The organism is Algibacter lectus (assembly GCF_004368925.1).
Taxonomy (GTDB): Bacteria; Bacteroidota; Bacteroidia; order Flavobacteriales; family Flavobacteriaceae; genus Algibacter; species Algibacter lectus.
This window is the reverse complement of the sequence record NZ_SORL01000011.1, coordinates 173,015-273,618: the sequence shown is the minus strand read 5'-3', so window position 1 is coordinate 273,618 and position 100,604 is coordinate 173,015. Positions and strand designations below refer to the sequence as shown.

82 protein-coding genes and 1 tRNA gene (1 of these 83 cut by a window edge) are annotated in these 100,604 nt (G+C 32.2%); 27 read left to right on the top strand and 56 right to left on the bottom strand.

The window, feature by feature from the left end:
• Nucleotides 1-326 precede the first annotated feature (326 nt).
• The 6 genes from DFQ06_RS16205 (at nt 327) to DFQ06_RS19670 (ending at nt 4,311) form a co-directional block, all read left to right on the top strand.
• Entirely contained in the window at nt 327-1,055 is a 729-nt protein-coding gene (locus DFQ06_RS16205) for a hypothetical protein (RefSeq protein ID WP_133968918.1), read from the top strand.
• Nucleotides 1,056-1,271: 216 nt separating this feature from the next.
• Nucleotides 1,272-2,114, top strand: a complete 843-nt coding sequence (locus tag DFQ06_RS16200) for a toxin-antitoxin system YwqK family antitoxin (protein ID WP_133968916.1) — start codon at nt 1,272-1,274, stop codon at nt 2,112-2,114.
• A gap of 143 nt (nt 2,115-2,257) precedes the next feature.
• Entirely contained in the window at nt 2,258-2,791 is a 534-nt protein-coding gene (locus DFQ06_RS16195; protein WP_133968914.1) for a hypothetical protein, read from the top strand.
• Between the two features lie 407 nt (nt 2,792-3,198).
• Complete coding sequence (locus tag DFQ06_RS19570; protein WP_235833568.1) at nt 3,199-3,417, top strand: hypothetical protein; 219 nt, start codon at nt 3,199-3,201, stop codon at nt 3,415-3,417.
• A 120-nt stretch (nt 3,418-3,537) separates the two neighbouring features.
• A complete protein-coding gene (locus DFQ06_RS16185) occupies nt 3,538-4,071 on the top strand; it encodes a DDE-type integrase/transposase/recombinase (RefSeq protein ID WP_159140099.1) in 534 nt (177 codons plus the stop codon).
• A gap of 9 nt (nt 4,072-4,080) precedes the next feature.
• On the top strand, nt 4,081-4,311 hold the full coding sequence (locus tag DFQ06_RS19670; RefSeq protein WP_081958655.1) for an integrase core domain-containing protein: 231 nt from the start codon (nt 4,081-4,083) through the stop codon (nt 4,309-4,311).
• A gap of 251 nt (nt 4,312-4,562) precedes the next feature.
• Here DFQ06_RS19670 and DFQ06_RS16175 read toward each other — a convergent pair whose 3' ends face one another.
• Nucleotides 4,563-4,817, bottom strand: a complete 255-nt coding sequence (locus DFQ06_RS16175; RefSeq protein WP_074938664.1) for a hypothetical protein — start codon at nt 4,815-4,817, stop codon at nt 4,563-4,565.
• 267 nt (nt 4,818-5,084) lie between these two features.
• Between DFQ06_RS16175 and DFQ06_RS16170 the strand changes: the two genes are divergently transcribed.
• On the top strand, nt 5,085-6,416 hold the full coding sequence (locus DFQ06_RS16170; RefSeq protein WP_133968910.1) for a tyrosine-type recombinase/integrase: 1,332 nt from the start codon (nt 5,085-5,087) through the stop codon (nt 6,414-6,416).
• A gap of 1 nt (nt 6,417) precedes the next feature.
• On the opposite strand, the gene DFQ06_RS16165 is transcribed toward DFQ06_RS16170, so the two are convergent.
• Complete coding sequence (locus DFQ06_RS16165) at nt 6,418-7,398, bottom strand: D-cysteine desulfhydrase family protein (protein WP_133968908.1); 981 nt, start codon at nt 7,396-7,398, stop codon at nt 6,418-6,420.
• A 92-nt stretch (nt 7,399-7,490) separates the two neighbouring features.
• Between DFQ06_RS16165 and DFQ06_RS16160 the strand changes: the two genes are divergently transcribed.
• The 6 genes from DFQ06_RS16160 to DFQ06_RS16135 all read left to right on the top strand — a co-directional run bounded on the left by DFQ06_RS16160 (nt 7,491) and on the right by DFQ06_RS16135 (nt 12,421).
• Nucleotides 7,491-8,408, top strand: coding sequence for a helix-turn-helix transcriptional regulator (locus DFQ06_RS16160; protein WP_133968906.1), 918 nt, complete (start codon nt 7,491-7,493; stop codon nt 8,406-8,408).
• A 189-nt stretch (nt 8,409-8,597) separates the two neighbouring features.
• Nucleotides 8,598-9,425 (top strand): RteC domain-containing protein, encoded by an 828-nt coding sequence (locus DFQ06_RS16155; RefSeq protein WP_133968904.1) that lies wholly within the window; start codon nt 8,598-8,600, stop codon nt 9,423-9,425.
• Between the two features lie 280 nt (nt 9,426-9,705).
• The gene (locus DFQ06_RS16150) at nt 9,706-9,987 is read left to right on the top strand and encodes a helix-turn-helix domain-containing protein (protein WP_042506661.1); all 282 of its coding nucleotides are present in this window, start codon (nt 9,706-9,708) and stop codon (nt 9,985-9,987) included.
• A 6-nt stretch (nt 9,988-9,993) separates the two neighbouring features.
• Nucleotides 9,994-10,641: a hypothetical protein gene (locus tag DFQ06_RS16145; RefSeq protein WP_133968902.1), complete on the top strand. Its 648-nt coding sequence runs from the start codon at nt 9,994-9,996 to the stop codon at nt 10,639-10,641.
• Complete coding sequence (locus tag DFQ06_RS16140) at nt 10,625-11,281, top strand: P-loop NTPase family protein (RefSeq protein ID WP_133968900.1); 657 nt, start codon at nt 10,625-10,627, stop codon at nt 11,279-11,281. Before DFQ06_RS16145 ends, DFQ06_RS16140 begins: the two co-directional genes overlap by 17 nt.
• Before the next feature lie 12 nt (nt 11,282-11,293).
• Nucleotides 11,294-12,421 (top strand): exonuclease/endonuclease/phosphatase family protein, encoded by a 1,128-nt coding sequence (locus DFQ06_RS16135; RefSeq protein WP_133968898.1) that lies wholly within the window; start codon nt 11,294-11,296, stop codon nt 12,419-12,421.
• 154 nt (nt 12,422-12,575) lie between these two features.
• On the opposite strand, the gene DFQ06_RS16130 is transcribed toward DFQ06_RS16135, so the two are convergent.
• Both DFQ06_RS16130 and DFQ06_RS16125 read right to left on the bottom strand, forming a co-directional pair.
• Nucleotides 12,576-17,597, bottom strand: a complete 5,022-nt coding sequence (locus DFQ06_RS16130; RefSeq protein ID WP_133968896.1) for an NACHT domain-containing protein — start codon at nt 17,595-17,597, stop codon at nt 12,576-12,578.
• A 213-nt stretch (nt 17,598-17,810) separates the two neighbouring features.
• Complete coding sequence (locus DFQ06_RS16125) at nt 17,811-18,464, bottom strand: N-acetylmuramoyl-L-alanine amidase family protein (RefSeq protein ID WP_133968894.1); 654 nt, start codon at nt 18,462-18,464, stop codon at nt 17,811-17,813.
• Nucleotides 18,465-18,662: 198 nt separating this feature from the next.
• Here DFQ06_RS16125 and DFQ06_RS16120 point away from each other — a divergent pair, with 198 nt between their 5' ends.
• The 9 genes from DFQ06_RS16120 to DFQ06_RS16080 are packed head-to-tail and all read left to right on the top strand — an operon-like array spanning nt 18,663 to nt 25,915.
• The gene (locus DFQ06_RS16120) at nt 18,663-18,950 is read left to right on the top strand and encodes a hypothetical protein (RefSeq protein WP_042506640.1); all 288 of its coding nucleotides are present in this window, start codon (nt 18,663-18,665) and stop codon (nt 18,948-18,950) included.
• Nucleotides 18,951-18,984: 34 nt separating this feature from the next.
• Nucleotides 18,985-19,269, top strand: coding sequence for a hypothetical protein (locus tag DFQ06_RS16115; RefSeq protein WP_133968892.1), 285 nt, complete (start codon nt 18,985-18,987; stop codon nt 19,267-19,269).
• Nucleotides 19,256-21,658 carry a TraG family conjugative transposon ATPase gene (locus DFQ06_RS16110; RefSeq protein ID WP_133968890.1) on the top strand — a complete coding sequence of 801 codons (2,403 nt, stop codon included), beginning with the start codon at nt 19,256-19,258 and terminating at the stop codon, nt 21,656-21,658. The genes DFQ06_RS16115 and DFQ06_RS16110 overlap by 14 nt, the downstream gene beginning before the upstream one ends.
• Nucleotides 21,659-21,663: 5 nt before the next feature.
• Nucleotides 21,664-22,251 carry a conjugal transfer protein gene (locus tag DFQ06_RS16105; protein WP_133968888.1) on the top strand — a complete coding sequence of 196 codons (588 nt, stop codon included), beginning with the start codon at nt 21,664-21,666 and terminating at the stop codon, nt 22,249-22,251.
• Nucleotides 22,252-22,253: 2 nt separating this feature from the next.
• Nucleotides 22,254-23,096 (top strand): hypothetical protein, encoded by an 843-nt coding sequence (locus DFQ06_RS16100; protein WP_133968887.1) that lies wholly within the window; start codon nt 22,254-22,256, stop codon nt 23,094-23,096.
• An 11-nt stretch (nt 23,097-23,107) separates the two neighbouring features.
• Nucleotides 23,108-23,725 carry a conjugal transfer protein TraK gene (locus DFQ06_RS16095; RefSeq protein ID WP_133968885.1) on the top strand — a complete coding sequence of 206 codons (618 nt, stop codon included), beginning with the start codon at nt 23,108-23,110 and terminating at the stop codon, nt 23,723-23,725.
• A 22-nt stretch (nt 23,726-23,747) separates the two neighbouring features.
• Nucleotides 23,748-24,677 (top strand): conjugative transposon protein TraM, encoded by a 930-nt coding sequence (gene traM, locus DFQ06_RS16090; protein WP_133968883.1) that lies wholly within the window; start codon nt 23,748-23,750, stop codon nt 24,675-24,677.
• 31 nt (nt 24,678-24,708) lie between these two features.
• Nucleotides 24,709-25,542, top strand: a complete 834-nt coding sequence (locus tag DFQ06_RS16085) for a DUF4138 domain-containing protein (protein ID WP_133968880.1) — start codon at nt 24,709-24,711, stop codon at nt 25,540-25,542.
• A 7-nt stretch (nt 25,543-25,549) separates the two neighbouring features.
• Complete coding sequence (locus DFQ06_RS16080; RefSeq protein WP_133968878.1) at nt 25,550-25,915, top strand: hypothetical protein; 366 nt, start codon at nt 25,550-25,552, stop codon at nt 25,913-25,915.
• 16 nt (nt 25,916-25,931) lie between these two features.
• Here the strand turns inward: DFQ06_RS16080 and DFQ06_RS16075 are convergent, their stop codons facing one another.
• From DFQ06_RS16075 to DFQ06_RS16045, 7 genes are all read right to left on the bottom strand, one after another.
• Nucleotides 25,932-27,317, bottom strand: coding sequence for an RNA-binding domain-containing protein (locus DFQ06_RS16075; protein WP_133968876.1), 1,386 nt, complete (start codon nt 27,315-27,317; stop codon nt 25,932-25,934).
• A gap of 56 nt (nt 27,318-27,373) precedes the next feature.
• Nucleotides 27,374-28,969, bottom strand: coding sequence for a type IV secretory system conjugative DNA transfer family protein (locus DFQ06_RS16070; RefSeq protein WP_133968874.1), 1,596 nt, complete (start codon nt 28,967-28,969; stop codon nt 27,374-27,376).
• Between the two features lies 1 nt (nt 28,970).
• Nucleotides 28,971-29,999, bottom strand: a complete 1,029-nt coding sequence (mobB, locus tag DFQ06_RS16065; RefSeq protein WP_133968872.1) for a MobB family relaxase — start codon at nt 29,997-29,999, stop codon at nt 28,971-28,973.
• A 4-nt stretch (nt 30,000-30,003) separates the two neighbouring features.
• Nucleotides 30,004-30,396: a BfmA/BtgA family mobilization protein gene (locus tag DFQ06_RS16060; protein WP_133968869.1), complete on the bottom strand. Its 393-nt coding sequence runs from the start codon at nt 30,394-30,396 to the stop codon at nt 30,004-30,006.
• A gap of 389 nt (nt 30,397-30,785) precedes the next feature.
• A complete protein-coding gene (locus DFQ06_RS16055) occupies nt 30,786-30,983 on the bottom strand; it encodes a hypothetical protein (RefSeq protein ID WP_133968868.1) in 198 nt (65 codons plus the stop codon).
• Nucleotides 30,984-30,993: 10 nt separating this feature from the next.
• Nucleotides 30,994-31,374 (bottom strand): DUF6876 family protein, encoded by a 381-nt coding sequence (locus tag DFQ06_RS16050; RefSeq protein ID WP_133968866.1) that lies wholly within the window; start codon nt 31,372-31,374, stop codon nt 30,994-30,996.
• Between the two features lie 77 nt (nt 31,375-31,451).
• Nucleotides 31,452-31,805: a single-stranded DNA-binding protein gene (locus DFQ06_RS16045; protein WP_133968864.1), complete on the bottom strand. Its 354-nt coding sequence runs from the start codon at nt 31,803-31,805 to the stop codon at nt 31,452-31,454.
• 656 nt (nt 31,806-32,461) lie between these two features.
• Here DFQ06_RS16045 and DFQ06_RS16040 point away from each other — a divergent pair.
• From DFQ06_RS16040 to DFQ06_RS16025, 4 genes are read left to right on the top strand one after another with little or no spacing between them, the layout of a single operon-like run.
• Nucleotides 32,462-33,865, top strand: coding sequence for a hypothetical protein (locus tag DFQ06_RS16040; protein WP_133968862.1), 1,404 nt, complete (start codon nt 32,462-32,464; stop codon nt 33,863-33,865).
• Nucleotides 33,835-34,524 (top strand): chromosome partition protein MukE, encoded by a 690-nt coding sequence (locus DFQ06_RS16035; protein WP_133968860.1) that lies wholly within the window; start codon nt 33,835-33,837, stop codon nt 34,522-34,524. Before DFQ06_RS16040 ends, DFQ06_RS16035 begins: the two co-directional genes overlap by 31 nt.
• Nucleotides 34,517-37,690 carry a coiled-coil domain-containing protein gene (locus tag DFQ06_RS16030; RefSeq protein WP_133968858.1) on the top strand — a complete coding sequence of 1,058 codons (3,174 nt, stop codon included), beginning with the start codon at nt 34,517-34,519 and terminating at the stop codon, nt 37,688-37,690. Before DFQ06_RS16035 ends, DFQ06_RS16030 begins: the two co-directional genes overlap by 8 nt.
• A gap of 2 nt (nt 37,691-37,692) precedes the next feature.
• Nucleotides 37,693-38,613 (top strand): hypothetical protein, encoded by a 921-nt coding sequence (locus DFQ06_RS16025; RefSeq protein ID WP_133968856.1) that lies wholly within the window; start codon nt 37,693-37,695, stop codon nt 38,611-38,613.
• Here the strand turns inward: DFQ06_RS16025 and DFQ06_RS16020 are convergent.
• The 44 genes from DFQ06_RS16020 to abc-f all read right to left on the bottom strand — a co-directional run bounded on the left by DFQ06_RS16020 (nt 38,595) and on the right by abc-f (nt 99,849).
• Nucleotides 38,595-39,140 (bottom strand): hypothetical protein, encoded by a 546-nt coding sequence (locus tag DFQ06_RS16020; protein ID WP_133968854.1) that lies wholly within the window; start codon nt 39,138-39,140, stop codon nt 38,595-38,597. The genes DFQ06_RS16025 and DFQ06_RS16020 overlap by 19 nt on opposite strands.
• 16 nt (nt 39,141-39,156) lie before the next feature.
• Nucleotides 39,157-39,318, bottom strand: a complete 162-nt coding sequence (locus DFQ06_RS19455; protein ID WP_159140097.1) for a hypothetical protein — start codon at nt 39,316-39,318, stop codon at nt 39,157-39,159.
• Nucleotides 39,319-39,576: 258 nt separating this feature from the next.
• The gene (locus DFQ06_RS16015) at nt 39,577-41,373 is read right to left on the bottom strand and encodes a ParB/RepB/Spo0J family partition protein (protein WP_133968852.1); all 1,797 of its coding nucleotides are present in this window, start codon (nt 41,371-41,373) and stop codon (nt 39,577-39,579) included.
• A gap of 374 nt (nt 41,374-41,747) precedes the next feature.
• Nucleotides 41,748-44,006 carry a hypothetical protein gene (locus DFQ06_RS16010; protein ID WP_133968850.1) on the bottom strand — a complete coding sequence of 753 codons (2,259 nt, stop codon included), beginning with the start codon at nt 44,004-44,006 and terminating at the stop codon, nt 41,748-41,750.
• A 115-nt stretch (nt 44,007-44,121) separates the two neighbouring features.
• Nucleotides 44,122-45,102 carry a phosphatase PAP2 family protein gene (locus DFQ06_RS16005; protein ID WP_133968848.1) on the bottom strand — a complete coding sequence of 327 codons (981 nt, stop codon included), beginning with the start codon at nt 45,100-45,102 and terminating at the stop codon, nt 44,122-44,124.
• Between the two features lie 13 nt (nt 45,103-45,115).
• Nucleotides 45,116-47,935: a gluzincin family metallopeptidase gene (locus DFQ06_RS16000; protein WP_133968846.1), complete on the bottom strand. Its 2,820-nt coding sequence runs from the start codon at nt 47,933-47,935 to the stop codon at nt 45,116-45,118.
• 65 nt (nt 47,936-48,000) lie between these two features.
• A complete protein-coding gene (locus DFQ06_RS15995) occupies nt 48,001-48,588 on the bottom strand; it encodes an HD domain-containing protein (RefSeq protein WP_159140096.1) in 588 nt (195 codons plus the stop codon).
• 18 nt (nt 48,589-48,606) lie between these two features.
• Entirely contained in the window at nt 48,607-49,182 is a 576-nt protein-coding gene (locus DFQ06_RS15990) for a phosphatase PAP2 family protein (protein ID WP_133968842.1), read from the bottom strand.
• A 19-nt stretch (nt 49,183-49,201) separates the two neighbouring features.
• On the bottom strand, nt 49,202-49,777 hold the full coding sequence (locus DFQ06_RS15985) for a phosphatase PAP2 family protein (RefSeq protein WP_133968840.1): 576 nt from the start codon (nt 49,775-49,777) through the stop codon (nt 49,202-49,204).
• 112 nt (nt 49,778-49,889) lie between these two features.
• Nucleotides 49,890-50,771 (bottom strand): diacylglycerol/lipid kinase family protein, encoded by an 882-nt coding sequence (locus DFQ06_RS15980; RefSeq protein WP_133968838.1) that lies wholly within the window; start codon nt 50,769-50,771, stop codon nt 49,890-49,892.
• A gap of 6 nt (nt 50,772-50,777) precedes the next feature.
• On the bottom strand, nt 50,778-52,664 hold the full coding sequence (locus DFQ06_RS15975) for an LTA synthase family protein (RefSeq protein WP_317130006.1): 1,887 nt from the start codon (nt 52,662-52,664) through the stop codon (nt 50,778-50,780).
• Nucleotides 52,665-53,101: 437 nt separating this feature from the next.
• Complete coding sequence (locus tag DFQ06_RS15970) at nt 53,102-53,560, bottom strand: PepSY-like domain-containing protein (RefSeq protein ID WP_133968833.1); 459 nt, start codon at nt 53,558-53,560, stop codon at nt 53,102-53,104.
• Nucleotides 53,561-53,692: 132 nt separating this feature from the next.
• Nucleotides 53,693-54,826: a serine hydrolase domain-containing protein gene (locus tag DFQ06_RS15965; RefSeq protein WP_133968831.1), complete on the bottom strand. Its 1,134-nt coding sequence runs from the start codon at nt 54,824-54,826 to the stop codon at nt 53,693-53,695.
• A 1-nt stretch (nt 54,827) separates the two neighbouring features.
• On the bottom strand, nt 54,828-57,827 hold the full coding sequence (locus DFQ06_RS15960; RefSeq protein ID WP_133968829.1) for an efflux RND transporter permease subunit: 3,000 nt from the start codon (nt 57,825-57,827) through the stop codon (nt 54,828-54,830).
• Nucleotides 57,827-58,744, bottom strand: a complete 918-nt coding sequence (locus DFQ06_RS15955; RefSeq protein WP_133968827.1) for an efflux RND transporter periplasmic adaptor subunit — start codon at nt 58,742-58,744, stop codon at nt 57,827-57,829. The genes DFQ06_RS15960 and DFQ06_RS15955 overlap by 1 nt, the downstream gene beginning before the upstream one ends.
• 6 nt (nt 58,745-58,750) lie before the next feature.
• A complete protein-coding gene (locus DFQ06_RS15950; RefSeq protein ID WP_133968825.1) occupies nt 58,751-60,031 on the bottom strand; it encodes a TolC family protein in 1,281 nt (426 codons plus the stop codon).
• Between the two features lie 162 nt (nt 60,032-60,193).
• Nucleotides 60,194-60,646, bottom strand: a complete 453-nt coding sequence (locus DFQ06_RS15945) for a PepSY-like domain-containing protein (protein WP_133968823.1) — start codon at nt 60,644-60,646, stop codon at nt 60,194-60,196.
• Between the two features lie 67 nt (nt 60,647-60,713).
• Nucleotides 60,714-61,475, bottom strand: coding sequence for a COG4705 family protein (locus tag DFQ06_RS15940; protein WP_133968821.1), 762 nt, complete (start codon nt 61,473-61,475; stop codon nt 60,714-60,716).
• A gap of 135 nt (nt 61,476-61,610) precedes the next feature.
• Nucleotides 61,611-64,028, bottom strand: coding sequence for a TonB-dependent receptor (locus DFQ06_RS15935; RefSeq protein WP_162857683.1), 2,418 nt, complete (start codon nt 64,026-64,028; stop codon nt 61,611-61,613).
• A gap of 77 nt (nt 64,029-64,105) precedes the next feature.
• Nucleotides 64,106-66,058, bottom strand: coding sequence for a heavy metal translocating P-type ATPase (locus tag DFQ06_RS15930; protein WP_133968817.1), 1,953 nt, complete (start codon nt 66,056-66,058; stop codon nt 64,106-64,108).
• The gene (locus DFQ06_RS15925) at nt 66,055-66,417 is read right to left on the bottom strand and encodes a DUF3703 domain-containing protein (protein WP_133968931.1); all 363 of its coding nucleotides are present in this window, start codon (nt 66,415-66,417) and stop codon (nt 66,055-66,057) included. The genes DFQ06_RS15930 and DFQ06_RS15925 overlap by 4 nt, the downstream gene beginning before the upstream one ends.
• A gap of 56 nt (nt 66,418-66,473) precedes the next feature.
• Nucleotides 66,474-66,887, bottom strand: coding sequence for a Fur family transcriptional regulator (locus tag DFQ06_RS15920; RefSeq protein ID WP_133968815.1), 414 nt, complete (start codon nt 66,885-66,887; stop codon nt 66,474-66,476).
• Between the two features lie 3 nt (nt 66,888-66,890).
• Nucleotides 66,891-68,096, bottom strand: coding sequence for an efflux RND transporter periplasmic adaptor subunit (locus tag DFQ06_RS15915; protein WP_133968813.1), 1,206 nt, complete (start codon nt 68,094-68,096; stop codon nt 66,891-66,893).
• Between the two features lie 4 nt (nt 68,097-68,100).
• Nucleotides 68,101-72,435, bottom strand: coding sequence for a CusA/CzcA family heavy metal efflux RND transporter (locus DFQ06_RS15910; RefSeq protein WP_133968811.1), 4,335 nt, complete (start codon nt 72,433-72,435; stop codon nt 68,101-68,103).
• A gap of 122 nt (nt 72,436-72,557) precedes the next feature.
• Complete coding sequence (locus DFQ06_RS15905; protein ID WP_133968809.1) at nt 72,558-72,869, bottom strand: DUF6660 family protein; 312 nt, start codon at nt 72,867-72,869, stop codon at nt 72,558-72,560.
• Between the two features lie 58 nt (nt 72,870-72,927).
• Complete coding sequence (locus DFQ06_RS15900; RefSeq protein WP_133968807.1) at nt 72,928-74,190, bottom strand: sensor histidine kinase; 1,263 nt, start codon at nt 74,188-74,190, stop codon at nt 72,928-72,930.
• Between the two features lie 3 nt (nt 74,191-74,193).
• A complete protein-coding gene (locus DFQ06_RS15895) occupies nt 74,194-74,868 on the bottom strand; it encodes a response regulator transcription factor (RefSeq protein ID WP_133968805.1) in 675 nt (224 codons plus the stop codon).
• Between the two features lie 132 nt (nt 74,869-75,000).
• Nucleotides 75,001-75,399 carry a heavy-metal-associated domain-containing protein gene (locus DFQ06_RS15890; protein WP_133968803.1) on the bottom strand — a complete coding sequence of 133 codons (399 nt, stop codon included), beginning with the start codon at nt 75,397-75,399 and terminating at the stop codon, nt 75,001-75,003.
• A 35-nt stretch (nt 75,400-75,434) separates the two neighbouring features.
• On the bottom strand, nt 75,435-77,213 hold the full coding sequence (locus tag DFQ06_RS15885) for an efflux RND transporter periplasmic adaptor subunit (protein WP_133968801.1): 1,779 nt from the start codon (nt 77,211-77,213) through the stop codon (nt 75,435-75,437).
• Nucleotides 77,203-77,685, bottom strand: a complete 483-nt coding sequence (locus DFQ06_RS15880; protein ID WP_133968799.1) for a DUF305 domain-containing protein — start codon at nt 77,683-77,685, stop codon at nt 77,203-77,205. Before DFQ06_RS15880 ends, DFQ06_RS15885 begins: the two co-directional genes overlap by 11 nt.
• Nucleotides 77,686-77,703: 18 nt before the next feature.
• Nucleotides 77,704-80,202, bottom strand: a complete 2,499-nt coding sequence (locus DFQ06_RS15875) for a heavy metal translocating P-type ATPase (protein WP_133968797.1) — start codon at nt 80,200-80,202, stop codon at nt 77,704-77,706.
• A 16-nt stretch (nt 80,203-80,218) separates the two neighbouring features.
• The gene (locus DFQ06_RS15870) at nt 80,219-81,571 is read right to left on the bottom strand and encodes an APC family permease (protein WP_133968795.1); all 1,353 of its coding nucleotides are present in this window, start codon (nt 81,569-81,571) and stop codon (nt 80,219-80,221) included.
• 14 nt (nt 81,572-81,585) lie between these two features.
• On the bottom strand, nt 81,586-82,038 hold the full coding sequence (locus DFQ06_RS15865) for a heme-binding domain-containing protein (RefSeq protein ID WP_133968793.1): 453 nt from the start codon (nt 82,036-82,038) through the stop codon (nt 81,586-81,588).
• Nucleotides 82,039-82,647 carry a DUF3347 domain-containing protein gene (locus tag DFQ06_RS15860; RefSeq protein WP_133968791.1) on the bottom strand — a complete coding sequence of 203 codons (609 nt, stop codon included), beginning with the start codon at nt 82,645-82,647 and terminating at the stop codon, nt 82,039-82,041.
• Nucleotides 82,648-82,683: 36 nt separating this feature from the next.
• On the bottom strand, nt 82,684-85,092 hold the full coding sequence (locus DFQ06_RS15855) for a multicopper oxidase domain-containing protein (protein ID WP_133968789.1): 2,409 nt from the start codon (nt 85,090-85,092) through the stop codon (nt 82,684-82,686).
• Between the two features lie 3 nt (nt 85,093-85,095).
• Nucleotides 85,096-86,313, bottom strand: coding sequence for a TolC family protein (locus DFQ06_RS15850; RefSeq protein WP_133968787.1), 1,218 nt, complete (start codon nt 86,311-86,313; stop codon nt 85,096-85,098).
• Nucleotides 86,310-90,038, bottom strand: a complete 3,729-nt coding sequence (locus DFQ06_RS15845; protein ID WP_133968929.1) for an efflux RND transporter permease subunit — start codon at nt 90,036-90,038, stop codon at nt 86,310-86,312. Before DFQ06_RS15845 ends, DFQ06_RS15850 begins: the two co-directional genes overlap by 4 nt.
• A gap of 111 nt (nt 90,039-90,149) precedes the next feature.
• Nucleotides 90,150-90,566 (bottom strand): HYC_CC_PP family protein, encoded by a 417-nt coding sequence (locus DFQ06_RS15840; protein ID WP_133968785.1) that lies wholly within the window; start codon nt 90,564-90,566, stop codon nt 90,150-90,152.
• Between the two features lie 229 nt (nt 90,567-90,795).
• Nucleotides 90,796-90,868: transfer RNA gene (locus DFQ06_RS15835), tRNA-Met, on the bottom strand.
• A gap of 279 nt (nt 90,869-91,147) precedes the next feature.
• Complete coding sequence (locus DFQ06_RS15830; RefSeq protein ID WP_042498045.1) at nt 91,148-91,972, bottom strand: Two component regulator three Y domain protein; 825 nt, start codon at nt 91,970-91,972, stop codon at nt 91,148-91,150.
• 155 nt (nt 91,973-92,127) lie between these two features.
• Complete coding sequence (locus tag DFQ06_RS15825; protein ID WP_133968783.1) at nt 92,128-93,444, bottom strand: TolC family protein; 1,317 nt, start codon at nt 93,442-93,444, stop codon at nt 92,128-92,130.
• Nucleotides 93,434-96,631: an efflux RND transporter permease subunit gene (locus DFQ06_RS15820; RefSeq protein WP_074938618.1), complete on the bottom strand. Its 3,198-nt coding sequence runs from the start codon at nt 96,629-96,631 to the stop codon at nt 93,434-93,436. The genes DFQ06_RS15825 and DFQ06_RS15820 overlap by 11 nt, the downstream gene beginning before the upstream one ends.
• The gene (locus tag DFQ06_RS15815) at nt 96,631-97,761 is read right to left on the bottom strand and encodes an efflux RND transporter periplasmic adaptor subunit (RefSeq protein WP_133968781.1); all 1,131 of its coding nucleotides are present in this window, start codon (nt 97,759-97,761) and stop codon (nt 96,631-96,633) included. Before DFQ06_RS15815 ends, DFQ06_RS15820 begins: the two co-directional genes overlap by 1 nt.
• 183 nt (nt 97,762-97,944) lie before the next feature.
• Nucleotides 97,945-99,849: a ribosomal protection-like ABC-F family protein gene (gene abc-f / locus DFQ06_RS15810; protein ID WP_133968779.1), complete on the bottom strand. Its 1,905-nt coding sequence runs from the start codon at nt 99,847-99,849 to the stop codon at nt 97,945-97,947.
• Nucleotides 99,850-99,934: 85 nt separating this feature from the next.
• Between abc-f and DFQ06_RS15805 the strand changes: the two genes are divergently transcribed.
• Nucleotides 99,935-100,318 (top strand): DUF983 domain-containing protein, encoded by a 384-nt coding sequence (locus DFQ06_RS15805; RefSeq protein ID WP_042498041.1) that lies wholly within the window; start codon nt 99,935-99,937, stop codon nt 100,316-100,318.
• A gap of 186 nt (nt 100,319-100,504) precedes the next feature.
• Here the strand turns inward: DFQ06_RS15805 and DFQ06_RS15800 are convergent, their stop codons facing one another.
• Nucleotides 100,505-100,604, bottom strand: partial view of an NAD(P)/FAD-dependent oxidoreductase gene (locus DFQ06_RS15800; RefSeq protein ID WP_133968777.1) — the 3' end only. It continues 947 nt past the right edge of the window; only the last 100 of its 1,047 coding nucleotides appear in the window; its start codon lies beyond the right edge, outside the window; its stop codon occupies nt 100,505-100,507.

The window sequence follows — 100,604 nt, the reverse complement described above, 5'->3', positions numbered from 1 at the left end:
GTTTCAACGACTTAAAATCGAGGTCTAAAAGCCTCACAGAACTGTTCGAAATCTGTGTAGAAAAGAGAGGGGATTTACAATGTTGACGAGATCTGTAGTCTCTCCGTATATATTAACCTTATTCCTCTCTTTTGTGCTTTCTATTTTATATGTTTAAATTAGTCTTTTTTATTTAAATGCTAACTTAAGACGTGTATAATTAATGGCTAGTTTTGGCTTACTTACGAAAATCCTTGTGGATTTTCTATTCGGTTTTTATTTGCTAAATTAGGTACTTAAACACGCCACTAATCATACACAAGACCGTTACCATTAATTAGAAAAAAATGAAGTTATTTCCAACTATCGAAGAAGTATTTAAAGAACCAAAAGGGTATTATAAATATGTCTTTTTTCCATTATTGACTATTGATTTAAAAGAGCACAATCTTGGAGATGGATTAGTTCATTTCGTTTCCGTTTGGGGAAATGGAGACCCTGATGATGAATTAGACCCTGGAAATTTTGAGTATAATTATATAAAATTTATTCGTGAAGGGGATAAATATAAATTTAATGGAAAAATAGAAGGAATTGAAACTTTTAAGTCTGTCGAGAAATGGTACAAAGAAGCAGATAAAGAATATCAAGAAAATAAAATTGACTATTTAAAACAGCGAGAGCGAAATCAAGTTGCCGAAAGTAATTTAAATCGAAGCCTAGAAAAAAGAAAAAAAGTTGATTTTGACTATTATCACTACTCTAAAGGACTTTTCAATTATTGGATAACACGTGATAAGTACTTAGAAACTGAAAAATTTATCCAAGGAGGTTTCTATTCTGATGCCAATAGTGGACACGAACGAGAAATATTTGAACAAATTGGTGGAGAAATTGACTATGATGAATTTGAATATTTTATTGAGTTACTAGAAAACAATGATGAGAGTAAAGAAACAAAACAGTTTATTGGTTCCGTGACTGGCTATAATTATTTAAGTTTTGGAGAAGATAGAATCCATTTATTTTTAGACAAAAATAAAAATGAAATTTTAACTTATGCAGATTGGAGCTAAATAACTAATGGTAACAATGTATAAAAATAATAAGGGTTAAGTGCCAAACCCAAAGTTAGTGTATATTAACAAAGTCCGCCAAATTTACAATTTGACGGTTAAAAGAAAAATAACGGTAAAATTGTAAATTTGGCTAAGTGCTAAACTGAAAGTTAGTGCATTTTAACCCCTTACTATTCTTACACTAAACGTTAGCCACAAGCTGAAACCAACTTTATGAAATATCAATTGTCATTACTTCTTACCATTTTAGTTTCGAGTTTTATTTACTCGCAGACTGAATATGTTGAGAAATATGATAATGGACAAATCAAAATTCAGGGATTTTTAATCGATAGTGTTTTAATTGGAAAATACACGGAATATTATAAAAACGGACAGATAAAAACAACTGGAGAATTCAAGAATTGTGAATACGAAACTAATCACACAAAAATCTACGTAGCAGGTTGTGGAGTTGGAAATAACTCAACTGTAAAAAAAGGAAAAAAACACGGAGAATGGAAAGATTATTATGAAAACGGAATTCTTGATTCTAAATACAACTACTTCTGTGGTTTAAGACAAGGGAATTTCTTTAATTATCAAAAAGACGGAAAATTGTATTGGATTGACTTTTATACTGCTGACAAGTTAATGGCAACTCAAGAATTTTATGAAAACGGACCTTTAGAAAAAACCTCTACTTTCTCTTATGAATACATCAAGCAGGATGAAGAAAATTTAATGAAAACTGTTGAGTCTGAATTTTACGAAGATGGTTCAATGAAAATTCAGCGTGTAATTCAAGAATTAAAAGACGATATTGAAAAAGAGAGCTTTAAAGAATATTATCCAAACGGATTCTTAAAAACAGAATCAGAAATAATTGACCTCGATAAAAACGGAATTTATCGTGAATTTTACGAAAATGGAAATACAAAATACGAAGGGGTTTTTAAAGACGACAAACCAATTGACAAACAATATTTCTATAATCCCAAAGGAGAGATAACGAAAATTGAGACTTGGAAAGATGGAAAAAAAATAGAAACTGAATTAAAAAAAGCCAGTGGCTAACACCGTATAAAATTAATTGCTGGTTTTAGCCAATTTACGAAAGCCCTCGCGGACTTTCTATCTGTGATTTATTTGCTAACTTTAGTGCTTAAAACACGCAACTAATCTTATACAACAACGGTAAAACATTTAAAAATAACATTATGAAAATAATACATTATATAGTCATCCTTTTTTTCGTTGGAATTAATGCGGTTAATGCTCAGGACTCTATTTACGATGAATTAGCTTCGAAAATTTGTAGTTATGGTTACAGTACGTGGGGAAATACTAATCCAACTGATGAGTTTGATAGAGCAATTTTGCGAGAGGTTGGAACTGATTTAAACGACCCAGACAGAAAGAAAAAAGTTTCAGATTATTTGAATAAACATAGTGATATACTAATCTGTGGAGATGATGGCGTTGAGGGCATACGCAAAAGAGAACAATTGCTCAAACGATCTGTTTCTTGTGGTTTATATGGATATTTACAAGAATTAGCAATCGACAATCAATATTCAGTTGATTTTAATACATATGAAATTATTAATGAAGAAAAAGAAACTCTTTTAGATTATATTTATTTAATTATTAATGACGTGGATTTAGCTGGAGATTATAATATTCTTGAGCTTGAAGCTTTAGCAGATGCTATTGAGGAAAAAGGTGGAAAAAGAGGAAAAGATCTTGAGTAAAAGCTAATGATAATAATAGAAAAACGTTTCACAACACTGTATATAATTTATTGCTTGGTTCTAGCCTACTTACGAAAGTCCTCGCGGACTTTCTATCTGTGTTTTATTTGCTAACTTTAGTGCTTAAAACACGCAACTAATCATACACAACAACGTTAGCAGCAATTTCAAGCATGAATTTTACTGAAATAGGTTGACTAAAAATTAAGCAATTAATTACAGTCACTTATGAAAACAGAAAATGAACACTGGCGAAAAAAAGCTACCATAAAGTAACTTTAGAAACCAAATTATTCGTCGTTGACCAAATCCTTAGCGGACAATTATCCAATAACCAAGCTTCAAAAAAACACGATGTCCCTCGAACAACCATTACCTATTCTACCTTAGTACAAAAAAATACGGGTATGAGTAAAAACGATGAAATTAAAAAGTTAAAGGAAAAAATTGAAGAACTGGAGTTCCAAAAAGACTTCCAACAAGACATTATTGCTGATATGGAACTCATTACAGGCGTCGATATGTCTAAAAAGTCATTGCCCAAAACATTAGCAAAAGAGATAGAGCGAAAGAAAAAACAGCGTATAAAAGAAAATGGCTCTATGGATGTTTTACTCATTGTTTAATATTATTTTTTTTAGGAAATCGTGCATCCGCTTCACTCAAGTGGGATATCTAAACAAGCCTTCTATAAAAGACTCAGATTTCAACAGAAAAAAGAAATAGATCATCAAAAAATGATTAAAATGGTTAAAGACTACCGTAAAAAAGTAGGCTCAAAAACTGGTGGAATAAAACCACACCCAGAACTTAAACAAGACTTTATAAACACTGATATTAAGATAGGTAGAGATAAGTTCTATCGCTTCTTAAGGCTCAATAACCTCTTAATTCCTAAAACAAAAAATTACATTACCACCACAAACTCTAATCATATGTACAAGAAATATAAGAACCTGATCAAAGACCAAGTCCCTACTCGACCTGAACAGCTCTGGGTTAGTGATATCACTTATATTAAGACAGAAAACGGACACAACTATCTAGCATTAGTCACAGACGCTTATTCTAAACAAATTATGGGATATAAACTCGATAATCATATGAGAACATCGCTTTGTACAGAGGCGCTCGCTATGGCCATTAAAAACAGAAAATATCCTAATCAAAAAATAATTCACCATTCAGGTAGAGGTTTCCAATACTGCAGCCCCAAATATACACAGTTTGCTGAAGATAATGGAATTACAATGAGTATGACTGAACAATATGATCCTTAAGAAAATGCAATAGCAGAACGCATTAACAGAACTCTCAAATACGAATACGGTCTAAAACAAAACATTAAAAACACTGAATTAGCACAAAAAATGACACAACAAGCGGTGTATATTTATAACAATTTGAGAACCCATTTTAGCCTGAACCTCAGAAAACCTGCTGAAGTCCATCTGAATCCAAATATCAAATACAAATCCTATCGAAAAAACAATGTAAATTTACCTGAACTTACGATTTAAGAACAGACCTAGTTTAAACGGTTTTTTGCCTTCTAAATTGCTAAAAAAATCTTTTGAACGTCCAAATAACAACAAAAAAGAGTCAATCTATTTCAGTATAATACACATCAGACTTTACTTTTTTAGGTTTAAGCTCCACATTATCTCCTTTATGAGTGAATGGTTCTTTTTTAGATTTTCGCTGCTCTAACAGCTTTGTATTATCTTCAAAAGGATTAAATCCTTCTTTTAAAAGTTTTAATAAGGTTTTCCTATAAACAGATAGAACCCTCTAGTCGTTCTTCTTTGGTTTTATAACTGTTAGCTTTTCCATAAATCGGTGTTAATCGTTTTAATTTTCCGCTTTCAGGATTTCGATATGAAAAATAAACATACCAACGTTTTTTTAAATCACCTTTGGCCGTGTAGATTTTTAGTTCGGAAAAGTTTTTGGGTTTTGTCAAATCGTATGCACTTTCGTATTCAATATCGTATGCAAATGTAATAATTTGTTCACTGGTAAGCATAAAAAAACGGTTTAGCAAAAACTAAACCGTTGTTTTTAATACATTTAAACTTAGTAGCGGGAACTGGACTCGAACCAGTGACCTTCGGGTTATGAGCTTAAAGGTAGCAAGACACTAAATACCTCGTTTCCTAGTAAAATACATGTTATTCAGTACCTTACATTTTAAACGATAGCATTTAAATACAATTAAAATCAAATTATTCTGTACTTATTCTGTACTAATTATTTTAAAATTGATTATCTTTATATTCTAAGTTAAGTGATTATGGCGATTATTAAAATAGTACTTCGGAAAAATATGATTCGCAAAGATAAAACTATCCCACTTGCAATTCGTATTAGTGAAAATTACAAGACAAATTATAAATGGCTTGGACAGTATGTGCTAGAAAAAGATTGGGATAAAGATGCAGGAAGAGTAAAAAAAACACATCCAAACGCTAAAAAACTTAATAATTTTCTTTTAAAAAAACTTACTGAAGCTAATGATGTTTACTTTGATTCTAAAGACAAAATCACACCAAAGCAGGTCAAGTTAAAATTGAAAGGTGCTGGTGGTTCTAAATCATTTTTCAATGTTGCCTCAGACAGAATTAAAAGCAAATATGAACGTGATGTGTTTTCAGTTGCAAAATCTGAATTATCAATTTTATACAACTTAGAAGAATTTTTAAACCATAATAACTCACAAGAAAAAAATGTAGTTATTAACGGAATTAAAGAACGTAGAAAGACACGAGTTAGTAAAGGAAGAAAAGGTGAGCATACTTTTATGGATTCTGTTGAACACTTTAAAAAGAATAAGTCCTTAAAGTTTCAAGATATTAATGAATCTTTCTTGGATAGGTATAAAGATTTTTGTGCAGTCTATCTTGAACAAAAAACACGCACCATCACTAATCAACTCATATTTATACGGACTCTTTTTAACAAGGCTATTAAAAATGGAATAGTTGATTCCAAATTCTATCCGTTTGGTGGTGAAAAAGAAAAGATTCGGATTGGCTCTAGTCATAAGATAGGTTTGATTGTAAATGAGGTAGAGCAGATTGAACTTTTAGAATTAGAACCTGACACCTCAATATGGCACACTAAAAACGTATGGCTATTTGCTTTTTACTTTGCTGGAATAAGAATTTCGGATGCGATAAAATTGAAATGGTCAGACTTTAAAGATGGTCGTTTGTTCTACGTAATGAATAAAAATGAGAAACCACTAAGCCTTAAAGTGTCCGAGAAAGCAGAGGCTATATTAGAATATTATAAAAAAGAGAAAGAAGATAACAATGGATTTATCTTCCCATTTCTAAAAATTGTAAATGAATCTGATACTGAAGATGTGTTTAGAAAAACTAGAAACGCGACTAAACTGCTTAATAAATATTTAAAGCGAATTGGTGGCATCTGTGAAATAGACAAGAACCTTTCTAACCATATTGCTCGACATAGTTTTGGAAATATCGCTGGTAATAAGATTCATCCTAGAATGCTTCAAAAACTATACAGACATAGCGATTTAAAAACGACTTTAATCTATCAAGCTAACTTTATCCATGAAGAAGCTGATGATGCTTTAGAGGAAGTAATTAACTTTTAAGTTATTTTATAAGTTCTTCAGAATAATAAAAATTTGCCGGTAAGCCACCTGTATGCCAAAAAATCACATTAGAGTTTTTTTCTATCTTATTATTTTTAAGATGATCTATCATCCCGTAAAAAGCTCTACCAGAATAAACAGGGTCTAACAATATACCTTCACTTTGAGCCAATTGCTTTATGGCCATCTTTTCATTTTGAGTAATTACTCCATAACCAGGCTTGTCGTAATCTCGAATAAGTGTTGCATCTTTAATTGAGTACATTTTTTGAATACTCAATTCTTTTTGACCTTGATGAAGTATTTCTAAAACAACATCGTCTAATGTTTTATCTCCTAAACCAATTTTATCTATACTAATTGGTATTAATTTTATATCAAGATCGTATAAATCTACACCGAGTTTAAGTCCTGCTTGTGTTCCGCCAGAACTTGATGCAAAGAAAATGTAATCGATTTTCAAGTTATTTTCTGAAAGTTGTTGCTTCAATTCTTTAACCGCATCGACAAAACCATAAGCTCCTAACAAGTTTGAACCACCATAAGGGATTTCATAAACATTTCTTTTCTGTGCTTCTAGATCTTTCTTTAATTTGATTATATCCTCCCCTTTTCTATTATCTCCAGTAAAATGAATTTTTGCTCCTAACAAATATGAAAGCAACAAATTACCGTTGTAATTTTTAGGTTCTTTACCACCTAACAGTAAATGACATTCTAATCCTGCTTTAGCACAAGCTGCTGCTGTTTGTCGGCAATGATTAGATTGTTGAGCTCCAGCAGTAATAATCGTATCACAGCCTTTACTTAAAGCTTTGTAAATGAAAAACTGAAGCTTTCTTACCTTGTTTCCACCAGATGCTAAACCTGAATTATCATCTCTTTTTATATACAAATTATAGTTTGGATAGACTTTAGATAAGTTATCCATCTTTTCCAAAGGCGTAGGAAAAAAACCTAGTTTATACTTATTATTCAGCATTTTACGTTCGATAATTTTTAATTTACACTAAGATAAGTTATATTTATTACTCTCGAAATTTTAAGTTAAAATATTGTTGTACATGTGGTTATATGTTTTACTTAATTCAAAAATATCGATTTATCCCAGAATACACCTACGCTTCTTCTATGCATTGGGTAGTGCTTTTCTTGTGCATAGTTATGGGCATCATCATTATTTTTCAACTTTTTAATATTGTATTAGGTAAGCGTCAAAACATTAAATCTAAGTATCGTTATCTAATTTTAGCCGTTATTTTTCTATTGTATAATGTTTTGAATGGTTTGCTTCCTTATGATAACTTTCCTGGTCCAAGAATAATTCAATATGTAATTACATACACAATTTCTATTATAATGTGTTTATATCTGGTTTGGTATTTATATAAAGAATTTGATATAAAAACACCAAATACTTTTTTCAAAATAAAGAATTTAACTATTATTCTTTCCTCATGTTTTATATTACTTTTCATTGTACCATACTATTTCACAAACTCCTTGAATTTCGCAAGAAGCCTATTCTTAATTTTTCCAACGATACTTTCCTTAGTTTTTATTGTGTATTTCTTTTTAGTTATCAAAAAGAAAACGAAAAGAGACCGTTATTTTAAAGTCCAAACCTACTTAGGTTTAAGTTCAATATTCTCTTTAGTTATGCTTCCCGCATTAACTTATTTTGGCGATTTTCAGCCCATAACGCATTCCATAATGACGTCATCATTTTTTTTCGTTACTATAATGGAAGTAAATAGCTATTTATATCGATTAAAGAACACTTATAAATTAGATCAGGATATTGCAGACTTATACGGTCTTACAAATAGAGAAAATGAAATTGTACTTCAAATAATAGAAGGCTACAGTTATAAAAAAATAGCTAAAAACATGTTTATATCCTATGGTACAGTTAGAAAACACGCTTCAAATATCTTCAGTAAATCAGACTGTTCGAGCAGAAAAGAACTTATTGACAAAGTGAATTTATAAACTAATTTGAATAGTATTTATTAATTGTGAATAAAATTCACATAGTAAATACGCAAAATTTACACAGTTTATTAGTCTTAATTCATGTATTTCTAAGCATCTTTATTAAACTAACCTAAAATCTACCAAATACTATTAAAAGTCAATAGAAAATCTATTGGATGCCACGTGTACAACTAAACTTTTGTGATGGATTTTACCTTACGTAATACTATTTACACAAATGAACTTGAAAAAATTGAACAAAGTTCTTTATCCATCCTTGACACGTCCAGACAAATCATCATCTTATCTCGCAATACATTAAATGATTTCAAAAAAGCTATTATTAAAACGGATTTTGTCTCAATTCCAAAGGAAGTAGAATTCTTCAAACACCAAAAACAAATCTCTTTAATTCAACTTATCTATTATACCGAAATACGGTCTTTTGAACTTCAGTTTCCAAAATCAAATGTTCAAGACCAAGAAAAAGTTCTAAAGAAAAAACTTAGAAAGCTTAATCGATTTTATTTATATAATATTGATTTCAACCAATATGTTGAAGCTAAACTCTATCACTTCGATAAACAATATTACACCAGAAGTCATTTAGACAATTTCTCAATCTCATCATCAAAATTTTATTTTCAAGATCCAGATTTTAGCACACCTCGTGATATGCTTTTAGGCAAGATTAAAGCCTATAGGCTTTTTATTAATTACCTAAAACTAAGGCTTGACAAAATAAAAAACAGACAATCTACTAATGAAACGGAAAATACAAATCTAAAATGGACATCTTCTAAATCTGCATTGACAGAATTAATCTATGCCCTCTATTTTAATCGCGTAATCAATAATGGTAACGTGGATATTAAAGAAATTGCTACAGCCCTACAAAAGGTATTACAATTTGACCTTGGGGATTTCTATAAAATATTCTCTGAAATCAAATCTCGAAAAATAAGCAGAACCAAATTTTTGGATGATTTATCCAATGGTTTACTTCTTCAAATGGATAGCGCTGAAGAATAAAAAATCTTCATTTTTTTAACCACATACGGTTGACCTCCTGCTTTCATGTTTTTGTTCCAATTATCTACTTTTTCTAATCAACAATTCACTCATAACAATACCAAAACCCGCCAAATAGCATCAAATTTAATAATGTTAAAATTTGACCATACTCTGGTCTTACTTGTGATTAAAATCCATCAATACTATTCAAATTTGTAGAACGAAAGTCAAATCAGGTCAAGGGCTATCATTTTAGTTAAAAGCAAAATGGTAGTTCTTTTCTAAAAACAGTTCTACTATGCCAGCAACAATAATTACTACAGATGATCTTATGGATTTCAAACTTGAACTACTTGATGACATCAAAAAACTTTTAAGTAAACAAGCGCAAGGTAAGCTGAAGAAATATCTAAAATCTTCGGAACTCATGGACTTACTTCAAATTAGTCCTGGCACGCTTCAGAATCTTCGAATTAAAGGCACACTTCCCTATACAAAGGTAGGTGGCATTATTTTTTATGATTCCGAAGAAATACAAAAAGTTATGGACAATAATCGCGTGCACCACAAAATCGATTAAGAATGTATGAATTATATAAAACATCTCAACGCTGTATTTCAAAAATTCTATGCAGACAAAAGACTAAACACAACACATGTCAGCTTGTATATGGCTTTGTTTCAATTTTGGAATTTAAACCGATTTCGAGAAGAATTTTACATAGACAGACAAGAAGTTATGGAACTTTCAAAAATTGGTTCGACAGCAACTTATCATCGCTGTTTAAAACAAATGGATTCATGGAATTATCTAAAATATTTCCCCTCACACAATCCATATAAAGGCAGTAAAATCAAGTTGTTCAATTTCGGTACAACCTCTGAACAAGTTGTGAATGAGTTTGAAACAAGTACTAAACAAGCATTGATACGTAATACAAACATTAATAAACAAATAGAAAACATAAATAAAACTAAGCTACCAAAAAATGAATTTGAAGTCATTGATTTTTTTAAAAAGAAAAAATGGCCTAAAAATGAAGCCAAGAAATTCTACAACCATTACCAAGGCATCGGTTGGAAAATTGGTGGCAAAATAAAAATTGAAGATTGGCATGCTACCGCAAGTAATTGGATGCTTAAAGCCAATAAATTTGAAACTGCAAATGCAGTTCCTCAAAAAAAGGACAATCTGAGAACCAATAAAAACAAAGATTATGGTCAACCCTTGTAAAATAGTCGAAGAACACAAAACGTATGATATTGGCACATTTGATGGCAAAGAAGTGATGTACGATTTTGAAAAAATCTTAATCTACCTCGATGTTAAAGGAAAAATGTGTTTTGGAAACGGTTTTAAAATCTACGAAGAAGACCATCCAATCATTTTAAAACTCTGCCATTATTTCATAAAAGACAAAGAAAATTGCGAGAAAAACGAGATTGATCCCAACAAAGGCATTTTACTTTCTGGTCCTGTTGGTTGTGGCAAAACGAGCTTGATGATTTTGCTGAAAAACATTGTTCCGTTGCAAAAACCATATATCCTAATTCCTTCTAGAAACATCGTATTTGGTTTCAATCATATTGGCTACAAAACCATTGAAGATTACGGTTGTAGACAGTTTTTCTGTTTTGATGATTTAGGTGTAGAACCTATTGGAAGACACTACGGAAAGGATTGTAACGTCATGGGCGAAATCTTACTCTCACGACATGAACTTTTTATAAACCATCACATAAAAACACACGGAACTACAAACCTAAATGCTGAAGAATTGGAAGATTTATATGGCAATAGAGTCCGCAGTCGCATGCGAGAATTATTCAACCTTGTAGCATTTGACCAAGATACTAGCGATAAACGAAAATAAAATATAAAAATCATGAAAATAGCAACTTTTAATGTTCAGAACTTATTTCACAGAGACAGAAGTCTTTTAGCAAAACTAACCGAAAATTTAACTACCGATTGGACAATTGAGCTTGACGAACTTATGCTTGAACCCTCTAAATCTTTAAACCAACAAGATCGGATTAGAGAATTATCATTTTTAATTGGTTTTGAAAAATCAAGTCCAAGACCTTATGCGGTTTTGAGACGAAAAGCAGGTTTTCTCTTTATGAAAGGTCTTAGCCATTCTATTGATAGTAAAGCTGGTAATCTCACAGATTGGAATGGATGGATAAAACTTCAAACCGTTCCTATTCATCAAAAATCAACACAACATAAAGCCCAAGTTATCGCCAACGTAAATCCAGATATTTTACTGTTACAAGAAATTGAGGACAGAGCATCGTTTGAAGATTTCAACCAACTCATTTTACCAGAGTTTGACTGTAAACCTTTTAATCACTCTTTTGTCATTCAAGGCAACGATATGAATAGTTTAGAAATGGGAATAGCATTGCGACAAGGCTATAATCTAGAAGCTGTTAGAACCCATAATATCAATGCTACAGTTAATAATGATGTCAAAAATTTGATTGAATATGAAATTAGCACACCATCAAATGAAACCATTTGGGTGGTAAATGCTTATTTAAAAAAGCCCACAAAAGATAGAAAAGAGTCTGATAAAATTAGAAAAAAACAAGTTTGTAAGATTGCAGAAGTTTACAAAAAACTGATAGCTGAAGGTAAAACCAATATCATCATAGCAGGCACATTTAATGCGCCCTCTTATTGTAATTCTCTATCGCCCTTAATCCAAGATACAGACTTGAAAGATATTACAAAGCATCTCTCTTTTGAAGTGGATATCGATAAGGGAAATGATGGTACTTATTTTAGATTAGGCGCTTATAGAATGGGTGTAAATATTAAGCAGAAAGATTACATGTTGTTCTCTCCAGCTTTATTCAACAAGATGAAAGATAGTGGTTTAAATCGCAAAGCGATGTGGCCAGAAAAACATCCGCAATGGTCTATCTATAAATCTGTTTCCAATAGAAATGTTGCTGCTAGTGAGCATCCTTTGGTTTGGGGGAAAATAAAATGTGACTTTGAATAAATCTTTCCTGAATAGTATTTAAAATAAATACTACTATACCATAAAACAACAAAGGCTAAGTAACTAAAAATAAGTAATTTAGATTATAAATTTTATTAGAATACTTGACATTTTTTCTAGAAATCAATATTTTGTTTCACACAATAAATTTTGACTAGTCCTTATATAAAATAATATTTTCTCTTATTAAATAAGCTTTAGAAGAGCCTAAGTCGATCATCAAGTTTAAAAACCAAAGAAATTCTTCAAATAAAATACTATCTTCTTTTATAACTTTGATTTGATTTTTAAAAACCTTTTGGATTAACTTTTCTCCATAGTAGTATTTAAACTCCTCCAAGTTTTTTGCACTTGATTTTAAATGTTTATTAAGAGTTGTCAGTCCACTTGGCATTAATTGTTGAAAACCAATTCCAGAAAACAATATTAAAAGAGATTCTATATCTGTCTCTTTTAGGTTGTTAATCTGATTTAAAAATAAACTATGTTTATTATCTAAAACTTTCCAACTTATAGCGTCTGTCTTCCAATATGGTGAATACAGTAAGAATTCTTTAATAAAAGCATAATTTTGATTGTCTTTGATAAAATTAAAAAGTTGAGTCCAATAAGTCCAGAAACTGTTTTTATATTTATCGTTTTCATTGTTCTTATCTATGTAAGTTACCATATAGTTTAAAAGGCCGTTTAGATATTCAATAACCTCTCTACCACTTTTCCAATCAAATTTCTTAAGGGAATATTTTAAGATAATATCGAATAATTTGAGATTATTATCACTAGTATCATTGAATATTAAAAATGCAGCAATATTTCTTTGAATGTTTAACCCTATTTTAAAAAAATGACTTCGTTTCTCATCAATAAGATTCTCTATATGGCTTTCCAATAAATCTTGCAAAAATGCTGTTGTAAAGTAAAAGCTACTTTCTATAGATAAAATATCCAGCGCTTTAACTAGATATTCAGTAGAGTGTGTTTTATAGGATATTTTTTCAAGTTTTAAATTATCATCTTTGGAATTAAATATAAAATCGAATACATCCTTTTTTTCTTTATCAATTTTAATCAGCTCTTCTTGACTATATTTTCTTCCGTAACTAGGATATTCTTTAGTTATTTTGGCATACATAATTAGCCCAAAAAAGCAATTGTAAGCAAAAGCATAATCAATTTTCCATAATTGATTTTTAAAATTAGTATATAGATCTCGGACATCAACGTCATGTTCAAAATCGACATCTAGTATAAAAAAGAAAATTAGATTGTATAACTCTTCTAATTGTTCTTTACTTAATTTTTCCTTATGTTCAATTAAGCTAGGTAAAAACTCTAATAAGTTGCCTTTGTCATATATGTTGAGTGAAAAATCTCTATTACTAAAATCATAACTTCTTTCAGACTTCTCTTTATAAAGCTTTTTAGAAATTTCTAGAATTGTATTGATACAATATTGTATTTCAGCATCTGGTAATTGGTCTTTAAAAAGTTTAATACCCAAGATAGATAGAGTTCCTAATGGAATATTATCAATTATAAAATCTTTTGAAGTATCGTATGTTTTAAAAAAATCAAGACATTTTTTCCAATGTTCATAAGTTTGGTTTTCATCAGATTCGTTATTGTAAGTTTTGGTTGTCCATAAGCTATAGCTTGCTGCTTCTTCTCTTAACGTATTCTCTAACGATACTTCTTCATTAAATTTTGATAATTCTTCATCTTTGCTATAATCTGGGCCAACATGATATGTGATTTTCTTATCATCTCTGCTTACTTCTTCAGCTTTAAAATTTCTTGCATCTATTTCAAAAACTAGTTTTTTGTCTAAAATATCATTATCATCAATATTACTTTTAAGAGCATCAATTCTTTCAAAAATTTCTTTGTTATATGTTCTAATATTTGTTTGATGTAGCAATATAAAACCAATTAAACCATGCCAGTATTTCCTACGATGTTCCCATTTTGAAGCTTCAATTCTTTCCGCATCAGCGACTCTACCCTCAACAGTTGCACTAGGAAAATGAAGACCTAATCTATTACTTAAGGTAGATTCATGAAGCGACCTATTTCTATCCCATTTTAAAAAATCAAAATTTATAAGAGGTAAGAGTTTCTCTTTTGTTTTTAACGGATAAGCCTGCGCTATACTTGATAATACAGAGATAAGTATAACCGAGTTTGCTTTGTCATATATCTCATCAAAAATCCATAACAATATTTTATTAGTTTTATCGAAGTCTAACTCGCCTAGTTCATATAGGTATCTTTCTAAAGCAATTACGACTGATTGTAATAGATCTGGCACAGTCCATTGACCTTCCCTATAAATAGACCACAAATAACTAGAACCATATATTCTTCGTTCAGATTCTCCTAAGAATAAATTTGTGCTTGTGATATCTTCTTGCTTTCTTAGTGTGTTTTCGTTTCTATCTGATTTGACAAAATTTTCAGCGCAGTGATTTGTAAAATCTATTACGAATTGAGTTCCTTTTACTGGATTATGGCATAATAATCTATAAACAAAGGTCTGATATGCGCTTTTGGGAAAGTATTCAAAATTATGTTTATCAACTAGTCCAAAAAAATAAGGTAGTTCTTTCCTTTCAGGAAAATAAAATCTAGAATTCTTTTTCCTTTCTTCTTCTCGCTTTTTTTCTTTTTCTTTATCTATTTTCCAAAATAAATTGGCAATAGATATCAACTCATTCGGAAAAATCTTTGTCAGCTTTCCTGAGTAAAGATGAGATAACGCATACTGAACTCTTTTCCTTTTATAATCACTGAGAGTCCAGTCACTTTCTTTATCGTTTTGATTTGCTATTTTTGTTAAATACCCTTTTATTTTAACAGGTACAAATTCTGCTAAATCATAAAGTAGCTTTATAGTTTTGTATAAATCTTTTTTTTCATTTGATCCATTCATCCAAGAAGATTTATTCTCATAATCCTCTAAGAATTTGTGTGATATCTCCCCTACGTATTTATGAGTTTTACTGCTATTACCTGAATTATTCTTTTGAAGAATTATTTGCCAATCAAAAAATGATTTAAGAATTAATGGGTATGCGTTTTCTAGTGATTGAATATTTTTATGAATTAATTTAAATAAAATATTCCAGGCTAGTCCTTTAGGATATTGTTCTGAGTTTTTACATGAAACTCTCATTAAATGAAGAAAACGCATTAAAAGCTTATTATTATCATCTAATAAAACATGCTCATTTTCACTAACATATTTTTCGCAATAATTTGAATTTAATATGGCAGTAATAGTTTCATCTTGCCAATGATTATCTATAGAACTGGTTTCTATTGTGATATGAATAAAAGTATTAATCCATTTGCTTTTAGGCTCTGCTATTTGTCTTTCAACCCACAATCTAAAAGCTCTTCTCATTGCAGGTTGGTTTCCTAGGTTATTAAAAAAAGAATTGGTGTTAGGGAAGTTGCTTTTGTGAATTTCAATATGCTTTATAAGTGCCCAATCTTCAAATATATCGTGAGATGGTGCATACAAACCATTTTCTTCAAATAAAATACCATCATTTTTTAAATCGTTTACAGTATCAACATCAAACTCTTCTACGCTTGTTAGTAAGGTTAATTTTTTTGCTCTTTTAACTGCAATATTTATAAATGTTTGACCTCTTTTGTTGTTTGCAGGATCTTCAATTATGAATTTCCATAACTCTGATTTAAATTGGTTTTCTGAGAAAGTAGAATAATCTTGAGTTGTTTTATTTATAAGCTTCGTAGCTAAACTTAAGTATTTTGGATTTTTAATTAATTTTTTGAGATTTTCATTTTTTACAAAATCTTTTAACGCAGGTATTTTTTCTATAAAAAAGTTTAATTCTTCCTCATTTAATTCAGGAATATGAATTTTACAGATGGAATCTTTTTCTGAATCAAAATATTTAAAGAGTAATCCCTCTAAAGCATAGTCTCTACATGAGACAACAACCTTAATATCCCTGTATTTGTTTAGGATTAATAAAAGTTCTTGAAATGCTTCTCCATGACCTTCAAGTAATTTTTCAAAACTATCAATGTAAATGATTTTATTTGGTAGTAAAAAGAATCTTGAAAATAATTTATCAATTTCTTCTGTAACTCCCATTTTATTAAGAGTTATACTTAGTCTACTTTCAAGAAATTGATCTGCTACAAAAGAAAATAAGCAAGTGTTTTTAACACTGTTAAGTATTTTTTTTGAGTAAGCTGATTTTCCCATACCAGCACCTCCATAAAATATAATAAATTGATTTTCAAATAAAAGTTTATCAAAAATAATGTTGCCTATTAAGTTTCTATCTAAATGAATATTATTGATGTCCTCATTGATTTTTTCAAGAACGTACTTACTATCGTTCATTAGTTTTTGAACAGAAATAGAAGAAGTTATTTTGAAATTATCTTTAAAAAAATCTAACTCTAATTTTAATTCTTCTCTAAGTAAAGTGGCTGCTTTGTAATTTTTGTTTGATATGAAGTGGTAAATTTTGCTTATAATATCATCTGCTGTAAGATGTAAATCATCTTTTTTAGCTAGCTCTACAACGGTTTTTAAATGATTTAAATAGATGCTATTTGTACTCGTTAAATCATAAGCTAATAAATCAATAACTTTTAAAAATGAGTATACATCAGTTGAAGTAATACTCGGTTGAATTTCTTTTATTATGTTGAAGAATGTATCAAAGACCTTCTTCTTTTCTTTACTAGAGTTTAAAAGATTTTCAAATCCTTTAAATGTTGATTTGTCTTTTGCCCAATCTAAAATGACTCTGACATGATTTGATTCTTTCTTATTTAAAGAGTTCTTTATAATCAAAAACCTATCATGTTTTCGATTAAATATATTTGCATTATTGTAATCTTTCCAGAAATCCTCTAGAACTTCCTTTAGTATACCGTTGTTTTCTGTAAATGATAACTCATGTTTTACTTGAACTAACAGTTTATATTTAATACTATCGGTTGATTCAAAAAAAACAACTAAATCATCTGTTTCATAGTTTTCAGAATTCCCTTGTAGTAATATTGAAGATATTTCCCCATTCGGTAAGCAAGGAACTCTTCCGTTAATGAGCATATTAATAACGAAAATTGTTTGAATGCTATTCTCAAAAGAAATTCCACCACCACCGGTTGAAAAGGGATTTGACATATAATTTTTAAATTAATCAGATATACATTTTTTCTTAAAAACCTAATATAGATAATAATCATTATTCTACATAGTTAAGATATGCCGAATTTGATAAAATAATTTAAAATAATATGGTTCTGGATTAATAATCCTCTTTCTTCTTTAAAACATCACGATATATAGCTATCAATATTTCCTTGATACTCTTTACAAACTCTAAATATAACTCACTCATAATCCTAAAAATTCAATAATCGATTGAAGTATAACCAAAGCAACAGCGCTTTGAGACTCTTCTTTAGATAGATATATTGCCTCGTCGGTTTGAGATAAAAACCCAAGTTCTAAAAGAATACTTGCACTACTGTTAGAACTATCTCGAAGCACTTGGAAGTTTCCATATTTCAATCCACGTTTTTTAATGCCAAGTATATCAGCTAATCCTTTTTGTATGGTAAATCCTAAATAGGCAGATTCTTCTGCTTGCTCTTCGCTTTTAGGATGAATGAAAACTTCCGTTCCTGATGCTGTTCTATTTATAGCTTGATTGCAATGTATCGAAATAAACATATTAGCTTTTAGTTTTTTGGATAGTTGTGTTCTATCCCCTAAAGATATTAATGTGTCAGTATATCTTGTTAGAAATAACATTAAAGGATTCTCAACTAGCTTATTATTGAGCACCACTATTTTAGAAGCAATACCCAAAGCAATATCTTTTTCCTTTATACCATTTCTGGTTGATGCACCAGCATCTTTTCCGCCATGTCCAGGATCTATTACTACAATAGGATTCCTTACTTGGTCTTTACCATTTTGTGCATAAGTAGGATTAAAAAATACTACACAAAATAGTAAGAATGCAATTTGATTTAATGTGTTCATAATAATCGTTTTAGATTACACAATATTCAAAAAATCAACCACTTCCTTAATAATCTTCAAAATATTAACACCAATTAGCGTTAAAATTTAGAGATTTTCTTCCTTCAATTGAATTTCATAATAGATTTCACAAAAGTCTTAGCAGACGGCGAAGTATGACGTACTGCACAGATATTAAAAATTTAAAATCTATTCGTTATGAAAAAATCAATTTTTGTCTTACTCACATTCTTGCTAACATCAGCTTCAGGCTTCGCACAAATTGGCGGTATTGAAGATTCTGTAAACGATGTTTCAGATACCATTAGAACCATTTTCCCAATCATTCTAGGTGTCATCTTTCTTGTTGGATTCCTGTTCAACGCTGGTCATTTCTTTGGCGAAAACGCAGACCTTAAAAAAGGTATTACTCGTGTTTTAGTATTTGTTCTCATAGCTGGTGCTGTGGTAGGCATCTTCACTTACTTAATAACTATCGTAGTATAATGACCCTCATTGAGGGCTTTATTAGAATAGCTGTATGAAGAAATACGAAGTATATAAAAACATTAGAAAACGGGCAGTCATTTTTGGATTGCCCATTTCCCTATTTGCTTTAATGATGGTTTCAGTTCTCGCATCATTATTAATCATCATTTTCTCTTTCAGCTTTGGGTTGATAATTGGCATTCTGATTTTCAATGCAGCTCTATATGTTGCCTTGACGCGCATAACAAACAATCCGCAGCTTTTTCAGATGGCAAAAGCTTTTCCAAGAATTATAAGTAACAAAAGAAATTCAGGCTTCGATTATGAACAAGATTAATCTTTCAGCATATCAACCCATTGTAGATATTCAAGATAATATCGTATTTGCCAATAATGGCAATGTGGTTTTATGCTATGAAGGTAATCTGCCAGAAATTTATTCCTTATCCGAAAAGGATTTTGAGGATATGCATGGTGCATGGTTTCAAGCTTTAAAATCGTTACCTATTGGAACTGTTGTTCACAAACAAGATATCTACCTTAAAAAATCTTATTCTTCAGAAAAACTTCCAAACACCACCTTTTTAGAAAAAGCCACCCACGCCCATTTTAAAGGTCGTGGACACATAGAGCATAAATGTTATTTGTTCTTCATTTTAACCAAGAACAAAGCACTTAACAATCCGAAATACGTCAATCCCTTCAGAAAAATTTCAAAAGGCATTGTACAAGAATTGGATGATAACATTAAGAGCTTCGTTAATTCTGTAAACGATTCTGTTTCCTTTATAAATAATAGTAGAAAAATAGAATTCCTTCCACTAAATGCAGAAGACATTCAGCAATTAACTAGTAGTTATTTCAATGGTTTCAATGAAGGATTTGATACCGATATTTTATTAGAAAAGAAAAGCGTCAATATTGGCGAAAACCATTTTGATGCGCTTGCCATCAACAGCGAACTTTGTTTTGGCGAAAGCGTACAAAGTAGTAAAACCAATGAGAAATTCACTTCGGATGATTTTGTGTTTCATCAAGGATTTATTGATGGCATAGGACTTACACTTAATGAAAATCATATTGTTAACCAGATTCTTTATTTGGATGACAAACAGAAGTGGCGCAAGCTACTGGATAAGAAAATAGAGGAACTTAATAAGAGTTCCAATTTTGGTTCACAGAATAAGGTTGTTCTTGGTAAAATTCAGCACATTCTAGATCAAATCAATGCAGATGACAATTCGCGAATTATACGTGGTCATCTCAATATAATTTATTGGTCTAAAGATGTTAAAGAGCTGGATAAAATAACTTCTAAAATTAAAACCGAATTCAAAGAATTGGATATCACCCCTTACTATCCAAGAGGCGAAGAGCGCAAAAATTATATACTGAACAGTTACTGTTGCTTTTCTTCCAATTTCTCTAACAATGATTTATACGTAACGGATTTAAAACATGCGCTTTGTTTATTCATAAATAACACCAACTACAAATCGGATAAAACAGGCATTATCTTTAATGATAGAGAACATAACATTCCTGTATTAAAAGATGTTTGGGATGAAAAAAAGAAGCGAATCAAAGCTAGAAATTTTGCCGTTTTTGCGCCCACAGGCGAAGGCAAATCATTTTTAGCGAATAATATTCTGCGTCAATATTTTGAAAGAGGTGTTCGCTTAGTTATTATTGATTTGGGTGGTTCTTATACTAAATTCGCCAAGCTCTATCCTGAAAAATATACCGTTTTACGATACGAAAGCGGAAAAAACTTAGGTATCAATCCCTTTTACATTAGTGACGTAATAGATTTGACACCTGAACGGTTAGAGGATTTATCAGTATTTCTTTTTGAATTGTTTGCTTCAGATTTAAAAGTAACCAAAGCACAATCGGTTTCCGTTAAAAAGATACTGCGTCATTATTATAACAGTACTTCAGAAAATCATTCTTTGGAAGACTATTACAATTTTATAGAAAGGAACCAGGAAGATCTTCTGAGCACCTTAAAAATCCATCCCGACTACTTTAATGTTACAAGTTTTTTACACGTCATGTCTGAGTATGTTGGCGATGGTCTATATAGTTTTCTATTCGAAGTTAGCAAAGACCAGACCTATAAAATTGAGGATAAAAGATTGATTGTTTTTGAACTAGACGAAGTAAAAGACAACAAGGAAATTTTGTCCGTAATGTTGAAGTTGATTAAATCTGCTATCCAAAGAACTATTTGGAAAAACAGAGCTGAAAAAGGCATCATCTTATTCGATGAGTTTGCCAAACAACTGAAGTTTGAAAACGTACTTGAAAGCGTAGAATTCTATTATCAAGCCATCCGGAAACAAAATGGCGCAATTGGTATAATTCTGCAATCCATCAATCAGCTACCAAATAATTCAACATCAGCTAGCATCTTAGAGAATACCCAAGTCATTTACAGTCTGAATAATGAAAAAGGTTATGAAGAACTGGTTAAAAGACTCAACCTCTCTAGCCATGATTTAAACCAATTAAAATCCATTAAAAACAATCTTTCTGGTCTACGGAAGTACACCGAAATGTTTATCAAAATCGGAAAGGAAAGCAACATTTTTAGACTCGAAGTTCCTAAAGAAGTGTATGCAGCATATTTGACCGATGGACAAGAAAACGAAGACATAATGGCCATTTATGAAAAAAGCCAAAATATGGAATTGGCTATAAAAGAATTCACATCTAAAACATAAAAACAATGAAAACAAAAATCAAAACATTAGCAGTTGGGTTAATCTTTAGTGTTGCCCTTTTATTGCCTGGCGGTGCTACCGCCCAAGGAATGCCCACTTATGACAATACCAATTTTATCAGTTTAGTAAAACAACTTGTAGAATCTGGTAAACAGACAGCTCAAATGATAAAGTCTGTGAAATTCTTGAAGGATGCAAAAGAAGCCATAGAAAAAGTATCTAGTGTCGTACAACAACTTAGAGCGGTAGAAGAAATTGCAAAAAACAATCAACGTCTTATTCAAGTCATGCAAAATGATTTACAAGATATTTTGAAATCGCCTTATATAAAACCCGAGGAAGTTACACGAGTTGCGGAATCCTTTGATGCCGTAGTGCAGAACTCTTTGGATATGGTAGATTTTATTGATGAAATACTATCGAGTGATAATCTCAAAATGACCGATGCTGAACGGGCGGAAGTTCTTAAAATGATGGAACTGGAATCTAAAAAAATGGTTTCTAACATTACTACGAAAACGAAACGTTACAAAGACATTATTTCCTTCAGAAAAATGCAGGATAAAGTCAATAATCGCGAAACAAACTATTAAATATGACCGCAACCATCATCTTAGGAATTGGGCTAGAATATATCGATACGGTATTTCAAACCATACAAAACAGTAGCTTTTCGCAATACACCATTGCAGGAATGAAAACGCTTGCTGTGTTGTTTTTTCTAGTCAATATCCTAAAGAAATATAATGAAGGTATTGCGGATAAAGATGGTTATTCTTGGGGATTAAGTCCTGGCGAACTAGCAAAGAATTTTGCTGTAGTGTTATTGGTTATTTTTTCAACGCAGGTGTTAGGGTTTTTCGATGGCATTTTAGTTGCCATTGAAGGACAATATAGAGGGACTGCACCTGCGTTATTACCATTGCAATTACAGGATTTACCACTTGAAGAAGAAGTTGGTCTTTTGGATGCTGCGAGTATGGCAATGACTTTGCTTTATGAAGCTTTAGTCACACCTCTTTATGGATTCAAGATATTAGCTTTTATGCTCAGTACAATCTTGTGGATTCTTGACCTGTTTATCTATCCTCTATTTTTAGCAGAACGCTTCTTTCTTTTAGGAATTATGCAAGCGTTTTTTCCATTGGTTATAAGTCTGGCTGTATTTGAAAAATTCCGTTCTCTTGCCTACACATTTTTCAAACTGTATGCTGCTGTCTATATGTTAGTGCCCGCATTTTTTCTAGTCAATGTATTTGTCAACGCCATCTATACTGAAATTAACACCAATTTCTGGACCAACTTATTTGGCACCGATTTTGGCCAGGGATTCTTTGCGCCAGTTGTTCAATTAGGTTCGGTGGGCTTTATCGTATTCCTGAAATTTAAGTTATACAAACGTGCTACATCTTTTACTCTTAGATTGTTTACCAGCTAATTCAACTCACAATGAAAACACCTTATAAAAATATATACAACGTTCTAAAATTGAATCGATTTATCGTTTTAGCAGTAGTCGTTTGTGCATTGCTATCTAGTACTTTTTCAGTTTGGATGGCATTTAATACGAATAAAAACGCAATGAATAGTGCTTTCGCCATTAATACAGATGGCAGTATTATTCCGCTGAAGCTCGTTAACCAAAAAGAAAATTTTAAAGTTGAAGCTTTAGCACATTTAGAACTGTTTCACAATTACTTCTATAATATCGATGCAAGCAATTATGAAAAGAATCTAAAAAAGGCGCTTTGGTTAGGTAATAGTTCCGTGGATAATCTATATCGCCAGAAAAAAGCTGATGGTGTCTATAATCGATTATTGCAATATTCATTAGTGCAAAAAGTACTGAGTACCGATTCTCAGATAACAGAAAATAATGGCTCATATGGTTTTACTACAACGACCATTTTTGAAATCAATAGAGGTTCTATAATCGACACATATGAATTGGTTTCCACAGGAAACTTAATTATGGTTGACCGAAATTTCCCCAACAATCCACACGGACTTTTAATTACAAATTATTTCGAAAACACTTTAAAAAAACTAAACAACGAAAGCCCATAATGGGCATTTAAATATCACTCTTATGAAAGTAGAAAAGAACAAAATAGTATTTATAGCAGTATTGGCTATTGTTTTCATATTCCTGATTTCCTATTCCGTGATGGTAATGGGCGACGATGAAAGCGAGAATGACAACCTTGAACAGACCTTAATACCAGATTTGGAAGAAAATCAAAAAGAGTATGATTCTAAATTGGACGCTCTTAATGATTTAAAAGAAGTGCGTGAAAACAATGCCCCTAGTATCTATGATGAAAAATTAATTGATTCCTTAGGCTACTACGATCCAGATCTTCCAGAACGTGAAAGGAAACGTATTGTAGATAGCATTTATAATGCAGGCAAAATTCAATATTCTAATAAAAAATATCAAAACTTCGGACAAAAGAAAATTGAGCACAAGCAACCCGTAGAAATTGATTCTTCAGATATACTTAGAGAACTTAAAATTGAAGCTAAAGAATTGGGGCTGGAACATCAATTGTTTTTTGCTGCTGCCCCCAAACCCAATGAACTTTCAATTATCGAAAACACAGATGCAACTATTTACGTGGTTGTTGATGGCGACCAAATTGTAAAGGCGAATACTAGACTAAGAATGCGGCTTACTGAAGCTGCAACAATCAACGGTAAACAAATGCCCAAGAACACATTTTTATTTGGGTTCATAAGCTTTCAGCCTAATCGCGCATTAATTGAAATTGAAAATATCAATCATCATCCCACAAAACTCAAAGCATTCGATTTACAAGATGGTAGCGAAGGTATTTATGTGGAAAACAACTTTAGAGCTGAAGCGACGAGTGAAGTTCTTGACGATGTTATAGGCGATATCAACATCCCAACTGTTCCCCAAATAGGTGGAATCACAAAAGTATTTAGACGTAGTAATCGAAATGTAAAGGTTACTGTATTGAACAATTACAAACTTATTCTAAAACCAAAATTATAAGTCCATAATGGACATTTAAAAACGCACTCTTATGAAAAAGTATATCAGCATTTTAACTCTAATTATTGTTTCCGCTTCTATGAATGCGCAAACAACAAACCCTCTTGATACTATTTATGCAAACGACACAAAAAACGTGGCACTCTTTTTTCCTGAGCCTATTCGTCAAGGCATAACAGGTTCAGAAAATTTTGTATTTACCTACAATCGTGAAAAAGAACAATATTTCGGCTTACTACAAGCCAAACAAGGAAAAGAAAGTAACCTACTAGTAATCAATAGAAATGGTTCGATTTTTTCGTATATTGTAAGGTATAAAGCGCAGCTTTCAAAGCTTAATTATTTTATCCCGATGACAAGTAGCATCGGGAATGAAAAACCAAAAATTAAAGATTCGATTCAGTCTGAAACTTTTGAAAAAAGCATTGATAATAGCACATATTATTACCAAAAATTCTGCTCTTATCTTCTTGATAGAAGACAATATCTTGGAAGATATATAAGACGAAATAATAGTGTTATCATGAGGCTTGAAAATATTGTTTTTGATAAAGAAGAGCTCTACTTCGTTATTCAAATTAGGAATAATTCTACTTTGGATTATGATTTGAATTTCTTGAACCTTTCCGTTGAAACACGACAAAAGGGGGAAAGAAAATCTTTACAACGCTTGTACATAGAGCCTATTTTCAAACATCATCTACCCTCTAAAATTGTGGTAAATGAAACGGTAAGATTCATATATGTCATGCCGAAATTTTCTCTATCCAATGACCGAAGGGTAGTTTTAGAATTAAACGAAAAAGATGGCGAACGAAATATTGAAATGAAAATATCACATAAATATATCAATAACCCAAATTAATAATATTATGAAAAGAATAGCCATTTGCTCACTTGTAGCCTTATTTATTTCTTGTGCTGGAACAACGAATTCAGATCCTGCATCGGTAGCAGAAATCGTTGCAGAAAGCTTCTATCAAGGTAAAGAAGCCACGCTTAAAAAGCATACAACACCTGAAGGTTTTGCCACATTTTCCAACCTTCAAAAAATATTTGCCAAACCTAAAGGTTCGGAATCAAATTTTAAACTTATTGATGAAGTGACTGAAGGCGATGTTGCTTGGATAAAATACTCAACCTCTTATGATAAAACACCAGGCATTTTTAAATTGGTAAAGCAAGATGGTGTGTGGAAAGTGACTGTAAGAGATCCTAAGGAAAAAGCGCCTTTGTAAACGACTTTCATTATTTTTATTTCAACTTTATTTTCCAATAACCTCTAGTACCATCAATGCGTTCTAAGTAGCCTCTTTCCTTGAGGTTACTAAGGTGCTTTTGAATAGCAGATTCATTAATATGTAGAACTTCTGCAATACCAGAACGACTTATTCTAATATTAGATGCTATCATTTTAAGAATTTCTTTTTGTCTAAGAGTTAATTCTTCTAAAGCATCTATTTCTTTATTTACTTCTTTATCTATTACACCACTTACTTGACCACCTATTAGACCACCTTCTAGACCACCTATTTGACCACCTTCTTCTTTATCTACTTTAGTAGTAAGTTCTTTAGTAAAAAAGGTCATTCTAAGAAAGTTTTCAGAAAAATTAAAACTCTCTTTACCATAGTGTTCTAAAATACGAGGAATACCAGAACCAAGTTGTTCTACTAAGTCCAGGTCTTTAAATATGCGCATCAGTTCTTTGTTACGAGGGACTGAAAATCCTTCAAAAAATTCTTGTTGACTCAACCCTTCAGGCAAACCTCCAGCAGATGTGATTTCAATTCTATCTGAAAAAACCTCAAACTTGGGTGGCACTTCATTGGTATAATCATTATGCACAAAAGCATTAATAATAGCTTCACGCAAAGCAATAGGATTCCAAAGATGGCTTTGTTTCCGCTCCTTTGAAGTGATTTTTGTAGCTGTTCTGTTTTCTACAGCAATTTTATCGATGACTTGTTTAGTTGCCTTCGCCAAACACTCGTTACCATACTCATTGCTTTCTATTAAATCTGTTCGATTTGTGCCTGAATATTTAGCGACTTTAATAGACGTATTATTCTTATCTGCTAAAAGATAAGCTGCATAATTATATGCGCCATCTTCTGTAAGTAGTTCCAAATTTTTAGCAAATGTGTTACCTAATTTATAGCCAGATTCTTCATAATATATTTTCAGTTGGCTAAACGTTAAGTCTTGGGTAGCTGCTTTAATTTTACTTATGGAATTTCGAGTACGTTTAGAAAACAGAGTATCAATCATTTTTTGAGGCATAGGTTCTGCAGCAGTTCCAATACGGATAAAGCAACCCTTTTCACTCATACCATATTTTCTTATATGATATGGTTTTTCTGGTCCACTAGCAACAATGATTTTTATAATATCCTTGCCCTCGCGTTCTTCAGAAACAATATCAAACAAGCCTAATGCTGATGGTTTAACATTATTTTTCAACCGATCCTTTATCTTTAATTGGTCACTATCAGAATCTGTCAAACCATAGGTGTTTCCAGTTTTATCGATACCTATATAGATAATGCCACCTTCTCGATAATTCAGAAAAGCAATGACTTCTTTTTCTAATCCTTCGGTAAGTTCTTGTTTGTATTCTATGCGATTGGTTTCGGTCATGAAAAATGAAATGGTCTTAATAATTTCTAACTAATTACGCTATAAAGATACTGATATTAATTTTTGAATATAGATTTAGCTTCTTCATAAACCTTATCAAAATTAGCTTGTAAGTCGGCATCAGAATAGTCTTGTCGTTTAGTTGGTAATCGCTTTTCAATTTTTTGAAGTTTAAATTGTACTTTCCTGTCCTTTCCATCTGCGAACGTAATAAACTCGCCTTCTTTCAATCTAAAAAACACATCAGCTCTAATTTTAGCGACTTCACGCTCTCCTGTTGTAATTCGTGTATCAAAATTTAGATTATGCCCTCTGTTTACGCTTGTAGTTTCTTTCTTTACGATTTCAAAAAAGCGTTCGTAATATTTCGCTGTGTCTGGATCGTTTACTTTTCCAAAGAATTGATACGATAAATTACTTAGAATCGCTTTACTCGCCTTATCGCCATACATCATATCATTTTGAATTTTGTCTTGCATCACGTAAATCGTAGCAATATCATAACTACGCAATGTAGCTGGAATTCGGTGCATATTCAATAATCTAATCGTCGGCGCTTCTTCCATTAAGAGAAATGAAGCATTTGAATTTCTCACACTCATTTGCTTCGTAATGGTATGAATAATAGTCGCAATAATTGGCGAATAGGCAGTTTCATATTTCGGATTATTGACTACTGAAATCGCTAAAGGTTTCTCCTGGCTATTTATATCTAACGGCACATCATCTGCGGATAAGGTCATAAAAATACGTTGCGTACTTATTTTTTTGAGCGCATTGGCCAAAGTGCTTTTTACTCCAGCGGTTTGTCTATCAGAATCCTTACCACTAATAAAAGCATCAGCCATTGCTCTCGATGTTGTATTTAAACTCAAAAAAGCAATTAGACTGTCTGTGTCCAGAAATTGATAAATGGCAATTAAATGTGGCAACGTACAAAGGTGTGGGTATGACGTTCTCAGCATCCAAATCAAACCACCAATTAAACCTTCAGCTGCATCATTAAAAAATTTTGTTGTTCCTATACTTCCGGACTCTCTTTGCTCTAATAAGTTTTCTATAAGTACTCTTGCGACTTCATTTACGCTTTCTTCATTGGTCATATATCTTGGTGCAATTGGATTTACTCGGTCATGAATATTATCGAAAGAAATCACTTTGAAATCAATCTCATTGTTTTCAAATAAAGGAAATGCCATTTCTGTGATTTCAAAATTCTTGTAATCGTGAATCACACCAGAAAATTTGTGTTTACTAAAATGCTGAAGAAAATTAAAAACGACGCTTTCGGTTTTTCCGCTTCCTGCAGAACCAATTATTGAAGCGCCTCGTTTAATGTTGTTTATTTTGAAATTTCCACGCTTTACTTTAAAATGAACTTGGTGCTTATCATTAGAATCTAAAATTTCATTTTCCTTGTGAAGAAATACATATAGAACCGTATTGATAAGTAAAAGCGGACAACCAATATAAAGTAACTGTATAACCCATTGCATAACATATGGGCTCATTCTGAAAAGTAGACCTAAACAAATTACAGTCAAAATTAGATTTATAAAAAAAGCATATCGAATCATTTTGAAAAGACTAGAGAACACCAAGCTCATTCCAAATAATAATCCAATAGTAAATGTGACTCCTTGTATTTCCATGTTATATGCCTATTGAACCAGATTTAATCGCCACATCCACACCACGCTTTAAAGTCCTAATTGTTTTTAGTGCTAACTGCACTTGATTTGTTGGAATACTCATAATAGGTACTCCAGATTTTGAAAGCATTTTAAATGCTATCGCTTTTTCACTTCCTGGCAATCCTAACAATGTTGTGAAGTATAACTTTGGATTCTTAATGAAATCTTTTTTCGATTTATAGGATTCAGCATAGTTGCGTTTATAGCCAAATGTTTTGTCAAAAGTGCTTTCGGCTTTTGTGAAAAATGAATCTCTGTCAAACCCTCGTTTTACAATTTTACCATGCATCTCAACTTGTGAAGCTTTGTGTTTAGATCCTGGCGATAAACTCACAGAATTTGATGCATCCTTTCGGCTCACGATAATATGAATATGACTTTGATTACCCGATTTTTTCATCCCTTGAACAATCCGTTTTCCATTTTGTTGGTGTGGTGCTTCAGCTTCGAGTTTGATTATTTGAGATTTCATTTTCTTTACATTTCCATCTAATTGATGGTTTTCTATTTTTCGAATATCAGTTTTAAGCTGAAGTATTTTTGAGGCATAAGGTTGGTTTTCCTTTACCTGTTTATCTGTGCCTTTAAATGTTCTTTGATGCTCAATTTTTGCAAAATACTTTATGTCGTCAACGGTTATCGGCTTACCATTAATTTCACGATTGAATGACGTTGCATAATCGTTCATTATGGCTCTTGTATATTTTTTTAAATCCTCAGAATTATTTTGCAATTTTCTCAATTCATATTTACTAGGACTAACTGTAATTGAATAAAATTTCGGTTCTTTCTTTTTCAGTTTTGCGGTATTGCCATCGATTTCTTTTACCACTTCTTTGGCTTCAATTTCATCCCCATATTGATTAAAAAAATGCTCCACATCTTCTTGCTCCAAACCTTGATTTTCCTTCTCCAGATACTCAGCAAAATCCGCAGAACTTTGCGAATAACCGCCTCCTAATTTTTGAGCTGTAATTGTGATGTACATAATTTTATAATTGGTTATTTGAATCTTTTTTTTCGACAAACTGAACTTTTGTGTCTTTGATTTCTTTTGCTAAAATCAGCTTTTTTGGTTTGGGTTCTAATCCCATAAACAAGGATTCTAACATCGCAGTTGTAGGTTTGTCATGGTTCTTTTCGATGTCTTTTATGATTGCGATTACCGCATTGATTCGCTTCTTAATTTCACTCTCCAATGTTTGCATATTAGGTCCTAAAGTTTCATTTGGCGAAATGCCGTTATCCTCAAAAAAGTCAAGCATTAATAAAAGTGTCATAGATTTTGAAAGTGACATTTTTTTACAGAAGCTATTAAATTTTTTAGCCACCGAAGTTTTAATACTTAGGCTTTCAAACCGCTCTTTTTCATATCCTTTATCCATTTTTCCGTGAAAAATTTGTTGTTTTTATTGGGCTGACAGCTTTTTTCCGTGAAAAACCATGTTACAAATTCTAAAACCAAAACAATCAATCGCCGAAAGGTGTTGATTTTACTAGGGTTTTGAAAAAACTAAAAATCGAAACATCGCGCTAGCGTGTTACCCTCTTGCTATTCCTTTTCGTCCAGCTCGCTGGACAAAAAAAATACCATTACATCCAAAAATGTAATGGCTTTTTAACGATTGCTAATTGTAATTCGATTTTTTAAGAGTGTTATTCTTGAAGTTTAAAAGTATCTTTAAGGAATGGCTCTTTTTGTTGCAGATTACTAAATGGTAGCACAAAAAAAAGACCTCTAAATAATTAAAGGTCCTGGGTTAATAATTCGATTTTAAATATTAAAAACATAGTCATAAGAATATAAATTCCTTAGAGCTTCTTCTTCCAAAAGGGTATCATATTCAATATGATGTTCTTCGGCGTAGTGTTTCAAATCATTTCCAAATTTATGTTCAACATCTTTTTTGGAAACCGAAACCAAACGTTCTTGGGTTTCGTTATCGAGGTTTGTATAATTGAGATATACCATAACGCATATTTTAATATTCGCTTGGAAGCATTAGCGTATTATCTACAAAAAATAATCGCAATTCATCCAAAGGAAAATCGGTTACATTATATCTGTGCGTTTCAAAAATTTTATCATTTCCATCACTATAATTAATGATGGCTTCACATTGTTTTTCAAACTGTTCTTTTTCAGAAAGCCGCTTAAAATCAATAGTAATAAAAGAACTTCTATTTGATAAACTTTTTGCAATTACTGATACATCTGTAATCAACCAAAAGCACTCCGCTTCGTTGGCTAAATATTTCAATCCGTCAGTAAAACGAGTTCCAGTTAATGGAATCTTAAAGAACATTTCTGTACCACAAAAATGTTGCAAATCGGCTTTTATTTTGTTAACTTTATCATTCATTGTTTTTTCTTTTTATAAGTTAATAATGAAAAAGAGAGCGCATCTTTTGGATAGGAACGCTCTCTTTTAATTTTCAATTATTCAGCAGCGTTTTCGCCTTTAATTCCTAAAAGCAAGATTTCATCTACGACCACTTCGGTAACGTATCTTTTTTCTCCCTCTTTGGTTTCATAAGAGCGTGAGGTTAATTTTCCTTCTAGTGCTACTTCTTTTCCTTTGCCTACATATTTTTCTACGATTTCGGCAATTTTTCCCCATGCTACAATATTGTGCCATTGGGTGTTTGTCACTTTTTCTCCCTTAGAATCTTTGTAAGATTCATTGGTTGCGATTGAAAATTTTGCAACTTTCTTTCCGCTTTCAAGGTTTGTGATATCTGGCTCGTTTCCTACGTTGCCAATTAACTGTACTTTGTTTTTTAGAGTACTCATAATTAAAAAATTTAAAGATTAATATTGCCTAACTGAACTATTCAGAAAGGCTTTGTTATTGATTTACTTATTATATCCAGAGCGTTTTCCTTTTTTTGTTTTTTTAACTTTTGTTCCGCTTCCTTTTTATTGATTTTGTAAGATTTCATAAGATTCATTTTAGATTTACTTCCCATAGAGCCGACGCTGTTACCTTCTTTTTGTTGCTTAGTGCTTTCGATATTAAGCTTTGTTTAGACATATAAAAAGAGTGAGGCACGAGCCTGGTTATGCTGTCGTTCAAAGCTGAATGTTGTTATTTTGCTGTCAAAAAAAGGTATGACGGTGTTGGATTACGGAAGTGATTCTAAAGTCTTTGTGAAATACAAAATCATAGGAAGTGGAACAAAATGCAAATATATTTCCCCTTATTTAGCGGACTTGATTCACGCTTTTTACTTGGGAATGAAGAGTTCCTTTCCAGAGCAGCGGAAAGGGTTAACGGAATGAAAAGTCAAAAGTGTGGATTATGTCCAAGACTTATTATAATGAAGCTCTTTTTCTGGAATGTAGTTTTTACGGAATGGAAGGAAATGTGCTGAATGACTTAGGTAAACAAAATGTTGTCAAATATTACTGTTCTTTCTAGGTAAGAGTAATCTTTATTTTTAAATTAGGTGATTCACTTAAATCCAATTAAAATCGAGTCCGAAATATTAGATATAAATCAATTGTATGACCATCTTGTTCTTACTAAAGAAGAAGGTATGGTAATCTATATCTTAGATTCAAGGATTAAAGCAGGTAAGGTTTCTAAATACTTTACTTATTTTGACATTGAGAAGTGCATTAATGAAAGTGCTAAAATAGAAGTTGGCTCTATACCTCAAACAGAAAAAATTGTTAGAAATTTACTTCATTTTTATATTGAAAGACCACCAAATGAAGAATTGAAATTTGCGCTTACCAACTATGCGAAAAAATTTATCGATTTAATCCATAAAAAACTTCATAGTCCACTTAAACATTTTCCACTTAAGAAAACGTTTCAGAAATATGCAGATTTTAAATCTTCGGAAATTGAAACTATAGCTGATTTTGAATTATGGTATGATTTACAATTTCATAATAATAGTAAACAAACCATTATTGACCACCTTGAAGCTTTAAAGGATGTTGTCAATTCATCCATAAGCCGACTTAATGATTTATTGAAAAATGAATCAGAAGACCTTTTGACCATTACAAAAGAATTTACATTAATCTTTGATGAAATTGGGCTAAAGTCAGAGGAAATAAAATATACTCTTCGTTTAGGAAACACTCTAAATATTGAAATTGAAAAAGTCGTTGATTTTTTCTATAAAGAAATAGATGAGTTTAAGCATCCTGAAAATAGTGCAGAACGAGAAAAATTTGAAAAACTAAACGATGACTACAAAAAGGCTTTGCATATAAAAACAGAAGTAACTGATTTTTTCTATGATGTAGATTATCGATTAAAGCAATTGATGGATAAGTCATTATATGCTAATAACCAATTAACAAATCTTCAAAATAGCTTTAGAAACCAATCAAGGATAAGAATAAATTTAAAGAAATTATTGAAATTCACATTAGAGCAAGCTTCGTATTCCAATAAACACATTATCACTTTACCTAAATCCTTTCCAATAAAATCAATACCTATTGAGAGATTTAAATTTATAGAAGTACCTTATTACCACACGTATGGAATTCAGAGAAACGAAATACTACCAGCTCATTACGACAATGAATATGCAAGGTCTGAAAGAGAAAAGGTAGAAAAAGACCTTTTTAGGCAAGAGAGTGCTGCAAAATTACTTAGAGAGTATAAAAGTATTCTCGAAGAGAAAAAAGAACTGAATTTCACAGAGCATTTCTATAAAATTCTAGAACGTGAAAATGATAGTGAAATAGCTTTAAGCGTTGGTTTTGACCTTTTCCAATTTGCAAACAGCAATCCCAGATATCAAATAGAAATTACAAAGGATTTGCCAGAGGCATATTCTGAACAAAAAATATTAGTATGGAACATGAAAATAAACCAAATTCTTTAGAACATCCTTTTAAGTTTTTAGAAAATAATGATGTTAAAGAAAAATTTGCAAACCTTAACATAGAACTTTTAAGTGGCAGACACATACAAAAGGACTCAAATTATTATCTCTACCAGTTATTAAAAAAATATTTTGAAGAACTAAAGTATTACTATGCTAATTTCTATGGTTTAGAGTTAGAAAGAGACTATAAAGACGATATTACATTCTATTTTCTCGATTTTACAGAAGATTCAAAGGGTGCTTTAAGCTCAACGAGAAGACATAAAGAATTATCCAGCTTACAGACCGTAATGGGCATAATGCTATTAAATATGTATTATGACAGGTACTTTGAAAATATTAAGGAAATAACATTTCCAGATATTAAAAAGGAAATTTTATCTGGTGAAAACAATAAGCATTTCAAAAAACTATGGTTTAAAGAAATAAGAGATGAATATTCGCCCAACGAATGGAAGCGTGTGATTACCAATATTAAAAATACTATACGAGATTTTGAAAAATTAGGATGGGTAGAATCTATGACTAAAGACGAGGGTGAAGACATACACTTTAAGCTAAAAGAACCTATTTATCGTTTTCAAAAATTATATGAAAAAGAAATAACCCACATTGATGAATTTATAGAGAACTACTTATTACAAACAAATGATTAAATACCCACGAATATATTCTTTTTCTACAGTTGGAATCATAATGCATTTTAACCAAGATTATTTATTACACCCTATTAGGACAGATTTCACAGGAAAGAACGGAATAGGAAAATCACTTATCGCCGACCTTTTTCAAATTCTTTTTATCTCAGATAAGAAAAAAATAGCGTTTGGTACTGAAAGCTTCAAGAACAATACGCGATTACTTCACACACTTCCTTATAAAACTTCAGACGCTTATATTTTTATTAATATTGAAATAGAAAAAGATAGCTTTATCACTTTAGGCGTTAATATACCCAATAAAAAAAGCAGACCTCTCAAATCATTTTGGATTCTTAATAAAGCTCATGGTATAAATGATAATAATGAATTAAGTGATTTAAGCATTGCTAAAAACAACATACCATTTTTTAAGGATTTTATTCATGATAATAGTATCCCACCAATAGAGACACTTGCCATTAAACTAAGGGATGAAAAGCAAATATATTTAAGAAGCTTTTCAGATAAGAATCAAAAAAATGAACTTTACACTTTCCTATTTGAAAATAGAGTATTACCAATCGACCTTTCTATAGAATCTAATCTTGACGCTTTTGCGAAAGTCATACAGTCGTTCTCAAAAGCAAAAACCTTAGACACAGATAGTGACGATAGCTTAAAGAGCTTTCTTTTTGAAGATAAAACAGACAACCTTAAATCTGAATATGAAAAACATAAAGCAGACTTAGAAAAACTCATTAATGATTACAAAGACCTTGAAGAATTAATTGCCGATATAGAAAATAAACAAGAACGTCTTACCAATTTAAGTTCTTTAAACAGCCTCTACCTCAATTCATTTAAGGAACACCTTTTAGTAGAATTCACGCATACTGAAAATGAAATTTTAAAAAAGAATCAATCATTAAAAGATATAAACACACAACTATTAGAAGAAAATAAACTAATTAAATCATTACAAACTGATAACCCAAAAGTTAAAAAAGCAGCTCTAAAAGCTAAAAAAGAACATGATAATCTTGATAAAACCATAAAGCACTTAAAAGAATACAGCGACATTTTCGCTAAAATAGAAGCATTAAAATCTAAGGTGAATGAATTAGAATGTATTAAGCTGCCTGCGATTGAAAATGAGGCAAAAATCTCTATTGAGAATATCGAAACTTATGAAATTTCGGAAATAAAACGTAGAATATCTCATTTTACAACTGTTTTTGAAGATTATGGTTCTCTTGAAAGCATCGAGTACACCATTGAATCCCAAAAAGAGATACTTGATAATCGTAAAAGTTCACTCAAATCAAATAAAGCAGACATTCGCGAATTGCTTAATCTTCTTTCTAAAAATAAGAAAAACTCTCTTTTTGCTGAACTTTTATCGCAACAGAAAACATTAACTGAAAGTCAAGAGGCAATTCTGCTTGCAATCTTAAAAGGTGTTCATTGGAAGAAACCAAAAGAAATAATCGCCGGCATTAAGTATGTTGAAAGTTTAGCATTTATGGATGAAAAATTTATTGAAAATGATTCTGAAAATGATGGCTACTGGTTTAGTATGGGCGGCATAAAAGAGTTTGTATCATCAACAAAAGACAAACAATTATTTAAAGATAAAGATAAACTGGGGAAAGCACTTTCTAATAAAACAACAAAACTGAACAATCAAGTTAGTGCAATCGACAAAGAACTTTCACATATTGAAGCCTATAATAGAGGCCAAAAATTCGAACCTAAATCAATACAAATTGAATTAAAACTAGACCAAAGGCTAAATGATTTTTCTAAGCTAGCGGATTTAAAACTTTCATTAGGTTTAATTCAAAATCTTGAAGTTAAAAAACAGAGCTTAAATACTCAAATTTCTAATGAGAACAAGCTATTAAAAAAAATAGAGCTAAAAATCAATATTCCTATTGAAAAAAAGAACCTTGCTAATCAACTAGAAAAACTTAAAGAAGAGTTAAAATCTATTGATACAAAAGAGCGAAACTTATCTTCTCAATATAGTTCTGATAAATCTAAATTGGAAGAAAAGTTACGATTTTTACCATCACTCAAAAACCAACCTTTAGATTTAGAAAAATCACTTACAGATTTAGAAAATCAACGAAAAAAGATTGAAACAGACTTTTCCACATATTTTCCAGATTTAGACATCAAGAATATGGATAAAGTAGAATATATAGGTATTGAAAGAAATCCTTTATATACTGAATTTCAATCTAATAAAACCAATTATATAGGTGACTATAAAGCAATTATAAGTTCATTTGAACAAATTAAGAACGACCCTGAAATTAACGAACAAATTACACAAGTAACATATAACTTTGAAATACTAGAGCGCGTCCTTTTAGGTCCAAAAATAAAACATTCAACTAATATTTCTGAAGAGCTTAAACAACTCAATAGTAGTAGATTTAGAATGTTTGGTGCCATCCACGAAACAATGCTAAATATTTTTAAGCAAACCAAAGGAAAGTTTGATGCATACCATGAAACTATAAAAGCATTGAATAAATTTTTTAAAGGAAAGAAAATTAGTGGTAAATATTATTTTCAATTGGAATTTAACAAGCCATCAGATTTTGATATTAACTGGATTAATGATTTACAAGCCACATCCCAACAGGTGCATAGTGCAGGTGAACTTCCTTTTGGTGAATCTGTAGAAAGTTTTGTCGAGAATTTTTTCATGAAAACAACCAGTTTTAATCAAAAAATAAAATTTTCTAATTTGCTTGACCCGAAGACGTATTTTGAGTTAAGGACAAAATTTACTGATGAGTTTGATAATGAAAAATCTGGTGGTAGTACTGGCGAAAGTTATGCAGCGATTGTACTGCTAGGTATAGGTAGGTTGTCCGTAGTTTTAAATGCTGATTTACAAGGACTTCGATTCCTTATTTTAGAAGAGGTTTCAAATTTAGATAATTTGAATTTTAGCACTTTCCCAAATATTGCTGAAGAATTCGGCTATCAGATACTTACAATGACACCACGACCATTTGGCTCAGACACCGAACAAGGTTGGTATTTGCATCATTTAATAGAAGGTGCTGGCGATAAAAACATTAACTACCCTATTCCTAATAGTTATTTTAAAACCAATGAAGGCAGGGAAGATTTAGAAACGTATCTAAAAGCACAATCAAATTAAAAATGAACTGGACTGTATTAAAATCTCTACACCAGCTTTTTTTAGACCGAAAAACTAAAGTTAAGCATTCTCTAAAAGAAGATTCATCCTTTCAACTATTGGTATCTAATAAAGAAATTATAGAAGTGGGTAAAAACTATTTGCCTGGACTTCTTTTTGATTCGTATTATAAAAAACATCATTTAAACCAGTTTCCTATTTATTTTGATTTTTTAAAAACCCATAATCTTTTAAAGAAACGATTTGAAGAAGAGGATATAAAGACTCTAATTGAATTACAATCAAAGAAGCAAAGTGGTAATCTAATACCTAATAGAGAACAATTAATTGAAGCACAAGAAACCGTTAGAGGGTTCTCAACAATGTTTTTTAAAAATGACAAATACTTAGATAAAAAAGACTCATTAATAAAAGCCATTAATCAAATACTTGATATTACACTTGTAGAGAACAAAGACCAACAGTATCTATATATACTTCAATGTAAAAAACCAGAATTAATTGTTCTTTGCGAAAATTTAGACTTTTTAAGAAAAGACAAAATGCCTCGTGAAAATAATTATGAACTTTGGTATGCAGGTGGAAAAAATGTTCCCAAATTAAAATACGCAGATACGAGGGGACTTCCCATTTTTTATTCAGCGGATTGGGATGCAGATGGTTTAGAAATTTATGAGTTAGCCAAAGAAAAAATTCCGGAACTTCAACTTTTATTCCCAACAGCCATATCAAAAAGTATTGTTGATACTGAACATAGTAGTCATTGGAAAAATCAAGATAAACCAGAAGTACTTTCAAATTTAAGTTCTCATTTGTATTCTGAGAAGTACAAAGCAAAGATTAAAAAACTTATAGAGACGAATCATTGGATTATTGAGGAATCAAATGACTTAAAAAAAATGATTCAAAACAGTTTCTCTTGAATATCCAAAACACCATCATCTTTTGACACTTTGTTCTTTTTCAAAATACCCTTAAGCGCTTTTCTTCGCTTATCATAAATCCATAATCTCAGATTTTTTAAGAGTCCTTTTTCATAATCCGAAAGTTCTTTTGGTGCTATTTCAGTCATAGCTTCTAATTGGTCTTTACTTTTGTTCTGCATTGCATATTGAAGTCCTAGCCATGTGTAAATGTTTGCCCATTCTGTTTGCATGGGTGCTTCATAAGTTCTTGGCATCATGTAGGCTAAAGTCTCTGTAAGTGATGCCGTTTTATCTCCAGTCATTGAACAAATTATTCGTGATAATTTGATTCTACTAAGAATGTCTTTTGGTATGGTATCTTGCCATGCGGATTTAAAAACAATGATTGGACTGGCAAGGCAATCCATGAAATCGAAAACGAAATCACTCTTATCCTTTTTAGTTGGTTTTACTACTTTTTCTTTTGCTAATATTGGGTTACATTCAAAACCGAAATCGAACTGAACTACTTTTAAATTTTCCATGATGTGAGATTTTAAATTAAACGCTATCTAATAGTACTTGATAATTTGTAGGATGCTTATCTCTGTAATAAGCTAAATGACTTTCTCCACTATCAACATCATAATTTTCAATACTTAATTGATAATGTTCTTCTGCTTCTTGTAATGACATGTTGGATTTTTCAGATACTTGTTTCATAATTCTAAGATTTTTTGATTAAACAATATTTGAGTAGTACCTAAACGGAAGCTAAAATCACAGCTCAAAAGGAAACGGAATAAATAAGCATTGGATGATGCGTAGGCTTTATGCCGTAGTCTTTTGATGGGTGTATTTTACGAGTTTACCTTTGCGCTGATATTGATTGAATACTTTCTACTTACCCTTTTTTATGAAGGGCTATATAAAAAAATAAGAGCCAGCACGAATGCTGACCCTTACTTCCAACAACAAAAGCTAAACGTTTAATTCCTGAATTTTCTTTTCAAGATTTCCTACTCGCTCTTTCAAACGTGCTTCACGCTTTTTTCTCTCTTCTACATATCCCTTTTCAATATTGGCAATTTTAGATTTATAATACCCTTGCATCGCATTGTAGAATGAAATGTTTGTTAAGCTATTAACGTGATTGCTTTCGCCAAAATGTACTTGCTTGGTAAGGATGTACCTAATCAACTTATAGAAAGTTTCTTTTTTGAAATTCTTTTTGAAGTTCTCGACAGTTTCAACATCAGTCTTCTTGGATGTGTTACCCAATAATTTTGAAAAGTGTTTTTGTCGACCTATATAGTCCACATTATTTTCATATAAGGTTAACGAGAAAGCCACCATTTCATCTACCGAAAGTGATTTCTTCTTGTCAATATAATCGGTTTGACGAATCATCTGAACCATATCCTCAAATTCCTTATTGTGCTCGATATGTCTCTTACGGGTTTCTCTTTCGTTAACTTTAACAATTTGCTCTTCAGGCGAACACTCTGCCATTTTTCTATTTGCCAACGGTTCTGAATATGTAGAATTTTCGGTTTTTGAATCTTCTACTATCTTCACAAAAATTGCTTTGTGTACATACGTTTTCGGATGAAACATAATGCCATTTACAAATCCATTTTCTTTTGCAGAATTATATGTTTTCAATTCTTCCTCGTAATTCTGAATAGCTTCTTCAAGTTCAACTTTCAGCTCATCTTCAGAATAGTCGTAATGTTGGTATTCTGTCTTAATTGCTTCTATTGTAGGCTCAATCGGCTCTTCAATTATTTCAACATCATCCAGAAGGTAAACCTTCAATCCCTTTTTTGCCAATTGCGATATAATGAGCTGGTTATTGTCGTCATTTGCCCAGTATTTGCGAATTTCAGGAATCAACAACACATTCTCTTTCTTCGATTTTTCAATCAAGTTCAAAAACGACTTGCTTTTCTTCGTTTCATAACAAGCTGATTTTGTGCACACCATTTTACCATCGCCAAACAAATTACCTTGATTTGCTGCGTTGAACGGACATGTTGTACAAGCACCAACTTTAGTAATCAATTTTTCATCGTCCACATCGAAAGGTGCTTTCTCCAAATCATAAGTCTGATTTTTAATCATCTGATTAATTTGATGTGCATTAAAATCTTCGCCCATTGTTTCCAGCATCATCTGCTGTTCCTCTGGCTCGAAAAGTGCAACACCTACTCCTAACGAAATAGTCATTTCTCCATTACGAACAAAGCCTTTAAAACCCTCTATTAGACCTGCCAATTTTAAACGTTGTCTTACAAAGTTTTCTGTTCTTCCCAACCGTTTTGAAATCTCCGTTGGCGAATATTTTTCGCTTAGGAATGCTACCGCTTCGGCTTCTTCGGTAGGTGCAACATCCTGTCTTTGCAGGTTTTCGATAATTTGAATTTCCAGAACATCATTATTATCATATTCTCTAACGATACTCGGAATTGTTTTCTTTTTCGCCAATTTACTTGCACGATACCTGCGCTCTCCCATTACAATGACGTAATCTTTTCCAGATTTTCGAACGGTAATAGGTTGCAGAACACCATGTTCCTCGATACTTTCGGACAGTTGCCTAAGAGCTTCCTCGTTAAAGGTTTTTCTTGGTTGCATTGGGTCTGGAATAATTCTTCCGACACCTAGTTCTTGAACTTGAAGTCCAATGGCACTTTGAGTCAATTTTTTCTTGACTTCATTTTTAACGGTGGCTGATGCCTTTCCGTTTTTACTTGCAGTACTCGCTTTTGTTGTCATAATACTTAAATTTTAGATTAAACAATATTTTTGCAGAACCCAAATGGAAGACAAAATTTCTGCTCAAAAGGAAACGGAATAAATGAGTTGTGGGCGAAACGTTGGCTTTATGCCGTAGTCTTTTGATGATAATATTTTGCGAGTTTATCTTTGTACCAATATTGATATAGATATCTCTCCTTCTTTTAAGCGGACGCTATTTCAAAATTTTATATAAGGAATGTAGTGTTCCTGCTCCCGAAGTTTCGGGATTAGGCAGGATCAAGCGAAGTAGAAATCTGAAATTTTGGAATTGTGTCCAAGAACTCTGTTAGTGAAGCTCTTTTCTCGGAATGAAGTTTTTACGGAATTTAGAGGAATGTGCTGAGTGGATTTTAATTAAAAGGTTCAATATTTCTTATTTCATCTTTTATTCCCTGTTCTTGATAAGGCGAAACCATATTTAGCTGCACAACATCCCTTTTAACTTTCCAAATTAATTCTGCTGCAAATGCTAATGTCAGCTGAACAGATTCTAAAGGATTTTCATGCCTGTCATCTTCCCATTGCACTCTATGTTCTGCATTCTCTTGTTGCGTTAAATCAATTACAGATGCATAAATTTTCTTATCTTCATTGATAGGTTGACCAAGTTGTAAAAAATCAATAGTCTCTTGGCTTAGTGTATTATGTTTCATTATTGGTAAATCAGATTTAGGAATTACAAATAATACATCTCTAAAAAATCTTGATGGTAGGTTAATAATATCTGCTAAATAACTAGCGCTATTTTGAATGCTATGGCTAACAAAATTAACTCCAACTATTATATGAGTTGCCTTTTTATATTTCAATTGTTTAAGAGCCTCTCCTACATCATTTCTTTCAATTAAATAACGACGCGTTCTAGCAGTAAGAAGAGAATTTGGAATATATCTATTAAGTTCTTCAGATACTACAAGCTCGCCAAAAATAGTATCAGAATTCATGTGTGGAATATCGCCATCTGTAAATGCTTGCTTCTGCATTAACCTTTTAGTACCTTGAAGACCTATTCTAAGTATATCCGTTTCTGTTGTCGTAAAATCTGTGCTATTTTGAATCGGCTTATAAACATCAAATGCATCTGAAATCAATTTTACAGAGTTCGTTTTAAAATTAATAATCTTTTGAGGACTTAGCTCCGCAGAAAAGCGTCTAGCAACTATAGCATCTTCTATTCTCTGTTTTAATTCAATTTTGAATGAATCAAATGTTATTCTAAGCTCATCTGTAATAGTATAACCTAAAATATTTAAAAGCTCTTGCTCTTCCAAAACCTTATCTAAGCAAAACTCAAAATAGTCCATTGTGCCTTTCCATCTTAATAATTCTACAACAGTATCAGGCATTCTTGGTTGGTCTGTACTTCCGCTATTGGTATAATTAATTTGAACAAAATATTGTCTAATGAACAATAGAGAAATGTATTTACATATCCAAAATGTTATTTGCCTAGATATGCCTAAATTATCAACTTCTGGAAATCGATATTTGAAATCAACAGGTGTTCTGTCTTGTATATAACCATCTTTGAAATAAGCAAACCAATAAAACACCTCGTACATTGAGTTGGGTAATAAATAATATTGTGCAGGTTGACTTGTGGTGTAATTCAAAATTCGCTGTAACCCTTTATTATTGTCTTTGTAAAGTAGTAGTCCGCCAAGTACAATATGAAACTCGAAAAATTCAATTTTCTCTTTTTTTCTAAAATCAATAGCTTCCTGATTATTAAAAACTTTGGTATCTACATTATAGTCCCCTTGGATATTTTCCAATCTCATACTATAATATTGATGTGCAGTTCCCCAATGCCTAGCAATTAATTTGGCTGAATCAGAAATCATGGTAATATTTCCCCACATCCAAGAATAGGTCTCAGATGATATAGGGATTTCTTTAAAATCCTGACCAAGAAGCCACCAGTTAGAGATTGAATTTAATGTTACTACATCAAGTTCTTCTCTTGATTTTCTGAGTTGTTTCTTTATGATATTTCTATTAATAAGATAAAAGTCAATTGGGTATTCTATAGGTTTATCCGATGGATGTTTATCTCTCATCTCTAAAAACTCCTGAGTATAGAAACTGCTCAACGTTTCAAGTAAATGCTCATCTTCATTTTCTACTGCAAATGTTGTAAATTCATTTATTGTTTTTAATAAGTAGGTTTTATAAACGCTATCTGTTTTTTTAGATTTATATTTTGATATTAATCGAGTTAAAAGTCTAGTAGGTTTACCTATATACAAAGCAACCTTATCCACCCATATTATTAATGATATTAGAAGTGAAGCAGTCAATAAGAATACAACTAGCTTATTTGTGTCCGCTAAAAACGGAAACCAAGGTTCAAATTCAAAAACTAAAAATAGAAATGAAAAAAAAGCAGCAAATAGTAACCACTCAAAGTAAGTGACAGGTCTTGAACGAAGCCAAAGTTTAGGTCCTAAACTTATCTGTGGAAATTCATGTTCGAATACTCGTGACAAGTAATTTGATTTGTACTTACTCCCAATATTTGAGATTTTATCCAGGGTAATAGGATATGCCAAACCAATAATTGCAATATCAATTGCTACACATATTTCAATAATATAATTAAATTCCATCTTCAAAGCGGATTAAGTAATTTTTCAAACCCTACAAGTTAAAAAATATTACCATCCGTTCTATTGAAAATTGAAACAAATCTTTTTTAAACCTTATTTTAGAGAGATTCATTCATCAAAACGTAATCACAACACCTGCCATATTATATCCTGAATGAGAAAAAAAAGTGAAATCGGTATTAAATCGTGGCTCGATAATTTCGCCAGTAACATCACGTTTTATTTCTTTTTTGATTCTACGGTTTGCTGCATTTTTACCAATTACGTAACCCATTAAAATAGCAAATGGATAATCTGATGCCCAATGCACCCTTGTACTCATCATTTGAAAAGCCATAATGCCTGCTACAGAATAACCTACTGGTTTAAGCCATTTTACGTCTGGATAATTAGTTGCTATAACAGTTAGTGTTGCTATGTAAGTGGTCATATGACCGGATGGCATAGCATCGTAATTTGGTGTGTTGGTTTGGTAGGCCTTAAAGCTTGGAAATGGTGTCCAATGTCCTCCTGGGTTTCCGCTTTCAATTGCTGCACTTGGGCTTTGTCTACCTGTTATTCTCTTAATTATTTGCGTGCTTACACCAGAGGAAATAAGTACTTCCATTAATTCGCTCGATGTATTTAAGGCACGATAATCATTATTTATTTTTCCTGCAATGTAAAAACCACCACTAAGCAGTATTGGTGTTAATCCATTTCCGATATAATAAATTGTTCCATTAATATCTTTTGGAAGTACCTCTATACCTAAAAGTCTGGTGTAACTTACATCTTCTGCTAAACCTAGTGGTTCGCCTAATTCTTGTACGTTGTCCAATAATTTTTGGTCAAAAGGTAATAAGGCTAATGTGCCACCAACTGCCATACTTGTCCATAACAGGTTTTCTTTTTGAACGGTGTATTTACCGAATTCGTAAATATCCTTAGGGACATGTCGAAACATATCGAAAAATTTAGGTTCTGTATAAGTATAGCTTGTTCCATTCTTCATTTCGAAGGTTTGGAAATCTTCAATCTGTTGAGCGTTATTTGTTGTTGATATTAAGAAACTTCCAATTATTAAAGTAAATTTAATTAAGTTATTGTAATTCATATTAAAAATTGCATTAATACCATCGTCTTGTAAATAACTTTATAAGTGTAGAAACACTTAACGTGACTTTAAATCTAACCTTTTCTCCGTATTTATCTTGTTCTAATTCGAAACCATTATTTGAAGCTACAGGAAAATAGAGTTCAAAATAATCCGCTACTAGACTTAACTTTACTCCAGAATCGTAAGCAAAATATGGGTTAACTCCCTTATTCTTCAAAAACCCGACGTCTCCATAAGCATGAATCCAATTCCAAATACTTACTTCGCCATTTAATGTTGTTATCCATTGGTTTGCAAATCTGGTTTCTAAAAACGATTTAAAACCACCTTCGGCTGTAATGTATTCCTGAGAAAATAAACCTTCATCTTCAGACCTTCCAAGATAACTATAATCAAATAAATAATCGGATGGTCTGTCTAACGCAAAATCGAAATATCCATTATCGGCTTGGGTGTTATTTTTTAAAAATGTACCTGCATATAATCGTAAACTAATCTGCCTGTTATTTAAAAATAACTTTTTGTAAAACGCAGTTACGGATAGTTTACTGAAATTTTTTGAAAGCTCATAATCGCCTTTAAAAGCAATGCTATTTGAAAAGTTGGAATTAGAATAGATGTATCTCGCATTAAAAACACTATAATTAGGTGTTTCCAGAGGAACTTCTACATTTACATCCCTAGAGATATTTACACTCCTCAATGTAATTGATTGTTGCAAATTACTTCTCAAATCTTTACTTCTATAGTTGAAATCAACATAGGGTGTAAAACTATTGGCAAACAATTCTGGTGAATAACTAGTCCTGTTTCCCGATAATCCTACTTGATATTTATACCAACCCGATTCCTTAATTTGTTCAGTAAACACCAAAGATGCAGAACCTATTAAAGTTTTAGATTTAAAGCCATAAGTAGGTGTTATTTTATAGATAAGGGGCTTAGTAATAATCGTTTTATTATAAAGTTTCCCACCAATCGTTAAACCATCGTAAATATTATCGAATTCAATAACTGGCATAAAGAAGGTTTGGTTCTTACTTGGGTCTTCAACATCTTTCAACAATCTAACCTGTAATGGCTTATTAAATATTCCTTTTAAGTTCTTATAATTATTTGATCGTTTTACTTCTGGAATTTTTCTATCATAATCAATAACGAGCTTATCCGCATTATTGTTTTTTATTATTACTTGTTTTTCATCAAGAAAACCATCTACCCAAAACTTATCAATTTCCTTCTCGTCTTTAATGGATGAAATAGAAACAGGCATCGTGTTTTTCCTTTTATTCTTTAATACAATAATTAACGAATCTCCTTTTTCTTCAACACTTTTAAATTTGAAATCTAGCTTGTCATTTTCAGATATAAATTCATCAAAAAACCAATTAGTGTTCTTTTTTGCTGAAGACTCAATAATCGTTTGAAATTGTTTTGCAGATGTTGGTTTCAGCTTATAATTTGAATAAAATTGCTTTATACTATTGCTCATCGTTTCATCTTCCAAATAGTCTTCTAAATACTTAAAACCAAGACCCGCTTTATAAGTATTGGCAATATTATAGTTGAATTTTAATAATGAATCTCTTGGTGTTTTCAGCGATTGGTCTATAAAGCGCCTAGCCATATTTTTGTAACCTAAATAATATTGATCGTTGAATTTTAAATCTGCTACATGAAACCAACGTAAACCTATAACCTCTGAAAGTGTTCCACCCAATTTCATTTCAGGATAAAATGAATCCATATAATCCATCATCAAATACACCAAAATACCATCAGTAACCCATTTTTCTTCTCTTGGATTAATTACCAATGTGCTTTCGAGCATCGCGTCAATCGTGCTTTTTAGCAAGGATATTTCAAACTGAAACTCATTTGAAAAAGGTCTGAATTTTTCAGGAAGTTGATTAAAACCATAAATAGGATTCTTACGTTTATCGATATTTGAAACGATAAGTTTTTCCAACGGAAAATCGCCTAAATTACCTTTTAGAAACGTGACAATTTTATTGGCGGTTTCTAGTTTTATAAAATCTTCAACTTTGTCTGCGGAAATGTTAGTGACCAAATCAAATTCATCTGTTTTGAGATGGTAAAAATTAGAAATTTTCTGAATATACAATTTAACTTCTCTTTGATTTGCTCCTGAAAGCGACATCGTTTTTTTGTTATCTGTGTCTTGTTCAGATTCTTTAAGACCTGATGTTAATGTGTAATTATTAGGAATGGTAAATTCGATGCCATAGGATGCCAATGGTGCATAAAAATCGCCTAAATCCTTATTGCTATGAACTTCCCACTTGTTATCATAAACCGCAGGCACTAAATACCAATACCGTAAATTGTAGCTATTATTGTTGCTGTAACCGTTGCCTGTAAATTTATCATCTGGTAGTTTTACGCTGTAATCAAAACGAATTGTAGTACTATCTCCAGATTTGAGAGGCGCGTTTAAAATAACCTCTAATATATCTTGAAAACCATTATAACGTTGCCAAATTAATGTCTTTTCTGATTCGTTTTTAATGGAATCTATGTTTGTAAAACCACGTTCACGCGCACTTGCAAAATGAAAATTACGTTTGTAATCTTCTGCAAAGCGTTGGGCTAAAGGTGTTTCTTTATCTATGTAACTGCTTGCCCAATCATGGAATAAAATTTCGGCTAAGGTATCTTTAGATGTATTAAAATAGATAATTTCTTGATTTATCTTAATGGTATGAGAAATGGTATCAAGTTCTGCACTTATTTCTATTTTATGTTGAGAAAAACCTATGATTGTGGCTAAAAAAAAAGTAATACAGGTTATGAGTTTAAGTGTAGTCATTAAATTTTAATCATGTCTTCGTGTATTAGTTTTATAAGCTGGCTTTTATTCTTTCTTGAAATAATTTAAACCGTAGCTTCCAGTTTTAGCTTCTCCATTAACATAATATTCTTCATCTTCTTTTCTTTAAGTACTTTTTTACCATAGTCTGTATGGTAATGATGTTCTGATAAAAATTTGAAATTCAACTGATACCATTCTTCATTTGAAAAAATCAAGCCCATATATTCTTTCCATTCCTTTCTCAATAATTCACTTTTTACTAAATAATTATTGCTAGAAAGATGAAATAAATCAGCATCGCATATAATCCTTTCTAGTTTTGTTTTGGGGCTTTGTGGCATCTTAGTTGCTCTGATAATATCCATTACTCTTTCAATTTTTGTTTTAGAATAATTAAAATCAATCAAAAACTTCTGTGCATTATTTGCACTTATATCCTCGTGCCCTTTATATGTTTCTGAAACTCCTGTATCATGAAATAGTGCTGCTATTTTCAAAACCTCTAGTTCTTCAATATTACATTTTTGGTACTCACCTATAGTTTGCACATTTTTATATACTTCTAAGGTATGTTCTACACAATGAAATGGCAGTATTTTACAACGACTCTGCTTTAATAAAAAGAGGCAATGTTTTTTTACTTTAGACATTATTGAATTCATTATTACTCAAAATTTATAGTTAATACCGACTAAGTAACTAGCTTCTCCACTTTTAAATGATAACTCATAATGCTTCCTTTGGTATGGAGTTGTAAATAAATAGGTACTTCCAACCCCCACTAAGATTCCGCCTAAAACATCCCAACCATCATGTCTATCATTAATACCTTCCAACCTACTGTAAGCAACTACCCCCGATAAAGCATATGCCGGAATTCCATACTTCCAACCATATCGTCGTTGTATAAAAGACGCTCCAGAAAAAGCTACAGCTGTATGCCCTGATGGAAATGCGTGCCCATCTGTTCTACCATCTGGTCTAGGTTTATCTATAGCATATTTTAAAGCGTAAGTAACACCTAGTGTTGTACCATAAGATTTTGCAAACTGCCAAAAACCTTTTTTATCTTTTTTTACTATAATCATAATTAGAGACGTAAGTGCTGGCACATGTTGAGCGTAATCTCCAAAAACTTCCAAATTAGTTTCTCTCCTTATTTCTGAAGGAGAATCATAATCTTCAACTTGAGAAAAAGCGATAATAGGTAATAAAACTGTGAGTAAAAAAATTATTTTTTTCATCTAAAAGTATGGTTTGATATTAAAATTTAAAAGAAAAACCAAGCATGTAACCACTTTCACTAGTATTCAAAGTGAGTGCCATGTGTTCTTGTTGATATTCCGTGGTAAAAAGCAAACTACTACCTAAACCTATTGCTGCTCCTGCTAATACATCCAGTATATCATGTTTTTTAGAATCGATTCTACTTGCAGCTGTAAATCCTGCAAGCGCATATGCTGGAATACTATATTTAAAACCATAACGCCTATGTATATACCCTGCACTATGAAATACTGTAGAGGTATGACCTGAAGGAAATGAATTATCATTACTATTATCTGGTCGCGGTTTATTTATACTATATTTTAAACCATAAGTAACAGCTTCTGTAAGTATTAAGCCTTTAGTAAACTGCCATGCGCCCTTTTCGTCCCCCATAACTAATGATGCTCCAACGGTAGCCACAGGTAATGCAAAGAGAATAACATCTCCCATTTTTTGAATACTTCCAACTTGCGGTATCGTCTCACTTGTATCTTGCGCTTGCAAAGAAAATGATGTAATAAATAAACCTGCGCATAAGATCCATGAGAACTTTGAATGCTTTAATATCATTAATTCCGTATTTTAATTAAGGTAGCTTTATGTATAGGCAATTTATTTAGGATAAAAATATAGGTGAAATCTTAAGAAATTTTAAAGTTGTCTAAAAAGAGTAGTAATTACCTTATACTAAAATATTTAACGACTCTCTTTCAACTGATATTGAAAGCTTTTTAGCATCAATTTTCGATATTTCTCCATCAATTTGTGATTCAAAAGAAGTACCTTTTTTACGTAAAAGTGTCAATTTACTAGTCTGGTAACACTTAACTTCTTTTAGAAGTTCTGGTTTTCTTATAAGCATACAAAATCCAAAAACGAGCATTCTAAGCCTGCTTATTCTAGGTACGAGTACAACATCTAAAAGACCATCTGTTAATGAAGCCTTTGGTGTAAGACTCATCTTATACCCCATAACATTTGAATTTGAAATAAAGATTAAAAAAGGGTTAACAATTTCAATATTATCATCTATAGAAATCACTGTTTTTTCTTTTTTAGAATAATCCTGAAAAGATTTTAAACATGCCTTTATATAGCACAACAATGTTCTTGTCTGCGATGCTTCATAGTTTTCGATAACATTAGCTGTAAAGGCAAAACCTGTATTACTAAAAAAATAACGTTTATTTACACTGCCTACATCTATAGCCGTTCTTTTGTTATTTTTAATAATATATAGCGCTTTTTTTAAGTTTAAAGGTATATTGAGATGACAGGCCAATCCATTACCTGAACCAATAGGCACAATTCCTAAGGGTATTGTTGTTCCTACTAATGTCGAAGCCACCTCATTTATAGTTCCATCTCCTCCACAGGCAACTATAATATCAGCTTGTTGATTTATAGACTCTTTTGTTAAATCAATAGCGTGACCTTTATATCCCGAAGACTTAATTGTTATATTGTAACGATCTGCTTCAAAATAATCCTGAAGAAATGGCTCTGAAAAACTATGATCACCAGAGCCTGCTATTGGGTTAACTATAAAATGAATATCTATCACTATTTATTATTTACTCTTAATTTTCAAACCTTCACTTCTATATAAATCATCAGCTACTTGGTAAAATGAAATACTTTTCTGTTCGAATTTCTCTTCAGTAGGTATACTACCTAAACTATTATCAACTGGGTTCCAAGAATAAAAATTAGCATTAGCTTGTTCATCCAAAATCAATACTTTCTCATCTTTTAAATAGCCCAACTTTCTATAATTACCTATAAATGCGCGCTCATCTTGCGGCTGCATAGACATGATATCCTTTCCGAATAGATTTGACTTGTAATCCCAATTTAAAGCAGAAAACAAAGTTGGAAACACATCTATTTGCGAAGCCAGCTTATTTACTTTCTTTGGTTCTTGATTTGGTAAATTAAAAATTAGCCCAGGAATATGATAATTTTTCACATCCAATTCCCAACGTCCTGCACTACTTGCACAATGATCACTCATGATTACAAAAACAGTATTATTGTACCACGCTTTTGCTTTTGCCTTTTTTATAAACTCGCCAATGGTATAATCGGTATATTTTACTGCTCCATGTCGTCCTGCACCCGATGGAATATCAATTTTTCCTTCTGGATAAGTATAGGGTTTATGATTTGAAGTAGTCATTACAAAATCGAAAAAAGGAACTCCTGTTTCGTGAGCCTTGTCTGCCTCTTTCAATACTTTATTGTAAATATCCATATCACAAACTCCCCAAGCGTTTTCAAAAGTTACTTCATTATCTTCAATATTAGTCCGCGTAGTTGTAATGCTTTTATCTAATAAAAACCCACGCCCTCTATCAACGATATTAAATCCATTACCTCCAAAATAGGTGTTCATATTATCGAAATACCCATCCCCTCCATAAAAGAAATTACGCTCGTAGCCTTGCTGCTTGAAAACTTCTCCTATAGTAAATAAGCCTTGATTATTTCTTCGTTTTACTATACTTCGTCCTGGTGTTGGAGGTATAGATAAGGTTATCGCTTCCATCCCCCTAACAGTTCGAGTTCCTGTAGCATATAGATTCTCAAAAAACAAACTGTTATTTGCTAATGAATCTAAGGTTGGTGTAATGTTGCTTTTATTACCAAATTCTTTTAAAAAATCGCCACTTAAACTTTCTATACAAATGAAAATGACATTAGGCTTTGTTGGTTTTAAAATGCTATCGGAATTTATAATTGTACGGTAAATAGCATTCTCATTAGAGTTTACAAGTATATTTTTAGAATCTATATAACTGGCTTTAACTGTTTTGTAAGCCAATGCCTTGGGAATAGTTTTATAAAATTCACTATAAGGCAATTCATTGTTTCGAAAAGCCGCAAAAAAGGAGTAAATACCCGACTTGGCGAGTTCATTATTATATCGGTTATCAGAAAAATCAGCCGATTTATTTGTAACAAAACATATGCTTATTACCACAACAGCCCCCCAAGGAATAGTTGCAATTAGTTTGGATTTAAAGCTTGTTTGGCTATTAAAAGTTTTACTAAAATAATTTAATTTATAAATGATAAAAATACTAGTAAGCACCAAAGCTAACATTGCAGAAATTAATATTGGTAATGGATAGGACTCATTAATATTTTTTACAACCTCGTATGTGTAAATTAAATAATCTACTGCAATAAAATTATATCGTCTTTGAAACTCGTCCCAAAATGTTAATTCACCAAAAAATGAAAAGAAAACAATTAAAACGCCCAAAGAAAACCCAAAGTATGTAATTACTTTATCTAGAATTGAACCATAGAATCGTTTTGGGAAAAGAATAAGGTAAATAAGATACGGTATAGTAAAAAACGAAATAGTGGCAACATCGAATAAAAAGCCAATTATGAAGGTGTTTCCTAAGGTAAATAGATTTTTGTCAACTTCGGAAAAGTTCCAAAACAAGAAACTTAGTCTTATTATGAACGATAAGATTAGAAACAGTGTAATATAAGCTTTGAGTAAAGCAAATCGCTTCGGGAATAGTTTAGACATTTAGTAAAAGAGTATAATTATTTACCCCGAAAGTACTATGGGATTCTAAAGGAAATTTAAAGTTAAAAACTGTGTTTATAACAAACACTATTTTCTTTAGGTACTATTTTACTTTATAATTACTAATATTGTACTACTTAACTTTAAAACAACTCGACTTATTGACTAATTCCGCAATGCAATTTTTGAGATCGCTATATAAAGTAAAGCTCAAAGTTGATTAAAAACAAATGTTCCATAAACAAAACTAAAAGTAATTTTGTTTATTGTAAGAATAGTTTCTTACCCAAAAGACAATTTTATACAACAACACAAAACCCAACTAATTGGAGAATCTCTTTTTAATATCAGTCATTTTCTATTATAAAGTCGTTTCTTAATCTGTAAGTTTCATTTTCTAAAATCACTAATTCATTTTTCACCGTACACTCTAGTAAAGTACGCAATCCATTATCTTCAATTTCAAACTCATAATGATTCCCTGTTCCAGTGATTTTTTGAAATGATTGTATAAGAAATGATTTTGGAAATTGTTTTTTTAATTTTAGTAAGACTTCATTCGGAACATCGCCGTCAGAAATTTTTGTTCTTGTAAATAACCAATTACCTTTCCCCGTATATGCAACAGTTTTGTAATGAAATTTTTCTTGATAAAATGATACTTGCCAAACAGTATCGTTCTCCCTTCTATAACTAATATCCTCAGCATTTTTAAATTGTTTTTCAAATGATTCTTGAACATCCGTAGGCGCTTGTATCGAACAAGAACTAACGATAAAAAAAATAAAAATTAGTTTAAAAGACATAACTCTAAAATCATTTTTTGATTATTTAAATAAATCTAATGCTGAATTAAGGGTATTCTAAAGGAATATATTAAGTAAAAATTAGAAGCAACATAGAAATTTAAAGAATCAATCTTTAGGTTTACTATAATTTTATAACTGGTCAATTATTTGAATAAAATTTGCGTTCCAATATGCAGTATGCAAATAACTCGTCATGTCTCCAAATCTTACTATTATAATGTTTTTATCAGGATAAACATAAAGGTACTGGCCATATAATCCAATAGCATAAAAACTACCGTATTTTAAAGGCCCAAGCCCCCAATTATTATTATAAAAATGCTTATTATTACCCGCTGGATCTGAATGCGTCGAATAATCCACCCATTTTTCAGATACAATTTGTTGTCCTTGCCAATTACCACCTTTTAGGTACAATCGTGCAAATTTTGCAAAATCTATACTTCTTGCTTGCAAACAACAAAATGCTTTTTCTATTGCTTGGTCATCATCTCTATCTAAACTCCAAGACGCAGGTGCTTCCATACCTAAAGGCTTCCAAACTTTTTTTTCTAAATAATTTGAAATACTTTCTCCTGTTACTTTTTCTAAGATATACGCTAACAACATCAGATTTTCGCTGCTATAATGAAATACTTGGTTTGGTTCCTCTTCAATAATAGGATTTAACATTAACTTTCTCAGTTTATTTCCCCAATAAAATTGAGAATTATCTGAGCTTAAAGCTAATTTTCCTTCTGTGAAACTAATACCTGAAGTATGATGTAATAAACTCTTAATTGTTATCTCATCAAATCCAGGTTTATCGACAAATTCTGGTATGTAATGTGTAATCGGGTCATTTATACTTTGAATTTTACCTTCGTCTATAGCAATACCAATAAGTGTAGATACGATAGGTTTTGCAACTGAAAAACTGGATACCACAGATTTAGGATTATAACCTCTTTGGTAGTTTTCATATATTATTGTGTCATTACGTATAATCAAGAATGAAATAGTTTTGTGTAATTTCACAAAACTATCTAACACGACATTAGTAGCATTAAAGTCGCTAGTTAAAAGCCCTATTTTTTTTCCTAAACCATAGTCTTTTGTAGGTGCTATAAAGTTGAAAACTGAATCGCTATTCTGTATTATTCTACTCGGAAAATGCTTGTAACTTTTCTGGGTTGGTATAGCTCCATACTTTAAAGGACGTAAAGCAGCACAACTGCTTAAAATTACAATTGAGATGATAAAAATGGAAAGTTTAGTTTTCATTTTATTCTTTTATAATTTTCAAAATAGTTGGCAATACAACCAATAATAATGGTAATGCAAACACCAGTCCTCCAATTACAGCTATTGCCAATGGTTGATGTAGTTGTGCTCCTGCACCAATACCCAATGCTAATGGTGTTAATGCCATAATTGCTGCAAAAGCAGTCATTAATTTAGGTCGTAATCGTGCAGCAATTGAGTATTCTATTTTTTCGATATGAGTTAAAGAGGTGTCACTTTCTTGGTATTGTCTGTAGGTGAAAATTGAGTTTTCTCCAATAATCCCAACAATCATAATAATCCCTGTATAGCTACCAACGTTTAATGGTGTTCCTGTCAAGTATAAACTCAATAAACTTCCTGCAACTCCTAATACTGCAATTACAATAATAGCCAATGCGATTTTTACTTTTCTGAATAGAAATAATATCACAATAAATACCAGTAAAATGGCAGATATTAAAATCATCATCAACTCTTTAAAAGCTTTTTGTTGCTCTTTATAAGCGCCTCCATATTCAATAGAATACCCAGCAGGAAGTGATAGGTTTTTAGTTAAATGCCTTTGTATGTCTTTAAGTGTTGAGCCTAAATCACGATTATTTAATCGTGCGGTAATCACACCCATCGATTTTTGATTTTCACGATTGATTTCTGCTACACCTTTACCTACTTCTATTGAGGCTACTTGATTTATTGGCACGCTTGAACCATTAGGTAATAAAATAGCTGTGTTTTTTATATCAGAAACCGACGTTTTTAGTGCATTTGGGTAGACAAGACGAATATCTACCATTTGCTCTTTATCTATCATCGAGCTTACAACAGTTCCTTCTACTTGGGTTTGTAATTGCAACTGAAAATCGGCAACGGTCATTCCTAATTGAGCCAATTTGGGAACATTTGGAATTATGGATAAACTTGGACCTGCCACAATAATACCATCATTTACATCTGCTGTACCAGGTACTGTTTCAACTTGTTTCGCAATTTCCTGCGATAAACTTTCTAAGGTATTTATGTTAGTTCCGAAAACCTTAATCTCAATAGGCTGAACGGAACTCATTAAATCCCCTAACATATCGCCAATTACTTGACCAAAATCAATGGTTAATTGTGGCACTTTTTCCTCAACGCGCTTTCTAATTTCATCAGAAACTTCAGTTGTTGTTTTGGTACGCTTATCTTTCAACTTAATCAAATAATCACCACGATTAGGTTCTGTAATAAAAAACCCCATTTGTGTTCCTAATCTTGCAGAATAGGCTTCGACTTCAGGTTGTGTGTCCAATACTCCGTTAACGATTTGTAACATTCTATCGGTTTCTTCTAGCGTAGTTCCTGATGGACTATTGTAATCTAACACAATACTGCCTTCATCCATTTCTGGTAAAAATCCAGATGGTAATTTTGAAGGGATGACTACAAGGATAACTACGCAAGCCAATAAAAAAACAATTCCGATAATTGGTTTGTTTAATACACTATGAATCCACTTTGTTTTTGGCTCCTGTTTACGCTCTATAGATTTATTTTTTGTAAACAAAATTGATAGTACAGGCACTACTAACCAAGTTACTAAAAAGGATGCTGATAAGGCAATGATCATACTAAATGCCATGACTTGGAAATAAGCACCTGCAACCCCTGTCATTAGTACAAAAGGAATAAAAATAACCAGTGTGCTTAAAGACGAACCGATCATTGCAGGAAACAGATGTGTGATTGCTTCGTGCGTCACCCAACCCATTGACTCTTCTGGATGCTCTTCTCTAATTTTATGTATTTGTTCAATGATAATAACCACGTCATCTATCATTAATCCAATAGCGGCAGCAACAGCCCCCAAAGTCATAATATTAAACGTGTAACCTATAGCGTCAAGGACAATAAGCGTTAAAGATAAAGATACAGGAATGGTAAACAGTACTACCATACTTGCTGAAAAGGAACGTAAAAATAGAATCACTACTATTAACGCTAGAACCAAACCTATCCATAATACATCTTTGATACTTGCAATACTGGTGTTTACAAAATCTGCTTGTTTGTAATAGGGTTTTATCACTACGCCTTTAGGTAGCGTTTTTGAGAGTTCAGCAACTTTTTGTTCAATAGTATTGTTGACTTCAATAAGATTGGCGTTTGGTTGTTTAACGACTGCGATGATAGGAACATTTTTACCATTAGCAAGGATTTTTACATATTCCTTGACTTCATTAACTTCAATATTGGCAACATCTTTTAGTTTAATTAATCGACTTGGACTATTAATGATAACCAAATTTTCTAAATCATTAATATCGTCCACCGCATTATCGGTAAGCGTCAAATACATTCTATTAAAATCTGTGATGTAGCCATTAGATTGTAACAAGTTAGAGTTGACTATCGCATTTTGAATGGTTGCTATAGAAATCCTCAAAGATTTGATCACATCTGGTTTTAAAATAACTTGAAACTCTTTGTCTTTACCACCTATTACAGCGATGTCTGAAACGCCAGGTGTGGCAGCTAAAAATGGTTTTACTTGATACTTTGCAATTTTCTTTAAATCGACTTGAGATAAGCCTTCGCCTTCTAATGAGTAGCCCATTACTGGTAAAATGGATGGGTTCATTTTTTCTACAGAAAACTTGGTATTTGGCAAAATATTGCCTTGTGACTGATTGATAAAAGATTCAATTTGTGCTTTTGCTGTATTGATATCCATATTCCAATCTAAAAAGACTGAAATCTCGCAACTTCCACGAGAGGTTGTACTGCGTATGTATTGCAAACCTTCTGTTTTGCGGATTATGTTTTCCAAAGGAATCGTTACGGTAGTCATCATTTTGTCTACCGGCTGTTGGCCTGCATCTGCAATCACTTTAATCTTCGGAAATGTGATGTCTGGAAATAAGCCGGTTTTTAAATTCTGATACGTAAAAATTCCACCAATAAGGATTAGAATACCTATGGCAAGCAACGGAAATTTATAATTGGAATGCAGTTTTTTCATTATTTTTTGAAGCTTACAATTGTTGAATCCTGCATTTGATAACCACCTTCGGTAATGACTAAATCATTTACTTTAAGACTTTCAGATTTTACTTGAACTATAGAGTCATTTCTAAGTAATGGCATCACTTTTTGTTTTAATGCCATCGAGTCGTTCACAATTTTTAACACCCAAAATTCAGAGAGTAACTCGTTGGTTTGTAAAGCCGTTTGGGGAATAGTCATTGCAGTCGCATCTTCCCTATAAATAGTTTTCACCTGCACATTTAAGTTTTCAGGAAGATTAGCATTTGGTAATGCAATTAAAAACACTTGTGATTGCGCCAAAGGATCTATTGTAGGTAGTTTGCTAGTTATTTTCCCAGTAATGGTTTCTTCATTTTGAAGTAAGATTTCACAATTGGTGCCTATTCTTACATAATCCTTATATTCATAAGGCACATTTACTTGCACTACAAGCGATTTTGGTTGTACTAAAGTTGCTAAAACATCTCCTTCAGCAACATAATCGTTTTGAGTAATATTTAAAACTGTTAATACACCAGAAGCGTTACTTTGAATACTTTGAGGCTTAATAAATTTCAATAAAGTGGAATCTATTTTTACAGCTTCTTTAAGTGCATCTTGCTCTTTAGTTCTAACCGATGCAAAGGTTTGTCCGTTACGAATGTTATCACCAATTTTATATTTCATCCAAGAAATATAACCCGTAACATTAGAGCGGATATTTTCTTTTTTTTGATATTGTGTAACACCATTAAATGTAAGATATTCTTTAATATCGTTTTGTTGTACAGCAACAACGCTAACGTTAATTGGTGCTTTTTTTTCTGAAACTGTTTCAGCCTTCTTTTTGCAAGCAGAAAAATTAATCAGAATTAATAAAATGGCGATATAGTTGAAGTAGTGTTTGTTCATAATCAATTACCAATTAATAAAGTTATACTGGCTTTGTAATAACCAGTAGTTGGTTTGCATTTGTAATTTAGTGTAGCTATTCAGCTTATAATTTTGTATCACGTTAAGATAATCTACAATAGAAATTTGTCCCTGAACCAATTTTCCTTTATAAATTTCTAATATGTTTTGTTGCTTATCGAGTTGTTTGTTAAGTAGTGCCATATTGTCTTCTAAAGCCACTATTTGTTGCTCAATAGTGGCTATATTATTTTCTAATTGCACTTTTGTGTTTTCCTTATAAAAATTTAAGTTTTCTTCTTTCAAAATACTTTGTTGCGCATTATACTTGCGTTGCTTTCCATCATAAATCGGGATGGTTAATCGCAATCCTGCACTTGCACCAAACCTTCTATATAAATTAGGGATTTCGACTGCATTTAAACCTGTGTTGGCATAAGCGGTTACTTGAGGTTTGTATTGATTTTCAAAAATTTTTTGATTGGCAACTATTTGTAGACTATCATTTTTAAATTTTTTCTGATAAAAAAACTTTGAAGGTTCTGAAGCGGTATTAAAATTTGGTGCTTCCAACTTTTCAATAGTACCAATAGGCATTCCGCTTAAACTATATAATTGATTAATGGCTGTTTTAAGATTATTTTGTATTTGCTGAAGTTCTAATTTCTTGCCTTCAATATCTAACTGTAACAGTAAATAATCACTTTCCATTAAAACAGCACGTTTCACTAATAATTCTACCACCTGTAATCGCTTCTCTAAGTCTTTTAGAATGTCTTTAGTAAAGTTTTCCTGTAATTGTAATTGATACGCAAGTATATAAGCATCTGTAATATTCTTAACAATGTTATGGGTGATTTCTTCGGAAGAAAGTCCTATTGAATTGCTACTTATTTTATTCTGAAACAATAAATTATCGGTAATTGCTTGGTTGAAAAGGTTTTTGGTCACATTGATTTGTGCCGAATACAAACCACCATTAGTAACACCTACATCATAACCAATAGCGTTAATTGAAGGTGTTGTTGTTATATCGATAACTTTGCCGTTATTATTGAAATAAGGTGCAACTAACAGCTCTGAAGTGGTATTAACCTGAAAAGCATTATTCTGCGCTTTAATAATACTGCTTTGTATTTCCCCAATTTTTAGAAGATTGTTATTTTCTTTAATTACAGGCGTATTTTCTTTTGCTTTATTTACAAAAAAATCTAGCATTCTATTCTCTTGAGCCACAAGAAGGCTACAAGTAAAAATGGCAATTAATAAAAGCATTTTCTTTTTCACAAATAATAATTTTATAATTAAAACCAAAAGGTAACTAACAATTCTAAAGAAGAACTTAAGTTAAGAATAAAAAACACCCGTTGTGCAAAAGCAAAGCGTCCAGATCTTAAAACAGACCTGGACGCTTTCCAAACTTAAAATTAACTGATGAATTATGAAAAATTATTCTTCATCATCTTTTTTTACTTCCTGTTTTACAATCGTACCATTTACATCAATAGCAACTTCCATTTCAGACTCTCCTTTTTCGATTTCAAACTCATAAACTGTTCCCTCTTTTGTTTCAGAGATTTCCGCCTCTTCTATTTCGTAACTAGGAAAACCTTTAGTTAATGCTGTTTTTACAGTTTGGGGAATTTCTTTTTCATCAATCTCATGTTCTGTTTCTTTCCAAGTCCCATCTTCCATAAAATTAGCAGAATACTCAACTTTATTAATTTTGAATTCCGCTTCCCATTCAGTCGCATTTTCTTTTTCCCATTTAACTTTTTTAACATTTGGAAATTTCTTTACAAATGCATCTGTCACTTTTTGTGGAGCTTTATCTCCTTTCGAGATAAAAGCAAACATGCTACATGCTAAAAATACTCCTAGAATTACCTTTAATAATTTCATTTTTTTTTGTGTTTTAAATTAATACTATAAATATAGTTACCAATTCTAAAGATGATTTTAAGCAAATCTAAAGGCCATTCTTTAATAATTTATTTTGATGTTGTAAATGAGAAATATAAATAAATATTGCTATTAACACCACCGAAACCGTAGATGCTAGTAATGTTCCTAAATCTAAACCGCCCTTACTTAACGGTTTGGTAAGAAAGTCGCCAAAAGTAGCACCAAATGGTCGAGTAAATACAAAGGCAATCCAGAATAATAGTATTTGATTCACTTTTGTGAAATAATGCAATAAAATAACGAATGCTATGATCAATGCCGTAACTAATGCTCCAACTAAATAACTTAAACCAATTTCATCACTTAAATAATCACCAAAAGCAGTACCCAAACTATTTGAAAATAAAACTGCAATCCAAAAAAACAACTCTTTGTTTTTATTTATAATAGGATATACTTCTAAATTCTTGTATTTACTATACCAAAGTAAAAGTGTTGTGATTAAGCCTACAGCTAAAACTAAACTACCATATGTATAACCTAGCCCAAGACTTCTATCCATAAAATCGGAAATTTCAGTTCCTAATGTTGTTGTAGCAATTATAACAAGCCAAAAATATAATGGCACGTATTTTTTTGAATACAACTGAACACTTAGAACGATTAAAAAAAACGTTAACGTAATTAAAATACCAACAGAATATCCCAAGCCTAAAGTTTGGGCAATAAAATCTCCCAACGTTTCACCTAACGTAGTCGCTATTATTTTTAATAGCCAAAATAAAGCTGTTATTTCTGCAACTTTATTTAATGTTTGTACTTTCATAATCATTATTAGTTTAATTGTGCCTGATAAAAGAAAGAAGATTTTATTAATTATAAATCTACTTTCTCTTACAGGGCTTATATTGTGTTATAAAAGTAACATATGATTTTAAAGAAAAACTAAAGCTATCTCTTATTAAAACTTATACTTCATTCCTAATCTTACAATTTGAGTTTCATAATAATTCTCATAAGTTGCTGTAAACCCTTCTCCTGAGATGCGTTGCCTTAATCCAAAATTGTTGAACAAATCACTTACAGACAATGTAATTTCTCCTTTTTTATCCCAAATAGATTTCTTTAAACCTAAATCTACTGAAGACCTTGCCAACTCTTCTCCCTGTGGAATATTACGTTTAGAATAATAAAGCCCCGTAACTTGTGCTTCTATTTGATAAGGAAGCTTAAATGAATTTGAAATTTTAAAATCGCCTGCTGTATCTGATGATTTATCAATACTAAACGCTCTTACAAACGGAAATAGCAATGTCCCATCATAAGCATTAATACTGTTTCTGTAAACATTGGTACTTGCTGTTAATTTCCAGTTTTCGGTTAAGTCTTGGCTGAACAATAACTCAAACCCTGTATTGGTACTTTCTCCCGTGTTTTGGTATATTTTATTTACAATATCGTAATCTGGATTACTGTTATCTACACTAAATATACGTTGATAAGCACCTTTAATCTGTCTGTGGTATACGGCTGAAAACAATGAGCCTGAACCCCAATTATAACGATGTGCTGCTTCTACGCTGTTTGTAAACTGTGGACGTAAATAAGGATTACCGACTTTTAATAATTCGGGATCATCGTACTTCGGAAAAATGCGTAATTCTGGTTCTCCTGGTCTGTCTACACGACGGTTGTAAAACAATGAGAATTTACTTTTATCATTCAATTTATATGTGAATCGTACACTTGGAAATAATTCAAAATAATCATATTTATCATTAGAGGCGTAATAAGTATTTGTTGGGTCTAATTGATAAGACACCTCAGTTTGTTCAGCTCGAAGTCCTGCCTCAACATCGAAGTTTTCTTTTTCTAAAAGGTAATTTCCATAGAATGCATAAAGGTTTTCTTTCCATTTTGAAAAATCGCCTAAATTAGGATAAATTATAGATTGATTTCCTCTATTTATAGTATAATCTACAGGTAAATTTCTAAACCTAACTTTTGCACCAGCTTCTACTTTACCACTACTTAATGCACGAGTGTAATCTGTTGATAAGCTTGTGGTGTGCTCAATCGCTCTAATATTAGTCATATCTCTACCAATTCTAATGGCAGAACTATCGTTTAAAAAATAACTTTCATCTTCCAGACCTCTTGTATATTGAGCATTCGCCGATAACGAATGACCTGACTGAGGAAAGTTATGCTTGTAATTTGTTGCTACATTTATATAGCTTGTTATCTCTTCTTCTTTCCAAGTGTACAAACGATTACGAACGTTATTATCTAAATTAATAAATGCAACTTGCGAGGTATCAATATGTTTTTCTCGGTCGTACATTCCAGAAAAAGTAATGGCATCATTATCGCTAAGTTCCCAATCTACTCCTCCCGTAATTATAGAACGAAACTGTCTTCTATTTTCGGGAACTTGTGAAATGATGTTACGACCATCATCGTAATTTCTAGTTGTAAACTCATTATTTGGTAAAGCTTCTTGAATTATAAATTCCGATTGTAAAAAGTAATTAAGCTTATCCGTTCTGTAATTAAGATTTAAACTTGGAATCAGTTTAGGGTTTACCGAAAAGCTTCCATAATCCGTAGGTGTATCTTCTCTGCGTTTAGATAAAGCTCCCAAACCAAAGGATAAACCAACATCACCGTTTAAGCCTGTTTGTTTTTCTTTCTTATAAATAATATTTACAATTCCAGCAAAACCATTAGCATCGTATTTTGCTGAAGGGTTATTAATAATTTCAATGCGCTCAATATTAGAAGCTGGAATATTATTTAATCCTTTTTGATTTCCAAAACCTGTAAGGCTTGATTGTTTGCCATCTATTAACACCACTACCTTGTCACTACCACGTAGCACCACTTTTCCGTCTTGGTCGAAAGCGACTCCTGGCATTGTTTTCATAGCATCAACAACAGAACCGCCAGATTGTGCTACATTATCGGTTAGGCTAAATGATTTTTTATCTAAAGCAGAGTTTACAGTAGCTCGTTTTGCTTCAATAGTCACTTCGTTTAAAGATTCGGTAGAAGCTTTAAGTTCTAATTTACCTAGATCGAAAATTGGATTTAATCCACCTGAAGAAATTTTTCGTTGTACTGTTTCAAATCCTAAATAACTAATATTTACAATGTACTTACCTGTTTTTAAATCCTTAATTTCAAACCGACCATCATCATCACTAATAGTCCCTGTAACAATGTTGTTTGTAGATTCATCGTTTATAGAAATTGTTACAAAAGGAAAAGTTTGTTGTGTTTCTTGTTCTATTATTTGACCAGAAATAGTAATTGTTTCTTGTCCATTTACAATGAATGAAATAAAAAGTATAAATATTGTAAGCGTTTGTTTTATCATTAGATTCAATTTTTATACCCGCAAAAGTACTATTCAAATCTAAAGAGATGCTAAAGAATGTGTTTTAAATTATATTTCTAATCTTTCCATTGCATCTTTTGCAACCTTATCGCATTTAATATCGCCAATAATGCAACACCAACATCTGCAAATACTGCCTCCCACATGGTAGCCAAACCACCTGCACCTAAAATTAGAACAATCACTTTTACACCAAATGCCAAACCAATATTTTGCCATACAATTTTACGCGTGGAACGACTAATTTTAATTGCTTTTACCACTTTTGAAGGTTGGTCGGTTTGAATAATAACATCTGCGGTTTCTATTGCGACATCACTTCCCAGTCCACCCATTGCAATTCCTACATCACTTGCTGCTAAAACTGGTGCGTCATTAATGCCATCGCCTATAAAAGCAATCTTATTATTGGGGTTTTGTTTTAAAATTTCAACTTCATTCAATTTGTCTTCTGGTAATAAACCACCTTTAGCAATTTCGATATTTAATTCGGAAGCTACTTTTTGAGTAATGGAATCCTTATCTCCAGAGAGCATCATTATATTCTTGACACCTACTTTATACAATGCAGTAATCGTTTCTTTTGCATCGTCTTTTAATTCATCTGCAATAACCACATAACCTGCGAATTTGTTATCAATCGCAACCAAAACAATCGATTCTACAATAGTTTCTGTTTCCTCTAAAACATCAATATTATTAGCTGTCATTAGGGCTATATTACCAACTAAAACAGCTTTACCATTTACAATACCTTTTAAACCTTTTCCTGCTATTTCAGATACTTCGGAAGCCTCATAATCTGTACCTTCATCTTTATATTCTAAAATGGCCTTTGCGATTGGATGTGTTGATTGTTCTTCCATAGCCATCAGGTACTTCATAAACTCTTTTTCATCCCAACCAATTGCTTTGATTTCTTTTATTTTGAAAACACCTTTAGTAACTGTTCCTGTCTTATCCATTACCAATGTATTTATCTTGGTCATGGCATCTAAAAATGAAGCACCTTTAAATAAAATTCCATTCTTTGAAGCAGCTCCCAATCCACCGAAATAACCTAACGGAATGGATATAACCAAAGCACAAGGACACGAAATTACCAAGAAAATTAAAGCTCTGTACAACCAATCTCTAAAAACATAATCATCTACAAAAAAGTATGGTAAAAATGTAACTCCAATAGCCAAAAACACTACGACAGGTGTATAAACTCGTGCAAATTGTCTGATGAATAACTCTGTTTTCGATTTGCGCGCTGTGGCATTCTGCACCATATCGAGAATACGTGCTATAGAACTATCTTCAAACTTGCTGGTTACTTCAACTTCAATTACACTTTCTAAATTAATACTACCTGCATAAACTTTTGCTTCTTTCTGTATGGAATCAGGTTTACTCTCGCCTGTTAAAGCTGCGGTATTTAATGATGCTTTTTCAGATAATAAAATACCATCCAATGGAATTTTTTCACCTACACGAATTTGAATTTTCTCTCCAATATTGACATCTTCAGGCGAAACATTTTTATAATCGCCCTCACGAAATACATTGGCTTCTTTGGGTCTAACATCTAATAAGACTTTTATATTTCCTTTTGCACGGTTTACAGCAGCAGCTTGAAATAATTCGCCAACTGCATAAAACAACATTACTGCAACACCCTCTGGATATTCTCCAATGATAAACGCACCAATAGTAGCAATGGACATTAAAAAGAACTCTGTAAACACATCGCCTTTTTTAATACTTTCCCAACCTTCCTTTACCACAGGAAGCCCTACAGGTAAATATGCAATACCATACCAAGCAATACGAATCCAATCCTTAAAGAATGAAACATCAAAATAATCTAAACAGATACCAATCATAAGCATCGCAAAACTTATAATTGCTGGCACATAGGTTTTGAATGCACTTCCATTACCGTGATTATGACCACCATCGTGCGTGTGTTGCGCTTCTGAAGCTGATTTTAAATCTCTTAAATTGACTTTCTTTTTTTTCATTTTGTATCTAATAATTTTTCAATATCATTTGGAATAGGCATACGTTTTAATGGCGGTACGTTTGCACCACCTGTATTACCAAGTGGAACGTGATTTATAAATGATTTCCAACCACCAACAAGCAACCTAATCATTTGACCTATTACTTCTTTAGTATCTTTTTGCCTAAATCCAAACTCTAGCATTAACCAATGTGAACCGGTATGTTCTATTGGGTAAGATTGACCTATGATATGACCGCGTTCTAAATGATACCAAGCATTACCATACTGCTTATTTTCTAAACATAAACTGTATTGTTTTAATTCTTCAATATAAGCCTGTTTAAGAGGTTTAGGTATTTTAGTATTAAACTTCAGATCCACTAATTTATGATAAAAGTAATTTAAAAGTAAGTGCAATGGAAGTGCATTTGTTATCTACTACACTTATCACAAATACCTTTTACAACCAAGTTTACATTTTCCGAAACAAAGCCATCAGGCACTTTAATTTGAGGGATTTTATGTTCGGTTAAACAAACGGTCTCATTACAGATATTACAATGAAAATGTAAATGCAAATCGGTTTCAATCTCACAGTTACAGCCTTCTTCACAAAGCGCATATTTAGTAATGCCGGTGCCATCATCTATTTGATGCACAATCGCTTTTTCCTCAAATGTTTTTACTGTTCTATACAACGTCGTTCTATCTGCTTTATCAAACGCATTTTCTATATCACTTAATGTTACAGCTACTTGCTTCTCAGCAAGAAACTTATAAATAAGCAATCGCATTGCCGTAACACGTATGTTTTTTGACTCTAATAATTGTTCTATGGTTTGCATAATTTAATGTTCGTGTTCTGCTTCTCCTTTTTTCATTTCAGCAATTAAATAATAAGCATTATTATAAGCGAATTTTGTAGCTTTATCTTGTTCTTCAGCAAATTGAACAGCTATCCAATTACCATCTTTTTCTCCTAAAAGCACTTCAACTGGCTTAAAACTCCAATCGTCATTTTCTTTTTCTACTGAAAAGACATAAAATCTATCTCCTTCTTTTATTATTGCACTCTCTGGTAATGCATGAATTTTTGCGTTCTCAACTTGAATTTTACCCTTAATATACATTCCTGGAATTAGATTCCCTTTTTTGTTTTCAATTTCAGCATGGACGTGTAGTGCTTTAGGGTTATCTTCAAAAGTTTTACTTACCGAATAGATTTCTGCCGTAAGGTCTTCGTCTGTATTGGATTGTAAATTGAAAATCACTTTTTGACCTTTCTTTACTTTATAAACGTCTTTTTCGAACACCATTAAATCTGCATGAACGTGATGCGTGTTTACTATTTCAAAAAGTTCGGTTTGCGGTTCTACATATTGTCCTGTTTTAACTTCAACTTTTTGGACAAAGCCTTCTATTGGACTACGTAATGATATACTTTGAGCAATTGTTCCATTTCGTATTGATGACGTGTTTATGTTTAATAGTCTCAATTGAGCTTCCAATCCATTTACCATAGCTTTAGAGGCATCATATTCTGCTTCAGCTTTTTGAAAATTTGCTCCAGAACCAACTCCTGCATCATATAATTTTTTCTGACGTTCAAAATTTTTATTTAAAAAATTACTGTTGCTAAAAGCATTCAAATAATCGGTCTGCATTTTTATTATATTAGGATGTGACAGATAGGCAACCACTTGACCTTTATTAACTTTATCGCCTTCAATTACTTTTATAGATACCACATTTGCACCAACTACAGAAGTTATTGCTGCTTCGTTTTGTGGTGGCACTTCTAATGTACCATTGGCTTCTACATAACCGCTCATATTACGCAATGCCAAGGTGTCTGTTTTCATTTGTAATGCGTCAAACTGTTGCTGTGATAGCATCACTTCCTCGCCATCATCATGGTGTTCTTCAGTTTCTGGCTTTGCATCTTCGTTATGTGCATGACCATCGCCTTCTTTATGGCTTTCTTTATTTCCACAAGCAACAACTAAAAGTGAAACTGTTAGTAATGTTAAGATTATATATCGTGTGTTTTTCATTTTCTTATTGATTAAAATATTGTAGTTGAAATGTACTTTCTAAATAATTTATTAATGCTTCTTGAGCTTGTAATTCAGATTGAATAGATTCTTTTATGAGTTGTGTAAATCCTGTATAATCTATCTCTCCTTCTTTATAGGCAAATAAAGCACCCACTTTTTGTTCTTTCACAAGTGGTAAAACCTCATTTTTATAGAAAAACCAAGATGTCTTCCATTTTTGATAATTCTCTTTTGATTGTATAAACTTGGATTGTAGGTCTTGTTTTTTGAACTGAATGTTCGTTTCTGCAATTTCCTTATCTATTTTGGCAGTTTTAACCTTTGCTTTATTTGAACCAGATAAAAAAGGAATTGAAATACCTGCTTGATAGGTGTAAAAACCTGAATTGCCATTTACGTTTTGTAATCCACCTTGAATATTTAACTTGGGTAAATTATCAGCTTTTGCTACCTTATATGTTGCTTCTGCCTCTGTTACCTGTAATTGTGTTATACCGTATAAAGGATGCTCTTCAAGGTTGAAAGCATCAACATCAATGTCGTTAGTAATTTCAAAATCACTTGGAACCGTATAGAATGTATCAGAAACCAGCCATAGGTTTAACTGTTGTAATGCAATAGCATATTCACTTTTTGATTGCATAAATTTATTTTGAATCTGTAAGGCTTGATTTTTAGCTGCTGAATATTCTAACCTTGAAATAGCTTCTACTTCATAATTTAATGCTACTGCTTTTTCAAAGTTGGTATATATAGAATCTAACTCTTTGTATAAATTATAATTCCTTTTACTCTGCAAGGCATTTGCCCACGCTTTTTTTACTTCCAATTCTAAATCTAATTCTGAAAGTTGAAACGCTTTTTGAGCTAGTTGAATGCGTTGTTCTTGCAATCGTTTTTTTGCAGAAATACCAAACACATCAATATTACTTTGACCAATACCTATAGTCGTATAAATACCATTTCCGTTATTAATTTCCTCGCCACCAGTAAAAATTTGAGTCGTTCCAAAATCATAAGCCGTACTTTTTAACTGCTCTTGTTTGCTGATTTCTAATTGCTTTTGTTTTAAAAGCGGGAAATTTTCTTTTGATAATTTAACTGCTTCATTCATTGCAATAGTTGGCAACGTATCGTTAACTTCTTGCGCGTTTCCTGTTATTGGTAAGAAAAACATAAAAGCTACCATTGCAGTAACTGTAATCGCTTTTTTATTTGCTCTTAAGTTGAATGATTTGTTTTCTACCCAGTGATATAATATTGGTAAAACGAACAATGTTAATAATGTAGAGGTTAATAAACCACCAATTACAACAGTTGCTAAAGGTCGCTGAACTTCTGCTCCAGCTGATGCGGAAATTGCCATAGGTAAAAACCCTAAAACATCTGTAAAAGCGGTAAGCATAATTGGTCTAATTCTTCGTTTTGTTCCCTCGGTAATTCTATCTTTAAGATTGGTAACGCCTTCTTCTTTAAGTTCATTCAGACCACTAACCATTACTAATCCATTTAAAACCGCAACACCAAATAAAACGATAAAACCTACACCAGCTGAAATACTAAATGGCATATCCCTTAACCACAACGCTACAACACCACCAATGGTTGCCATAGGAATTGCGATATAAATCATTAAGGTTTGTGGTAGTGATTTTAAAGCAAAATAAATAAGAACAAAAATAAGAAGTAAAGCAAGTGGAACAACAGTTAGTAATCTATTACTGGCACGTTCTAAATTTTCAAAAGCGCCACCATAACGAATAAAATAGCCTGTTGGTAATTCTAATTTATCATCTAACTTTGATTTTATTTCCATTACCAAAGATTTTACATCACGTCCCCTAACGTTAATACCTACGTAAGTTCTTCTGTTAGTATTATCTCTACTTATTTGCATTGGACCAGCTTTATAGCTTACATCCGCAACTTCCCGAAGTGGGATTTGATTACCAGACGGTAAATTGATATATAAATTTTGAACATCTGAAATATCCTTTCGATTTTGAGAACTCAATCTTACTACTAAATCGAATCGCTTTTCGCCCTCAAAAATAATTCCTGCTGTACCACCTGCAAAAGCAGATTGTACGATTTGATTCAATGTATTTATTTGCAGTCCGTATTGAGCTAATTTATTTCGATTATATGTAATCGTCAATTGTGGTAAGCCTGTTGTAGCTTCGGCTTTCATATCGCCAATGCCTTCTGTACCTGCAATAATTTTGGATATTTCTTCTGCTTTTTGAGATAATACATTTATATCTTCTCCATAGAGTTTTATCGCAATATCTTCTCTAACGCCTTCAAGTAATTCATTGAAACGCATCTCAATGGGTTGCGTAAATTCATAATTTACACCAGGAACCATTTCTACTGCTTCTTTCATTTGTTCAATGAGTTCATCTTTTGTCTCAACAGTAGTCCATTCGCTTTTTGGTTTCAAAATCACAAAAACATCTGCAATATCCATTGGCATTGGATCTGTTGGTATTTCGGCAACACCTATTCGACTTACTATTTTTTCAACTTCCGGAAACTTTGCTTTTACAATTTGCTCAATTTTTGTAGTCGTTTCAATAGTTTCAGTAAGTGAGCTTCCTGGTTTTAAAATGGCGTGAAATGCAATATCGCCTTCATCAAGTTGTGGTATAAATTCGCCACCCATTCGTGTAAAAATAAAGACTGCAATACCGAATAAAACAACAGAAACACCAATTATTAGTTTTCCTTTTTTTAAAGATTTTTCTAATAAAGGTTGGTATTTACGTTCTACCCAATGGACAAATTTATCGCCATAAGATTTTTTGTCTGACTTTGGTGCTCTTAAAATCAAGGCAGACATCATTGGCACATACGTCAAACAAAGTACCATGGCGCCAATCATTGCAAAAATGAAAGTCAATGCCATTGGTTTGAACATTTTTCCTTCAATACCTTCTAATGCTAATATTGGCAGAAATACAATTAAAATAATCAGCTGGCCGAAAAAGGCAGCATTCATCATTTTTTTTGAGGCAATTGCTGCAACACCATCACGCTCTTTTGATGTCAATTTCCTTTTCTTTAGAATTTGCGAAGCAATTAGGAAAACGGTACTTTCTACAATAATCACAGCACCATCGACAATAATTCCGAAATCTATTGCTCCTAAACTCATTAGGTTAGCCCAAACATCAAAAACATTCATTAGAATAAATGCGAATAATAGTGATAATGGAATTGTTGAAGCTACTATTAAACCACCTCTCCAGTTTCCTAATAAAAAGATAAGTACAAAAATGACTATTAATGCGCCTTCAATAAGGTTTCCAGCTACCGTTGATGTCGTTTCTGCTATTAATTTACTACGGTCTAATAAAGGTTCAATAATCACGCCTTCAGGCAATGATTCTTCAATTTGAGCCATTCGAACTTTTACATTCTCGATAACATCATTAGAATTCGCACCTTTAAGCATCATAACCAAACCACCTACAACTTCTCCTTCGCCATCTTGTGTTAATGCGCCATAACGAATAGCAGAACCAAATTGCACTTTGGCAATGTCGCCAATAGTTATAGGAATATTATTGGTGTTTTTTACGGTGATTTTTTTTATATCATCCAAACTACGAACCAAACCTTCGCCACGAATAAAATTAGCTTGATGGTTCTTTTCGATATATGCACCACCAGTATTTTGATTGTTATTTTCCAAAGCCTCAAAGACATCGGTAATTGTTAAGCCTATTGCCCGTAGCTCGTTTGGGTCGACGGCGACTTCGTATTGCTTAATTTTTCCACCAATAGCATTAACCTCTACCACACCTTCTACCATAGCCATTTGACGCTGTACTATCCAATCTTGCATAGTGCGCAAATCAGTAACTGAATACTTGCCTTTATATTCGGGCTTCACTTTAAGTGTGTATTGATAGATTTCACCTAAACCAGATGAAATGGGCCCCATTGAAGGTTCTCCAAACCCATCGGGAATTTGTCCTTTGATGTCATTGAGTTTTTCAGCGACTAATTGACGTGGTAGATACGTTCCCATATCATCATCGAAAACAATGGTAACAACTGATAAGCCAAAACGAGAAATTGAACGAATTTCTTGAACATTAGGTAGATTGCTCATTGCTACCTCTACTGGATAGGTTATGATTTGCTCGATATCCTCTGTTCCTAAATTAGGTGCTTGTGTAATGACTTGTACTTGGTTGTTGGTAATATCTGGAACAGCATCTATAGGTACTTGGGTCATACTCCAAATACCTGCTCCAACAATGGTAAGCGTTAGCAAACCAACAATGAATTTGTTATTGATTGAAAAATCAATGATTTTATTAATCATAGAAAATGTATTAATTCAGTTAAACTTCTCGATACAATTCTGATATAAGAAATAGAATTGAACGAAATAAAAAGAACCTTATAGGCTCACAAATGGATATATTTATCCTTTAAAAAACTGAATTATACCCTTGGTGGCTGTAAAATTGAAGTAGTAAAATCTTTTTCTGTACCATTGAGATAGAAAAAATCTTGTGTAGAAATATAAGGGAGATCAAATTTTAAGTTTGCAAATTGCATATATGTTGCACTAATATGGCAACATTGACAAATACAAAAAGGCGAACATAAATCTGAGTCTTGGTGTTGATGGTCATTGTCCGTTCCTTGTGAAATCTCTATCTGCACTTCATTATCAAGCGTGGTATTATCTTCGCAAGGTGCTAAATTAAGCGCGAAAATATAAATTGATAATATGAAGGCTATAAATTTCATTGAAGCAAAGATATAGATTATTTAATGCAATGGTGTTGCAAAAACTATTATGCTCTCTTTAAACTTTTATTTTCAACTGAAAATCTATTGAAAACACATGATGATCGACCTCAAATTGATACGAAATTTTAAAACCATATAAATCACAGATTTTCTTAACGATTGCTAGTCCTAAACCAGTTGATTGACTAGTACTCGATTCTCTATAAAAACGTAAAAATAATTTCTCAGGATGAGCCAAAGCTTTTTCCCCATAATTTGAAATAATAAGTAAATTATCTTTTGTAACTACTGCTATTTCTTCATTTTCCTTACTATGTTTAATAGCGTTAGAAACCAAGTTGTTAATTAAAATATCTGCTAAATAAGTATCCATAGAAACAGATAATTCATTTTTTGAAGTGTACACCAAGTTTGCAAACTGAAGTTCTTTAAAACTTTCTATTTTTTCCTGTATTAAACTAGATAAATTGACCTCTTCAATGTTAATAAATTGATTATTGTCAATTTTAGTTAAGGTGGTGATTCTTTTATTAAGCTGTTTTAAGCGTTGAATATCTTTTTGAATAGAAGTTACCTGCTCAAACTGTTTATTACTTATTTCTTGTTCGTTGATAAGGTTATCAATTTTAGCCTGTATAATTGCCAATGGTGTTTGCATTTCATGTGAAACATCTTCTGTAAACTGCTTTAAACTCTCATAATCAGATCGTACTTTATCTGTTAACGTTTCAATTTCAGTTTTTAATTCTGAAAACTCTAAAACATCGCTATCTACCAGACTCAAAGGTTCTTTTGATGTTAAAGAAAACCGTTTCATTTGCTCCAAATTTTTAAAAAAAGGAGTCCATAATTTAAGATTTCTAGTTGTATTGAAATAAAATAAGAATATAAAAGCTAATACAAATATGGCTACGTTAGAGATAACAATTGCAAAAGCAAAATCTTCAGATTCCACAACCATATTCCTTACCGTAATTTGGTAATTGGTTCCGTTTATAGTTTTGTAGGTTGAAAGCTCTCTAAATAGTTCCATTTCATCTTCGGAAGGGTCATAGATTATAGTGTCTTTTAATATCTCTCTTCCTAAAACTTCTACCCTATTAACCTCTATAACTGGCGGTAATCCAAATTGTTCTGTCCCATTTTTTAATGCGCTCTCAACTCTTGCTTCCGTGGAGTATAGTACTTCTTCAACTTCACTCTCTAATATTTTTTTAGTGTAAAGGTATAAAACAACAGAACTCAATATCGCCAAGAACAAACCTGTAAGTAGAAATGTTCTAGATGTTTTTTTTATGAGTTTAATTTTTTTATTCACTTATTAATCTTCTATAAATTTATACCCACTTCCGTAGGCTGTTTTAATATACTTAGCACCTTCAGCAGTTAACTTTTTTCGTAAATTATTGATGTGCACGTAAATAAAATCAAAATTATCTAATAAATCACTATCGTCTCCCCAAAGATGTTCTGCTATAATTTCTTTTGAAAGTACACGCCCTTTATTTGAAATAAAGAACACTAATAAATCGTATTCTTTTCTTGTTAATGCTATTGCTTTATTATCTATATAGGCTGTTCTAGATTTTGTATCAATTTTAATCTCATTGAACTCCATAATTTCATCGCCTCCATATTTTCCACGACGAAGTACAGCATTAATTCGAGAGTTAAGCTCCGCTAAATGAAATGGTTTCGTAATATAGTCATCTGCTCCTAGGTCTAAACCTTCCAATTTATCTGTCAATGAATTGTTTGCCGATATAATAATAACTCCAGCTTTTTTCTTTTCCTTCTTTAAAGTTTTAAGTACATCTAACCCACTTCCTGTGACCAAATTAACATCTAGAATAATCACGTCATAATCATAGAGAGCAGCTTTTTCTGAGGCTTCTCTAAAATCTGATGCTACTTCACATATATTACCATCACGTTGTAGATACGTAACAATGGATTGTTGTAAATCGAGTTCGTCTTCAGCTATTAGATATTTCATTGTGATAAATTTAAAACAATAAAATTAGTTTATGATTCTAAATTTATTCTAAAGATGAAAATTATTTGAGATTGACCTAGATTAAAATGTCATGTCTAAAGTTATCTAACCTAAATCAATCTCTAAGTTGTACTATTGATTCATCTTCACATCATGTTCATATTTACAACATCCTGGTAAATTGTTGTAAGCTTCCTCATTTCCAGAAACTTTTTCAGAATCATAACCTGATGCTGCAATTGCATTATGGATTGCCATTGCATCTGTTTTAGTATCATCAAAAGACACATCTATTTTCTTTTTATCGACATCCCATGTTGCATTAGCAACACCTTCAACTTTGTTAGCAGCTTTTTCGATGGTTTTTTTACACATTCCGCAATTACCTCTAACACCAAAAGATACGTCTACCATAGCCATGTCTTTAGATACTTCCGTTTTTGTTTCTGTTGTCTCTTGCTTGGTTTCGTTTTTACAACTTGTTAAACCTAAAGCTATTATTATAACTATACTTAAAATTACTTTTTTCATTGTTTTGAAATTTAATTGTTATTATTTGATTTTTATTATTCTATAACTTGTTTTACTTCTCCACAGGTTAGCATTGCACCTCCAAAATATGGATTAACTACTTTTTCTTCCCTGCTCAACCAATATGCACCAATGTTATCGTCTACCATCGGACAAAACTCAACAAAAACTTTTTCATTGATACCAAACGTCTGAATCGCGCCAATTAAATATGATGAGAGATGCTTAAAATAATTTCGTTGTGATTTAATATTGGATGTATTTGAAATTGATGTTGCTGATGCTTTTATTTCTTTTTCTAATGACATCCAATGACCATGAGCCTCTTTATCTTTTAATAGCTTCATATCAACTTTAGATAAATTACCCAGTAGTCTTTTTGATTCTTTTATTACGTTATTAGATTCATCTTTAAGTAAAGCATCTTTTAATTTGATATAATCATTAAAAACGACTTTCAATTGATTCTGAAAATCCTTAGACACTTTTATCCTCTCATTCATATTAGAATGATTCGCTTTATTTGCTGAAGGATTATTTTCCATTCCAAGATGTCCTTCATGACCAGTCATAACTTTTCCACCTTCTTTATTCATCATTGATTTTTCACCTTGTAATTGCGCTGCTCCATCTACGGTAAATGTTCCATTTGTTACTATCTCATCGTCAATTTTCAAACCCTCTAACACTTCATAATTGTCGCCAATTTGATTACCTAACGTAATAATGCGCATTTCAAAAACTGGTTGATTAGTGTCTGTTTTTATATAGACAACTGAACGTTCTCCAGTCCATAAAACCGCTGTGGATGGAATGGTCAATACCTCTTCTTTATTTGAAGTCATTCCTTTAACTTTTCCTTCAACAAACATTCCTGGCTTAAAAATATCCTGTTTATTATTAAGTACCGCTCGTAATTTCACAGTTCTTGTTCGGGTATCTAAAACAGGGTCTATAAAATCTACTTTAGCTTTAAATTCTTTATTAGCATAAGCATTTGTAGTGACTGAAATCTCTTGTCCTTTTTTAAATAAATCGATTTGATTTTCATACACATCAAAATTGGCCCAAACTGTACTTAGATTTGCTATTTTGAGCAAAGGCTGACCTTGTTTAATATAATCGCCTTGTTCTACTAATTTTTCAGAAACCGTACCTGAAACCGTTGCATATACAGGAAAGTTTTCTTTAACCTTACCTGAAGTTTCAATTTGATTTATTTGCTTTTCAGAAAGCTTCCATAATTTTAATTTGTTGCGCACAGCTTTGTATAATACAGGTTGTGATTCTTTTAATGAAGCTGCTGTGATGAGTTCTTGTTGCGCTGCATATAATTCGGGCGAATAGATAGTTGCTAATAGTTGCCCTTTTCTAACTTCTTCGCCTGTAAAGCTCACATTTAGACGTTCTATTCTTCCTGAAAAATAACTGACTTGAACTGCATTAGCTTTTTCATTCTCTACAATTTTCCCTGATAATTTAACTGTATTATCTTCAGCTTTACCATTACCAACAATTGACGTTTGAATATTTGCTAATGCCATAGCGTTTTCTGTAAGCTTAAACTGGTCTGCTAATAATCCTTCAGAACTACTTTCCGCAGGAATTAAATCCATACCGCAAATTGGGCAATCGCCAGCTTCTGGTTGCATAATCTGTGGATGCATAGAACACGTCCACATTTGATTTGTTTCTGTTTTTGCTTCGTGATTATGTTCAGTTTCTTTAGCAGATGAATTGCCAAAAAGAAACCATCCTAACAAAAGCCCAACTGCTAAAATTCCTATATAAATGACTATTTTATTATTTTTCATTCTCTAATCTTTTTATCATTGCTTTCATGTCTTCTATTTCTTTACGTTGCGCTTCAATAATATCATCTGCCAGTTTTCTGACTTCTGGGTCTTGAATATCTGCACGTTCACTTGTTAATATAGCAATGGAATGGTGTGGAATCATACCTTTTAACCAAAGCACATCGCCAACAATTGGTGCTTGTGCTCTAACTAACCCTAATGCACTTATAAAAAGCACTAGGCTTCCTATAAGTATTGCTATATTCTTTTTTTTGTTTTCATACATTTTTAGCATGAATAATAGCATAATAACTGCCATTGTTGAAATCCCCAAGCATACCATATAAAAACGAGTCAAACTAAAATATACATGGTCTATTGCATAGGTATTTAAATACATGGTTATATACATGGCTATAAATGATAAACCTAACATTAAAAAAAATGTTTTGTAATTTCCGTTGTTTGAGTGTTGATTTAAATTTTCCATAATTATTTGATTTTATAGTTAAACTTTAATTGTTCTTAATCTTAATGCATTCACTATTACTGACACCGAACTAAAACTCATAGCTAATGCAGCTATCATAGGCGAGAGTAAAATTCCAAAAAATGGAAATAAAACACCTGCTGCAATAGGTACTCCTAATGTATTGTAGATGAGCGCAAAAAACAGATTTTGTTTAATATTTTTCATCACAGCGTGACTTAAATTTTTTGCTTTTACAATACCGTGTAAATCTCCTTTTACCAAGGTTATCATAGCACTTTCAATAGCCACAGATGTACCTGTACCCATGGCAATACCTACATCACTTTTTGCTAATGCTGGCGCATCATTAATCCCATCGCCTGCCATAGCAACCACTTTTCCTTTTTCTTGTAGTTTTTCTACTTCTTTGAGTTTATCCTCAGGTAACATACTCGCTTTAAAATCTTCTAGATTTAATTCTGTAGCTACCGCTTGTGCTGTATCATGATTATCGCCTGTTAACATAATGACTTCAATTCCTTTGTCTTGAAGTTCTTTAATGGCTTTGGAGCTAGTCTCCTTAATTTTATCGCCTATTACTACATAGCCAATTACCGTTTTGTCTATTGATAAATAAGAAACTGTTTTCCCTTGCTTTTGATAGGTTTTAGCTTCTTCCTGCATTTTTGAGGTTATCTCTGCATTGGCATAGTCCATCATCTTAGGATTCCCTAAAGCCATTTTTTTATTATTGACAGTAGCCTCTACACCTTTTCCAGTAACGGCACTAAAGTTTTCAGAATTTAATATTTTAGCATTTTGTTCTTTTCCATATTTAACAGTAGCTTCTGCTAATGGATGTTCAGAATTACTATTTAAAGACACAATATATTGAAGTACCTTATCTTCGGAAAAATCACTTCCGAAAGCACCAACTTTTTCAACGGTTGGTTTTCCTTCGGTAATAGTTCCTGTCTTATCTACAATTAGCGTAGTAACCTTATCCATTTTTTCGAGGGCTTCAGCATTTTTAATCAATACACCATTTTGAGCACCTTTACCAACACCAACCATTACAGACATAGGTGTTGCTAAACCTAAAGCACACGGACAGGCAATAATTAGGACTGCAATTGCATTTACCAATGCATACACGTAAGCAGGTTCTGGTCCCCAAATTGCCCAAACCGCAAAAGTTAGTAAAGAGATAATGACCACAACAGGCACGAAATAACCTGATACTTTATCGGCTAAATTTTGAATTGGTGCACGACTTCTACTGGCATTGTTAACCATGTGGATGATTTGAGAGAGTAGTGTATCGCTCCCCACTTTTTCAGCTTTCATTAAAAAAGATTGGTTGCCATTTATGGTTCCGCTGCTTACTTTATCATTTACTGTTTTGTTAACAGGAATTGGCTCTCCAGTAATCATGGATTCATCAATGGTTGTATCTCCTTCTGTTATCGAGCCATCCACAGGAATCTTATCGCCTGGTTTTACTTTTAGAATATCATTTAATTCAATAGCATCTATGGTTACTTCGACGTCTTCGCCATCTACTACTTTTATAGCTTTATTGGGTGCTAACTTTAACAATTCTTTTACTGCCGAATTGGTTTTACTATGTGCACGAGCTTCTAAAAGCTGACCTAAAAGCACCAATGTTAGAATAACGGTTGCAGCTTCAAAATAGACATGTACAGCTCCAGATTCTGTTTTGAACTGACTTGGAAAAATATCTGGAAAAAACATACCAAAGACACTAAATAACCAAGCTACACCTGCACCTATTCCAATTAGTGTGAACATATTGAGATTCCACGTTTTTATACTTTTATAAGCACGTTCAAAGAACATCCATGTTGCATAAAACACGACAGGAATTGATAGAACAAACTGAATCCAATTCCAATATTTTTGTTCCATGATATCATACAATAGATTATTGGTCAGCATTTCACTCATCGCCATTAAAAAAATTGGTACTGTAAAAACAACTGCAATTTTAAACTTCTTTAATAATTTTTCATAGGTCTTCTCTTCCGCTGAACTATCTGCTTCCATTGGTACTAAATCCATACCGCATTTAGGACAAGCACCTGCTTCATCTTTTATTATTTCTGGATGCATTGGACACGTCCATTGTTCTGATGAAGTTGTGGATAGATTTTGTTCTTCGACCAAATCCATTCCGCATACAGGACAATCGCCTGATTTATCATAGGTTTTATCGCCTTCGCAATGCATAGGACAATAAAAAGCACCTGTTCCTTTTCCTTTTGGCTGCTGTTCCTTTTCTACTTTGGCGTGATGATGCTCCCCTAATTTATGTATACTATATTTCCCGCCATCCTTCTTTAAAGCTTCTTGAAACCTTTCTATTGGAATATGAGATTCCATTTCGATTGTTGCTTCTGCTTTCTCTAAATCAACAGAAGCCTTTGAAACACCTTCCACTTTTGAAAGTGTTTCTTCTACGTGACTACGACAACCGTTGCAAGTCATTCCGTGTATGTGATATGTATGTTTCATTTTTTTATATTTTAAATTATTTCATCATTTTATGTTCATCCATATCCATTCCCATATGCATATTTCCATCTTCATCAGTATGAGATTTCATAAAAATATATTGTGAAAGAAAAATGAGAACAATTCCAATTGCCGACACTATAAGTACAAAAGGATCATTTAGATATTTCATATAAATAAATGCACCCAAAATAATTACATCCATTAGTATGGCAATAATTGGTATAATTGGATTGAATTTTACTTCTTTTTTAAGATGTATAAAAAGACCCCAATGAATAGCTATATCCATTATTAAATAAAAAATAGCACCAATGGAAGCTATTCGAGTTAAATCGAACAAAATAGTTAAGAGAATTGCCAAAGAAACTGTAAAAATCAAAGAAGGGTTTTTAAGTTTTTTGATGCGATTTAGATTAGGAACTTGTTTCATATTACCTAACATTCCTAACATTCTTGAAGCAGAATATACGCTGGCTATTACACCAGAAACAGTTGCTATAATGGCAAGAAAAATAGTCAATATAGAACCCCATTCTCCAAATACTGGCTTTGCTGCAGCAGCTAAAGCATAATCTTTAGCTATAATAATTTCTTCAATAGTTAACGCTCCTGAAACTGATAATGCCAAAATAACATAGATAATTGTGCAAACAACAATTGAAATAATAATGGAACGCCCTACATTTTTATGAGGTTTTTTTATATCTCCTCCTTGATTAGTTATTGTTGTAAACCCTTTATATGCTAGAATTGCCAAAGCTAATGCAGCTATAAAACCAAAACCTTCTGGTAAAGTTTGACTATTAGTAGTAATAAAGTTTCCTGTGATAGTTGGCAAACCTGAAATTACCAAACCTGAAATTGCTAATAAAGCGATACCTATAACTTTTATAATAGCTGTTAAAGTTGCTGTTGCTTCAATAATTTTGTTTCCAGATATGTTTATAATATATGCCAACACTATAAGAAACACACCTAATACAGAAGCATATCCAGCATATTCTTTTGGAAAAAGGCGTAAGGTATAAGCACCAAAAGTACCAGCCACTAAACTTTCAGCAACTACCATTGACACGTACATTAGTAAAGAATAAGAACCTGCTAGTGTACCAGGACCATATGCTTTTGTTAGGAATTTTGCAACACCACCAGAAGAAGGGTACGTATTTGAAAACTTTACATAAGAATAAGAACTAAAGCCAACTACTAAAGCACCTGCAATAAATGCAATAGGAAATAAATCGCCAACTAATTCAGCAATTTGGCCCATTAGCACAAAAATTCCTGCACCAATCATTACACCAGTACCTAATGATATTGAGCCTAATAGTGAGAGTTTTTGATTATTGTTTTTTATTTTTTTCATTGTGCTATTTGACTTCATAAACTATCTTTCAATCGTGTTATCCATTGAATAATAGTTGTTTTTTCTTGTTCTGAAAATTCTGCATCTTTATGAATTACTGTATAAGATTCTAATGGCATTTTATCACTTTCTATTTGTTTGATAATAGACCGAAGCTTGCTTGCTTTCCTTCGGTTTGACAAAGAATCCCATTCACTAAAATTAAGTTCAGCCTTACCCTCATTTATATGATCTTCTAAAAACCAAGCAACGGGTTGCACTTTGTTATACCAAGGATAATTTGTATTGTTACTATGGCAGTCATAACAAGACACTTGTAACTTTTTTTTGATGCTATTTGGAACTTTGTTAACTAAAATAAAATCGGTTGCAGGTATTGTATCACTTTGGTTGCGTTTTGTGGGAATAAATTGTATTCCCACAAAAGCAACTAATAAAATCAATACTATTTTTTCAACAATTTTCATTTAGTTAATCTCTTTCTGTACTTTACCACATTTCAACATCTGGCTTCCGTAATACGGGTTACGTACTTCTTCTCTTTTACTTAACCAAGCACTTCCTTTATCGTACATTGGGCAAAATTGCTCGTATAAAGTATTTGCTGTGCCTGTAATGGCAACCATATCCGTTACATCCTTACTTAAAATTTTAAAATGTTCTCTTTGATGTGCCATTGGGCTTTCTGAAATATGTTCAGCGTGCTCTACTGCATCTTCAATAATCTCTTTTAATTCTGTTTGTTGCTCCTCTGTATGTTTAGAAACATCTAAATTTCCTAAACTTTTTTTCAATACTGCACCAAATTCTTTTGCTTTAGCTTCATCATCTGCAACTAAAGCATCTTTTAGATTAAAATAATCTTTAAGTATCATTTCTGCATTTCCGTCTTGATTGCTATTCATTGCCATTTCTTTTTTATCACTATCGTGATGACCATCACTATTGTCGTGATTCATTTCTGTATTATGACCTTCATCGTTGTTCTGTTCTTTTTTTGCGTCTTTACACGACATTGCGGTTAATGTTAAAAATGTCATTGCTAAAATTCCTGTTATTACTTTTAAATTTTTCATTATTTTGTTATTTATTTAATTATTAATGTTTATTGTTTAAAATCTTACCAAAAGGCCGCCACCCCAACCATATCGGTTGTTATAGTTGCCTTGTATTGAAAAATTTCGTGATAAAATATAAGAGGCTCCAACTAACCATTGGGTTTCGCCTTGATAAGATGTATTGCCTATATCGTTTATCCAACCAAAGTCTGCTCTGTATTCATATTCGCCTTCTATAAAAAGTCTTGGAAAAAGTAAAAATTCTCTATCTAAACGGATTCTTGGGCGCAATTGATGGTCCATACTTACATCTACATTAAATCTATAAGGTGTGAAATATTTAACACCAACTAATCCTACGGTATTAAACGTGTCATAAGAATCTGGCGTTGATGTTTCGGTGTTTATACCTGCATAAACACGCACCCAATCATTTAAGTATCGGTTATAACTTACTTCTGCTTCAAGGTTTTTATTATAATCCAATTCAGTTCGCAAACTAAATTCATTTCTAATATTACTGGACATAAGATTTAATTCTGTGAAATTTGAACCTGCACGAGCTCTTCCCCAAGAATAATAATGGTCTGTTTCATTGATGAGTTTTTGAACTGGATAGGCTTCCATTCTTTCATCCCTTGGTGTATCATAATTAAATACTCTTGCCATTCCACCCATCATATGATATAATACGTGACAATGAAAAAACCAATCGCCATTTTCTTCGTTATAAAATTCAATAACTACTTTTTGCATTGGTGGCACATTAACCGTATGCTTTAATGGCGAGCGTTCTCCATTTTCGTTAATTACTCTAAAATAATGGCCGTGAAGATGCATTGGATGATGCATCATTGTTAGGTTATTTAAGGTTATTTTGGTAACCTCTCCTCCTTTAATATTAATCTTACCGGTTTCTGATAATGGCACACCATTTATACTCCACACATAGCGTTGCATATTACCAGTTAGATTGAGTAAAAGGTCATTTACAGGTAAATCTTCCTTATAAGTCGTATTTTCTTTTGCCTTCAAAAAATCATAGTTGAAATATGTTTTACGTGCATTATAATCAAACGATGTAGAGTCTTTTGGCATCATAGACATATTATGTTTCATAGGCATAGAATCCTTTTTCATATCCATCTTTTTGTCCATTTGCATTTGCATATGATTATCATTCATATGCTTATGGTTTTGGTCATCCATCTTCATAGTATCATTCATTTTCATCTTCATACGCATTTGGTCATTCATCTTACCATCTTTCATCGACATATTATTATTCACCTCCATTTTCATCTTGCCGTCCTTCATATCCATCTTCATTCCATACTTTTCCATTAAAACTTCAGGCGTATTTTTCTTTTGATTACCTACCATTGCAGGTGCTCCCATTTTCATATCCATTTTAGCCATTTGCTTCATCATGGTCACTTTGTCTGGTCTATCTATTACAGTTGCAGAAAAAAGTTTCCCACTCCCTAAACGAATTGATGTATTACCAGAGCCATCTTGTGCTGTTGCTGTAACTTCTAAAGTACCGTTTGGAATAGTAACTATTACATCATAGGTTTCTGCTATACCAAAGAGAAATCTGCTTTTATTGACTGGCATTACATCGACACCATCACTTGAAACGATTGTAGGATTACCTGCCCCAAAATCCATCCAATAATAAGTCGAGGCAGAGGCGTTGATAAAACGAAGTCTTACTTTTTCTCCAGGTTTAAACTTTGGATATTCTGAAATATTTTTACCATTAGACAGAAATGCAGGGTAATAAACGTCTGCAATATCTGCGCCTTCCATTCTATCTCGCCAAAACTTAAATTGCGCACCTAATGCACCTTCTTTTATAACTCTGCTTAATGGAACTGCTGTACCTTTTTTAACTTGATACCACTCGTTTCCTCTTTTAAGGTTACGCAATACGTTCATTGGTTTTTCATTTGTCCAATCAGAAAGCACTACGACTAAATCTGTGTCATATTCCAATGTTTTCTCTTTAGGCTGAATAACTATTGAACCGTAAACTCCTTTCTGCTCTTGTAACATAGTATGTGAGTGATACCAATACGTACCAGATTGGTTGATAGGAATTCTATATTGAAATGTTGTATTTGGTTTTATTGGTGGCGTGGTTAAATATGGAACACCATCATAAAAATTAGGAAGTATTAACCCGTGCCAATGCACAGAGGTTTCTACATCCATTTTATTGGTAACATTAATTATGGCAAGGTCTCCTTCATTAAATTCTAATGTAGGACCAGGCACGCTCCCATTTACTGTCATACCATTGGCGGTTACTCCAGCCAGCGTTAATTCATTTTCTTCAATAATGAGGTTATACTCTTTTATGTTTCTTCCTTCTTCTTTTCTATCATCTCCATTTGTCCCTACTTGGGCAAATGCTATTGAGGTTAAGAATAAGAAAATAATTGTGTTAACTGTTTTCATTGTTTACTGAATTAAATAATTAATAATTGTGGTTTGCACATAATAGGTTTTAACAGACTCTATTTGATTCATTTGAAACTTCAATTGCAATTCTTGTATATCCAAAACATCATTAAAATCAATTGTTCCTGTTTCATAGCTTTTTACTAAAATGGTTTCAGCATCTTTAGCTTGTTTTAAATTTTTAGCTTGGGTTTTATAACTTATTCTTGCTGAAATCTTATCGTTTGCTGCTTTATCTAATAGTGTTTCTAATGTATTTGTGCGTTCTTGTTTTTGTGCCAAAATCTCTTGCTGTTGCAACTCATTTTGTTTGGTTTGGGATTTGTATTTCTTATTAAAAATTGGGATTGACACCGAAACCATTGGCATCACAATATCTTTACCGTTATCCGAGAAATTCATATCTGGTCTTTCTGAAACATTGATATAATCTAAACCGAAACCAATCATTGGACTACTTTCTTTTTGGTTTAATAATTCGGATTGTCCTACCGACTGATATAGTTTGTCGAATTTCAGTAATTCAGGATGTAGAGCTAAATTTCCAGAAGTTATTTCAAAATCTTCTGAAGGAATTATTAACTCATTAACAACAGAAACCTGTACATCTTTATCACGATTTAAAAGCTTGTTCAAAGTAGTTTGCTCCGCTAAAAATTGTTGACTTAAAACATCTAATAATTGTTGCATTTCATTTTGACGCATTTGTAATCGTAAAACATCTACAGCTGAAGCTTTGCCTACTTCAACCGATGTTAAGGCTAATGTTTCGTAGGTTTTTAGTAGTTTAATATTCTCGCTTAAAACGTCTTGTTTTGCTTTATTAGCGTAAAGATTGTAATAGGATTGCGAAACCGAAGCCATCAGTTTTCTTTTGGCAATAACAATGTCTTCATATTTAACATCTGCCAAAGCACTCACATATTTTTCTCTTGCAGTTATATTCCCAAACCAAGGCAACATTTGTTTAGCTGACACTTTGAAGCGTTGCGCTCCTGTTCGAGTTTCTGGTTCGCTTACGAAGTAACCCACACCAAATTCGGTATTAGGTAATGTATTTACTTCATTCACTTTTTCGGAAGCAATGTTATACTGTAATTCAAACTTTTGAATTTCAGGATTGTTATTTAATGCTTCATCAATAAGTATTTCTAATTGTTGTGCATTAGAAATACTAAAAGTTAATAAACCTATGAGTGTATAAATTATTCTTTTCATTTGTTTGCTCTTTTCAATTTAAACTCTTCTCTCCAGCTATATAATACTGGTACAATAAAGTAAGAGGTAATGTCTATAACCATTCCGCCAAATATTGGAATTGCCATAGGTATCATAATATCACTTCCTTTTCCTGTGGATGTCAATACTGGTAACAGCGCCAAAATGGTAGTTACAGTAGTCATTAAACATGGACGAATACGTTTTTCGGCTGCTTGTAAAGCGGAAGCTCTGATACTCTTTTTATCAGAAGGTTTTTCACGCTCAAAAGTTTGTGTGAGGTATGTTGCCATAACCACACCATCATCTGTAGCAATACCAAATAATGCTATAAAACCTACCCAAACTGCAACACTTAAATTGATGGTTTTCATATTAAAAAGGTCTCGCATATTCTCTCCAAACAAACTAAAATTGAAAAACCAATCTTGACCGTACAACCATATCATTATAAAACCACCTGCAAATGCAACCGTTATTCCTGTAAAAACCATTAATGACGTAGAAACCGATTTAAACTGGAAATACAGAATCAAGAAAATAATAGCAAGCGCTAAAGGAACGACTACAGAAAGCGTTTTTTCTGCTCGTAACTGATTTTCATAAGTGCCTGTAAATTTATAGCTGATGCCTTTTGGAACAGTTAATTCTCCTGAATCTATTTTCTGTTGAAACAACGCTTGCGCATTTTCAACAACATCAACTTCTGCAAATCCATCTAATTTATCAAACAACACGTAACCTACTAAAAAGGTGTCTTCACTTTTTATGACTTGTGGACCTTGCTCATACCGAATCGTCGCTAATTCACTTAATGGAACTGGACTTCCTTTCTCAACAGGAATATAAATACCTTTTATATCTTCTGGATTACCACGCAGTTCTCTTGGATAGCGGACTCTAACAGCATAGCGCTCTCTTCCTTCTACAGTTTGAGTTATAGCCATACCGCCAATGGCTACTTTCAGTACACTTTGTACATCTTCTATAGACACACCATAACGTGCTATTTTTTCTCTATCAATATCAATAAGCAAATAAGGTTTCCCTACAATTCTATCTGCAAAAACAGCTTGCTCTTTTACACCTTCGGCTTGTTTAAGAATAGTTTCTAATTGCAATCCAAACGCTTCAATTTGTTTTAAATCTTGTCCTTTTACTTTTATTCCCATTGGTGCACGCATTCCTGTTTGAAGCATTACTAATCTGGTTTCTATCGGTTGTAATTTTGGTGCAGAAGTAACGCCTGGCAATTTGGTAACTCTAACTATTTCATTCCAAATATCATCAGGACTATTAATTTCAGGTCGCCAATTACGATAGAATTCCCCATCATTATCTTCAATTAGTTGAGTATGTTCCAATTTTGTAAAAACAGCATTTTCTGAATTATTAGGGTTGGCGATAAATGTTCCGTCTTTCATTTCAAAAGCACCATCGTCATTTACTTTATACCGTTGCCTTTTTCCTTCGGAATTTCTCATGTATTCAGACTTATACTGAATCATGTTTTCATACATTGATAAAGGCGCAGGATCTAATGCAGATTCTGTTCTACCAGACTTTCCTACTACGGTTTCAATTTCTGGAATGGTGGCTACAGCCATATCCAATTGCTGAAGAACACGCTTATTTTCCTCAACACCTGAATGTGGTAATGAGGTTGGCATTAATAGAAAAGAGCCTTCGTTTAAAGATGGCATAAATTCTTTTCCTGTATGGTTCATAATCCATCCTCCAGAAACAAGCACAGTTGCTGGAATAATTAAAAACAATAACTTGTTTGATAAAGCCCAATTTAAAATTTGTCCATAATACCTTCTGAAAATTGAAAATATTCCTAAAATTCCGAAGCAAATAATCGCTACAAAAATTAAGTTTACTAGAATACTTCTGTCAAAGCCTAATGGTCTCCAATATTCGGCAAGTAAAAATATAATGGCAGTACATGAAATAATAATATTTACAAGATTGCTATTTTTCTTATTTAGTTTACCCAAAACTCCAAGTAAACCTGTAATACCAAAAGCAATTAAAATAATCCCTAACCAATATCCAGTAACCATAATTGCGATTCCAGCAATTATTAAAGCACCATTTATGATATGCTTAAATGACTTTTTAAGCGATGTTTTTCTGAATAAATAAGCTGCGAATGGTGGGATTAGAAATAAGGCAATAACCAAAGATGCTGATAACGCCATCGTTTTGGTAAATGCTAAAGGTCTAAACAGTTTTCCTTCTGCACCAATCATTGTAAATACTGGAACAAAACTGATAATTGTAGTTAATACCGCAGTTAAAATCGCTCCAGAAACTTCGGCAGTCGCATTATATACTACTTCATTTGTTGTTAACTCTGTACCATCTTCTCGTAACCGTAAATTTTCATCATCGAGATGACGAATCATATTTTCTGCGAGAATGACGCCTACATCTACCATAGTCCCAATAGCAATAGCAATACCAGAAAGCGCTACAATATTGGCATCTACGTTAAACAGTTTCATGGTAACAAATACCATTAATACTGCAACAGGCAACAATCCAGAAATTAAAATAGAAGCTCTTAAATTGAAAACCATAACAATAATAACCAAAATGGTAATTAATATTTCTAGCGTTAATGCTTCGTTAAGTGTGTCTAAAGTTTCTTCAATAAGTTCTGTTCTATCGTAAAAAGGAACGACTGTTAATTGAGATGTTCGTCCATCAGCCAATACTTTTGTTGGTAACCCTCCTTTCAGTTCCTCAATTTGAGCTTTTACATTGTTAATGACTTCCATTGGGTTAGCACCATATCGTGCAACTACAACACCACCAACAACTTCCGCACCTTCTTTATCCAACAAACCTCTTCGTGTTGCTGGACCTAATGATACTTTACCTATGTCTTTAATCTTAATTGAAGTAAAATCTTCTGAAGTAACTACAGCGTTTTCAATATCTTCAACAGATTTCACATAACCTAAACCACGCACTAAATATTCAGCTTGATTGATTTCTAAAGTCTGCGCACCAATATCTTGATTGCTACTTTTAACTGCTTTTACAACTTGGTTTAAGCCAATGTTATATTGTCGCATCAGCTCTGGATTGACATCTACTTGATACTCTTGAACGTAACCACCAATAGAAGCTACTTCAGAAACACCACTTGCAGTAGATAAAGCGTATTTCACATAGTAATCTTGAATGCTACGCAGTTCGTGTAAATCCCAACCACCAGTAACATTTCCGTTTTCATCACGACCTTCGAGCGTGTACCAATATATTTGCCCTAAACCTGTAGCATCTGGTCCTAATGCAGGATTTACACCTTCAGGCAATAATCCACTTGGCAAAGAGTTTAGTTTTTCGAGAATGCGACTACGACTCCAATAGAATTCTATATCTTCTTCAAAAATGATATAGATGCTTGAAAACCCGAACATCGAAGAACTACGAATAGTTTTGACACCTGGAATCCCTAGTAAGGATGTGGTTAATGGATAAGTAATTTGGTCTTCAATATCTTGAGGCGAACGACCATCCCACTTTGTGAAGACAATTTGTTGGTTTTCACCAATATCAGGGATAGCATCAACTGCTACAGGATTACTTGGTAAAAATCCTGTATCCCAATTAAAAGGTGCGTTTACGGTTCCCAATCCAACAAAAAGGACTAATAACAGCACCGCAACGAGTTTATTCTCGATAAGAAATTTGATAGCTTTATTAAGCATATATTTAATAATTAAACAGTTAGACATTGATGTTAAGAAAACACCGAATACAGCAAATTATCCTTATGACATTATGTATGTCATAGGATAAAACAGTCTATTGTTTAAAAATCAAATTAAATAAGTCTCGTCAAGCTTAAAGATTTCCTTTATGACGGGTGGCGCGTTGTATACTTCAAAAGAAGATACATTGTTATCTAAACCTTCAAAAAGGTTAGTATATGTATAAACAAATGAAGCGATGAATACCTGTTGCTCAAAAGAAATTTGGTCAACTTGTAATTGCAGTTCGTCTTGACCATCAACCACCAATTGTTCATCATTACAGCAGTTCTTTTTCATAATAGAACAACCTTCATCAGTTGAAGGATTATCCATTTCCATCCCGCATCCTTCAGCTTTATGGAACATAGCGGTTTCTACCAAAGTATCTCCACAATAATGCATACTTAGTGTATATGACAATGTAGAGAATAACACTACAAAAGTCATTACTAAGGACATTATTTTATGGAATACTTGTTTCATAATTATTGCAAAGATATGAAATTCTTGAATAGAAAGATTTAATTAACAAGAATTTAGCGCTTTGTGATATTAGTATTATTACAGCTTCAATATCTATCTAAAATACTAAATGAAATCAAACTAAATCAAATACTATTACGCGGAAGATAAATAGCTAAATTCTGTACTTATTCTGTACTATGTGAAATAAAAAAGCCTCTCAGTTTCCTGAAAGGCTTGATTTTACTAGTAGCGGGAACTGGACTCGAACCAGTGACCTTCGGGTTATGAGCCCGACGAGCTACCTACTGCTCTATCCCGCGATATAATCTAGAAATAATTTACTTAGCTTTTAACTCTTGGCTCATAATACCAATCAAATTATTTCCGACTGCAAATATACAATCCTTTTTAGATATTACAAGCATTTTTTACTTAAAAATTCACAATAATTTTTAAACAACTCATTACCTGAGTATTCCATTTAAATATTTTTTTTAAAACACATTGAATAATCTCTTTTTCACTTCAAATTTGGCAAAAAAAATAGCAGCCTTTTCAAGCTACTATTTAAATACTAGTTATAACAACACTTTAATATACTATTCTTTTTCAATATCCATGATTGCAGTAGCACTTTGCAACACCATATTAGATAAGTTTTGTGGCGTATTACCTGATACTGTAATATATTCTTGGTTTAAGTTATTATCGCTCACCATTAATGTATTTAATTTAGTAAGACTAATAAACTCTATTGGTAGATTACCAGAAAAACTATTTGAAGATAACATTAATTCTTCAAGATTATGAAGTTCAGCTAATTCTACTGGAATTTCTCCGCTCATTTTATTATCCATTAAACCTAATTTTTCTAAGTTTTCTAAAGCATGGATATTTGGAGATATTGTTCCTGTTAAATAATTACTACTTAATAAAAGTTCTTTTAATTGAGAAAGTCCCATTATAGATTCAGGAATATCTCCAGTTAATTGATTACTATAAAGTTTAATGTATTCAATATTCTTTAATTGCCCAATACCTGAAGGAATTTGTCCTACTAGTTTATTCATAAACAATTCTAAAGCTGTTAACTCGGTTAAGTTTGAAATTGAAGTAGGTATTTCACCAGAAAGTTGGTTAAATCCTAAATTAAGTTTTCTTAAATCGGTTAAGTCTCCTAATTCAGTAGGTAACTCACCTTTTAAGTTATTAAATTGAAGATTAATTTCTACTATCTTATTGTTTTCGATAGTAAGTCCAAACCAAGACTCTACGTCTGCTTCTAAATTCCATGAAGTATTCCATTGATCTCCATTTGTTGCATTGTATAGAGCGACTAAAGCATTTTTCTGTACTTTCGATATACTAGCAAATGAATAACTTGTTACTAAACAGAAGATTAAAATGTAGCTTAAATTTTTCATGTGAATTGTATTAGGTTGTTTATTCTCCTACAAAAATAGACTTAAACAAGACGAACAACTATTTTATTCGCTCAAATACAATAAATTTTAACATTTAACCATCGATAAAATACACTATTTATCGATAAAGTGTATTTTACTTCATAAAACGTAATCTAAAACTCTATATTTAACAAATCACCACTTATCTGTAACATTTGCATTTCGGCTATTTTTGCTAAATATTTAGCCTGATTACGACTTAATTCTGCATTTAACAAGTTGATTTGTGCTTGTCTAAACTCTATAGAATTTATCTGACCTAATTTAAATTGTTCTTTAGTTCTATCAAAATTATTCTGAGCCGTTTTAATATTATGCTCCTGCAGCCTGTAAACGCTTAGCTTATTCTCATAGTCATCCCAAGCATTATTAAAATCTCTTACTATAGATACTAATAGTTGCTCTTTAAGTATTTTTTGAGCTTCTAAATTTACCTTAGCATTTCTCACATTTGTAATAGTACTTCCACCATCAAATAAATTCCAACTTAAACTTAATCCAGCAGAAAGTCCTGTATTAATTGAGTAAGCAGCAAAAGAAGCTGCATTGTTATTGTTTTTATTCCATCCATAACTCCCGGACAAACCAACTGTTGGTAGGTACGCAGAAGTTTCCGATTTTATTTCTAAAGCATTAATATCTATATTTTTATTAACCTGAAGAATACTAATATTATTATTTCTTGTCTTCGCTAAAAGCTCACTTCTATCATATAAATTATCAAAAGCAACTTCTGTATCAATAGTAAAATCATAGGGTATGGTATTACCTAAAACAAAATTTAAATCACGCTTTGCATTATTAAGTTCTTGTAAGGTGTTCATAAAACTAATACTATCATTATTAATATCGACTTCTGCATTAAGACTAGCTAGTTTATTAGCTTGACCATAATCAAATTGATATTGCGCACGTATTAATCTATCTTTAGAGATAGCTAATGTTTGTGCAACAGCATCTTTATTTTCAATAAGTTCTGCTACATTATAATATATTGTAAACAATTGTACTATCGTGTTTTCAATAGTTTCGCGTGCTTGCAACTCTGTTAACTGCTTTGTTTCCTTAAATTGTTTATAATCGTAAGATCTCCCCAAACCATCAAACAACGTATAATCTAAATCCACAGATGCATTATAACTAGAACTTTCTGCTCCATTCAAAACTCTATTTGTTCCATCGGAAAAGCCTACCTCAGTATCATCTAGGTTATAATTGGCTCCAGCATTACCTGTTAAGGTTGGTAAATATCCAGAGTTTAAAATATCGGCATTATTTTCGGCTATTTCCACATCGGTTTTAGCGATTTTTATCCCATAATTATTCTCTAAAGCCAAGCTTACCGCTTTTTCTGGCGTTATTAACTCTTGAGCAAACATTGGAGCTTGCAAAAGGAATACTATACTAAAAAAGACAATTTTAATGTTCATGCTCTTCTTTTTGTTCTTTAATGGCGCGTTCTACTTCTTCTTTTGTTACTTCTTCTCCTGTTACCAACCACTTAGAGCTCTTTTTAATATTATTACTAAACGCTAAAAATAATGGTAACACTAATAAGGTTAAAATAGTTGCATAAGCAATACCGAAAGAAATTGAAATTGCCATAGGTTTTAAAAATTGTGCTTGTCTACTTTTTTCTAGTAATAAAGGTGCCAAACCAGCTACAGTGGTTACAGAAGTTAAGAAAATTGCTCTAAACCTAGATTTTCCGGCATCAGAAAGTGCCATATCGAAAGCCATGCCTTCCTTTAAATTAGAATTGAATTTACCTATAAGCACCAAACCATCATTCACCATAATACCTATTAAAGCGATAATACCTAAAAGCGATAATATATTTACAGGAAAATCTAACATCCAATGCCCCCAAGCCACTGCTGTTAAACTAAAAGGCACTAATAATATAAGTAAAATAGGTTGACTATAACTTCTGAAGGTAAACGCTATTGTGATATAAATAAGTAACAGAATTGGAATTCCCGCTGCTTTTAACGATCGAGATAACTTTACAGCTTCTCTATTCTGACCTTCATAAGATGTTGAAATCGTAGGATATCTAGACTGAATTTCTGGAATAACATTCAGTTTAATATCATCTATAATATCTGTAGCACTAGAACTAGGGTCTTTTAAATCTGCCGATACTTTTATTTCTCGCTGACCTTCTAAATGATTTATTGCCACATCTCCTCTGGCAATAGTATATGTTGCGATATCTTTTAAAGTAACACGCTCTCCTGAAGGGGTCATAATACGCATATCGTCTAGATTATTTATAGACTTCCGGTTAGATAAATCGTAACGCACCCAAACCTTTATTTCATCTTGTCCACGTTGAAAACGCTGTGCTTGAGTTCCAAAAAAACCAGAACGTACCTGAGACATGACTGTTTGTAAATCTAAACCAAGTAAATACGCGCTTTCTTTTAATTCCAATTGAATTTCCTTTATTCCGGCCGGATCATTATCCTCGACATCTTTTAATAACGGATTGGTTTTTAAAACCTCTTTCAATTCGAGTTTGGCTGCTTTTAGCTCTTCAATATTATTACTTAATAAAGAAACAGATACTGGGCTACCACCAAAATTACCACCAGAACCAAAAATTAAACGCTCTGTTCCAATTACAGGTCCAACGGCTTCCCGTAGTTTATTAGTTACTAAGCTGGAATTTATTTCATTCGGTCGCTCTTCTCCAGGTAACATGTTTATTTGTAATTGCGCACTAGAAGAACTTGACAAAGACAAAATTGTATTTTCAAACAACTCTTTCCCTGTGCCTTTTAAGTATTTATCAGATAACTCTTTATTAACTAAATAAGCCTTTTCCTGAATCATTGAAATAATAGAGTCTGTAACCCTTACATTGGTTCCGTTAGGCATATCTAATTCTACTGAAACTCTATCACTAGCAACAGACGGAAATAATGTTACACCTATTACACCTCCACCAATAGCACCAATAGTGAGTATTAAAAACCCAATAAAGAAACTTAACGATAGCATTTTATATTTTAAAACAAAATCTAGAGACGGACTATAAAGCTTATCACGCAAGAATACCATAAAGCGATCTCCTAGCTTATTAATAATACGCATTTTAGAGAAAAACTGTTTCATCTTAGAAGGGTTTTCCTCTTCTACCGGTTTCCTAAGAGCTTTAGAATGTGCTAAATGCGCTGGTAAAATAATTAATGCTTCAACTAAAGAAACAACTAGAGTTAATATTACAATTACAGATACTTCACTGAAAAACTCCCCAATTCTACTATCTAAAAAGAGGAATAACGAGAATGCCAACAATGTAGTAATTATTGCAGAAACTACCGGCGGAATAACTTCCATAGTACCATCGATTGCTGCTTGAATTGGTGTTTTACCTTTTTCGTAATGCTGATATATATTTTCAGCAATAACAATACCATCATCCACCAAAATACCGATAACGATAATCATCCCGAAAAGGGATAATACATTTATAGTGACATCAAATTGTGCTGCAAAAATAAACATCCCTAAAAATGAAATAGGTAATCCAAAGGCCACCCAAAAGGCTAAACGCGTATTTAAGAATAAGGATAGGAAGATCAACACCAAAATCATCCCAACAATAGCGTTCTCTGTTAATAGCTGTGTTCTTTGGTTAAGTGTGATAGATAAATCTCTAACAATCGAAATTTTAACGTTATTATGACTTTGATTGTATCCTTCTATATAGGTTTTAATTTTTTCCGCAGAACTAATTAAATCTTCACTATTTGTACTTGTTACCGTTATATTTACAGCCAATTCTCCATTAAAATAAGTAGCATTTGGAGTTTCAGAAAAACGATCTCTAATTATAGCAACATCACTTAAACGAACAGTTTTACCATTATTAGTGGCTTTTATAATAATATTAGAAAGTTCTTTTCCGTAATAAGACCTATTGGTTGCACGAATTAAATATTCTTCGGTGTCTGTTTTTATATTTCCACCTGTAACTAATATATTAGAAGTACTAACCGCTTTAGAAACATCTTCAAAACTAATATCATAAGCCAATAAACTAGCTTCGTTTATTGCTATTTCAATCTCTTCTTCCGGATAGCCAGATACTTCAATTTGCGAAATACCTTCAATAGCTCTTAAATCGTTTTCAACTTGGCGACCTAATTGTTTTAGAGTAACCAACGGAATCTTATCTCCGCTTAAAGCGAATGTAATAGTTTGGCGAACTTCTTCTTGCTTGGCAACAATTAAAGGTTCCATACCTGTTGGAAAAGAAGGAACACGATCTACCGCGTTCTTAACTTCCAAAAGCATAAAATCTATATTTTCACCCGTTTCAATTTCAACAGTAATGGTACCACTGTTTTCTCTAGAAACCGATGTTACTCTATCTACGCCGCGTAATCCTTTTAGATTATCTTCTATTTTTAAAACAACTCCTTCTTCTATTTCTTGCGGAGATGCTCCAGGGTAAGCAACACTTATGGTAACTATTTTAGAATCGGTTAAAGGGAAAAACGACGACTTAAGCGACAAGATCCCGATAGTACCAAACAATACAAATGCCAAAATGAACACATTTACAGCAACGTGATACTTAATAAAATAAGTAATTAACTTTCTCATTATTTATCGTCCGTTTTATCTGTTGTTTTAAAAGGCTTAACAAGCATTCCGGCATAAGCACCGGGCACAGCCTTTTTAAGAATTACGGTACCATTTGGCACTTCCTTTAAAACCACTTTTGTTTCAGAAAAATAAACAGGTTTAGCAGTCATTACATCGAGCAAACTATCTCTAACAATAAAAATCTCGTTACTTTCTGATAATAATCCTCTATCGATTTCAATAGCATTCTCCTCGTCTCTAGCATCTAATTGCGCTTCGAGATATAAGCCTTCTTTTAAAGTATTATCCTTAACATCTATATAAGCCGTAATGGTTTGGGTAGTAGCATCTACGCTACCGTTTACCCTAGATACATGGCCTGTGTAAGTTTCAGTTTTATCTAAATTAGTCAGTTTTACCGTTTCTCCAACTTTAAGCATGCTAGCATAACTCTTACTTAAGGCTACTTCCATTTCGTAAACAGAAGGATCTATAAACTCACCCAATTTCTGTCCGCCTCTCACCAAAGAACCTTCCGTTACTAAGGCTTCAGTTAAAATACCTGAAAAAGGAGCATGAATATTATATTTAGATAATCGCTGCTCTAGATTTTTAACATTGTAATAACTAGATACAATACCACGACCGGTAATAAAATAGTTTTCTTTATCAGAAGTCATTTTTGGTAACTCCGGTGTTGTTTTATTCAAGTCGAAACTAGAAAGATACTTTTCCCATTTCGGGAAAACATCTGTAAAATCTAAACGTAAATCTGGCATTATTGCCGCAATGTCGTTATATAAATTACTTTTTGCAGATTGAACACTTGAGTAATATTCTGAAGCATCTACACGTATAAGCGTTTGTCCCTTTCGGTATTCTTGTCCTGGTTTAAAAAGAATATTAGAAGGTTTAAAAATCCCTTCAACTTCAGAATATATTTCTACACGACGCTTAGCAATCAAACTTCCGTTTGCAGGAATTACAATTTGAATTGTGCTATTTACAACTGTATCAGTAAGTACAGTTTTTACTACTTTCTCCTTAATAGGTTTAGGTTTGTTCTTTTCGTCAATGAGCTTTTTAGCAAAAAAGATGGAAAACCCTATGAATAAAATTCCTATGCCGGAAAGTATATAATTTCGCATGATAATGGTTTTGGTGGTAAGTTGCCAAAATTACCCAATAACTCATCCCGAAAAGTTAAAAAAAACATAAAAAAAACGAAAACTACACATTGGCAGTTTCCGTTAAAATTTTAAATATATCTAAATATTAACGTTAATTACTTATATAAATTTAAATTTTAGTAAGCAATTCAAGCTTTTCAATTAAAACTTTTCAATTTCCAGTTGAATATCTTCCCATTTTTGCATAAAGTTTTGCAAATCAGATTTCATTTTTTGATAATCATCAAAGAAATTTGGTTTAGATGAAACCTCTTCATAATTAATCTCAAGCTCAGCGTCTATCTTTTTAATCTTGCGCTCCATATCACTAATTTTAGACTCAATGTTGCTTAATTTATTATTTAATGATTTTATTTTCTTCTGGTCTTCGTAAGATTGTTGATTTTTTTCCTTCGGAACTTCCTTAATCACCGTACGTTTTTCAACCTCACGTAAACTATCAACATTTCGTTTCTCTAAGTAATAATCAATATCACCTAGGTATTTCTTTATTTGTTGGTCTTTAAATTCGTAAACCGTATGTGTTAAACCTTGCAGAAAATCACGATCATGCGATACTAATATTAACGTACCTTCAAAGCGCTTTAAAGCCTCCTTCAATACATTTTTAGATTTAATATCTAAGTGATTGGTAGGCTCATCCATTATTAGCACGTTAAACGGTTGCAACATTAATTTTGCTAACGCCAAACGGTTACGCTCACCACCCGAAAGTACACGCACATATTTTTCAGCCTCGTCTCCTCTAAACAAAAACGACCCTAAAATATCACGAACCTTACTTCGGTTAGTTTCATTTGCAGCATCAATCATGGTATCTAAAACGGTTTTGTTACCATCTAAATACTCGGCTTGGTTTTGAGCAAAATATCCAATCTGCACATTATGTCCCAATTTTAATTCACCTTCATGCTTAATATCACCTACCATTATTTTGGCAAGTGTGGATTTACCTTGTCCGTTCTGGCCAACAAAAGCAGTTTTAGTATCACGTTCAATAAGCAAATCAATAGCACTTAAAACTTGATTGTCACCATATTTTTTGGAGATTTTATTAGTTTCAACAACTACCTTCCCTGGCGTAATAGATACCGGAAAATTAAGGGTCATTACGCTGTTATCATCCTCATCAACTTCAATTCTATCAATTTTATCAAGCTTTTTAATAAGCGATTGCGCCATGGTAGCCTTAGATGCTTTCGCTCTAAACTTCTCAATAAGCTTCTCGGTTTGCTCAATTTGTTTTTGCTGATTTTTTTGAGAAGCCAATTGTTGTGTTCTCAATTCCTCACGCAATACTAAAAACTTAGAATACGGTTTAGGATAATCGTATATTCTTCCTAAAGAAATTTCAATAGTTCTATTAGTAACATTATCCAAAAACATCTTATCGTGAGATACAATAGCTACCGCACCGGTGTAGTTTCTTAAAAAGCTTTCTAACCAAATAATAGATTCAATATCCAAGTGATTGGTAGGCTCATCGAGTAGCAAGATGTCATTATTTTGTAATAATAATTTAGCCAACTCTATACGCATACGCCACCCACCAGAAAAAGTATCGGTAAGTTTGCCAAAATCTTCACGTTTAAAACCTAAACCTTGTAAAATCTTTTCAGTATCACCTTGGTAATTATAACCTCCTAAAATATCGTATTGATGTTGTAAATCATTAATATCGACCATTAATTGGTGGTAACCTTCACTCTCATAATCAGTTCGTTCGGCCATTTGGGTGTTAACCTCTTCCATTTTGGTTTCCAATTCCTTAATCTCAACAAAGGCCTCGTAAGCTTCTTCTAAAACGGTACGACCTAAAATAAAATCGATATCCTGTTTTAAAAACCCAATCTTTAATTCTTTATCTGCAGCAATTTGCCCTGTATCAGGCTCCATCTCTTTCGATAAAATTTTAAGCATGGTCGATTTTCCTGCCCCATTTTTTCCAATAAGGCCTATTCTATCGCCGTTTCCAAGTTTAAATGTAATATCTTCAAACAAGTATTCGCCTTGAAAGGAAACCGATAAGTTATGAATGTTCATCATAGAAATGTAACTTTTATTACAAAGTTTTAGTTTTAAAAATCTTATTTTTGCTTTGTAATTGCGCTTGCAAAAATACACAAATAATATGTTTAAAAAAGGCTCAAAAGTATATAGTATTTTCACAGGAACTTGTCCTAAATGTCAAGAAGAATCTATGTACACCAACAAAAACCCATATGTGCTTACCGAAACCTTAAGTATGCACGAAAAATGCAGCAATTGTGGTACAAAATACAAGATAGAACCATCGTTTTTTTATGGCGCTATGTACGTGAGTTACGGAGTTGGTATAGCTTTTGCCGTTGCCGCCTTTGTAATTAGTAGTTTAGTTTTCGATGCCACATTAAATGGAATATTTATCGCCATTATTGCAACACTTATTGGCTTTATGCCCGTAATTATGCGGATTTCTAGAAATATCTGGATCAATCTTTTTATGAGTTACGACAAAAAATTGGCAAAAAAATAAAGTTAATTTTATTTTGGGCGTTACCTTTTGCAATTTAGCAAGGTTAAAACAACCTCTCTAAATTGCAAAAGGTCGGGCTTTCACTACTCGCTCCCTCCTACCGTCGGGGAGCTTAAACAAACCGTTCAATCCCTAACGTAAACCAATCTGCTAAATATATAGCTAAACTACAATCAAAAGAATCATTTACTTAAAACGAATAATATCAATTTCAGAATCTAAAGGCGTACCAAATTCAATAAACTCATAAAGCGCTTTCGCAACATAAGGCCCAATCATTACGCCA

Bases quoted from the DNA above. Each gene is read 5' to 3' on its own strand.
- DFQ06_RS16070 (WP_133968874.1), bottom strand. From the start codon at position 28,969: ATGGAAATACAAGGAGTCACATTTACTATTGGATTATTATTTGGAATG.
- DFQ06_RS15830 (WP_042498045.1), bottom strand. From the start codon at position 91,972: ATGAAAAATTTAAGCTACATTTTAATCTTCTGTTTAGTAACAAGTTAT.
- DFQ06_RS16035 (WP_133968860.1), top strand. From the start codon at position 33,835: ATGGAACATGAAAATAAACCAAATTCTTTAGAACATCCTTTTAAGTTT.
- DFQ06_RS16115 (WP_133968892.1), top strand. From the start codon at position 18,985: ATGAAGAAATACGAAGTATATAAAAACATTAGAAAACGGGCAGTCATT.
- DFQ06_RS16010 (WP_133968850.1), bottom strand. From the start codon at position 44,006: ATGGAATTTAATTATATTATTGAAATATGTGTAGCAATTGATATTGCA.
- DFQ06_RS15930 (WP_133968817.1), bottom strand. From the start codon at position 66,058: ATGAAAAAAAAGAAAGTCAATTTAAGAGATTTAAAATCAGCTTCAGAA.
- DFQ06_RS16140 (WP_133968900.1), top strand. From the start codon at position 10,625: ATGGTCAACCCTTGTAAAATAGTCGAAGAACACAAAACGTATGATATT.
- DFQ06_RS16185 (WP_159140099.1), top strand. From the start codon at position 3,538: ATGGTTAAAGACTACCGTAAAAAAGTAGGCTCAAAAACTGGTGGAATA.
- DFQ06_RS15955 (WP_133968827.1), bottom strand. From the start codon at position 58,744: ATGAACAAACACTACTTCAACTATATCGCCATTTTATTAATTCTGATT.
- DFQ06_RS15965 (WP_133968831.1), bottom strand. From the start codon at position 54,826: ATGAAAACTAAACTTTCCATTTTTATCATCTCAATTGTAATTTTAAGC.
- DFQ06_RS16025 (WP_133968856.1), top strand. From the start codon at position 37,693: ATGAACTGGACTGTATTAAAATCTCTACACCAGCTTTTTTTAGACCGA.
- DFQ06_RS16205 (WP_133968918.1), top strand. From the start codon at position 327: ATGAAGTTATTTCCAACTATCGAAGAAGTATTTAAAGAACCAAAAGGG.
- DFQ06_RS15890 (WP_133968803.1), bottom strand. From the start codon at position 75,399: ATGAAAAAAGTAATTTTAAGTATAGTTATAATAATAGCTTTAGGTTTA.
- DFQ06_RS16045 (WP_133968864.1), bottom strand. From the start codon at position 31,805: ATGAGTACTCTAAAAAACAAAGTACAGTTAATTGGCAACGTAGGAAAC.
- DFQ06_RS16130 (WP_133968896.1), bottom strand. From the start codon at position 17,597: ATGTCAAATCCCTTTTCAACCGGTGGTGGTGGAATTTCTTTTGAGAAT.
- DFQ06_RS15865 (WP_133968793.1), bottom strand. From the start codon at position 82,038: ATGAAAATTGTTGAAAAAATAGTATTGATTTTATTAGTTGCTTTTGTG.
- DFQ06_RS15970 (WP_133968833.1), bottom strand. From the start codon at position 53,560: ATGTCTTTTAAACTAATTTTTATTTTTTTTATCGTTAGTTCTTGTTCG.
- DFQ06_RS15935 (WP_162857683.1), bottom strand. From the start codon at position 64,028: ATGATAAAACAAACGCTTACAATATTTATACTTTTTATTTCATTCATT.
- DFQ06_RS15840 (WP_133968785.1), bottom strand. From the start codon at position 90,566: ATGAAACAAGTATTCCATAAAATAATGTCCTTAGTAATGACTTTTGTA.
- DFQ06_RS16195 (WP_133968914.1), top strand. From the start codon at position 2,258: ATGAAAATAATACATTATATAGTCATCCTTTTTTTCGTTGGAATTAAT.
- DFQ06_RS15855 (WP_133968789.1), bottom strand. From the start codon at position 85,092: ATGAAAACAGTTAACACAATTATTTTCTTATTCTTAACCTCAATAGCA.
- DFQ06_RS15850 (WP_133968787.1), bottom strand. From the start codon at position 86,313: ATGAAAAGAATAATTTATACACTCATAGGTTTATTAACTTTTAGTATT.
- DFQ06_RS16120 (WP_042506640.1), top strand. From the start codon at position 18,663: ATGAAAAAATCAATTTTTGTCTTACTCACATTCTTGCTAACATCAGCT.
- DFQ06_RS15910 (WP_133968811.1), bottom strand. From the start codon at position 72,435: ATGATTAATAAAATCATTGATTTTTCAATCAATAACAAATTCATTGTT.
- DFQ06_RS15885 (WP_133968801.1), bottom strand. From the start codon at position 77,213: ATGAAAAATAATAAAATAGTCATTTATATAGGAATTTTAGCAGTTGGG.
- DFQ06_RS16175 (WP_074938664.1), bottom strand. From the start codon at position 4,817: ATGCTTACCAGTGAACAAATTATTACATTTGCATACGATATTGAATAC.
- DFQ06_RS16110 (WP_133968890.1), top strand. From the start codon at position 19,256: ATGAACAAGATTAATCTTTCAGCATATCAACCCATTGTAGATATTCAA.
- DFQ06_RS15945 (WP_133968823.1), bottom strand. From the start codon at position 60,646: ATGAAATTATTAAAGGTAATTCTAGGAGTATTTTTAGCATGTAGCATG.
- DFQ06_RS15940 (WP_133968821.1), bottom strand. From the start codon at position 61,475: ATGAAAGTACAAACATTAAATAAAGTTGCAGAAATAACAGCTTTATTT.
- DFQ06_RS16170 (WP_133968910.1), top strand. From the start codon at position 5,085: ATGGCGATTATTAAAATAGTACTTCGGAAAAATATGATTCGCAAAGAT.
- DFQ06_RS15915 (WP_133968813.1), bottom strand. From the start codon at position 68,096: ATGAAAAACACACGATATATAATCTTAACATTACTAACAGTTTCACTT.
- DFQ06_RS15805 (WP_042498041.1), top strand. From the start codon at position 99,935: ATGTTTAAAAAAGGCTCAAAAGTATATAGTATTTTCACAGGAACTTGT.
- mobB (WP_133968872.1), bottom strand. From the start codon at position 29,999: ATGTACATCACAATTACAGCTCAAAAATTAGGAGGCGGTTATTCGCAA.
- DFQ06_RS16085 (WP_133968880.1), top strand. From the start codon at position 24,709: ATGAAAAAGTATATCAGCATTTTAACTCTAATTATTGTTTCCGCTTCT.
- DFQ06_RS19455 (WP_159140097.1), bottom strand. From the start codon at position 39,318: ATGAAACAAGTATCTGAAAAATCCAACATGTCATTACAAGAAGCAGAA.
- DFQ06_RS16050 (WP_133968866.1), bottom strand. From the start codon at position 31,374: ATGAATGATAAAGTTAACAAAATAAAAGCCGATTTGCAACATTTTTGT.
- DFQ06_RS16095 (WP_133968885.1), top strand. From the start codon at position 23,108: ATGAAAACACCTTATAAAAATATATACAACGTTCTAAAATTGAATCGA.
- DFQ06_RS16150 (WP_042506661.1), top strand. From the start codon at position 9,706: ATGCCAGCAACAATAATTACTACAGATGATCTTATGGATTTCAAACTT.
- DFQ06_RS15825 (WP_133968783.1), bottom strand. From the start codon at position 93,444: ATGAACATTAAAATTGTCTTTTTTAGTATAGTATTCCTTTTGCAAGCT.
- DFQ06_RS16005 (WP_133968848.1), bottom strand. From the start codon at position 45,102: ATGAATTACAATAACTTAATTAAATTTACTTTAATAATTGGAAGTTTC.
- DFQ06_RS16080 (WP_133968878.1), top strand. From the start codon at position 25,550: ATGAAAAGAATAGCCATTTGCTCACTTGTAGCCTTATTTATTTCTTGT.
- DFQ06_RS16060 (WP_133968869.1), bottom strand. From the start codon at position 30,396: ATGGATAAAGGATATGAAAAAGAGCGGTTTGAAAGCCTAAGTATTAAA.
- DFQ06_RS15815 (WP_133968781.1), bottom strand. From the start codon at position 97,761: ATGCGAAATTATATACTTTCCGGCATAGGAATTTTATTCATAGGGTTT.
- DFQ06_RS15990 (WP_133968842.1), bottom strand. From the start codon at position 49,182: ATGAAAAAAATAATTTTTTTACTCACAGTTTTATTACCTATTATCGCT.
- DFQ06_RS16165 (WP_133968908.1), bottom strand. From the start codon at position 7,398: ATGCTGAATAATAAGTATAAACTAGGTTTTTTTCCTACGCCTTTGGAA.
- DFQ06_RS15895 (WP_133968805.1), bottom strand. From the start codon at position 74,868: ATGAAATATCTAATAGCTGAAGACGAACTCGATTTACAACAATCCATT.
- DFQ06_RS16105 (WP_133968888.1), top strand. From the start codon at position 21,664: ATGAAAACAAAAATCAAAACATTAGCAGTTGGGTTAATCTTTAGTGTT.
- DFQ06_RS15870 (WP_133968795.1), bottom strand. From the start codon at position 81,571: ATGAAAAAAATAAAAAACAATAATCAAAAACTCTCACTATTAGGCTCA.
- DFQ06_RS15985 (WP_133968840.1), bottom strand. From the start codon at position 49,777: ATGATATTAAAGCATTCAAAGTTCTCATGGATCTTATGCGCAGGTTTA.
- DFQ06_RS15820 (WP_074938618.1), bottom strand. From the start codon at position 96,631: ATGAGAAAGTTAATTACTTATTTTATTAAGTATCACGTTGCTGTAAAT.
- DFQ06_RS15905 (WP_133968809.1), bottom strand. From the start codon at position 72,869: ATGAAATTTATAGCCTTCATATTATCAATTTATATTTTCGCGCTTAAT.
- DFQ06_RS16160 (WP_133968906.1), top strand. From the start codon at position 7,491: ATGTTTTACTTAATTCAAAAATATCGATTTATCCCAGAATACACCTAC.
- DFQ06_RS16125 (WP_133968894.1), bottom strand. From the start codon at position 18,464: ATGAACACATTAAATCAAATTGCATTCTTACTATTTTGTGTAGTATTT.
- DFQ06_RS16135 (WP_133968898.1), top strand. From the start codon at position 11,294: ATGAAAATAGCAACTTTTAATGTTCAGAACTTATTTCACAGAGACAGA.
- DFQ06_RS16145 (WP_133968902.1), top strand. From the start codon at position 9,994: ATGAATTATATAAAACATCTCAACGCTGTATTTCAAAAATTCTATGCA.
- DFQ06_RS15920 (WP_133968815.1), bottom strand. From the start codon at position 66,887: ATGCAAACCATAGAACAATTATTAGAGTCAAAAAACATACGTGTTACG.
- DFQ06_RS16015 (WP_133968852.1), bottom strand. From the start codon at position 41,373: ATGACAACAAAAGCGAGTACTGCAAGTAAAAACGGAAAGGCATCAGCC.
- DFQ06_RS15995 (WP_159140096.1), bottom strand. From the start codon at position 48,588: ATGTCTAAAGTAAAAAAACATTGCCTCTTTTTATTAAAGCAGAGTCGT.
- DFQ06_RS15860 (WP_133968791.1), bottom strand. From the start codon at position 82,647: ATGAAAAATTTAAAAGTAATAACAGGAATTTTAGCAATGACATTTTTA.
- DFQ06_RS16100 (WP_133968887.1), top strand. From the start codon at position 22,254: ATGACCGCAACCATCATCTTAGGAATTGGGCTAGAATATATCGATACG.
- DFQ06_RS16020 (WP_133968854.1), bottom strand. From the start codon at position 39,140: ATGGAAAATTTAAAAGTAGTTCAGTTCGATTTCGGTTTTGAATGTAAC.
- DFQ06_RS15845 (WP_133968929.1), bottom strand. From the start codon at position 90,038: ATGCTTAATAAAGCTATCAAATTTCTTATCGAGAATAAACTCGTTGCG.
- DFQ06_RS16000 (WP_133968846.1), bottom strand. From the start codon at position 47,935: ATGACTACACTTAAACTCATAACCTGTATTACTTTTTTTTTAGCCACA.
- DFQ06_RS16030 (WP_133968858.1), top strand. From the start codon at position 34,517: ATGATTAAATACCCACGAATATATTCTTTTTCTACAGTTGGAATCATA.
- DFQ06_RS16075 (WP_133968876.1), bottom strand. From the start codon at position 27,317: ATGACCGAAACCAATCGCATAGAATACAAACAAGAACTTACCGAAGGA.
- DFQ06_RS16155 (WP_133968904.1), top strand. From the start codon at position 8,598: ATGGATTTTACCTTACGTAATACTATTTACACAAATGAACTTGAAAAA.
- DFQ06_RS19570 (WP_235833568.1), top strand. From the start codon at position 3,199: ATGAGTAAAAACGATGAAATTAAAAAGTTAAAGGAAAAAATTGAAGAA.
- DFQ06_RS15875 (WP_133968797.1), bottom strand. From the start codon at position 80,202: ATGAAACATACATATCACATACACGGAATGACTTGCAACGGTTGTCGT.
- DFQ06_RS16055 (WP_133968868.1), bottom strand. From the start codon at position 30,983: ATGGTATATCTCAATTATACAAACCTCGATAACGAAACCCAAGAACGT.
- DFQ06_RS16200 (WP_133968916.1), top strand. From the start codon at position 1,272: ATGAAATATCAATTGTCATTACTTCTTACCATTTTAGTTTCGAGTTTT.
- DFQ06_RS15960 (WP_133968829.1), bottom strand. From the start codon at position 57,827: ATGAAAAAACTGCATTCCAATTATAAATTTCCGTTGCTTGCCATAGGT.
- DFQ06_RS15880 (WP_133968799.1), bottom strand. From the start codon at position 77,685: ATGGAAAATTTAAATCAACACTCAAACAACGGAAATTACAAAACATTT.
- abc-f (WP_133968779.1), bottom strand. From the start codon at position 99,849: ATGATGAACATTCATAACTTATCGGTTTCCTTTCAAGGCGAATACTTG.
- traM (WP_133968883.1), top strand. From the start codon at position 23,748: ATGAAAGTAGAAAAGAACAAAATAGTATTTATAGCAGTATTGGCTATT.